Annotated in this window: 110 protein-coding genes and 1 pseudogene (2 of these 111 cut by a window edge); 46 read left to right on the top strand and 65 right to left on the bottom strand. The window is 51.7% G+C overall.

The features are described from left to right. The 7 genes from V3U24_10485 to V3U24_10455 form a co-directional block, all read right to left on the bottom strand. Nucleotides 1-2,864: the 5' portion of a lamin tail domain-containing protein gene (locus V3U24_10485; GenBank protein MEE9167869.1), read on the bottom strand. It extends 1,396 nt beyond the left edge of the window; only the first 2,864 of its 4,260 coding nucleotides appear in the window; it begins with the start codon at nt 2,862-2,864; its stop codon lies beyond the left edge, outside the window. A gap of 139 nt (nt 2,865-3,003) precedes the next feature. After that, nucleotides 3,004-4,437, bottom strand: a complete 1,434-nt coding sequence (locus V3U24_10480) for an MATE family efflux transporter (protein MEE9167868.1) — start codon at nt 4,435-4,437, stop codon at nt 3,004-3,006. Beyond that, complete coding sequence (locus V3U24_10475) at nt 4,434-5,099, bottom strand: hypothetical protein (GenBank protein MEE9167867.1); 666 nt, start codon at nt 5,097-5,099, stop codon at nt 4,434-4,436. Before V3U24_10475 ends, V3U24_10480 begins: the two co-directional genes overlap by 4 nt. A 100-nt stretch (nt 5,100-5,199) precedes the next feature. Further along, complete coding sequence (locus V3U24_10470) at nt 5,200-5,682, bottom strand: isoprenylcysteine carboxylmethyltransferase family protein (protein ID MEE9167866.1); 483 nt, start codon at nt 5,680-5,682, stop codon at nt 5,200-5,202. Then, nucleotides 5,672-6,715: a DUF4249 family protein gene (locus V3U24_10465; GenBank protein MEE9167865.1), complete on the bottom strand. Its 1,044-nt coding sequence runs from the start codon at nt 6,713-6,715 to the stop codon at nt 5,672-5,674. The genes V3U24_10470 and V3U24_10465 overlap by 11 nt, the downstream gene beginning before the upstream one ends. A 32-nt stretch (nt 6,716-6,747) precedes the next feature. Further along, nucleotides 6,748-9,108: a TonB-dependent receptor gene (locus V3U24_10460; protein ID MEE9167864.1), complete on the bottom strand. Its 2,361-nt coding sequence runs from the start codon at nt 9,106-9,108 to the stop codon at nt 6,748-6,750. After that, on the bottom strand, nt 9,059-9,553 hold the full coding sequence (locus tag V3U24_10455) for a peroxiredoxin (GenBank protein MEE9167863.1): 495 nt from the start codon (nt 9,551-9,553) through the stop codon (nt 9,059-9,061). The genes V3U24_10460 and V3U24_10455 overlap by 50 nt, the downstream gene beginning before the upstream one ends. Before the next feature lie 198 nt (nt 9,554-9,751). Between V3U24_10455 and V3U24_10450 the strand changes: the two genes are divergently transcribed. Further along, entirely contained in the window at nt 9,752-10,534 is a 783-nt protein-coding gene (locus V3U24_10450; GenBank protein MEE9167862.1) for a dienelactone hydrolase family protein, read from the top strand. An 11-nt stretch (nt 10,535-10,545) separates the two neighbouring features. Then, complete coding sequence (locus tag V3U24_10445) at nt 10,546-10,926, top strand: DUF2784 domain-containing protein (protein MEE9167861.1); 381 nt, start codon at nt 10,546-10,548, stop codon at nt 10,924-10,926. On the opposite strand, the gene sixA is transcribed toward V3U24_10445, so the two are convergent. The 17 genes from sixA to V3U24_10360 form a co-directional block, all read right to left on the bottom strand. Next, nucleotides 10,871-11,356 (bottom strand): phosphohistidine phosphatase SixA, encoded by a 486-nt coding sequence (gene sixA, locus V3U24_10440; protein ID MEE9167860.1) that lies wholly within the window; start codon nt 11,354-11,356, stop codon nt 10,871-10,873. The two genes, V3U24_10445 and sixA, sit on opposite strands and share 56 nt — an antisense overlap. 1 nt (nt 11,357) lies before the next feature. Further along, nucleotides 11,358-12,053, bottom strand: coding sequence for a DUF5668 domain-containing protein (locus V3U24_10435; GenBank protein ID MEE9167859.1), 696 nt, complete (start codon nt 12,051-12,053; stop codon nt 11,358-11,360). Nucleotides 12,054-12,055: 2 nt separating this feature from the next. Beyond that, a complete protein-coding gene (locus V3U24_10430; protein ID MEE9167858.1) occupies nt 12,056-12,388 on the bottom strand; it encodes a hypothetical protein in 333 nt (110 codons plus the stop codon). A gap of 93 nt (nt 12,389-12,481) precedes the next feature. Next, the gene (locus V3U24_10425; protein ID MEE9167857.1) at nt 12,482-12,643 is read right to left on the bottom strand and encodes a hypothetical protein; all 162 of its coding nucleotides are present in this window, start codon (nt 12,641-12,643) and stop codon (nt 12,482-12,484) included. Nucleotide 12,644: 1 nt separating this feature from the next. After that, nucleotides 12,645-12,806, bottom strand: a complete 162-nt coding sequence (locus tag V3U24_10420) for a hypothetical protein (protein ID MEE9167856.1) — start codon at nt 12,804-12,806, stop codon at nt 12,645-12,647. A 150-nt stretch (nt 12,807-12,956) separates the two neighbouring features. After that, nucleotides 12,957-13,202, bottom strand: a complete 246-nt coding sequence (locus tag V3U24_10415; protein MEE9167855.1) for a carboxymuconolactone decarboxylase family protein — start codon at nt 13,200-13,202, stop codon at nt 12,957-12,959. Nucleotides 13,203-13,362: 160 nt separating this feature from the next. Next, entirely contained in the window at nt 13,363-13,749 is a 387-nt protein-coding gene (locus V3U24_10410; protein MEE9167854.1) for a RidA family protein, read from the bottom strand. A gap of 59 nt (nt 13,750-13,808) precedes the next feature. Beyond that, nucleotides 13,809-15,113 (bottom strand): aminotransferase class V-fold PLP-dependent enzyme, encoded by a 1,305-nt coding sequence (locus V3U24_10405; protein ID MEE9167853.1) that lies wholly within the window; start codon nt 15,111-15,113, stop codon nt 13,809-13,811. 100 nt (nt 15,114-15,213) lie between these two features. Further along, on the bottom strand, nt 15,214-16,179 hold the full coding sequence (locus tag V3U24_10400; protein MEE9167852.1) for an aminopeptidase: 966 nt from the start codon (nt 16,177-16,179) through the stop codon (nt 15,214-15,216). A 132-nt stretch (nt 16,180-16,311) separates the two neighbouring features. Continuing rightward, the gene (locus V3U24_10395) at nt 16,312-17,133 is read right to left on the bottom strand and encodes a DUF1684 domain-containing protein (GenBank protein MEE9167851.1); all 822 of its coding nucleotides are present in this window, start codon (nt 17,131-17,133) and stop codon (nt 16,312-16,314) included. A gap of 130 nt (nt 17,134-17,263) precedes the next feature. Next, nucleotides 17,264-20,143: a M14 metallopeptidase family protein gene (locus V3U24_10390; protein ID MEE9167850.1), complete on the bottom strand. Its 2,880-nt coding sequence runs from the start codon at nt 20,141-20,143 to the stop codon at nt 17,264-17,266. Between the two features lie 152 nt (nt 20,144-20,295). Continuing rightward, on the bottom strand, nt 20,296-20,928 hold the full coding sequence (locus V3U24_10385) for a CoA pyrophosphatase (protein MEE9167849.1): 633 nt from the start codon (nt 20,926-20,928) through the stop codon (nt 20,296-20,298). After that, the gene (locus tag V3U24_10380; protein ID MEE9167848.1) at nt 20,925-22,613 is read right to left on the bottom strand and encodes a DUF885 domain-containing protein; all 1,689 of its coding nucleotides are present in this window, start codon (nt 22,611-22,613) and stop codon (nt 20,925-20,927) included. The genes V3U24_10385 and V3U24_10380 overlap by 4 nt, the downstream gene beginning before the upstream one ends. Nucleotides 22,614-22,766: 153 nt before the next feature. Then, a complete protein-coding gene (locus V3U24_10375) occupies nt 22,767-24,779 on the bottom strand; it encodes a M1 family aminopeptidase (protein MEE9167847.1) in 2,013 nt (670 codons plus the stop codon). Nucleotides 24,780-24,953: 174 nt separating this feature from the next. Further along, a complete protein-coding gene (locus tag V3U24_10370; protein MEE9167846.1) occupies nt 24,954-26,429 on the bottom strand; it encodes a pitrilysin family protein in 1,476 nt (491 codons plus the stop codon). Continuing rightward, entirely contained in the window at nt 26,426-27,937 is a 1,512-nt protein-coding gene (locus tag V3U24_10365; protein ID MEE9167845.1) for a pitrilysin family protein, read from the bottom strand. The genes V3U24_10370 and V3U24_10365 overlap by 4 nt, the downstream gene beginning before the upstream one ends. Nucleotides 27,938-28,003: 66 nt before the next feature. Continuing rightward, nucleotides 28,004-28,930: an NAD-dependent epimerase/dehydratase family protein gene (locus V3U24_10360; protein MEE9167844.1), complete on the bottom strand. Its 927-nt coding sequence runs from the start codon at nt 28,928-28,930 to the stop codon at nt 28,004-28,006. A gap of 75 nt (nt 28,931-29,005) precedes the next feature. On the opposite strand from V3U24_10360, the gene V3U24_10355 reads away from it, so the two are divergent. Continuing rightward, entirely contained in the window at nt 29,006-29,788 is a 783-nt protein-coding gene (locus V3U24_10355) for a lipopolysaccharide kinase InaA family protein (protein MEE9167843.1), read from the top strand. Here V3U24_10355 and V3U24_10350 read toward each other — a convergent pair. The 10 genes from V3U24_10350 to V3U24_10305 form a co-directional block, all read right to left on the bottom strand. Further along, the gene (locus V3U24_10350; GenBank protein ID MEE9167842.1) at nt 29,762-30,385 is read right to left on the bottom strand and encodes a methyltransferase domain-containing protein; all 624 of its coding nucleotides are present in this window, start codon (nt 30,383-30,385) and stop codon (nt 29,762-29,764) included. The two genes, V3U24_10355 and V3U24_10350, sit on opposite strands and share 27 nt — an antisense overlap. 41 nt (nt 30,386-30,426) lie before the next feature. Then, a complete protein-coding gene (locus V3U24_10345; protein ID MEE9167841.1) occupies nt 30,427-31,455 on the bottom strand; it encodes a hypothetical protein in 1,029 nt (342 codons plus the stop codon). Then, on the bottom strand, nt 31,452-33,299 hold the full coding sequence (locus V3U24_10340; protein ID MEE9167840.1) for an archaea-specific SMC-related protein: 1,848 nt from the start codon (nt 33,297-33,299) through the stop codon (nt 31,452-31,454). The genes V3U24_10345 and V3U24_10340 overlap by 4 nt, the downstream gene beginning before the upstream one ends. A gap of 130 nt (nt 33,300-33,429) precedes the next feature. Beyond that, nucleotides 33,430-33,810, bottom strand: coding sequence for a hypothetical protein (locus V3U24_10335; protein ID MEE9167839.1), 381 nt, complete (start codon nt 33,808-33,810; stop codon nt 33,430-33,432). A 106-nt stretch (nt 33,811-33,916) separates the two neighbouring features. After that, nucleotides 33,917-34,354 carry a hypothetical protein gene (locus tag V3U24_10330; GenBank protein MEE9167838.1) on the bottom strand — a complete coding sequence of 146 codons (438 nt, stop codon included), beginning with the start codon at nt 34,352-34,354 and terminating at the stop codon, nt 33,917-33,919. An 88-nt stretch (nt 34,355-34,442) separates the two neighbouring features. Next, nucleotides 34,443-34,682, bottom strand: coding sequence for a hypothetical protein (locus V3U24_10325; GenBank protein MEE9167837.1), 240 nt, complete (start codon nt 34,680-34,682; stop codon nt 34,443-34,445). Nucleotides 34,683-34,701: 19 nt separating this feature from the next. Then, nucleotides 34,702-34,905: a hypothetical protein gene (locus tag V3U24_10320; GenBank protein ID MEE9167836.1), complete on the bottom strand. Its 204-nt coding sequence runs from the start codon at nt 34,903-34,905 to the stop codon at nt 34,702-34,704. Nucleotide 34,906: 1 nt separating this feature from the next. Then, on the bottom strand, nt 34,907-36,400 hold the full coding sequence (locus V3U24_10315) for a sodium/solute symporter (protein MEE9167835.1): 1,494 nt from the start codon (nt 36,398-36,400) through the stop codon (nt 34,907-34,909). 256 nt (nt 36,401-36,656) lie between these two features. After that, nucleotides 36,657-37,931 carry a RagB/SusD family nutrient uptake outer membrane protein gene (locus V3U24_10310; protein ID MEE9167834.1) on the bottom strand — a complete coding sequence of 425 codons (1,275 nt, stop codon included), beginning with the start codon at nt 37,929-37,931 and terminating at the stop codon, nt 36,657-36,659. A 15-nt stretch (nt 37,932-37,946) separates the two neighbouring features. After that, nucleotides 37,947-41,012: a SusC/RagA family TonB-linked outer membrane protein gene (locus tag V3U24_10305; protein MEE9167833.1), complete on the bottom strand. Its 3,066-nt coding sequence runs from the start codon at nt 41,010-41,012 to the stop codon at nt 37,947-37,949. A 305-nt stretch (nt 41,013-41,317) separates the two neighbouring features. Between V3U24_10305 and V3U24_10300 the strand changes: the two genes are divergently transcribed. Beyond that, nucleotides 41,318-41,782 carry an Hsp20/alpha crystallin family protein gene (locus V3U24_10300; protein ID MEE9167832.1) on the top strand — a complete coding sequence of 155 codons (465 nt, stop codon included), beginning with the start codon at nt 41,318-41,320 and terminating at the stop codon, nt 41,780-41,782. A 69-nt stretch (nt 41,783-41,851) separates the two neighbouring features. Here V3U24_10300 and V3U24_10295 read toward each other — a convergent pair whose 3' ends face one another. From V3U24_10295 to V3U24_10250, 10 genes are all read right to left on the bottom strand, one after another. Beyond that, complete coding sequence (locus V3U24_10295) at nt 41,852-43,618, bottom strand: long-chain fatty acid--CoA ligase (GenBank protein MEE9167831.1); 1,767 nt, start codon at nt 43,616-43,618, stop codon at nt 41,852-41,854. Between the two features lie 27 nt (nt 43,619-43,645). Further along, nucleotides 43,646-44,215 (bottom strand): hypothetical protein, encoded by a 570-nt coding sequence (locus V3U24_10290; GenBank protein MEE9167830.1) that lies wholly within the window; start codon nt 44,213-44,215, stop codon nt 43,646-43,648. A gap of 4 nt (nt 44,216-44,219) precedes the next feature. Continuing rightward, nucleotides 44,220-44,915 carry a YggS family pyridoxal phosphate-dependent enzyme gene (locus tag V3U24_10285; protein ID MEE9167829.1) on the bottom strand — a complete coding sequence of 232 codons (696 nt, stop codon included), beginning with the start codon at nt 44,913-44,915 and terminating at the stop codon, nt 44,220-44,222. Then, a complete protein-coding gene (gyrA, locus tag V3U24_10280; protein MEE9167828.1) occupies nt 44,912-47,425 on the bottom strand; it encodes a DNA gyrase subunit A in 2,514 nt (837 codons plus the stop codon). Before gyrA ends, V3U24_10285 begins: the two co-directional genes overlap by 4 nt. A 14-nt stretch (nt 47,426-47,439) precedes the next feature. Then, complete coding sequence (gene gyrB / locus V3U24_10275) at nt 47,440-49,428, bottom strand: DNA topoisomerase (ATP-hydrolyzing) subunit B (GenBank protein ID MEE9167827.1); 1,989 nt, start codon at nt 49,426-49,428, stop codon at nt 47,440-47,442. Further along, nucleotides 49,425-49,700, bottom strand: a complete 276-nt coding sequence (locus V3U24_10270; GenBank protein ID MEE9167826.1) for a DUF721 domain-containing protein — start codon at nt 49,698-49,700, stop codon at nt 49,425-49,427. Before V3U24_10270 ends, gyrB begins: the two co-directional genes overlap by 4 nt. 108 nt (nt 49,701-49,808) lie before the next feature. Next, nucleotides 49,809-50,927: a DNA polymerase III subunit beta gene (gene dnaN, locus V3U24_10265; protein ID MEE9167825.1), complete on the bottom strand. Its 1,119-nt coding sequence runs from the start codon at nt 50,925-50,927 to the stop codon at nt 49,809-49,811. 457 nt (nt 50,928-51,384) lie between these two features. After that, a complete protein-coding gene (locus tag V3U24_10260) occupies nt 51,385-52,689 on the bottom strand; it encodes a peptidylprolyl isomerase (GenBank protein ID MEE9167824.1) in 1,305 nt (434 codons plus the stop codon). Then, nucleotides 52,682-53,509 (bottom strand): peptidyl-prolyl cis-trans isomerase, encoded by an 828-nt coding sequence (locus tag V3U24_10255; GenBank protein MEE9167823.1) that lies wholly within the window; start codon nt 53,507-53,509, stop codon nt 52,682-52,684. Before V3U24_10255 ends, V3U24_10260 begins: the two co-directional genes overlap by 8 nt. Nucleotides 53,510-53,544: 35 nt before the next feature. Further along, on the bottom strand, nt 53,545-55,566 hold the full coding sequence (locus tag V3U24_10250) for a DEAD/DEAH box helicase (protein MEE9167822.1): 2,022 nt from the start codon (nt 55,564-55,566) through the stop codon (nt 53,545-53,547). On the opposite strand from V3U24_10250, the gene V3U24_10245 reads away from it, so the two are divergent. After that, nucleotides 55,558-55,851, top strand: coding sequence for a hypothetical protein (locus tag V3U24_10245; protein MEE9167821.1), 294 nt, complete (start codon nt 55,558-55,560; stop codon nt 55,849-55,851). The genes V3U24_10250 and V3U24_10245 overlap by 9 nt on opposite strands. Before the next feature lie 312 nt (nt 55,852-56,163). On the opposite strand, the pseudogene V3U24_10240 reads toward V3U24_10245, so the two are convergent. The 6 genes and pseudogenes from V3U24_10240 to rpmH all read right to left on the bottom strand — a co-directional run bounded on the left by V3U24_10240 (nt 56,164) and on the right by rpmH (nt 62,228). Next, a pseudogene (locus tag V3U24_10240) lies at nt 56,164-56,388 on the bottom strand (hypothetical protein). Between the two features lie 389 nt (nt 56,389-56,777). Further along, complete coding sequence (mnmG, locus tag V3U24_10235; GenBank protein ID MEE9167820.1) at nt 56,778-58,649, bottom strand: tRNA uridine-5-carboxymethylaminomethyl(34) synthesis enzyme MnmG; 1,872 nt, start codon at nt 58,647-58,649, stop codon at nt 56,778-56,780. Nucleotides 58,650-58,677: 28 nt separating this feature from the next. Continuing rightward, nucleotides 58,678-60,048 (bottom strand): tRNA uridine-5-carboxymethylaminomethyl(34) synthesis GTPase MnmE, encoded by a 1,371-nt coding sequence (gene mnmE / locus V3U24_10230; GenBank protein MEE9167819.1) that lies wholly within the window; start codon nt 60,046-60,048, stop codon nt 58,678-58,680. 9 nt (nt 60,049-60,057) lie between these two features. Then, nucleotides 60,058-61,797 carry a membrane protein insertase YidC gene (yidC, locus tag V3U24_10225; GenBank protein MEE9167818.1) on the bottom strand — a complete coding sequence of 580 codons (1,740 nt, stop codon included), beginning with the start codon at nt 61,795-61,797 and terminating at the stop codon, nt 60,058-60,060. Continuing rightward, nucleotides 61,755-62,015, bottom strand: a complete 261-nt coding sequence (gene yidD / locus V3U24_10220; protein ID MEE9167817.1) for a membrane protein insertion efficiency factor YidD — start codon at nt 62,013-62,015, stop codon at nt 61,755-61,757. Before yidD ends, yidC begins: the two co-directional genes overlap by 43 nt. A gap of 78 nt (nt 62,016-62,093) precedes the next feature. Beyond that, nucleotides 62,094-62,228 carry a 50S ribosomal protein L34 gene (gene rpmH / locus V3U24_10215; protein MEE9167816.1) on the bottom strand — a complete coding sequence of 45 codons (135 nt, stop codon included), beginning with the start codon at nt 62,226-62,228 and terminating at the stop codon, nt 62,094-62,096. Nucleotides 62,229-62,421: 193 nt separating this feature from the next. Here rpmH and dnaA point away from each other — a divergent pair, with 193 nt between their 5' ends. The 9 genes from dnaA to V3U24_10170 all read left to right on the top strand — a co-directional run bounded on the left by dnaA (nt 62,422) and on the right by V3U24_10170 (nt 72,149). Continuing rightward, the gene (gene dnaA / locus V3U24_10210) at nt 62,422-63,777 is read left to right on the top strand and encodes a chromosomal replication initiator protein DnaA (protein MEE9167815.1); all 1,356 of its coding nucleotides are present in this window, start codon (nt 62,422-62,424) and stop codon (nt 63,775-63,777) included. A gap of 102 nt (nt 63,778-63,879) precedes the next feature. Next, nucleotides 63,880-64,476, top strand: a complete 597-nt coding sequence (lexA, locus tag V3U24_10205) for a transcriptional repressor LexA (GenBank protein ID MEE9167814.1) — start codon at nt 63,880-63,882, stop codon at nt 64,474-64,476. A 324-nt stretch (nt 64,477-64,800) separates the two neighbouring features. Further along, on the top strand, nt 64,801-64,965 hold the full coding sequence (locus tag V3U24_10200; GenBank protein MEE9167813.1) for a hypothetical protein: 165 nt from the start codon (nt 64,801-64,803) through the stop codon (nt 64,963-64,965). Nucleotides 64,966-64,967: 2 nt separating this feature from the next. Then, entirely contained in the window at nt 64,968-65,498 is a 531-nt protein-coding gene (locus V3U24_10195) for a hydrolase (GenBank protein MEE9167812.1), read from the top strand. Nucleotides 65,499-65,619: 121 nt separating this feature from the next. Next, nucleotides 65,620-68,337: a pitrilysin family protein gene (locus V3U24_10190; protein MEE9167811.1), complete on the top strand. Its 2,718-nt coding sequence runs from the start codon at nt 65,620-65,622 to the stop codon at nt 68,335-68,337. 6 nt (nt 68,338-68,343) lie between these two features. Then, entirely contained in the window at nt 68,344-69,642 is a 1,299-nt protein-coding gene (locus tag V3U24_10185; GenBank protein ID MEE9167810.1) for a pitrilysin family protein, read from the top strand. A 71-nt stretch (nt 69,643-69,713) separates the two neighbouring features. Next, nucleotides 69,714-70,949: a pitrilysin family protein gene (locus tag V3U24_10180; GenBank protein MEE9167809.1), complete on the top strand. Its 1,236-nt coding sequence runs from the start codon at nt 69,714-69,716 to the stop codon at nt 70,947-70,949. Nucleotides 70,950-70,954: 5 nt separating this feature from the next. Further along, entirely contained in the window at nt 70,955-71,407 is a 453-nt protein-coding gene (locus V3U24_10175; protein ID MEE9167808.1) for a dihydrofolate reductase, read from the top strand. An 82-nt stretch (nt 71,408-71,489) separates the two neighbouring features. Then, nucleotides 71,490-72,149 (top strand): hypothetical protein, encoded by a 660-nt coding sequence (locus V3U24_10170; protein MEE9167807.1) that lies wholly within the window; start codon nt 71,490-71,492, stop codon nt 72,147-72,149. Nucleotides 72,150-72,161: 12 nt separating this feature from the next. On the opposite strand, the gene V3U24_10165 is transcribed toward V3U24_10170, so the two are convergent. Further along, nucleotides 72,162-73,346, bottom strand: a complete 1,185-nt coding sequence (locus V3U24_10165; GenBank protein ID MEE9167806.1) for an SRPBCC family protein — start codon at nt 73,344-73,346, stop codon at nt 72,162-72,164. A gap of 142 nt (nt 73,347-73,488) precedes the next feature. Between V3U24_10165 and V3U24_10160 the strand changes: the two genes are divergently transcribed. The 4 genes from V3U24_10160 (at nt 73,489) to V3U24_10145 (ending at nt 76,021) form a co-directional block, all read left to right on the top strand. Further along, entirely contained in the window at nt 73,489-74,046 is a 558-nt protein-coding gene (locus tag V3U24_10160) for a YbhB/YbcL family Raf kinase inhibitor-like protein (GenBank protein MEE9167805.1), read from the top strand. A gap of 134 nt (nt 74,047-74,180) precedes the next feature. Continuing rightward, nucleotides 74,181-74,519 (top strand): DUF427 domain-containing protein, encoded by a 339-nt coding sequence (locus tag V3U24_10155; protein MEE9167804.1) that lies wholly within the window; start codon nt 74,181-74,183, stop codon nt 74,517-74,519. A gap of 138 nt (nt 74,520-74,657) precedes the next feature. Continuing rightward, nucleotides 74,658-75,263, top strand: coding sequence for a uracil-DNA glycosylase (locus V3U24_10150; protein MEE9167803.1), 606 nt, complete (start codon nt 74,658-74,660; stop codon nt 75,261-75,263). 209 nt (nt 75,264-75,472) lie between these two features. Then, nucleotides 75,473-76,021 carry a superoxide dismutase family protein gene (locus tag V3U24_10145; protein ID MEE9167802.1) on the top strand — a complete coding sequence of 183 codons (549 nt, stop codon included), beginning with the start codon at nt 75,473-75,475 and terminating at the stop codon, nt 76,019-76,021. Here V3U24_10145 and V3U24_10140 read toward each other — a convergent pair. Then, on the bottom strand, nt 76,018-76,971 hold the full coding sequence (locus V3U24_10140; protein ID MEE9167801.1) for a transglutaminase domain-containing protein: 954 nt from the start codon (nt 76,969-76,971) through the stop codon (nt 76,018-76,020). The two genes, V3U24_10145 and V3U24_10140, sit on opposite strands and share 4 nt — an antisense overlap. Before the next feature lie 177 nt (nt 76,972-77,148). On the opposite strand from V3U24_10140, the gene V3U24_10135 reads away from it, so the two are divergent. Beyond that, nucleotides 77,149-77,667 carry a hypothetical protein gene (locus V3U24_10135; protein MEE9167800.1) on the top strand — a complete coding sequence of 173 codons (519 nt, stop codon included), beginning with the start codon at nt 77,149-77,151 and terminating at the stop codon, nt 77,665-77,667. Here the strand turns inward: V3U24_10135 and arsM are convergent. Beyond that, nucleotides 77,664-78,503, bottom strand: coding sequence for an arsenite methyltransferase (gene arsM / locus V3U24_10130; GenBank protein MEE9167799.1), 840 nt, complete (start codon nt 78,501-78,503; stop codon nt 77,664-77,666). The genes V3U24_10135 and arsM overlap by 4 nt on opposite strands. Then, a complete protein-coding gene (locus tag V3U24_10125; GenBank protein ID MEE9167798.1) occupies nt 78,470-78,826 on the bottom strand; it encodes a metalloregulator ArsR/SmtB family transcription factor in 357 nt (118 codons plus the stop codon). Before V3U24_10125 ends, arsM begins: the two co-directional genes overlap by 34 nt. Nucleotides 78,827-79,487: 661 nt before the next feature. Between V3U24_10125 and V3U24_10120 the strand changes: the two genes are divergently transcribed. Next, on the top strand, nt 79,488-79,703 hold the full coding sequence (locus V3U24_10120) for a hypothetical protein (protein ID MEE9167797.1): 216 nt from the start codon (nt 79,488-79,490) through the stop codon (nt 79,701-79,703). 399 nt (nt 79,704-80,102) lie between these two features. On the opposite strand, the gene V3U24_10115 is transcribed toward V3U24_10120, so the two are convergent. Continuing rightward, nucleotides 80,103-80,681: a hypothetical protein gene (locus V3U24_10115; protein MEE9167796.1), complete on the bottom strand. Its 579-nt coding sequence runs from the start codon at nt 80,679-80,681 to the stop codon at nt 80,103-80,105. Nucleotides 80,682-80,849: 168 nt separating this feature from the next. On the opposite strand from V3U24_10115, the gene V3U24_10110 reads away from it, so the two are divergent. From V3U24_10110 to lpxK, 5 genes are read left to right on the top strand one after another with little or no spacing between them, the layout of a single operon-like run. Next, a complete protein-coding gene (locus V3U24_10110) occupies nt 80,850-81,845 on the top strand; it encodes a Gfo/Idh/MocA family oxidoreductase (protein ID MEE9167795.1) in 996 nt (331 codons plus the stop codon). 11 nt (nt 81,846-81,856) lie between these two features. Next, nucleotides 81,857-82,438 (top strand): isoprenylcysteine carboxylmethyltransferase family protein, encoded by a 582-nt coding sequence (locus tag V3U24_10105; GenBank protein ID MEE9167794.1) that lies wholly within the window; start codon nt 81,857-81,859, stop codon nt 82,436-82,438. 14 nt (nt 82,439-82,452) lie between these two features. Beyond that, nucleotides 82,453-83,571, top strand: coding sequence for a lipid-A-disaccharide synthase (gene lpxB / locus V3U24_10100; protein ID MEE9167793.1), 1,119 nt, complete (start codon nt 82,453-82,455; stop codon nt 83,569-83,571). Beyond that, on the top strand, nt 83,568-84,230 hold the full coding sequence (locus tag V3U24_10095) for a lysophospholipid acyltransferase family protein (protein MEE9167792.1): 663 nt from the start codon (nt 83,568-83,570) through the stop codon (nt 84,228-84,230). The genes lpxB and V3U24_10095 overlap by 4 nt, the downstream gene beginning before the upstream one ends. Continuing rightward, nucleotides 84,205-85,293: a tetraacyldisaccharide 4'-kinase gene (lpxK, locus tag V3U24_10090; GenBank protein MEE9167791.1), complete on the top strand. Its 1,089-nt coding sequence runs from the start codon at nt 84,205-84,207 to the stop codon at nt 85,291-85,293. The genes V3U24_10095 and lpxK overlap by 26 nt, the downstream gene beginning before the upstream one ends. Nucleotides 85,294-85,320: 27 nt before the next feature. Here lpxK and V3U24_10085 read toward each other — a convergent pair whose 3' ends face one another. Then, the gene (locus tag V3U24_10085; GenBank protein MEE9167790.1) at nt 85,321-88,995 is read right to left on the bottom strand and encodes an Ig domain-containing protein; all 3,675 of its coding nucleotides are present in this window, start codon (nt 88,993-88,995) and stop codon (nt 85,321-85,323) included. Continuing rightward, on the bottom strand, nt 88,995-90,671 hold the full coding sequence (locus V3U24_10080; GenBank protein MEE9167789.1) for a putative Ig domain-containing protein: 1,677 nt from the start codon (nt 90,669-90,671) through the stop codon (nt 88,995-88,997). Before V3U24_10080 ends, V3U24_10085 begins: the two co-directional genes overlap by 1 nt. Nucleotides 90,672-91,602: 931 nt before the next feature. On the opposite strand from V3U24_10080, the gene V3U24_10075 reads away from it, so the two are divergent. The 20 genes from V3U24_10075 to V3U24_09980 all read left to right on the top strand — a co-directional run bounded on the left by V3U24_10075 (nt 91,603) and on the right by V3U24_09980 (nt 108,799). Further along, nucleotides 91,603-92,379 carry a ParA family protein gene (locus V3U24_10075; GenBank protein MEE9167788.1) on the top strand — a complete coding sequence of 259 codons (777 nt, stop codon included), beginning with the start codon at nt 91,603-91,605 and terminating at the stop codon, nt 92,377-92,379. A 46-nt stretch (nt 92,380-92,425) separates the two neighbouring features. Then, nucleotides 92,426-92,698: a hypothetical protein gene (locus V3U24_10070; protein MEE9167787.1), complete on the top strand. Its 273-nt coding sequence runs from the start codon at nt 92,426-92,428 to the stop codon at nt 92,696-92,698. Then, on the top strand, nt 92,695-92,892 hold the full coding sequence (locus tag V3U24_10065) for a helix-turn-helix domain-containing protein (GenBank protein ID MEE9167786.1): 198 nt from the start codon (nt 92,695-92,697) through the stop codon (nt 92,890-92,892). Before V3U24_10070 ends, V3U24_10065 begins: the two co-directional genes overlap by 4 nt. A gap of 112 nt (nt 92,893-93,004) precedes the next feature. Next, on the top strand, nt 93,005-93,280 hold the full coding sequence (locus tag V3U24_10060; GenBank protein MEE9167785.1) for a hypothetical protein: 276 nt from the start codon (nt 93,005-93,007) through the stop codon (nt 93,278-93,280). Continuing rightward, on the top strand, nt 93,240-93,677 hold the full coding sequence (locus V3U24_10055) for a hypothetical protein (protein MEE9167784.1): 438 nt from the start codon (nt 93,240-93,242) through the stop codon (nt 93,675-93,677). The genes V3U24_10060 and V3U24_10055 overlap by 41 nt, the downstream gene beginning before the upstream one ends. Nucleotides 93,678-93,741: 64 nt before the next feature. Next, the gene (locus V3U24_10050; GenBank protein MEE9167783.1) at nt 93,742-94,659 is read left to right on the top strand and encodes a hypothetical protein; all 918 of its coding nucleotides are present in this window, start codon (nt 93,742-93,744) and stop codon (nt 94,657-94,659) included. Next, entirely contained in the window at nt 94,660-96,246 is a 1,587-nt protein-coding gene (locus tag V3U24_10045; GenBank protein MEE9167782.1) for a S41 family peptidase, read from the top strand. Nucleotides 96,247-96,343: 97 nt separating this feature from the next. Next, on the top strand, nt 96,344-97,012 hold the full coding sequence (locus V3U24_10040) for a MotA/TolQ/ExbB proton channel family protein (GenBank protein ID MEE9167781.1): 669 nt from the start codon (nt 96,344-96,346) through the stop codon (nt 97,010-97,012). Continuing rightward, nucleotides 97,009-97,398, top strand: coding sequence for a biopolymer transporter ExbD (locus tag V3U24_10035; GenBank protein ID MEE9167780.1), 390 nt, complete (start codon nt 97,009-97,011; stop codon nt 97,396-97,398). The genes V3U24_10040 and V3U24_10035 overlap by 4 nt, the downstream gene beginning before the upstream one ends. After that, the gene (locus tag V3U24_10030) at nt 97,398-97,808 is read left to right on the top strand and encodes a biopolymer transporter ExbD (protein MEE9167779.1); all 411 of its coding nucleotides are present in this window, start codon (nt 97,398-97,400) and stop codon (nt 97,806-97,808) included. Before V3U24_10035 ends, V3U24_10030 begins: the two co-directional genes overlap by 1 nt. A 2-nt stretch (nt 97,809-97,810) precedes the next feature. Then, a complete protein-coding gene (locus tag V3U24_10025; protein ID MEE9167778.1) occupies nt 97,811-98,458 on the top strand; it encodes an energy transducer TonB in 648 nt (215 codons plus the stop codon). A gap of 62 nt (nt 98,459-98,520) precedes the next feature. Beyond that, entirely contained in the window at nt 98,521-99,003 is a 483-nt protein-coding gene (locus V3U24_10020) for a nucleoside deaminase (GenBank protein ID MEE9167777.1), read from the top strand. A 218-nt stretch (nt 99,004-99,221) separates the two neighbouring features. Further along, entirely contained in the window at nt 99,222-100,460 is a 1,239-nt protein-coding gene (locus tag V3U24_10015) for a PDZ domain-containing protein (protein ID MEE9167776.1), read from the top strand. Nucleotides 100,461-100,730: 270 nt separating this feature from the next. Continuing rightward, nucleotides 100,731-101,315, top strand: coding sequence for a DUF4390 domain-containing protein (locus V3U24_10010; GenBank protein ID MEE9167775.1), 585 nt, complete (start codon nt 100,731-100,733; stop codon nt 101,313-101,315). After that, nucleotides 101,312-102,541: an ATP-binding protein gene (locus V3U24_10005; protein MEE9167774.1), complete on the top strand. Its 1,230-nt coding sequence runs from the start codon at nt 101,312-101,314 to the stop codon at nt 102,539-102,541. The genes V3U24_10010 and V3U24_10005 overlap by 4 nt, the downstream gene beginning before the upstream one ends. Beyond that, nucleotides 102,538-103,893 (top strand): sigma-54 dependent transcriptional regulator, encoded by a 1,356-nt coding sequence (locus V3U24_10000; protein ID MEE9167773.1) that lies wholly within the window; start codon nt 102,538-102,540, stop codon nt 103,891-103,893. The genes V3U24_10005 and V3U24_10000 overlap by 4 nt, the downstream gene beginning before the upstream one ends. 61 nt (nt 103,894-103,954) lie before the next feature. Continuing rightward, nucleotides 103,955-104,782 carry a hypothetical protein gene (locus tag V3U24_09995; protein ID MEE9167772.1) on the top strand — a complete coding sequence of 276 codons (828 nt, stop codon included), beginning with the start codon at nt 103,955-103,957 and terminating at the stop codon, nt 104,780-104,782. Beyond that, nucleotides 104,783-106,732: a fumarate reductase flavoprotein subunit gene (locus V3U24_09990; GenBank protein ID MEE9167771.1), complete on the top strand. Its 1,950-nt coding sequence runs from the start codon at nt 104,783-104,785 to the stop codon at nt 106,730-106,732. It abuts the gene before it with no gap. Further along, a complete protein-coding gene (locus V3U24_09985; GenBank protein MEE9167770.1) occupies nt 106,732-107,481 on the top strand; it encodes a fumarate reductase iron-sulfur subunit in 750 nt (249 codons plus the stop codon). Before V3U24_09990 ends, V3U24_09985 begins: the two co-directional genes overlap by 1 nt. A 187-nt stretch (nt 107,482-107,668) precedes the next feature. Beyond that, a complete protein-coding gene (locus tag V3U24_09980) occupies nt 107,669-108,799 on the top strand; it encodes an ATP-binding protein (protein ID MEE9167769.1) in 1,131 nt (376 codons plus the stop codon). Nucleotide 108,800: 1 nt separating this feature from the next. On the opposite strand, the gene frdD is transcribed toward V3U24_09980, so the two are convergent. The 8 genes from frdD to V3U24_09940 form a co-directional block, all read right to left on the bottom strand. Then, nucleotides 108,801-109,139, bottom strand: coding sequence for a fumarate reductase subunit FrdD (gene frdD, locus V3U24_09975; GenBank protein MEE9167768.1), 339 nt, complete (start codon nt 109,137-109,139; stop codon nt 108,801-108,803). A gap of 3 nt (nt 109,140-109,142) precedes the next feature. Next, the gene (locus V3U24_09970; protein MEE9167767.1) at nt 109,143-109,475 is read right to left on the bottom strand and encodes a fumarate reductase subunit C; all 333 of its coding nucleotides are present in this window, start codon (nt 109,473-109,475) and stop codon (nt 109,143-109,145) included. Between the two features lie 35 nt (nt 109,476-109,510). Further along, nucleotides 109,511-110,263 (bottom strand): succinate dehydrogenase/fumarate reductase iron-sulfur subunit, encoded by a 753-nt coding sequence (locus tag V3U24_09965; protein MEE9167766.1) that lies wholly within the window; start codon nt 110,261-110,263, stop codon nt 109,511-109,513. 9 nt (nt 110,264-110,272) lie between these two features. Next, entirely contained in the window at nt 110,273-112,027 is a 1,755-nt protein-coding gene (gene frdA, locus V3U24_09960) for a fumarate reductase (quinol) flavoprotein subunit (GenBank protein ID MEE9167765.1), read from the bottom strand. Between the two features lie 143 nt (nt 112,028-112,170). Next, nucleotides 112,171-113,529, bottom strand: coding sequence for a radical SAM protein (locus tag V3U24_09955; GenBank protein MEE9167764.1), 1,359 nt, complete (start codon nt 113,527-113,529; stop codon nt 112,171-112,173). After that, the gene (locus V3U24_09950; protein ID MEE9167763.1) at nt 113,526-113,927 is read right to left on the bottom strand and encodes a hypothetical protein; all 402 of its coding nucleotides are present in this window, start codon (nt 113,925-113,927) and stop codon (nt 113,526-113,528) included. The genes V3U24_09955 and V3U24_09950 overlap by 4 nt, the downstream gene beginning before the upstream one ends. Nucleotides 113,928-113,945: 18 nt before the next feature. Continuing rightward, nucleotides 113,946-114,359 (bottom strand): hypothetical protein, encoded by a 414-nt coding sequence (locus tag V3U24_09945; GenBank protein MEE9167762.1) that lies wholly within the window; start codon nt 114,357-114,359, stop codon nt 113,946-113,948. 125 nt (nt 114,360-114,484) lie between these two features. Further along, the gene (locus V3U24_09940; GenBank protein ID MEE9167761.1) at nt 114,485-114,955 is read right to left on the bottom strand and encodes a hypothetical protein; all 471 of its coding nucleotides are present in this window, start codon (nt 114,953-114,955) and stop codon (nt 114,485-114,487) included. Between the two features lie 188 nt (nt 114,956-115,143). Between V3U24_09940 and V3U24_09935 the strand changes: the two genes are divergently transcribed. After that, on the top strand, nt 115,144-115,343 hold the start of the coding sequence (locus tag V3U24_09935) for a gamma-glutamyltransferase (protein ID MEE9167760.1). 1,336 nt of this gene lie beyond the right edge of the window; 200 of the gene's 1,536 nt are visible here — the first part of the coding sequence; its start codon is at nt 115,144-115,146; its stop codon lies off the right edge, out of view.

Genomic DNA, 115,343 nt, shown 5'->3' with positions numbered 1-115,343 from the left:
TATTCGAAGGAACCGTCAGGGTTAAATGTGAGCGCGCCATGAGATACATCTCCGACCAGGGATGCCCACAGCACATCGGCGTCCCCGTCATAGTCATTATCAAGCACGCCAGGAGCTGAAACCGGAAGAGTACTGTCTTCATCTACAGCGTATGCATCGGCCAAAGCCTCCGGGGTTCGATTCCGGCTGTTAGCCTCTCCCGGACTGCCTCCGTCGAGTCGGCTCTGCCTCCAGCTTGAGGCGAGACCGTTGTCCAGGAAAGGATCAATCAGTTCAAGGGAGGGTCCACCACCATTCGCAGATGGTGGCCACGGTGTGGCATCGTCGTAGGTGACAGAATCCACCAGGTCACCGTGGGAGGTAATTAGAACAACAGCTTCCCCGTCATTTATCAGATTACCGGCTGTCCATTGAATACTCCCTGAATAGGTCGCCCCATTTTTTGCCATCAGAAGGAATCCCCCAGCGGCGATAGAGTCCGATGACATGAAAACATGGCTAATGCCCTCCCGAAAAGTGCACTCCGCCAGATTAACCGTTTGGCTTCCCCGATTGTACAGCTCCAAAAACTCGTAATCACTATCACTTCCCTGTGCGCTCCCGGGATCGTAATGGATTTCATTAATCACAATTTCTGGCACGTCGTTATCGGTAATACTTATCCAAACATCGTTAACGGGAATCCCGTTGTAATCGGTATCATCACTCGTTGCCGTATGAGTGATAACGCCACTGTGCCTTCCCTCATAAGAGCTGTCATCTACTGCCATCACGGTAATAGTTTGGGGTGTCCCATAATTTGACGCCGTAAATGTCACCGACGAGTCGGAAACTGTCACTTCGTCGTCAGTCACACCTGTCGTTATATGAACGTCGGATATTGGAGCCGAGGCCAGGTCCAGTGCGTAACTATCCGTAGAGCCTCCCTCGGTGACTTCGGTCCCCTCGTCGGATTGCGTAATCTTGACACCGGCCTCATCGTTGTCCAGAACGGTCACCGTTACATTGCTTACGATAATACCATCGTAACTGGGATCGATGCTGGTAGCGCTGTGGGTGATCATACTACTGTGAAGGCCCTCGATCTTTCTGTCATCCATGGCAGAAACCGTAACAGTCTGTATTGCGTCGTAGTCTGATGCCGTAAACGTCAGCGACTCGGCATTCACTGTTGTCTGGCTATCCGGGGATATGGTGACAGTAACATTCGCCCTGGGTCGTGATTCCAACTCCAGGGTATATGTGTCAGTCGTTCCCCCTTCCATGACCGTTGTTCCACCAGAAGACTCGTGGATGGTAACACCGACGAAACGCTGGCCATTCACTTTTGTGCCAGGGGAAAATAATCTCCCGTCTGCCCCGGACGCCTGCCCATGTTTCACAAAAGAGCCGCTAATGTCCGGATCGCGTGTAAGCGATTGATCATCGGCGCCCTCGGTTCCGTAGGCAAAGAGCGTCACGTTGGCTCCGTTTGAGGCCTTCAAGACGACACTGTCACCACCATTGTTCAGAGAGAGCTGACCCTCCGATGCCGTTTGAACCGGACTGTTGCCAAAACTGCCGGTTGGTGAGCCCCCTCCAAAGACGATGATGGCTCCACCATCTGGAAGGATCGTGTTGTCCGGAAAGGTATGGCGAACAGCCCCTTTGTCGGACAATGTCCATGAGCCAACGTTTACCGTGGAGCCGTGATGGTTCACCAGCTCAATGAACTCGTCGTCGCTGCCGTCCCTTGTCCCGTCCCCGTTGCTATCACCGGGAGTGCCGCTGGCCGGGTCTGCAAGGATTTCGTTAATCAGAACCACGGGGGCATCGTTATCTTGAATGGTAAGGGTGAACCGGGTGATACTTCCCCTTTGGGCCGAACTGTTTCCACTCACATTCTGAAGCTCGAAAATAGACGTTTCATCACTTTCAAATTCAGAATCATCCGTAACAGTCAGAGTGACAGTCCGGTTATCCGAGATTCCTGCCGGAAAAGTCACCCTTTGTGTGGTGAAGGTAGACATATCGCTGCCATTTGTAGCTGTCCCGCCTATGAGAGCTACGTCCGCCGTGGTGGCAAGGCTGTCATCTTCAGCGGTGATGGAGACCTCAATCCCGTATGTACCGCGACCCTCAGAGACTATTCCCCACGAGGAAGAGAATTGAACTGTCGTATTCCCGACCTGCAGTGCTACACTAAAGGAAATGGGCCAATTACCTTTATCAATCCTCTCATTGCTTGTCGTCCAATTGTCGGAATTCGAAATGGCGGAAAGCAGGGCCGATTTCGTTCCACTCGTGGTTGAACCACTGTAGTAACCATTATCCTTTTCAACGATGGCGAGGGCTGATAAGCCGTCTGCAAGGCCGGGGGGAATAGCACTTTCATTAGAATTGGTGGCATCTGTTTGCCATTCGGTCCCCTCGCTGTTAAAGGCATAAATGAATACCGGGTTGCTGCTTGAATCTTGAAACGCGATGATCTGATCACCTGTGCTGGAGAGGGACATACCATTGGTCCCAACGCTAGAATCATTGGCACTCGAAAAATCCCCCTGAGACGAAGGATACACAATAACGGTACCAGCAGTCACACCCCCGACCGGAACGGTATATTTTACCGCTCCTTCATTCCCGCGGAATGTTCCGCTGGAGGTAATTCCGCTGTCGGTGAAGTATAACTGCGTACCGGGCTCAAGGTCCACCACTGTGACAAATCCAAATTCATCGGGATTGTCACAGTTGAACCCGACAATGGCGATATCCCCCGCAGATAGGACGGTTTCGGCCCACAGAGGAGCTCCTGTCACCATTATTAACCGGGACAGTATCCTCAGGAACCGCCTCAGTCGCACATATCCTAAAAGGCACCTTATCATGGAAGAAGCAGTCACGCAGTTTAACCACGTATAGATCAGTCCATCTTGGAATTCCTCTCCAATCCGCGCAATAAATATATGACATAGCGCATATTATAACAAATGTGAAAAATAATGCCTGAACGAGATCGGGGAGCTCTTAGATGCTGATTTCCTTCCAGTCCCCGCGGAGGACCTTCCAGGTGATCGCCGTGGCATAAATGGCGATATAGAGACCGTAGCTAATCCAGGAGCCGAGGATTCCCGAATTGAGTTTGACGGTGGTGATATAGCAAGTGGGTAAGAAAAAAAACCACGCGATGAGCATTTCCACCACCGCGGGATACTTTGTATTTCCGGCTCCGGAAAGTGCAAACCAGAGGGTCATTCCGATGGCATCCGCAAACTGCACTATCCCAAGGATCCGCAGTGCCACCGATCCAAGCTGGATCACCGTCTGATCGTTCGTAAAAAAGGGGAGGATCACGTGTGGGAAGAGAAGGAAAATGAGTCCCATACTTCCCATAAAAATGATAGACCAGCGTACCGATTCCAACATGCTCACCTCGGCAAGATCTGGGTTTTGTTCACCCAGATATTTTCCCACCAGGGTTGCGCAGGCGATGCCGAATCCTGCCGCGGGAAGGAACGACATCTGCATGATGGTAAAGACAACCTCAGTAGCTGCCACTTCGCGTGTTCCCACCAGAGCGGTGATCTTGAAGAAGAGAACGAACACCATCATCACTCCCACTTGCTGAAGTCCCTGGGGCAGAGCGATGGATACGATCCGTTTCGATACCTGGCGGTCGAACATACCACGAAATATTCCATATTTTGTCCTGAAGTCCCGGGTGAAACCTCGAAACATGTAATGGAACATCATCCAGGTGGAAGCCACAAGGGTGGCCAGTGCAGCGCCTTTCACTCCCAGTGCCGGGAAGTGAAACGGGGTCCAAAGATTGGCGAGAAAGGAAAGGTCCCCAAGCGGTGTCGCGGCAAGAAGGCGGGAAAGGTTGTCACTGCCGAATATCAGGCCCGCATTCAGATAGACATTCACAATATTGGAAGCGATGGTTACCTCCATGTGGACGCCCGTTCGTTCGATTCCATTGAAGAATCCCTGATAGGCATACCCCACGGCAACAAAGAAGACGCTCAGGAAGGACCATTTCGTATATTCTATCGACATGGGAAGCACATGGGGGTCGTCTAGAAGGAAACCGATAAGGTGGCCAGTTAAGAGATAACCCCCCAATGACAAGGCAACTCCTGCAGCACCGGCGAAAAGGAGTCCGTTATTCAGGGCCGCGCCACATCCCTCAAATCTCTGTTCTCCAAGCCTGCGAGAAGCGATTGTCTGGACGCCCGTTCGAAAGGAGTACGCGAAACTGAGAACTGTCCAGATAAGAACACTCCCCATACCCACGGCAGCCAGCGCCTGGGCTCCAAGACGGCCCACCATGGCCACGTCGACCACGTTCATCAAAACACGACTGAGGTTGCCAAGAATGACAGGCAGGGCCAGCGTCAGAACTTTCTTGGAGAGGTTTGTATCTGCAGGAAAGACGAGATGTCGGGGGCGGAGCTTCACTCGCTCCGAGTCTGCGACGGGTCGTGAACCTCTTTTCCTTTCGTGCTTTCCAAGAAGCGCCAGAGAAAGTAGATGAGTCCCACTCCCAGGCCCAGGAGAAAAAACCACCACGGAAATTTGCCTGGCTTGGATGTTCCATTGTTCATGAGGAAGGATAAGATAATGATTGCGGCGGCGAACCCCCCTACGGTCCAATCAACAACGGTAACCTTAACGGGCTGCCCCCGCTCTTCCCGGTCGAACAATATGGTTCCACACACGATGAGCCCGATGCATACCAGCAGAGGTGCCAGAACGGGTGCGGCCCACGGTGTCGGAATCAGGAATAGAATATCCCAGTCCAATAAGGTCTCCGGCCAGTCCAGAAAGATTTTCAACCAGATGTAGTAAAACATGTCCCAGACACCAAAACCTATCAAGAACGCACCGAATCTGGCCAGAGCTGTTTTCCCGGCCAGAACCCCCATGGCAATGAGCATTATTATGGTGACCCCCTCCCGGATAGCTTCCGTGCGAAGGATGTGGGCGGGAAGTATCTTTGGCGGGAACTCGAATCCTTCGGAGTAGTAGATATTCCGAAGGTATACAACGACTGCCGCCTCCACGAGGCCAAAGCAAATGGCGAAGAGGGTAATCCAAACAAGTTTCCTTTTACTGCTCACCCGGTACGCTCAGCACAAGTTTGATGGATTCGATAACCCATCACTAAGATAATTCTGAAGGAAATCAAATCTCCAGCGGTTTTGACATCCTGTATCACCGTTAGTCTCGGTCAGACTCCAAAGGTCTGAATCTCGGAAAAAACTGACCGGTAGACCTCATGTACTCCCGGTACTCCTCCCCGAATCTCATCAGCATATCCCTTTCTTCCTTTCTCACATGCCATGTCCAGAAAAAGTTAATGATGATCACAGAGAAAATCACGGCCCATGATCGGTGCCAGATGGCCACCATTCCTGTTCCGCTGAAGATTATCGCAGAGTAAAGGGGGTGGCGAACCCAGCGATACGGCCCCGCAGTCATCAACTTTGTCTCCCGCCTCGATGGGGCCAGAACCACGAGGCTCCACAGGACCGTAGCTGAAAAATCCGCGGCAAAGAGGGTAAAGAAAATCCATCTGAAAGTAGCGCCCATCTCTATTGGGGAGATTCCCAGCCACCGTTCCACGTAGACGGCTAGAACCCAGATGACCGCTGTGGCAACCATGCCGGTGGTACCGATCGCGAAAAGGGGTCTACGGTTCATCTGGGGCGACATAGACGAAAAAGCTCCGGGCATACGCGGATGAAAAAAGGCCATATCCTCCTTCAATATTTCCGTTGGGAAGGACGTACTGGTTTATTCGGAAGGGGTCTCCCTGGAAGTAATCATGAGCACTCTGATCGGTGGCCACAACTGTCATCAGATGGGGACCGTAGTAGTTGAAATAGATCCAGTTTATGTGCTGTTCCTGTTGTTTGGCGTTCCAGACGAAGGGATTGGGACGGTAGTAGTTGCCATCTGTATCCCGATACATGGGTCCCTTAAAGGCTGTCCCTGAAAGAGACGTGTCCACAATGGCATTGGTAGCCGTATCATCCAGTGCCAGGCTGATAATTCGTATGAGTCCCGGTTCGTAGTCCGACTCCCACCTAAGGATAAACAGAGGAATGGAGGCAAAACTGGTGGACCAGCAGTCCCCTTCTCGATAAATCACCGTATCCATGGCGAGGATAGTGAAATCTTTTGTCATCAGAGCGTGCTCGATCTTTTCGGGACTGTTTTCCCCTTCACGCAAATCGATGGCGGGAACAACTACGGACTCTCCGCCACACTTCCATTCCGACGATGATATACTTGCCAGGGAAAACGCATCGGGTACCGCGGTCGCGGCGCCCACCTCGTGATCTTCCCATGTGACATTCAGTCGATAGGTTGTCCCCGGTTGAACAATGTGTGAAAAGGTCAGATCAAGGTACCGACCCGGTTTCCCCGGTACCGGAGACAGCGGGAAAGAACTCTTGCCATCCGAAAGCACTACGTCTGCATCAGCAATCCATTTTGTTTCCTGTTCGTGGGGTTCCTCAATCTGGTACGAAAGGGAAACAAAAACAGTATCGATGACAGGCAAATCGGCAATCAGGTTACCAAAGACCACCAGCTTTTCTTCATAGATGCTTTCCTCTACAGACGGCTCACAGGAAACCAAGAAGCAAGAGCCAAGGACCAAGATAAAAGTAAAAGGATAAAAGATAAAAGAGGGCCAAGGATTGAGGTGGCGTTTGGGGGTTTTACGCATCACGAATTACGCGTTACGAGTTACGCATTACGTCAAAAATCAATCTCCACGCCGATACTTGGCAAGATGGGGAAGACAGTGATGGGTATCCGTTGAGGGATGCCTTCGTCTGCTTCATCAATTCTGCCATCATGATCATCGTCAATTCCGTTGTGGGTATCGCCGAAGTGATAGAGATAGCGAAATACGTTTTTTCGCCAGTAACTGTTCACCACCTGAACGAGGAGATCCACTTTTACACCCCAGACTTTAAAGTGTCGTACGGCCCCCAGGTCCAACCGATGATAAGGAGGATATCTCATGGCATTCCGCTCTCCGGGGATGGATCGGTAGAACGGTTCCGGTTCCCAGGGAAGTTTTTCAAAATAGTAGGCGAGAATGGCCGTGTAAGGCTGGCCGGTCTGGTATGTCCACCGTAGACTCAAGTCCCACTTCCTGGATAAACCAAAGTTTCCAATAATGTTGAAAGCATGTCTCCTGTCCCAGTTTGTGAAGTATTCCCTCCCATGAAGCCTCTTCCTGGCCACAGAATAGGCGTAGCTGAGCCAGCCGTTCAGACGGCCGAACTCTTTTTGCAGAAAGAGTTCAAAGCCGTAAGCATCTCCGTTAGAGATATCGAAATTGTCATCCAGCGATTCGTCTGAAATCTCCTCATCCGCTGTGGCCCGGTTTTCAATAAAGGTCAACATGTTCGCCAGTATTTTGTAATAGACCTCTGCCTGAAATCGATAGGCGCTACCGAAGTATTCCTCGTATCCCAACAGATAATGGACGGCAGAGGCGGGTTTCACCGAGGGATCCACCGCAAACCATTGATCGAGAATTGTCGGATTGAAGTCGTCCTGCACCGTTTCCATGAACTGGTGGTACAAGCCTGTGGCTACGTTGACGTACCGGTCGGAGGTGAGCAGGTATTTGATACCCAGCCGTGGTTCAGGATACCATTTCGTAGGGTGTTCCTCATAATACGCCAACCGGAGCCCCGGTTCCACCATCAATACGGGAGATAGCCAGCGTTTCACCTTGGTATAGACGGCTCCTTCCAGTGGAGACTGTCCCACGTCAAATATGGTGCTGTCAAGCCATGTGCTTTCATAAAGGATCGAGAGGTCTTTCAACTCAACTCCAAATCGGACCTGACTCTGCCGGCTCATGAAGTAGGTCCAGTCAGAGCGGACAGTCATGTCATTGATAGTATTGATACTGGCCACACCCGATCCGCCCCCCAGATCAAACACGGTGTCAAACCGGCTCCGGGCCACCATCCAATGAGAGACCAGCTTAGGCCCGAAAAGCTTCCTGTAGTTGGCGCTGAACGTCCTGTTTCCCCAGCCCGCTGTAAGGTTAAAATCTTCAAACACAAGATCGTCCCTACCCACGTACCAACTGAAGGAGAGTCGATCCTTATCCGTGAAATCCTGAAAAATGTGTCCCTGGAGATCGTAAAAGTAGTAAGGAAAATAGAGATCGGTTCCCTTGAAGATCTGGTCGAAGTACGTTCTCCGGGCGGCCACTAGCCAGGCACCCTTCCCCATGGCCCCTTCCAGGGTGGTTTGGGCGGAAAGGAGGGAGATGGAAGCCTTGCCGTCAAACTGTTTCTGGTTTCCTTCCCGGCTGCTCACACTCAAAACGGCCGAAAGGCGCCCACCATACTCGGCGTTAAATCCCCCCTTGATAAGATCGGCTTCCTTGATGGCGTCCAGGATGAAGTTTGAAAACAGACCACCCAGATGAGACGGATTATAAACGGTAATGCCATCCAGAAGAATCAGATTCTGGTCGGTATTTCCTCCCCGAATGACCAGGCCTGTACTGAATTCAGCGGGGGTGAGGACACCGGGCAAGGCTTGAAGAGTTCTCAGAAGATCGGCTTCCCCAATCTGGGGTACCCGCTTAAGCTGCCGGGTGTTCAACTTGACACGGCTGGCCTGGATGGTTGCCCTTCTCTCCAGCCGTTCCCCGGTCACCTCCACAGCTTCGAATTCCAAAGGCCTTGGAAACATTTCGAAGTCGAGCCTGAGGTTCTCCTCCTCACCAAGGACGATCTGGACCTCAACGGGTTCAAAACCAAGATAGGTTATTCTCAAAGTGTAACGACTGGGCGGAATGGAAGACAGAACGAAGTAACCGTCAATATTGGTGGCCGTGCCCATCTCCGTTCCCACGAAATAGACATTTGCCCCGGGAAGGGCCTCCCGAGATTCCTCATGGAGTACGTATCCGGAGAATATTGCAGTCTCTTTCCGTGGACCGTCCCGCGAGCGGGACTGGCCCCAACTGACTGATATGGAAGCGATCAGGGTTAAAAGGGCAAAAAGAGCCCGGCAGGCGGAAGAGAAGGGTCTATTCCTTAACCTGGCGGGAAGAAAAGTTTTGTAGAATATCTGGACCATGAGTGGTCACCGACACCTTATCGTAAATGTGTAGAATCCTCCCATCCTTACCAAGCAAAAATGTGATGCGCTTTGGATAAAGGAGCCCACCAGCCCCATACATTTTCGCCACGTCCTTATTTCGATCGCTCAACAGGGTAAAAGGGAGGCTGTATTTTTCCTTAAACTTCTTATGGGACTCAGGCGTGTCATAGCTGATGCCCAAGACCTTTATCGTGTCTTTCTCAAAACCGTCAAAGTGGTCCCTGAAGTTGCATGCCTCCTTTATACATCCTGGAGTGTTGTCCTTGGGATAAAAGTAGACCACCACACGCTGACCTCTGTAATCCGAGAGGGTGTGGGGATCGCCGTTTTCATCCAGCAAGGTGAAGTCCGGAGCCTCATCCCCAACGCTTAAAGGTATATCACTGCCCGATAACATAGCTGCTCCCATAATAATTGCCATAATGATTTTCAATGCTTTAGCCGGTTCCTTATCAATTTACTTGACCATGGTGCTCTGATCTTCCCTATATCATAATTTAAGTTATTCTCGCACGGAAAGTAAGGGTGCTCTGCGTCAATTTGTCCATTTTGAGCCCATCCTCCCCGTGGCTATATTCTCTGGATCGAAGTAGCGTCCACAAACTCTGGGGGGAACAACATGAGAGCAGACAGGAACAACCATTTCACGGGTCTCGTCTTGGCATGCTTAGGCGTTGTTACGCTCACCGCGCAGACTGTGCCACTCCACGATATACCTGTTGTGACGGAGGACGCGGCCTATAGCGAAACCGATAAATCGATCCTGGGTTACCTGGTCAGACCGGAAGACGACAAGAAACATCCCGCCGTTATCCTGATCCATGAATGGTGGGGGTTGAATGAAACCATAAAGGAGAATGCCCGCATGTTCGCGGCGTTAGGGTACGTAGCCCTGGCAGTTGACCTGTATGAGGGGCAGGTGGCAGCCACTCCTGCCAAAGCCAGGGAGCTTGCCGGGGAGGTGAGCAACAACATGGAAAGTGCGTTTGCCAATCTTGAACAAGCTGTCAACTTTCTGGAGAACGACACCGTGCATGTCATCCCCGATCGTCTAGCTTCTATTGGATGGTGCTTTGGCGGAGGCTGGTCGTATCAGATGGCAAAGAATGATCTGGGAGTAAAAGCCTCGGTGATCTATTACGGACGGTTCAACCCTGAGGATGACCTGAGTAAGATGCGGGCCTCCATTCTCGGACATTTTGGGGAAAAAGATCGGGGCATCAGGATTGACACCGTTACGGAGTTCCAGGCCAAATTGAAAACCTTAAATGGGAAACACGAAATATACATTTATCCGAACGTGGGGCACGCCTTTGCCAATCCCGGGGGGCAGAACTACGATGAGGAAATGGCAGAACTTGCCTGGAAGCGAACAAGTTCCTTTCTGAAGAAGTACTTATGAAGAGGAGATAAATGCCCTTGCGGTTGGTTTCAGATCTCATCGTTCTGTTCCACTTCGCTTATATTATATTTGTCATTCTAGGCGGTTTGCTGGCCTTTCGGTGGCGAAAAATCATTTGGGTTCACATTCCTGCCGCGTTGTGGGGTGCCATAGTAGAATTTGCAGGATGGATCTGTCCCCTGACTCCACTGGAACTTTTGTTTCGTATTCGTGGGGGAGAAACTGCCTATGAAGAAGGATTCGTGGAGCATTACATTCTCCCCCTCCTCTATCCGGCCCATCTTACCCGTGAGATTCAGGTGGCACTCGGGACCTTCGTTGTCGGAGTTAACGTCATTATATACTGGTTTCTTTTCGGCCGGACATCAGTTCGGGTCGAACCATCCAATTAATGGCCCAGCGCCCGGGTTCCCTACGCTCAAGACAGATTACCGATCCCGGCTGGAAAGCAACCAATGCCGTACTCTCGTTTTCCACCACCAGTTGAGAAACGAGCTTTGCCATGAATGGGAGATGGCCCACGAGCATCGCGTCTTCCCGCCAGTCTTCAATTTCGGCTGCTACCCTATCCACGGGATCGAGAGGAGCGATTCCATCCGTCTCCCCGAACTCACCCCCGGGAGCAAGGCAGCTTTGCAGCAGCAAGGCGGTCTCTTCCGCTCTTTTCTTCCCGCTGTGCCAAATACGGTTCACCAGAACGCCACCTTTCGCAAGGACTGCAGCCGCATGAGTAACGTCCTGTTTTCCTCGTTCACTCAATCCACGTTCCGGATCCACGCCTTTAGGAAGTGCGTCCCCGTGCTGTACCAGATAGAGCTTCATGCTAATTCCGAATCTCAACTCTTCCGAAAGCCACCGTGCACCGGCACGTAACGGCCGTTTCCTTTTCCTCTTCCCTTGTGAATCTGGTTTTGTCTTCGATTCCTCCCAAAATGGGCGTGCCGGAAATAGATACGCGCCAGTCCCGGGGAACGATCACCTCAACTCCACCAAAGAGTGCCGTGAGATTCAACTCGCACCCCTCAGGGGATACTTTCACTTCCCGGAGGTCCAGCTCAACACCCCCAAAGAGGGCCATGACCTCTCCACCCCTGAAGCTGGACGAACTTACCACTCGACTGACACCACCCAGGATCGCGCTGGTTTTCACAGCGTCTTCAGATCTCTGCTCTGATCCCTTCACAACCCCCCATGGTCCTCCTCTTCTTTTCAGGAGAAGTGATACCCCGATGAAAATTAGGACAAGAGGCCAGAACCTGAAAACGTTGCCCCAATTCACGATATCCAGCGTCGCGGAGAGGAAGACAATTCCCAACACAAAAAGAAGGGCGCCGCCCGTTTTGCTCTCCCTCCTCAACTTACTGAATCCGATGACAATCAAGACGAGAGGCCACCAGGTTGCTACAACTTTCCCAAAGTTGAAAATGTTCAGGGTATGTGTTAAGAAGAGAAACCCGATGACGATGAGTAAAGGAGCTATCCACCATCCCGGAGTGAATCTTTCATTACGCTCTGTCATAGTCACTCTTTCCCTTCATCAATTGACTCCTGCCGCGGCTGCTCAGTTTCAGATGACCTGCCAAGCAGCCATTCAATCCCGGATCCCAGCGTCTCCGACTCTCCCATTACCGTCCTGCCCCAGTCGATAAGGGGCGCTGGGATTTCCTCCCATGAGGCTTCGCTGCCATAGAGAAAATAGGCGTCCCACTGCACCTTGCCCCGATGACCGGGAGTCACATTTTCTTTGAACCAGGCCCCGATAGAGAGATCGCCATTCCACAGATGCGTTACCCTGTTGTCAGATAACAGCTGCCTTGAAACGTCCGCTGTTGCCCGCGAATCCCGCCTCAGCACGGGGAGCCATACGGTATAGACCCGTAGATCCTGTGACGGGTTTTTTTCGAGAATATTTTTCTGTACCCACCGGGCACCCTCTTTGCAGATAGATCACGTGGGTGAAAGAAGCAGGATTAGACGTGGACTCCCTTTGTCGTGATTGAACCGCTTCTTGAGAGCCCCGATCTCCCCGTCAATGAGGCTGCCACCAAAAACAGAGTCCGCGGCAAGGCTCGCCACGAGCAGAACAGAAGCACTGGTCATACGCATCATGTTATGTTACACTCCTCTTTTTCATTTCAACTTCCAGATCCACACCAAGACCGTCCGCAATGCGATTGATGTAAGTGAAATAGCCCACAATCTGAGCTGCGTCTGAGACGGCGCTCTCCGAGAAACCTTTTTCCTCCAGAGTTTCCACATTCCCCCTTGTCATTTTTCCCGGCCTGAGAGTCAGTTTTGCCGCCCACTCGCAGAGGGCCCGATCGGGATCACTCAGTTTCGCTGACCGCCAATCGTGTTTCAGATGGTCCGCCAGTTCATCATTTTCGACTTCTGCCCGGAAGTCCTCACCGTGACTTTCCGTTCAGTAGCGACATCGGTTTACTTGAGACACAACAACCGCCAACATCTCGCGCTGAACACGGGAGAGTTCGGATTTCCCGAACATGACAGCAAGATACAACCGCATGGAAGCCTTGAGTGCCTCAGGACTCTGGCTCATGACTTTAAGGATATTCGATACCCTCCCAGCCCGGAGAATCCCCTTGCCGTATTCCTTCTTTACGATCCCTTTTGCTTCGTCGGGTTTGACAACGTCAATGTATGCCATCTTTGTCCCCTAAATATATTGCCAAACCACAGAGGTCACAGAGAAACAATAATAAATATGCATGAAAGCATTGGCCAAGATTTCGCGAGCGGGAAACCGAAAAATGTCAACGCGAAAGTTCTTAATAACAAGTCAAATTCTCTGTGCTCTCTATGGTTAATCAACGGGAAGAGACCGCCACCATCATGATTTCCACTCGGGCATCCCTCGGAATTCGGCCGGCCTGGATGGCGGCACGGGCGGGGGGATTATCACGGAAATAGGTTTCGTAAGCAGCATTCATCACCCCATAGTCATTCATATCAGCGAGAAAGACCTGCACCTGAACCACATCGTTGAAGGTAAATCCTGCCGCCTCCAAAACAGCCCCAAGGTTCTTTAGTGCCCGGTGTGTCTCGGCTTCTACACCGTCCTCCGCCAGCTGCCCCGTGGCCGGATCAATGCCTATCTGCCCTGAAAGGTACAGAGTGCCGCCAACCTTGATCGCCTGGGAATAGGGACCGATAGCTGCGGGAGCCGCAGCCGTTGAAACAACTTCACGGTCCACGGTAACTTGTTTGCATCCCGCCAGCAGTAGTGCCAGCCCCAGAAGGGAAAAATGGTTCATCAAGCGTCAGGGACTCCATGCTTAATGATATCTTCCATGGCATCACAGAACCGGTCTATTTCCTCGATTGTTGTGTATACGTGAGGCGACACGCGAACCCCCTCAAATTCCGGATGCTTAATGGTGGTCACCAGGATACGATATTGCTTCCATAAATGTTCCGTCACGGCCTCGGAATCGACTCCTTTGATCTGAACCGTCGCAATCCCACACGCTTTCCCTGCTCTCAGACTGGTATGGAGCTGGACACGGTCATACGCTGTCAGCCGCTTTGTCCATCGATCACGCAATTGGAGCATTCGATTCTCCTTTCGCGTGGAACCTATTCCCTGATGAAAGGTAAGTGCGTCTCCAATCGCCAGATAATTCGCCGCAGGATGAGTCCCGATCTCTTCAAACTTCCGAATATCTTCACTGTCGCACTCCTGGCCTGCCATGAGGGGCCACAGATTCTTGATCTTGTCCTTTTTCACATACAACATTCCTGTGCCGTGCGGTGCACACAGCCACTTATGAAGGCTCGTTGCGAAATAGTCACAATCCAGATCTTCAGCCGTGAAGTGAAAGTGGGCAAAGGTATGGGCCCCGTCAACGATGACGGGAATCCCTCTCTTCCGAGCCATTCGGACCACCTTCTCCACAGGGAGAATTTGTCCCGTAAGATTGATCATGTGGCACATGAGTATGAGCTTTGTTTTGCCTGTGATATTTTGTTCAAACAAATCAACGATTTCGTCATCGTCTTCTGCCGGAACCGGGATAGAAAACTGTTTCATCACAATCCCCTCCCGGCATTCGCGCTGCTTGAAAGTGTTAATCATGCGGGGGTAGTCCTGGTTCGTGGTAAGAACTTCATCTCCACGTTCAAGGTCGAACCCGTACTGGCAAATCTCCAGTCCTTCGGAAGCATTGCGGGTGAGGGCGATCTCTTCGGCGTCACATCCGTGGAATCGTGCCAGTCTCCGGCGCACGGTTTCCCGTTGGGGCTCCAGGATTCGCCACATGGAATAAACGGGAGCTGTATTAGAATAATCGAGATGCCGCTTCATCGCCTCCTGTACCGCAGCCGGGGAGGGACTGACTCCCCCGTTATTAAGATTAACAAGGCTCCGGTCCGCCGTGTAGGCCTGTTGCACCTCGAACCAGAACGATTCATCCTGTGCAATTTCTGGCTTCCCATTTTTTCCTCTTATGGCAGCCAAGGCCTGTTTTGCGCCCATGGGATTCAACATGGCAAATGCCCACGCACCGGCTGCCGGTTTGATCATGGACCCCAGAAATTGGCGTCGGTCAAGTTCACTCATTTTACCCTCCCCTCCATCGAAAGTGATTCTGAAATAAACAAGATACCTCCTCGAAAGGCGAAAGTCAAGCGACTGTCATGAAAGTCTGGACCGGTTATCTTCATGGGTCACGAAACGTCACTGGTATCTCTTCAGGACTAAGGTTCTGAAGGGCGACAATCATGCGGCTGAGATCAGCTCCGTCCCCCTCAAGAGCCTTTTCGAAAAAGGATGTATCGCGGTGATACCGCCGGTATGATAAAAGGAGAGCATTGTTCATGGTGTGCCTTTCGAAAAAGCCCTTGTATCGCTCTGTCTTCATCTGAAGCAAGATAGGAGCATAATCAGCCTTTGCCTGTTCAAAAAACTCCTCCCTACGCCTCACTTTTTCCTCGCGACTGATGGACTCACCGTACATGGTTTCCAGTTGCGTGGTTAACACTTCAATCTGCTTTTCAAACAGTCTCGTATCGGCCAGAACGTCCCGGTAATGCCTGGATTCCGGGGAGGACTCACCATAACGCCTCACAAGATAGGCAAGCGTCCCTTTCTCCGCTACAAAGTTCGCCAGGTTTTCGTTGAAATTTACGTTGCCTTTCACCCACACGGTCCTGTGCAACAATTCATGTATGACCGTCTCTACAAGGTCCGAATCATCGTAGCGCAACATGCATGAAACAATAGGATCATCAAAATACCCAAGCGTGCTGAATGCGGAAATGCCCCTCAGATAGGTATCGTATCCTTTGCGGGCCAGCCTCTTTTCCCTCCGCAAAGCATAGTCCTTCCGGAAGAATCCCTTATATGGCAATTCCCCGATGATGGGAAAGTGCCAGAGATAGGACTCCAGGGCGTCCTTGGGTGCGGCAGACAGGGCATAGCTCACATAGGGTCCGTCAATGTTCACATAGCTGGAATAGCTGTCGCCTCCGTCCAGTCCAAGATGATCAACAGCAAACGATTTGACATCAATGATCAGTTGAATCTTCAGCTGTTCCTGGTGACTCAGTTGAGATTCCCGCAAAACCTCTTCCACAGGTTTCCGGCCGGCCAGCAGTTTTACCTCTCCCAAGGCCACGTGTCCCACGTAGCCGGGATCACAACCGGTGGTTAACAGGGCAAGAAAGAGAAGATACGCGGTTTTATTCAGTTCGAGATGTGCCTCGATGGTTTCCCTAGTTCTCCAGAGACGCCGAAGGCGCCACGCTTGATTGTTCTGCTAATGTGGGCCGTTTTCGTAATTCTTTTCACCCGCAATTATCTTTACCGGAAGGCGGTTCCGCTCGTGGGGTAGTGGACAAGTCGAAAATTCTGAGAATACGCAAGGCGGGTTGTATGCTTTATTGAAATCTATGATGGTTGCACTATCTGATTCCGGTTTGTCGACATATAAATAGCGTCCACCTCCATAGGTCGAATCCCGATTCGTCTGATCACCAAAAATCACCCAAAACTGGTCATCCTCCGGTTCAGCAATGACGTCCAGTTGATATGTCTTATCCTGAATCTCAAACACCAGGACTCCAGGCGATGTTAGCTCTTCGACCGTGCCTAAAATTGTTGCCATCCTTGTTCTGTTCGGTTTCTCAAACGACTCAAAATGAGCTGGAATTCGCCATGCGGAGTCAATGGGGTATGAATTGATTCCCTTGAACTGCTTGAATCTTGGGTTTTCACTGTCTTTTAGGCGAACAGCAAGTTTCTCCCCACGCTTGATGATATACCAGCTCAGTGATTCCAGTGACAGAATTGTGGGGGTGCCATTTTCATCGCTTTGCAAAATCATGTCATGAACGGGTTCACCCTCATGCAGGACTTTTACATCCGGTCTGACTTTCACACGTACTTGTTTACCTTCCAGCACAAACGATCCAATGAAGTCCGGTGCCTTACCAGCGGGAAAAATAATATCATTCGTTTGATCAGAACCGAAACCGTTCTTACCCTCTTCTAACCAGAATAAACCTGCTAAACTCAGCCATCCATTTTTGTCTTTAAGGGATGCAATGCGCCTGTTTCGCCAGCTGTCGATTTCTTTCATGTAGGATGATTCGCTTACATTACTGGGTTCACTGGGATTGCATGAAAATGATATCATCAGGCATTGAACAAGGAATATGTTGGCTAACCTGGTGCTCTGCCCCACGAAGTGCCCTCCACGTCTTATAGAGCTATCGCCATTCCACTGTCGGCCTTGAACCAAAGCCGGGTCCCAGAAGAAGGGCATTAAGAAGCATTCGCTCACTTCCGTGGAAGTAGGCCCGGAAGTTTGGCTGCGTGGCAAAGAGGATCATCTGGCCTTTGCCCATGCCTTCACGACTGGCCCAGACGGTCTCGCTCCACCGCTCCCTTGCTTCCGGCCACAAAAGCCCCGATAGTCTGACGAGGTCCCGGTCGGCGAGCCGCCCTGCTACTTCCACACTCCCTTTTGCCAGGTAAGCAAACGACGTGTTCACCGTAACGGGCACTTCATTTCCGCAGCCAAATCCGAGCCAATGTTCCTCGTCAAGCTCCACCTTCATGATAACCCCTTGAGGCGAGAGTTTCCGCGCCAGCTCATCACGCCTCTCAACTTCCGAACGGTCAGGAACAGTCGGAGAAGCCTTTTCCTTTTCTTCTGGCATTTTACCCTCCCATACCGCCAGACTGTCCACCTGGGGCGATTCTGCCTCTTTGGAGGCTCGAAGACCTTCTTCATATTCGGGAAGCTTTTTCAGAACCTGCCGTTTCTGGCGGACGCTACTCAAGCCCGAAGACGTGTCGGCCAAAAAGGCCGTGGCCGATCCCATGGCAACCAGAGTTCCCCCATCTTTTATCCAATCTTTGAGATTCCCAATGCCAACATCGCCCAGAAGTCTTTTGTAGGTACCGGGACCTCCCCACACGGACGGAAGCAGAAGCACATTGTATTTGTCCAGATCTGTACGTGAGAGAGTTGAAATGTCCAGTGTAGAAACAGGAATAGCCATGCGGCTGTCGAGAAGATGCCACACCGCCCCAAACTCATACGTGGAAACGGGACTGCCGCCCACCAGGGCGATACGAGGATGGGTCAGCAATTGAAACTCCCTTCCCCCAAGATCGGGTCCCCCTGTCACCAATCCTTCGTTGATTCCGTACATGACGATTCCCGCATCTTTCGCGATCGTTTCGAGGGCTTCCTCGTCGACCTCGCGATTCGCACTGATCCGAATCAAGAAACTCCCTTTTGGAAACTCGCGTCCCTCCACCTCAAAAGGTTTTCGGGCACACCAGACCTTCACCCCCTTTTCCATCAGCGGGACCAGCGCCATCAGAGCCCGCTCATCGTCGCCGGAGAATAGATAACCGACCTTGGGAGATTTTCCTTCAATGCCCCCCTTTTCCCCGGACGGCAAAAACAGAACTGTTCCCACATCGGGTACCGCTTCGGAAAAATAGGCTTCACTGTCGTAAGCCACCGCCAGGGACCACCCCGTTACATCATAGATTTCGCTGCGCCCGTGCTTGAGGCGGGATTTCCTCTGAGTTTCAAGGAAATCAGTGTTGAAGCGAACATCGAATGTGAGGATAGCCTCCACGAGATTTCGATTGGGTTGATTTAACCAGACGATCAAGGTCCTCTGGGGAAGGGTCAGTTCCCTCGCTTCCGTCCCGTTCGCTGATAGGGCACCTCGCACTTTGAAAGACTCTTTGGACATCTCCACCTCAATACCTTGAAGTGTCAGCACTTCGGCAAATCGTTCCTGCCGGGTCGGATGGGTTCCCGGGGGAAACAGGAAGGCCGCGTTCCTTGTCTTTGTTCTTCCAGCCCCCGATGCTTCCACTTTCTGAGAGTAATAATCTTCAAGAAGTTCCTCTCGGTGATCGGCCGCCGTTTCCAGGTTCGCCAGGGAACTGATAAACTGGTGATGAACTGCCTCGCGGTAGGTCAGGATCGTTCCGTCCGGCCTTTTGACCTGGGAACCGTCCACCCCCGCCTGTTCATACAGAATTCCTACCGCCCCGGTGTAAATAGGCCACGAACTGCCGTATCCTGGATACATTTCTTCATTCCACTCCCTTGTATAATAGCTCCAGCCATAATGATCAAAGGCGGCGGCTTGATCTTTGGCGAAAATGTCCCACCATCTGCGGATATTGTGCGGAAGGAATGGATTAAACGGTTCACGTGGCGGATCGAAAAGGTACGTGTCAAACGCCCCCATTTCATGGCAGTCCACCACAAACTGTGGGTGCCAGCTTAGCATGGCCTTAACCTTTCCCCGCGTTTCCGGATGTACGAGAGCGAACCAATCCCGGTTCAGATCGAACAGATAGTGATTCCCGCGACCCCAGGGCCAGACTCCCCGATGTTGCAGACTCTGAACATCTGTGTTCGGCAAAGCACTGCTGAACTGAGTGAATTGGGTCAGGAATCTTGTGCGTCCGTCGGGATTCTGAAGTGGATCAATGCATACCACCAGATTATTCCGGATTTTCTCGCTCACCTCATCGTTGCCAGCGAGGAGCTGGTAGGCCAATTGAAGGGCGGCGTCGGTGCTGGAGAGCTCGTCTCCATGGATGGCATATCCCATCCAGGCGATGGCCGGGCTAGTCTCGATAATCTTACGGGCAATTTGTTCATTTTTCAGTTTGCGCGGGTCCGCCAGAAGGGTGATGTTCTTTTGAATGATTTCCAGATCCGGGCCATTTCTTTCTGACGTAATCGTCAGGTAAATAAGTTTTCGTCCTTCATAAGTGTGACCGTAGGTATTGAGTGTCGCATTGGGTAGCGCCTCAGCCAAGTACTCGAAATATGATGTTACCTCCCGATGTGTTACAGGTCGGGATCCAAGGGCAAAACCCAGGAATTCATCCGGTGATAGAACATCCGGTTCATAGGTGCCGTCAGAGTAGAATGGAAGATCATAATCCCCCAACCCGGGGGCCGGGTGGGTGCGTACTCTCTGAGCATCCAAATGAATCGAAAGAAATGGTGTGTTGAGCATCACAAGAATTGCGAGAAGCTGCTTCATGATATGGTTTCCTTTCCTGTCCTGGATTATCCGCAGGATCTTGAGATCAGCCACAGAGAACACAGAGAAAATGTTTTCATAACTTTAGGGGTTTTAGATTGACCGCTGGTCTGCCACCTGTCCCTGAAATTCTGTTGGTCAATGTTTCCTTTTTCTAAATCTATATCTATTGCTTTTCTCTGTGACCTCTCTGGTTAATCAAGAGCTCAAGTTAACTGAGTTTCCGACAGGACCTGCCGGAATTCACTGAGAATCATTGCAGTGGCACCCCACACCCTCGCCGGGCCAAAATCAAAAAAGGGAACATCCACTTCTGTTCCTCTTATTGTCTTCCTCTCCCGAAGGATATTTTTCGGCTCCAGAAGCTGATGGGTGGATACAAGGGGAACCGAATCCACTTCAATGGAGTCGCGGGTTATGTTGGGCTCACTGTCCGTCCATGCGACGAACGGATGAACCATAAATCCGCTCACGGCGATAAAAAGCGGTGTGAGCGAACCTAATAAAGCAACACTGTCTGCATCGATGCCGAGTTCCTCGTGGGTCTCCCGAAGGGCGGTTTGCTGAAGCGACTCTTCAGCTTCCTGAGCGCCTCCCGGAAGGGAGATCTGTCCCTGATGGTATTCAACCCTAGAGGAACGCTCGGTGAGGAGGAACAACCAGTTATCGTCGTCCGGAAACAGTAAAATCAATACGGCGGCTGGAGTCGAGTCATCTTTGCTGGTGGAGAACACGGGAATCTCTCTCGGCACTGGTGCCATCTGCTCCTGTGATTTTTTGCCCGGAAGCTCGGCTGCGAGCTGTTTTTGAATGGCTTCTATGAAAGGTGGCTGTTTCAATTCTTCTGTCTCGTCTCCACGTAAGTCATTACTGCATCTTCCAGCAAATCCAGGGGCAAGGCACCATTTCTCAGCACAACATCGTGAAATTCACGAATGTCAAATTCGGTTCCAAGCGACTCTTTTGCCACTCTACGCAGTTCCTTAATCTTCAACTCCCCAATCTTATACGCCAGTGCCTGTCCAGGCCAGGCGATGTAACGGTCTATCTCCACTTCAATATCATGTTCCGTCTTGGCGCTGTTTTTCTTCATGAAATCGATGGCCTTCTGCCGTGACCAGCCAAAGGCGTGCATTCCCGTGTCTACCACGAGCCGACATGCCCGCCACATTTCATACGTAAGCTGCCCGAACTTGGAATAGGGATCCTCATAGAAACCGATTTTTTCTCCCAGACTTTCAGCGTAGAGGCCCCACCCTTCCACGAACGCGGTGAAACCACCCTGTTTCCGAAACTCCGGTGTTTCCTCCAACTCCATGGCAAGAGCAATTTGAAGATGATGCCCCGGAACCGCCTCGTGAAGAGCGAGAGCCTCCATCTCATATTTGGGACGAACCTCAAGGAGATAGGTATTTACCCAAAAGTATCCGGCTCTTGACCCATTGGCAGATGGGGGGTGGTAGTAGGCCGTGGGCGCGGCCGGAGCCTGGTACTCCGGCATGGCCATCACGCCGTAAGGCGTTCGCGGAAGTATCCCAAAGAGTTTGGTCAGCTCGGGATCCGCCCGCTTACAAATATCTCTGTACCCCGCAAGCAGCTCGTCGCGAGATGTGAAGTAGAATTGTGGATCGGTGCGGAGGAATTCGATGAAATCATCGAAGGAGCCCTGGAAGTTTACTTCCCCAATGATTTTCTTCATCTCCCCTCGTATTCGTTTGACTTCCTCAACACCAATCTCATGGATTTCCTTGGCGCTCAAGTCCGTCGTGGTGTGGTGTCTCACAAGGAAATCGTAATACTCTGAACCATTGGGAATCTCGCTGATGGCAATCTCATCGCGGGCAGCAGGGAGGTAATCGTTGACAAAGAAGTCATGAAACTTTCTATACGATGAGAAAATGAGGTCTCGAATGGCCTTGCGTCCCTGATCCTTATACCGTTTTTTTTCCGCCTCTGTCATCTCCTCGGACATTTGCGCAAAGGGGAGATATAGGGGACTCGTTTCTACATCGATATCGAACTGGGCCTTTATCTGCCTTGGGACTGTTCTCAAGACGATAGCTGGTTGCACGATCTGCTCTTTCGCTCCTTCCTTCATAAGTGCTATGGTTTGGTCCACCAAGGTGGGAAAAGCCGCCAGCCGAGAGAGAAAATCGTCGTAGTCCTTCGCATGACGAAACTTCGTCACGTGTACCAGATTAGGTAAATCGATCTGCAGTCCTCCCATTTGATTTACTGGCATGAGGAAGGGGAGGAACTCATATTCTTCCAGGCGCGATTCCAGCTCCTTTCTGAACAGGTCATGATTTAATTGATCGGATTGACTCAATTCGCTCCGGTCAATCGACAGGAGTTTCTCCAGCATTTGTTCACTGTAGACATGGCGGCGTTCAATGGCTTCCATACTTACGTCTTTAAGCCGGTCATTGTACCGCTCATCGCCCAGATAGGTGGCAAACTCGGGGTTTTCGTTCAATCGAGTTTCCCACTCCAGCCGAAAAAGAGTGTGAAGCTCCTCACTCATAGTTAACGCTCTGCGACCACATGCCCCGGTGAGGAAAATCAATCCCAGGACCACTGCAAGTTGTGCTCTAGATGATAGTGGGCCGTACATACTCGATAAAATAATTGTCCATCCGACGCGAGTCAAGGAATCCTGTTTCTATCAAGGCAAGCGCTAACGAATGAGTGCCATTTTTCTCATTTTTTGAGTTTTGCCCCCGCCCCCCGTGTCAACACGGAGCCGGCAGATGTAAATCCCGCTTGCAACCGGTTCGCCATTTCCGTTGCGACCATCCCAGCTCACCACGTGGTGGCCTGGTAGTCCCTCCTGGACCAGTAACCGTGTTACTGCGCTGCCCGCTAAGTCGATAATTTCCAGCGTAACTGCTCCCTCGCGGGTTAATTCATAAGGAATCCTGGTGCTGGAATTAAACGGATTTGGGTAGTTTTGAGAAAGGGAAAATGCTTCGGCCATCCCGGGAGATGCCGGAAGCCCCGCGGCGTATTGCAGTTCTTTCAGGACCCACCCTTCCGGATCAATCTCCAGATGGGTCACTGCCTCATCCAGAACGAACTGAAATTCCTGCGTTTTCAGGCTATCCCATACCACGAAGGTCGTTTCGCCGGACGCCATCGTTAGAACAATGTCCAGCGGCATTTTGAAGAGTGTTGAACCTGTCGATGTCTGGACCAATCTCAAGCTTACAATATGATTCCCCTCACTCGTGGTCTCGTACCAGCTGTATTCGTAGGTAGGCCGAAACCGCTCATAAATCCATTGATGGAAAAACCAGTCGAGATCATCCGCATAGTACGATTCGCAGATCCTGCAAAAATCCTCTGTGGTTGCATTTTCAAATGGGTACTCTTCTACGTATGTTTTCATTGCCTGAAAAAACGCAGAATCCCCCATAACACGGCGCAACATATGAAGCACCCATGCTCCCTTGTCGTATACCGTGCGATTGAACAGGGAATAGATATCTGTTGAATCATAAACGAATACGGACGTAGGAAACAGACCGGAATCCATCCGGTCCATGTAATTGAGATACGCTCCCCGCCCATGGAGAGTCTCCTCCCAGAGAGCCTCCGCGTAAGAGGCAAATCCCTCATTCAGCCAGATATGGGACCACCCTTTCATGGTGATGAGGTTACCGAACCACTGGTGAGCTAATTCGTGTGCGATGATCCAATCGTAGTAATGATTCCCTTGAATCAATCTCGATCCGTAGCTTGTGCACGTTTGATGTTCCATGGCACCGCCCCACGGAAACTCCGCCATCCCGTACTTCTCCTCAATGAATGGATACTGGCCAAAGAGCGACGAATAGTATTCAATCATTGGCACAATAACGGTAAAATCCTCTTTCGCGGCATTCAGATCTTCCGGATAGACGAAATAGACCACTTCCATGGAATCACTTTCGGAATAGTGATAATAATCAGAGAAAGTCTCATAATTAGTAATGGCAAGTGATACCAGGTAGGAGCTGATGGGGTACCGCTCCTTCCAGAAAAACGTTTTCGTGCCGTCTCCGTGGGTTATCTCGCTAATGAGGACTCCGTTTGATGCCACGACGAGCGAGGAGGGCACCGTAATAATCAGGTCTACCGAATCGGCCTTGTCTGCGGGATCATCGTTACACGGCCACCAGGTGGGCGATCCGAACGGTTCGCTCAAGGTTGAGATGATAGGTACACCTTCATGCTCTTCAAACGTAAAGGAATGAAAACCGCCCTCATTCACCGGCTGACCACTGTAATAGATCCTCACGGCAAACGCCTCCCCCGTGTCATGTTTCCTGGAAAGATCAATATTTAGCTTGTTGTCCGCGTGAGAATACGCAAGAAGTGAGCCTTCACTCGTGATCGAATCAACAACCATATTGTTATAGAGGTCGAGTGTTACCTCTTGAAGGTCCGAAACCGTGGAGTGGGCCCGCATTGTCACATCGCCAGCAATGCTTTTTGTCCCCGGATCGATATTGAGGCTTACGCGGTAAAAGGTGACATCAAACCCGGCTTCTTCTCCTTGCAGACCCCTTGACCGGAAGAGCTCCTCCATGCGAAGAGCGCGTGCCCGTTCCATCTTCAGAATCTCCTGGCGCACATCCTGGCCCGACATAAGAAAGGGGCAGATGAGAATCCCCAGGTAGAGTAGCAAACGATACCCTTTGGTGTTCATGGATAGTTCAAGATCGCGCCGGGCAAGACTGTCGTAGTAATCTCTATGACCGGAGAATCAAAAGAGTGGGAAGTGGCCTCAAGAGATCTCTTCCACTTCTGCCGGTCCCATCATACTCATGATCTGATAGCCCAATTCGCGACATGCGGTAAGCGACTTATTCAACAGGTGACCTCATCTGATCAATGAGGACTCGATCGCTTCTGAGGCTTCTTCCTCCGCAGAGGGAATGGTAATATCAATTTCCCGCACATCACTCAATGTCGACAGGGACTGATCAAAGTTCTCCGGGTTCCCCACGGCAAGTATCCGAAGCTTGTCTGGCTGAAGGTATTTTCGGGCGACCCTAAGAACATCTTCTTTAGAGACCTTCTCAATAGTTTCTTTGGTTTTCTCCAGAAAATCTCGCGGATAGCCATAATACTCGTACGTCATGATGCGGTTAACAATTTCGCTCTTTGTGTCGAAGTTGAACACGAAGGAGTTGAGAAAGCTCTCTTTCGCCTGGGCAAGCTCTTCATCGGTGACCGGTTCACGCGCCATCTTCTCCACCTCCGCCCGCATGGCATTGAGGGCCTCCACGGTGGTTTCCGCCTTCGTCTGGCATCCAACATAGAATGTCCCGGGATAGTCATAGTTAGCTCCATAAGCGCCAAATACGGAGTAGGCAAGCCCCATGCGTGACCTCACATTCTTGAACAGGCGGCCTGTAAAGCCTCCACCCAGAATGTCGTTCATGACAAGCAGAGCAAAATAGTCAGGATTGCTTCTCAATCCCCCTATATGCCCCATCATTATATGTGTCTGATTAATATCTTCCTTTCTTACAAGACTGATGGACGTGTCGTAGGTATAGTCTACCTCCGGAACCCGGGGTCTTTTGAATCCCACAGCCTTCCAGTCATCAAATATGCCTTCGATCTTCTTGATCATCGTCCTGGTCTTGAAATCACCCCATATACTGATCATCACATTATCCGGGTGAAAAAACTGCTCATGGAAGAAAACCAGATCATCTCGCGTAATCGCATCAATGGTTGCATATTCCGTATGCCTGGCATAGACACTGCCCGTACCGTAGATCAACTTATTATACTCTCTGAAGGTGATACTGTGAGGATTGTCGTTGCGCCGGGAAATGGAGCTTCGGGATTGAATTTTTGCCAGATGGATTTTTTCCTCGGCAAAAGCAGGATGCATCAGAACATCGGCGAGAATGGAAAGTCCCTTATCCAGGTGCTCTTTCAAAACAGACATGCTGGCATGGCCCGAGGTGAGTCCAATGCCCGTTTCCACGGTGGCCGCAATACTTTCCAGCGCTTCATCAATTTCATCACCTGTCATTGTCGAAGTGCCCCCTGTTCGCATGACCTGCCCCGTGATGGAGCCCAGACCGATTTTTTCCGGTGTGTCGTAGATTGAACCGACTCCGATGCGGGCCGAAAGGTTGATGAGGGGCACCTCATGGTCCTCCACCAGAAACAGGATTATTCCATTGTCTAATTCCACACGCTTAACGTCGGGAATCTTCAGCTTATGGAGTTTAGGATATTTGAGGTCCTTATAGTGCTTCTGGCCCCTCCCAGGAGCCACAAAGGCCAGCACAATAAGGGCTGCGGAGAGCCAGAGTCTAAAACATTTTGTCTTCATGTTCCCACCTCCTCTGTCACCAAGGTTCCCACGGTCTTATTCTTACGGTCAAAATACTCCTTGGCCACCCGCCTGATGTCTTCCTCTGTCAGCTTTTCTATTCGTTCCAATTGACGGAACAGGTTGCGCCAGCCACCGGTGACCACCTCATAAAAGGTGAGCTGGTAAGCCAGGCCGAAATTGGAATTCAGCTGGCGAATCAAGTCCGCTCGGGCCCTCGTCTTGGCTTTTTCGAGCTCCTCAGCGGTCACCAGTTCAGTTTTCATCTTCTCAATCTCGTCGTAGAGGGTTTCCTCGCTTTCCTCATTTGTCTGATCTTTGGCCGGGAACGCATAGAAAATGAACAGTCCGGGGTATTTATCGCCCGTGAGCCCCGTGAAAGCTCCAACGCTGATGGCGATCTTCTTTTCCTTCACCAGGCGTTTATAGAGTCTTGACGTCCGGCCCCTTCCCATCATATCGGTGATGGCGTCAAAAGCTGCGTTATCAGGATGATTAATGTCTGGACGGTGGTAGCCAATGATGATAAGAGGCTGGGCTTGAGCGACCACGGTGCAGCGGCGCTCCCCTTGCTGCTCCGGCTCCACCGTTTCCACCGGTTCAGGCTTTTCACCCTTGCGAAGTCTTCCAAAGTAGGTGTCGGCCATTTCCTCCACCTCTCTCGGCTTCACATCGCCCACGATAGCAATAGTCAAGTTATTGGCGCCATAGTATTTTGCAAACCAAGCTTCTCCCTCTTCCCGCGTAATCGTCTTCAGATCAGACATGTGACCGACCACAGGTTCCCCGTAGGGATGGGCTTTGTAGGCCGTGGCAAGAAAATCCTCCACGAGCCTTCCGATTGGATTGTTTTCACCGAGGCGCCGTTCCTCCATCACCACATCCTTTTCTTTGTAGAACTCCCGAAGAACAGGATTCAGAAACCGATCCGACTCCAGTGACATCCACAATTCAAGCTTGTTGGATGGAAGGCTGTAGAAATATCGGGTGGCATCCGGACCGGTAGTGGCGTTGAGACCCACACCGCCCTGACGGTCGATGGCCTCCTCGAATTCATCGTGCACCAGGTATTCTTGCGCTTCCTGCTGGGCTTTTTCGAACTGTTCTTCGAGCCCTTCTAACCGCCCCTCATTGACCTGATTTCCTTTTCTCCGTTCCTTTTTCATCTCGAGAAAAAGTCTGTCCATCCGGTCCATGACCGCTTTTTCCGATTCGTAATCGTCTGTCCCAATGTTCCGCGTTCCTTTGAAGGCCATGTGTTCAAATATGTGAGCAATCCCGGTGATTCCTTTTATCTCATCAACAGATCCCACGTCCGCGTAGGTAAACAGGGAAACCACGGGGGCCTCGTGTCGTTCCACAACGATAAAGTTCAGGCCGTTGTCGAGAGTAAACTCTGTTACATTTTTCTCGAACGCCTTCAGACTCTGTGCCGAAGCCGTCTGCAGAAACAGTAAACCCACATAGCCCAGGAAAAGAACATTCTGGAATGGTATTCTACGGACCATTATCTTTGCCTCCTTTCTCAATATGAATGGATTATGTTTTCAAGATACACACCGACCGACCGAAACTCAAGAAAGATATGACAGATTCTCGCCATTGAAGGGGACAGGGTCTATTTTGAAATGGGAGAGGAACTCCGAGCCGTCGCACGTATTCCCTTCCATCAACATGGTTATTTGATCCACAGTAATGGGAAATGCGGGAATCCACGCGAAAAGGGAGGCCATAAGTTTCACAGCCCACCCAGGCGCTGGCACTTTCCACTTCTTCTTCCCGGAAGCGTCGGCGATGAGACTAATGATCTCGTGCCAGGTCAGCTGGTCTTTCCCCCCAACGGGGTATATTTTCCCCGTCGATTTCTGATGGTCGAGTGATGCCACTATCCCCTTTGCCAGGTCTTTCACATGGATGGGTTGAAGCTTGAATTTCCCTGCTTTCATAAGATTCAGGCCCGGATGAAACAGTGGCGCCGGCAAAGGAAGTTTGATCATTTTGTCCCGGAGTGTTGTACAGAATTCCGGTTTGCCTACAGGACCGCTGGGATGTGTTGGGTCCCCAAAGAGTGTGGACGGCCGGAAAATTGTCCAATCAAACTTCTTACTCTTCACATATTCTTCAGCAAGGTATTTCGTGTATTGATATTTTGTGCCGTCAGGTCTCACCCTGTTGGCACTCTGGAGAATGAACCGGTTGACGCCCGCACCTAAGGCGCGGTCGGCCACGGCCTTTGCGGCCTGGAACTGGCTCTTCTCAAAAGAGATCCCGCGCCGCCTGAACTCCCGCAGAATCCCGATCAAGTGAATGACAGCATCACAATCAGAGGGCATGGAAAAGTTGAGAGCATCACCACTTACAATCTCTCCCTTAAAGCCTTTCGGTAGTTTCCTTTCGCTGCCTGACCGAACGAGAACCACAGCGTCATGCTCCCGGAGGACCAATTCCTCCAGAACATACCCCCCAACAAATCCTGTGCCACCTGCTACAAACACACGCATCAATGAAACTTAATCTGATTCCTTTTATCGTTCAAGGTTGTCGCTCTCACGCCATATCTCTAAGTTCTGCCTGCCATGACCCATTTTGGCTCATCCGTCTCAATCTATGGAGATCTGCCGGAACCTTTGACCATGAGCGATTTCTCAAACAGAGATTCCATCCTGTCGAAAGCCGAACAGGTGTACAAGACTTCCCCGAATCTCGTCGCCCGCCTCGATTCCACTGAAGGTCCCATCGTGATCAAGTGGTTCGGCTGGCGGCATTCCGTTCACTACTATCTCAGCCCTACGTTTCCCAGCCGGGCCTACGCAAGCTGGTCCGTGGCTCATGCTCTCAAACGTGCCGGTGCACGCACGCCGGAACCTCTTTATGTGTATACGCGCCGCCACATGGGATTTATCAAGGAGAATTTCTCTGTCACTGAGGCCATTTATCCCCACACCCGGCTCCGTCCTCTGTTACTCTCCAACGCTTCGGAAACCTTGTTCAGCACGGCAATCGAGGATCTGGCCCGCAGCCTTGCCAAGATGCATCGAAGGGGAATCCTTCACCGCGATCTCACAACAGCCAACTTTCTCGTTAATGACGCCGGAAAGGTCTTCATTATTGATCTTAACCGCGCCAGACAGTTAAGTGAACTTTCCACTCACCACCGCTTGACCGATCTGGCAAAACTGACATTCAAAACCGCTGAGACGAACCTCACTGAAGAGCTCACACGGCTCTTCTTTGACACCTACACGGCGGAATCCAAAACCTTACCAAACTTGATCCGTCCGTATCGAAATTATCGCGAAAGACTCCTCCGAAGACGCAGACTGAAGAAAAAGCTACGGCAACTTTCCCACAGCAAGTAGATAGACTCGCTGGGCGTGAAGACCCGGTGCTACGGACACCTTTTTCAATATTGTCAGGTCAGCTTTCTGAAGATCAGACTCAAATCCCGATCGGCTCAACATGGTAATTCGTGCCGATGGCGATGAGACCGCCCGGAGGAGTCGATGAAGCGGGTTGGAAAGATATACCGAAATCACAATCCATCGACAGCTCACCCGCCCGAACTCTTTCAAAACCGCCTTCCGCTCCTCCCCTGTATGAATGTGCTGCATGAGCCTAAAGCAAAAAATGACATCCACACTTTTGTCGGAAAAGGGGAGTTTCTCTGCCGCACAGTTTACAGATTCGCCACTCATCCCAAGGGTTTCAGTCATATAGTGGAGAGGCTTGGACCCAAGATCGGCTGAAAGAGGTGTCCCGAACGCCTCCAGCAGACGATGGAACCGGCCGTAACCCGACGGGATGTCAAGAATGGTCCCTGAAAGGTCGTGCTCACGGAAGATCCTCTTCACCAACTTCTGCTCTCTCTGGTCCAGCCACTGTTGGTCCCATGACCGATACCGGTTTCTCGCGTATCGATCAACATCCTGCAAACTCTTCCATTCAGAATAAGCCACTTAACCTAAACGGTAATACCTTGGCCTGTTGTTCTACAATGTTAGAGAGAAATCGACTGTTTCCTTCTTTCCCGATGACTTCCGGCGTATGTAGCAATGACGAAGAGGACCATGACTGCGGCAAGAACGATGAGGGAGCGGATGCGCTGGGGCATCTCGAGACGGGATTCGGCTTCCATGACGTAATCGTTATCAACAAAATCCTCCAGAGAGAATTCCCACCCCAACGTATCCCCATTGAGGGAATCATAATTTCCTGACACCACACTCCCGGGCAGAGTGGCAAAAACCTTGAAGCTATCATCGTCCAGATCCATGGTAATCGTCACTTCCTTCTCCAGAGTATTCATCTGATGCTCCCACGCCACCAGGAACTCCTGCGATGGACCTGACTCCACTCCGTCCATCAAGCTCGAGATCCAGTCCCCTTTGCTCTCCATCCACTCGATTAGTACACTGTCCTCCTCAATCTCTCGAAAAGAGCTCAAAGCTGAATCCAACGCGGCTTCGATTTCCGTTACCAAGAGCGCAGACACCGCTCCGGGGAGCTCCTCCTTTGCACGGTTGAGACCCTCAGACGCAATATAGCGAATAACCTCGTTCTGCCACCCCGCGGTCTCCTCATCGTCAAGCACGTCTTTCAGCGCCGCGTACTTATCCTCCATCTGGCGACCCCGGAATGTATAGTTCAGTCGAAATCTCCTCGAGAAGAACCGGTCTTCCATATCAACAACAAGCGGATGGTGAAGTTTTATTTCACTGGGATAATTGTCCCTGGAAAAATTGGAGGGGAGTTGACCTCCGCGCCGGACATGCCTTGTGGATTCAATGACATACTTCTCGTCATCATCCTCTTCTTCAATGGAACGCACCGTCTTCCATCCCGCCCCCGTGGGGATGACAAAATCGTCGTTGAATAGATCCGTCGAATCACCCCGGGCGGTAAATTTCACTGAGTAGTCGCCCCTCGGGTGAATCTGAATATGGATAATGTTTTCCACACAGGAAGAAAGGGTTAGACAGAGGAGGACAATAAGGAGGGGGTAAGAGGAAGAACTTCGGTGTTTCATCCGAAGCTGTGCGTCAGCTTCAGGCCCGCCTGCTCCTCTTTCGGCACGAGCTTTGTCACCACCGTGTACCCAACCATGTTGGTTATGAAATCCACAATACGGCGAAACCGGGTGGCATCATAGAAGCTGGTTTCATCCGCTATAAAGAAGGGGAAATCGGGAAGATGTTCCTGTTTCCCGGCCAGCATGAGAACGAGTCCTACGGTTTCTTTTTCCCCTCGACTGAGGGAGGCGACCGAGTCCTGGGTCGTTAATCCTTTCTGGCGCCGGATGATCTGCAAATCGAAATTCTCATCAAGAAATATCTTATCAAATACATCGTCGAATTCCATGACGGAATAGACCTGGGTTATCTGCTCGTTGAACCGCTTTCGAACCACCGTTTTGACTTCTTCTTCTCTTCGTGAAACGTACTCCACTGCGCGTTCCAGGAAGGACTTTTCATTCACCAGGTAGTCCACGATAGAGCGCACGTCACCCAGGTCTTCAATCTCAGCCTTGATGGTTTTAATGTTCTCATCCAACCTTGCGATCTCCTCATCCAGCCTCCGGCGTTGGTTCAGCATATTCCGTAGATGACTGTCTACCATGGCCTCCAATTCCTTGACCTTTTCCACCAGTTTCTTCCTTTTGTTAACCTTCACATCCAGCTGTTTTTCAAGGGCGGTAACGTTCTTTTTGTCGGTCACGATACGCTCTACGCCCTTGAGCAATTTCTCTCGCAATTCCGTTTTCACCTGGATGGCATAATGACCCAAGGCATTGTAGTTCCTTTCAAGTTTCGTTTGCTTGTCTTTCAGCTGCTCAAGTGTCTCCCGGAGGTTCTTCTGCTCTTTCTCCAGTGTCTTCTGCCTCTGCCTGAGAAGTTCCGGAGTAATCTCCTGGCCGCAGGTGGGACAGATGTCCTGCCCGTATTCCATATAGTGGATGAGACCACTGTTCGTTTTTTCAAGGCTGTCATTGTTAACGGCTGCTCGGGCTTCTGACTCTGAATCTTTCTGTCGAATCTCGGTGAGCGTCTCCTGAAGTTTTTCCAGTTCGTCCTCGATGTCAGGGTGTTCCCGCTCGAACTGGGAGACTTCCGATCTCAAACGCCTTTCCTTATCTTCGCTGCTTGCGATACGGTTCTTGACTCTTTGGTACTTTCCGTGAATGTGCGCAATTTCGGCTATCAGTTCACTGAGCTCAAAATCCAGTGACGACAGAGTCATGGTCAGCTTCTTGTTCTCAGCGATAGCGTCCATAGATATCTCTGCGACTTTACCGCGTTCCTCCTCGCAACGGGCGAGGTCCTGCTCCTTTTTCTTCAGGTCACCATATAGCGATTTCAACTTTGTCAACGTGTCGTGGTGCTTGCTGAGCTCGTTTTCATTTCCTTCGAGCTCACCTTGAAGATATTCCCCAAAGAGCTGGAAATAGCGGTAATCTGAAAATTCAAGAATGAGGTTTCTAATGGGCCTACCGGATTTGATCCTCGCCAGAAGCTCATTGTCCTCGCTGGCAACCGCAAACAGGCTACATTTCTGCTCCTCCGGATGGATGGCGTCGCCTCCCACCGAGACTGATCCATTCCCTCCAATGATCCGGCGAACCGAATGGCTGTGATCCCACGAAAGCTCAGCCCGTCCTGACTGTTCGAATGCATTCAAAAAATGGCTCTTTTTTTCCAGTTCCTTGCTGTCCATGATGAGCGCCTGTAAACCATGGATGATGGAACTCTTCCCGGCAGCGTTGGGGGCGGAAATGAGGTTCAAACCCTCTTTTAGCACATATTCGTGCCGGCCGACGAGACCTCCAATGTTCTCAAGTACCAATTTCAAATTGCCCGTCCTTACCGTTTTCAATGTGCCTAATCCTCCTTCTTCTTACGCCACTCGGAGAGATATTTCTCCAGAACTCCCCGCAAGCTCTTTTTCAATCCCGGCGAGAGACCCTCGCGCCTGGATCCCTGCTCTTCCTCTTCCTTCAGAAGGGTTATCTCTTCCTGAGCGAACTGAGAGAAAAGTTCAGTTCGATCTTCTCCAGCTCCCCCATGCTCGGAAGATTCTCCTTCGCCAGAGTTTCTTCCTTCCTGGGATAACTTGCCCTCCCCTTTTCCAGTTTCCATTCTGCCGCCCTTCTAATGTCTTCCGGTATTTGCCACTTCCTGAGCTCTTCTGCCGCATAGAGATCCACAAACATGGGGTTGCGCCTTTTTTCCTTCCAGGCCCACATGAGAGCTTTCCCGTCATTCTTCATGACATAAACATTGGCTGCGAGCTTTCCCAAAAACAGGTCCTTACCTCTCCTTCTGTACGCTTTGCGTACTTGCTCACGAGCTTGTTGATTGCTTGTGATCATGATTAGAACAGCCATTTTCGTGACGCAGCGATCCGCCACATGTCACGTGATCTCTATCTTCGGTAAAGGATCAACCTCTCGGAATAATTTACTCAAGAATCCTAAGAATTACACGCGGCTCTTACCCGTCGACCCGGGTAATCTGACGAAGCGCCTTTAGCAACATTCTACGCATCCGGACGCCCTGCCTTTCCCCCGTTACCGCATCAACCGCACCGAAATCATGACCGTCACCTTTCTCGAAATAGCCCACCCAGAAAGGATAGAATGTTTTCTCCCCCATGGTTACGCTCTTTACTGTTGTGACTTCTTTGCTCCTGACGCTCTCGTCAAGAACTCTTCCTCTGTACTCTTCTGACACAATCCTCAAGGCTTCCTCACGATGCAGCTCATGTAGGCAAACCGGATTGTCCACCCTTGAGAGGTAAGTCAGGCCGTCCCCCGAAAAGAGATGTGAATGGCCCGTCAACCCATCAATGGCGATCTTCACGATCTGGTCACGTCCCTTCCGCCTTAATGAGACCTGGAACAGGTAATAGGGTAAAAAGATCAGTTCCATCCGCCTCAAAACTTGTCTGGAAACCCAAGGCCTGTTCCGCCTCAGAGCTTCTTCCGCTTCGCCAGGAGCGATTTGGGGTTCAATGTATCTATGATTTTGGGGTGCGATTTCGCTCTCCCTTCTCCCTTCCTCTCCTGCCCCTGATGATGGAGAAACCACCTGCCGCCAAGAGCAGAAACCCCGCGACAAGATTCGTGGCAACACCCCGGGCCAATGGCACCTGGGGAGTGGCCCTGACAAAAAAAGTGGCCACGACGATAATGGAGCCAAACACCAGCCAGAAAATGCCCATGATTTCCAGTGGCCGGAATTCCCTTTTTTCAGTCAAGTTAATCCTCCTTACAGTTCTAAAAACTCATATAGATAACGATTTGAATGACCAGACACAGGGTCGCCCAGATTCTCAGGTCCCGCCAGACGGCATCGTCGGGCGCACCCTGAAAGATGAAACGCCTGGGGCGGAGCCATGTCCAAACGATCATTCCCGTGAAGGCACTAACGGCAAGGATTTTCCCCCAAAACAGGGGAATGGTGGCCAGCCAGTCGGTCACGTTACTCTTCTCCTCTGGCCCTTTTAGCTAGAATGTTTTGAATTCCTTTATCCTTCATGACCAGGCCGTATACTAATCCTTCCAGTTTGTCCGCGGACTCGGGCTCCGTGAGCAGACTAACGATGGCATTCAGCAGCAGGGCCCCGACGAACGACCACCAGGCGATATAGAGAAAGCTCCAGTCCATGGCGAGAAAAAGGAAACTTGAAATGGCAACGCCCCCAAGCAATCCCGCCAGGCCCCCCCATCCAGTCGCTCGTTTCCAGTAGATACCCAAAAGAGTGATGGCAAACGTCGGTCCCTGAAAGATAGACAGCAGCGTCTGCATGGCCACATAGATTCCCGGAAATTTCTGGGTCACGGGCGCAAAGAGAATCGCCCAGACAACAAATACGAAGGTGAGGGCCCTTCCCACGGTAAGATAATGTCTGTCTGACCCGTTCTTGACAATGAACCGCTGGTAAATGTCCCGGGTCCAGAGGGTGGCAGCTGAGTTGAGCGTTGAATCCACGCTGGAGATGAGGGCCGCCATAAACGCAGCAAATACAAGTCCTGCCAGTCCCGCAGGCAGCAGCGTCTTAATGAGCCACGGAAACGCTTTGTCCATTTCAGGGCCCACCAGATTGGGGTTGAGTGCCAGTGCGAGCAAACCGGGCAGCACCACCAAAACGGGAACAAACATTTTCGGAATCGCAGCAAAGAGCATTCCTGCCTTGGCGTCCCATTCGCTCCTCGCTCCCAGTGTTCTCTGGATGATCGCCTGATGGCAACACCACCAGGCCGGGGAGAGGACAAACGCCAACCCGAATATCATGCCCAACCAGGGATATGTGGGATTGTCCAGCGGCAGAAACAGCTTGAAGTGGTCAGGGTGCGTTGGAATAATCTTGTCTACAAGTCCTGACCAGCCGCCCACGGTCCAAAGGCCCAGAATCGTAAGGGCGATGCCGCCGATAAACATCACCAGAAGCTGCACCACATCCGTCATGGCCACCGCGGCAAGACCACCCGTGATCGTATACACTCCCACCACCACTGCCGTAATCAGGAGACTGATCCGTATAGGAATGCCCAGATATTCATTCAACATAAGGCCGCTCGCCCAGAAGAACACCCCTAACACACACGCGAGAAAGGATCCCCAGAGCAGCGCCTCGATAACACGGACAGCCGTGTTATACCGCTTCCCGAGGAATTCCGGCACCGTGTAGACCCCGGCTTTCCAGTAATAGGGGACAAACAGAAGTGACGCCAGAACCATCGCGGGAATGGCTCCAAGCCACTCATAATGGGCTTGGGCAATGCCAAATCGATAGGCGCCCCCCGCCGCGCCCATGTAATCATAAGCACCAATATTGGTGCCGATTATGGACATGCTTATCACCCACCATGGCAACATTTTGCCCGCAAGAAAATAGTCCCGCTCCGTTCGAACAAACTTTCTGAAATAGACACCAAAGATGGGGAGGGCGACCAGGTAGGCAACTACGATCACGAGGTCAATTCCGCGAATATCCACAGAAACATAATAAGAACCTCCCGGGGCTAATTTCAATCTAAATTGCTGTAAACCAAGGCATCTAGAAATTTGTGGCCTTGTTATCGCCGGCTTGTTGATTAGTGGTGGAGATGATTCCGCCACGATAATGTGTGGGGTGTTTAAGAAACGGGCGTGTCAGGAGCTGTAAACATAAAAGGCCTCCAAGGATGATTCCTCGAAGGCCTGCATTTGTGCTGGGTTAGATTCTTCTCTAACCCGGAGTCTCCGTTTCCGGCAAAGGAAACGTGACTATGGCATCGCCGTCCCTATCCAAAGGGAGATCGTCTAACTTATTATAGTGTCGCATGTCAATCAAGCGATGCCCTTCCAGGAACAGGGAGTACCGTTTCTCATAAAGAAGCCGATCCAGTGCGTTGCCGGCGTCCGTATCGGTGTAGGCGTCCAGTCCGGCTGCCTCCCGAACGATATTCATGTCGGTTTGAGCGTCATCATAATCCCCGAGTCCAATATTCGCCTCTGCCTGAAGAAGTATCAGCTCCTCATTGCGGATAATAGAAACCGGATCGAAGCCACTGCTCCACATAATGGGAGCAAGGTTGCTTGTCAGGTCGTCGTAGGTGATCACAGGAAGAGAGGCTTCCCGGACGGTCACTTTGCTGGAGAACCGGGCATCCCCGTCCTCTGCATCCGTTTCAAACGTCGGATGACCCAGGAGCTTCACAAATGTTGCTGTCGGGTCCTCATACATTTCGCTCTCCTGATCATTCAGTCCAGAGCTGAACACATGGAAGACACCCTCATCCAGGTCGCCGCTTTCATCCAGGAATGACTCCGCTAGAGCATCGAGGGCATCCTGCCACCGGTCATCGTACACGGCTACTCTGGCGGCCAGGGCCCGGTTGAACTCGGCAAACGTACTTGCTGGACTGTCAAAGCCGTCAAAACCTGAGCTTAAAACAAAGGAGAATTCGCCCCCGGCATCCTGGAGGTCATCATAACCTCCCTCCAGAAGTGACTCGATCTCGGCGAAAACCTCGGTTTTTGTGGCAACAGACACATTGATGTTTCCATCATAGTTAGTTCTGGCACCATTTTCGTCCTGCATGTTGATCACCAATAAAAGGTTATACGCCAGAATGGTCTTCGCGAAACCCCTCACCCCAGCATCCGTGTCAGTCCTTTCCAACAGCAGGTTGCAGTTTTTTATCACGCGGTAGTGAGCGTTCCACGGTCTCGTCGTCAAGAACCCGCCCGGATCCAGGGGCCCTCTCAGCAGTTCGCCCGTATACCTGGGATCGGCAGGTTCGAGATAGTAGACTTCCCTGCCCACGACACCTATATTCCGTAGATAGATGTCCAGATCGACCCTCATGCCCGCTTCGGCTCCAGTCACCAGGGATTGAATCGTTGCCGATTCCACGACTGGTGAGTTGGGATCAGCAAAGTCTAGCGTGTCGCATCCTACCCACAGAACAACCGCTGCCAGGGGAACGATCTTCTTAAAGGAATTCATTCTTAGGATCATCACGTTCACCTCCTGCTATAATCCCAGAGAAATGCTGAAGTAAACCGCTCTCGACGATGGGAACGGGTTTGTATCCACCGAACCTCCGATGGCGATATTTCCGAACTGACTGACCTCTGGATCCAGTCCTGTATAGTCAGTCCACACCGCCAGGTTGCGACCACTAATACCCAATCTAAGACCGGATATGGATCCTCCGAACCAGCTTTGTATCTTCTCGCGATCAAAATCATAGACCAGACTCAGTTCTCTGAGCTTCATGTAGGAACCGTCCTCAACATACGGCCGGGTCAACCCGCCCAACGCTGCCAAACGACCCGGGCCACTTTGCATGGTTTCCGTCGAATCCTTTCCGTCTGATGTTTCAAACCCCTCAGAGGGACGGAAGGTGAACTCTACATCATCTTCGTAATCTTCCGTCGTCCCACCCAAGTCATAGATTAGCTTGGCCAGGTTGATGATATACCCCCCCTTCTTCCAGTCAAGGAGAAACTGCAGGGTGAAGTCGCCAACCCTGACACTGTTGTTGAAGGACATCTGGAAGTCAGGCGTCTCGTCACCCAGTTTTACGTGCTGATGTACCCCGTCTTTCTTGACAGGCACTAGATCGCCACTTGAATCATACTCGTACTGCATTTCTGATCCAACAATGGCTGTGGGCGACCATCCTTCTTCAATCCTGTAGGTACCGAGGAACGTTGCAAACCCACCCATATTAAAAGGATCCACATCCCCGCTCAGCTTGGTTATTTCAGACGCTGTCTTGTAGTAGTTGACTCGGGACGTCCAGTTCAGTTGGCTTCTGCGGACCGGGTTGAGAAGCAGGGAAAATTCCGTTCCCTTGGTCTCCATTTCTGCCGCGTTCATCCATTTGTTCGTTGCTCCTGAAGAGGACGCTTGATCAACCTCCAGGATTAACTCTTCTATGTTCTGCTGGTACAGCGTGAATTCAACAGAGCCAAAGCCGCTGAGGAACGAAAAGTCCACGCCGTATTCCAGCTCAGTCGTTTTCTCCGGGTTGATTTCGAAGTTCCCCAGGACTCTAGAAGGAATTAACCCCGAATTGCCGCCTATATTCATCGGAATCAGGGACGTAAACTTCGCCGTTGCGCTGGGCAGGTTTCCTGTTTGCCCCCAGGCCAGTCTTGGTTTGAAGTCATCAATAATTCCACCCAGGGCCCCAACCTGGTAAGAAGCGGAGAACTTTGGATAGGTGAACCATTCCTCCGTATCCCCCAGGGTGCTGCTTTTGTCCCCTCGCATTCCGAACGCCACGTTGATCTGATCTCCTATGCTCACTTCCTCCTGAGCAAAGAAACCGCGATCCTGCTGCATCCTCCTGGTATGATAGACATCGGCAGAGCTGGCCTGGTCCACATTGGTCTGACCTACCACCATCCCTTTTGCATGGACGAAAACCTGATCCCAATCCTGGGTTTCATACTGCAGCCCTGCGGTTGTCGTGAAGTTAAGGTTGCCTGGTAGAATCATACGATGAACCAGGTTTGTATAAAGATTCGTGTTCAGGTTGTTGGCTGTGGTGTTGACCGACTGACCGGGAGTTGACGATGTCTTTTCGTATTGCAACTCGGCGGGTGAGAACACCTTGTTCTCCTGCGCATAAAAATCTACGCCTGTCGAGGTGATCCAGTCTAAGCTCATTTTCTCCCTTTTGAAGAGGCCATAGGTAAACTCGATTGAACCTAGTGCCCGGTTCGTCAGTTCGCTATTCACAAATGCACGGGCCGTATGCAGGTAGTTTGATGGATTTGTAGGATGATCAGGATAGACACCATCCTTGGCCCGTATGTCCAGGAAGCTTGGTGTAAAACCGATGGAGAATCCGTACGTGATATTCGTATTGTCGTTCCCGGTTACTCCCCTGTCTGAATCCGTCCTTATGAGGTTGGTGCTCAACCTGACCCTTGCTTTGTCGCTAAACCTGTGACTGATATTCACACGACCCGACCATCTTTCAAAGCCGGTGTTGACAATAGTAGCCCTTTCGTTCATGTGCTGTCCAGAAAGGTAGAATTGGGTACGCCCCGTTCCACCGGCTGCGCTAACTAACGTTTCTGACAGTTCTCCGCTGCCGCTGGCATACAACTCCTCCTCATAATCAATATCTCTGCCTATCCATGAGTTTATATCTGAGGAGTTGCTGAGTCCCAAGGCAGCAATATCCGCCCCGAATTGATCCTCCGCCTCCGCGTAAGTTTCAAAGACTCTGTGACCCATCTTATTCAACAAAGAACGTTGCCCCACCTTATGCGAGATGCTGAATTTGGTTTTTCCACCCCTTCCTCTCTTGGTGTTAATGATGATCACGCCGTTGGAGGCCTTGGAACCGTAGAGAGCTGCCGCACTAGCTCCTTTGAGGACCTCAATACTTTCGATATCGTTTGGATTGATATCCCCAATTCGATTCGTGGGTTGTCCCTGGGGCGTGGCACTTCCGGCTCCTGTAGCCTTAGTTATCACATCTACGCCCGATTGATTGGCAAAATTGTTTAGGATCACTCCATCCACCACGTATATGGGCTGCGTACTCCCCTGAATCGTAGAGATACCCCGAAGGTTCACGTTCATTCCTCCCCCTGGCGCACCCGTGTTCTGACGAACATTGATGCCCGCGAATTTACCACTCAGAGCACCGTCAAGAGTCTGAACCGGAGAGGGAATCAACTCATCTCCGGACACGGTGGCCACCGCGTTCGCAAGGTTCCTTCTTTTGACCGTCGACGCAAGTCCCGTCACAACCACCTCAGACATTTTAAGCACATCTTCTTCCATCTGAACGTCGGTTATTCCCACACCGGTACCTACTACAACATCCTCCGATTTGTAACCGATGAAGGTCACGGTGAGCGTTACTTCTTCATCGGGAACATCCAGCCGGTACTCACCGTCCAGATCCGTTGTTGTTCCCATCAGGGATCCTTTCACGACAATTTGGGCTCCGGGAAGCGCTTCTCCTGTGGTCCTCACGGTCACCTTTCCCGTAACCTCTCGTTCCCCTTTAACGGCCTGGAATCCAAACAACAAAATAACAGCCAGGATAAATGTGTGCTTCGTCGTCATGAGCATATACCCCTACGTAATATTAATTATGTGTTGTGTTGGCGGTGGCCTTTTTGGGCCCAGCATGCCAGTTGCTACAGTAACAGTAAAGTTCGCCACCAATAATAACAGAAGTCAAGAAAAAAGTGCTCCGTGGCCAAGAATGTGGTCGAAAGGTCAGAATGGGTGACTTTGTTTCAGGTCATTTCTGACAGTACGGCTGTGGGAGATGACGTTTCGCCACAATCGGCTACCTGGCATACCCGTTGCATAATGATAAAGCGTGAAGATCGAAAACAGACCAATTAAGTCAAGGAGAAAGAAAAATGAACCTGATTAAATGGACACCTAGAAGCAGCTTGTTAAGGCCCTTCGGTATTGACTCCTGGGCCGATGAGACGGATCGATTTTTCGATTCCTTCGCTCGCTGGCCCGTTCATCCTTCACGCTTTCATGATGCGGACTGGTTGCCCTCCTTCGATGTTGTGGAGAAGGAGAAGGAACACGAGGTGCGTGTTGAGGCTCCGGGGATGAAGAAGTCAGATTTTCATGTCGCAGCTAAAGACGGTGTGCTGACCATTTCCGGGGAGAAGAAGGATGAGGAGTCAAAAAACGGCGATCGTTACAGCTACAGGGAATCGCGTTACGGCCGGTTCTCCCGCTCATTTCGCCTGCCTGACGAGGCAACGGAAAAAAATATCAAGGCCAACTATAAAGATGGCGTCCTGACTGTTTCCCTGCCCCGTTCCAAGCCTCTGAAGGCGAAAGAGATCGAGGTTGAGATCAGCTGAGATTGCCGACAACTAAAATAAATCGTAATTCATACAAAAGCCTCCGGTTGCCTCCGGAGGCTTCTTGGTTCAGTTGTCTTCCTCATACATTTCCTCGATCAGGGCCACCCAGTTTTCCGCAATCACGTGTCGAACCATTTTCAACGTAGGAGTGAGCTCACCTTTCTCCTGCATGAGTGGACGGCCGAGAATCCGGAACTTGCGAATATTCTCGACTCTCGAAACCCGGGAGTTCACCCGGGCAATCTCTTCCTGGACCTGATCCAGTATTTCTTTGTTTCCGCTTGCCTTTTTTCCCTCATCTCCCCCAGTGGCCTGCTCATCAACAACAATCAAGGCGGTAAGATATTTTCTTCCGTCGCCGATCACAATTGCCTGTTCAACAAGGTCGCTATCTTGGAGCAATCCTTCAATATACGCCGGGGCAATGTTTTTGCCGCCAGACGTGACGATGATATCCTTCTTCCGACCCGTGATCCATAGAAAGCCGTCTTCGTCAAACTTGCCCAAGTCTCCTGAATGGAGCCATCTGTTAACCAGTGTGTCAGCCGTCGCAGCCTCGTCCTTGAAATATCCTGGAAAAACATTTGGCCCCTTCAGAAGGATTTCTCCATCTTCCGCCGTTTTCACCTCAGTGCCAGGGAGAGGTGGACCCACAGAACCGTAGCGTGTCTGTCCCCACCGATTGAAGGATGTCGGTCCGCTCCCCTCTGATTGTCCGTAGACCTCGAGAATGGGAATATCGACGCTCGCAAAGAACTCCAGGACGGTCGCCGATATGGGAGCTGCGCCGGTCACACAAAAACGGGCTCTCCCCAAGCCCATTGCATATTTCAACTTCGAGAGGACGAGCTTGCGGGCAATTCCGAACTGAAGCCGGGTTCCCCATCCCACTTCTCCTCCTTCGTTTCTCACGCCATGAACCTTGCTCGCCACCCACCGGGCCCAACTGAGAAGGCCCTTCTTCGCTCCTCCCACATCCTGGAGCTTGGGATAGACGGCAGCAAACACTTTCTCCCATACCCGCGGTACACCGAAGAAGATGGTGGGCTGAACATCACGCAGGTTTTCCGCCGCTTTCTCCTGACTCTCCGCAAAATCGACCTTCCAACCTGCGATCATGGGTGCGTGAATCGTGAACATTTGTTCGGCAATATGTGATAGGGGTAGATAGGAAAGGGAGGAGTCTTCGGTGGTGATTTCGAACATGTCGATGGCCGTCTGTGCCGTCCAGATTAGATTTCGATGGGACAGCATAACCGCCTTGGGCGGGCCTGTCGTCCCCGAGGTATAGATGAGCGTCGCAAGGTCGCCCGGCTCAATTTTCTCCCCTCGCTCCTCAAGCTCCTTCAGCTGAACGCTATCTCCTCTCCCGAGAAACTCTTCCCATCCAAGAACCATGGGGTCGTCGCTTGTCGCCCCCTTCATGAGGATCACCTGCCTCAGTTTCGGGAGACTTTTTCTCTCTCCCAGGATCTTTTCCAACTGAATAGTGTTCTCAACCAGCACGATCGTCGCCTCCGAATGGGAAAGTATGTACGCAACCCCCTCGGGTGAGCTCGTTTCATAGATGCCTGCGGGAACTCCCCCGGCCATCATGGCGGCCAGATCGAAGATCACCCATTCCGGCCTGTTATATCCAAGAATACAGACCTTCCCCATTGGCTCAAGTCCAAGACTTATCAACGCTCGACCAGCCTGCTCCACCTCTGTAGCGTAGTCTGACCAGGTGACCGTACGCCATTCCCCCTCTTTTCTGTAACGGACAGCAGCCACTTCGGGCTGCTGTTCCGCCTGCTTCAATAAGTATGCCGGTATGGACTCTACTTCTCTCATCTCGGTTGTACAAATAAGAAGAGAAGGTCAGACTGCATCGATTCTCTCTATGACGTTTGATATGAACTGGGCGAGAACTTTGCCGTGGGGATCCCGACTCCTGTTCCACCCCATGGCCATGACCTCCATCCCGGCATAAGCCGCACATAGGGCCACGTGGGCGGTTATTTCCGACATGTTCTCCCTCACCTCCCCATGGAATCTCTCTGGCCCCACTGTGCTCACAACGCGCTGGGGAAGTCCCACGCTTTCCCTGACATAAATCCGCCCCATATCTGGAAACCGGGGACGATATCCAATGGGCGTTTTTCCAGCCAGAGGATTAATCCCCGACAAGTTGCGATGGTCAATAATCTGCACCAGCGCGTCCGCCCCTGTTACAAGGTCTATCAACCAAAATCGTTTAAGATCCCGGGCCTCCTGCAGGTCTATGAAGTTTTGGGGCTGTATGATCTCGGGAGACAGTTCGTCCGGTGAAATAACTGTTCCCCTTTCACTCTCCATAACAGAATGCGACCCAAGCCGCTTTCCTGCCCTGTGTGTCACTGGAAATGCCCCCTGGTAGGCTTCGGCACCGTGAGGAAGATAGAAAACCATTGTACTATGCCGGCCTTGGTCCAAAGAGCACTGTCCCCAGCCTCAGCATGGTCGCCCCTTCTTCCACCGCCAGTTCGTAGTCCGCGCTCATGCCCATCGAGAGATGAATGAGCTGTCTTTCTCTCGGCGCCTGACCGTTTAAGTCTTCCTTCAACTTCCAGAGCCCGCGGAAGGTTCTTCTAATCTCCGACTCATCTTCGGTTAACGTCCCAATGGTCATTAAACCATCGACGCGAAGTCCCTCCATAGCCATCACTTCAAGCATCTCCTCCGTCTCGTGGGCATGGAACCCAAATTTGGCCGGATCCTCTCCAGTATTAACCTGAATAAGGGCGGCCATTTCCTTGTCTTCTTCTTCAGAACATCTGGCCACTTTTCGTGCGAGTTTCACGGAATCCAGTGAGTCAATAGCATCGAATATCCTCACGGCCATCCGTGTTTTATTAGACTGGAGGTGTCCGATGAGTCTTCGTTTCATTCCAGGAAGGGGGGGGATCTGTTTGAACTTGGCCTCGGCCTCCTGCACGCGATTTTCCCCAATGGATTTGATACCTGCTTCGTACGCGCTTAGAATGACCTGGGGGGGGAATGCTTTGGTAACGGCCACAATTTCTATGGGGGGTTCGTTTCCCCGGCCGGCGTGGGATCGGGCCTTGGCGATCCTCTGCGCAACCGATTGAAGGGCGGCGGGACTGATCACGCGTTATTTTCTACTGCACCGGTAGAGGACGGCTCTTCCTTGTTTTCCCCATTATTAACCGTCTCTCCTTCTTCTTCCTCCTGTTCCTCACGAACCACGCGCGTCACCGTGGAAATCTTATCATTTTTATCCAGGCGTATCAATTTCACCCCTTGAGTTACACGTCCGATAGTCCTGATGGTCGATATCGGCTGTCGTATGAGGACGCCCCGATCTGTAATGACCATGAGATCGTCCGTCTCAACCACCTCCATAATCGATACCATTTTCCCCACTTTTTCTGTTGTCCGCATGGTCATGATTCCCATACCGCCTCGCTTCTGAACCCGGTACTGCAAAACATCGGTGCGCTTCCCATACCCGTTCTTTGTGGCAACCAGAATCGTCCCTTCCCTCCGAACGACGACCATTCCCAGCACACGGTTTTTCTTCGATGCGAGGCGGATGCCGATGACACCCCTCGTTTTTCTGCCCATGGGCCGCACATCCCTCTCGGAAAAACGGATCGCTTTTCCCTCTCTTGTTCCGAGGAGCACGTCATTGTCCCCCTCCGTGATCTTGGCGTCAATCAGCTTGTCACCTTCCTGAATGTCGATGGCATAGATGCCACCCTTCCGGGGGTGTCCGTATGCAGACAGCTTGGTTTTCTTGACAAGGCCCCTTTCCGTTGCCATGATGATGAATCGTTGTTCATCAAACTCTTTGACGGATACGAAGGCTTCCACCCTTTCCCCTGGTTCACATTCAATAAGGTTTACGATGGCCCGGCCCTGAGTCGCCCGGCCTCCCAGTGGAACCTGATGCACCTTAAGCCAGTAACACTTCCCCCGGTCTGTAAAAAAGAGCAGATAGTCGTGCGTGTTTGCGATGAAAAGATGCTCAACGAAATCATCTTCTCTCATGCCGGCTCCCTGGAGTCCACGCCCGCCCCGGCGCTGACGACGGTACGTCGACGTCGACGTCCGCTTGATATAGCCGTTGTGCGTGATCGTAAGGACCACGTCCTCCTCGGCAATCATGTCCTCAACGGAAAAAGAGGTTCCCACGGGTGCGATTTCCGTTCGGCGCTCATCGCCGTAAAGTTCCCGAATCCCCTCCAATTCCTCCTTAATAATCGCCATCCGTTGCGCCTTACTGTCCAGAATGCCCCGCAGCTTCGCAAGTAGCTTAATTGTCTCCTTGTATTCCTCAACCACTTTCTCCACTTCCAGGCTTGTCAACCTCTGAAGTCTCATCTCAAGGATCGCCTGTGCCTGCTTGTCAGACAGGTCAAAATTCTCCATCAGGCCTTCCTTAGCATCTTTGGGGTCTTTTCTCCCACGAATAAGAGCGATCACGTCATCGATGTTGTCGAGGGCAACTTTGAGGCCCTCCAGAATATGGGCTCTTTCCTCCGCCTGTCTCAAATCATATTCTGTCCGCCTCGTTACCACATCATGTCGATGATCGATAAACAGCTGCATCATTTCCTTCAACGAAAGGACTTTCGGCACGCCGTCCACGAGAGCCAGAAGAATTATCCCAAAGGTCTCCCTCAGCTGGGTGTTTACATAGAGTTGATTGAGAACGACCTCGGGAATTGCATCCCTCTTTGTTTCAATGACAATCCGGATTCCTTCCTTGTCGGATTCATCCCGGAAATCGGAAATGCCGGAAATTTTCTTCGCCCGAACCAACTGCGCTATTTTCTCGAGCAGATTTGATTTGTTGATCTGATAGGGTATCTCACTTACAATAATACTCGACCTCCCCTGTTTGTTTGTTTCTATGAAGGCCCGGGCCGTCATGGTGATCTTTCCCCGGCCAGTTTCATAGGCCTCCCTGATTCCCTCCACGCCTTCAATTATGGCGCCTGTGGGCAGATCGGGGCCTTTTATATATCCCATTACTTCGTCCACCGTCATCTCGGGATTCTCAATAATGGCAATCAATCCGTCCGTTACTTCTGTAAGATTGTGTGGAGGGATTTTGGTTGCCATGCCCACGGCGATTCCCTCAGCCCCGTTGACGAGTAAGTTGGGTATGACTGTGGGAAGAACAGCTGGCTCTTCAAGGGTCTCGTCAAAATTGGCAGTCCAGCGGACCGTCTCTTTCTCAAGATCACGGAGGCTTTCTCCTCCCAGGCGAGTCATTCTTGCCTCGGTGTACCGCATGGCAGCTGCATTGTCGCCATCAACCGAGCCGAAGTTTCCCTGACCGTCCACCAGGGGATACCGCATGGCAAAAAGCTGCGCCATTCGCACCAGGGAAAAGTAGACGGACGTATCGCCGTGTGGGTGGTACTTCCCCAGGACATCGCCCACGATACGGGCACACTTTTTATATCCACGGTTCCAATGGAGTCCCAACTCATTCATCCCGTACAGAATTCTCCTGTGGACGGGTTTGAGGCCATCCCGAACATCAGGAAGGGCCCTGGCGACGATGACGGACATGGAGTAGTTGAGATAACTCTCCCGCATCTCATCAACAATGTCGCGGCCTATGATGTTTTCCCGGGCAATATCCATACTATGCTCGTCTGTTAGATGTCCAGGTAGGAGACAAACTGGGCGTTACTTTCAATGAAATGCCTGCGGGCCTGAACATCGCTTCCCATGAGGTCAGTGAATGTCTTTGCCGCCTCAGACCCATCATCGATGGTTACCTGAAGCAGCGTCCGTCTGTCGGGATCCATTGTGGTGGTCCAGAGCTGATCGGGATTCATTTCTCCCAGTCCTTTGTACCGTTGAACTTCGATCTTTTTGGTCTTGTTCTCCCTTCTGAACCGTTCTATGATGATATCTCTCTCCGCGTCTTCATATGCATACTGTTCCTTCGATCCCTGCCATATTCTATAAAGCGGTGGTTGAGCAATATAGACATGGCTGTTGGTGATCAGCTCGGACATGCGACGATAAAGAAACGTGAGAAGTAACGTTCGGATGTGACTCCCATCCACATCGGCGTCTGTCATGAGTATGATCTTGTAGTAACGGAGCTTTGTCAGATCAAAATCTGCGCCGGAGCGCTCGGCCTCATCGTCTGAGTCCCCTCCAAAACCCGTTCCCAGCGCGGTCACAATGGCCTGAATTTCATTATTTGACAGTAACCGGTCTATACGCGCCTTTTCTGCATTAATCACCTTTCCCCGAAGTGGCAGTATCGCTTGAAATCTCCGGTCTCTTGCCTGCTTTGCCGATCCACCCGCAGAATCCCCCTCCACCAGATATAATTCACAGATGGCTGGGTCCTTGCTGGAACAGTCTGCGAGTTTGCCGGGAAGCGAACCTCCCTCAAGGCCACTCTTCCGGCGTATCAGTTCCCGGGCCTTCCTTGCCGCTATTCTGCTCGCGGCTGCAATGACGGCCTTCCCTATGATCCTCTTCCCAACGGCAGGGTGCTGTTCCAGGAACTCCTGCAGTCCCTCGAACACGCTGGAGTCAACGAGCCCTTTTACCTCTCCGTTGCCAAGCTTTGTTTTTGTCTGACCTTCAAACTGTGGTTCAGCTACTTTCACCGAAATAATAGCCGTCAATCCCTCACGAAAGTCCTCCCCCGTTAGCATTACTTTTTCTCCCTTGCTCCCTTTCAATAAATTATTCCTCGCGACATAGGTGTTCATAGCCCGGGTAAGGCCAGACCGGAATCCCGCCAGATGAGTTCCCCCTTCCACTGTATTAATATTGTTCACAAAAGAGAGGATGTTCTGACTGTATCCGTCATTGTACCGAAGTGCCACATCAATAGGGACCTGCCCCTCTTCGCGCTTCACCGTAATGATCTCTTTGTGAAGGGCCTGGGCGCCCCCATCGAGAAACACCACGAAATCTTCAAGACCTCCCTCATACCGGAACGACTCCTCCTCGATTTCGTCTCCCCGCACATCTGCAATTACTATCTCAAGATTGTTGTTGAGGTACGCGAGCTCCCTCAACCGGTCCGCTATAACTTCCCTGTGCCATTCTATGGACTCAAAGATTTCTTTGTCCGGGTGAAATGTGATTTTTGTTCCCGTCTTTTTTGATGTCCCCACCACCTCCACCTTTGATACGGCCTTCCCTCGCTCATATCTCTGCCGGTAGATTTTCCCCCCTCTGTGAATCTCTGCTTCGAAGTGATCCGACAGGGCATTCACAACCGAGACACCAACGCCGTGCAGACCTCCCGACACCTTGTATGTACCTTTATCAAACTTGCCGCCCGCATGGAGTACTGTCATAACAAGCTCCAAGGCTGGGATCTTCTCTTGTTTGTGCATTTCTACGGGGATGCCCCGGCCGTTGTCCTCCACGGTCACGGACTCATCCTTGTTCAGCGTCACCACAATTTTGCTGCAGAAGCCGACCAGCGCTTCGTCAATGCTGTTATCCACAACTTCATTAATCAAGTGATGGAGACCTCTTTTTCCCGTATCACCAATATACATGGCGGGGCGCCTCCGGACACCCTTAAGCCCCTTCAAAACTGTGATTTTTTCGGCGCCGTAGTCCTGCACGTCCCTGTTTGCTACAACTTTCCCTTTCGCGTTCATATGAGCTTAATATCCTTGATGATTTTCCGTCCGAGAGCTCTGTTCAGTTTCTCTATGATCTCCTGTTTCTTGAAAATGAGTTCATTCCTCCAGACCGGCGTGGAGACCCTTACGATAAGGGTCCCCTGCTTAACCTCCTCCGGTATGGTGTTCTTCGAAATGGGTTCACCCACAACGTCGTTCCACAGAATCACCGCTTTGTTCTGCAACACGGCACTTTCTATCCCCGTCTTTCTCAACAGGGAGGTCAGTACTTTGCTAAGTTCTTCCAAATTTGATTGCTTCCGGCTTTTTCGTTCAGCACGGCAAACCGTTACAAGGTTGCTGGGCCAGTAAAGAAGATTAGGAGGACGCGTAAAATAGGTGGTGCAAATACTCGATTATTGAGCTGTCGTACGCATTGGCATAAGGAGCATCGTCAGTTCTTCGTTTTCAACCTGGGTTTCTGGAACAATGAGACCGGCACTCACTGATGTCTTAAGCCTCATGATGACTTTGTCGGTGTCCAGATGGGACAGCAGATCACCGAGATATGCTGCGTTGTATCCTATGAGCAGTTCGTCACCTTCGTACTCGAGGTCAATCTTTTCCTTTGCACTCGAGGCCCGTTCGGGGTCTTCAGTGGAGATCGAATTTTCCTCCGTCGAAAACTTGAGGGTGATCTGCCTGGTAGAGCGATTTGAAAAAATTGCTACTCGCCTCACAGCAGCCAGAAGATCCTCTCTGTTTGCCTTAACAATCTTGTCCTGCTCTTGAGGCAGCACGGTCCTGTAATCCGGGTACCTCTCATCAATGATTCGTGTAAAGACTGTCATGTCGCCAAATGATACTGTCACGTGATTCTCACCTATCCACAGGACAATCTCTTTTTCCTCGTGCATGTGCTGCAGTACAAGTTGCAGGAACTTCCTTGGTACAATAATTTCACCCCGGTATCCTCCGGATGACTGGTCTGATCTTGAACATATGGAAAGCCGGTGTCCATCTGTTGCCACTGCGGTGATGGAGTCCTCGCGAAACTCAAAAAGTGTCCCCATTAATGCTGGCTTCAATTCATCTGAACTCAACGCAAATACCGTTTTCCCAATGAGCCTCTCCAGCGTTTCAGATGGAACAACCACCTCCTTCTTGTCGTCCACTTCGGGGATCGCTGGAAATTCATCCCCGTCCGAACCCGAAATATCGTAGCTGCCGAAATCCGTGTCAATAGTTACTCTCCATTTCTCATCGGCTTCAATGCTCAAGTCCGTCTCCGGCATCGCGTTTGTTGTCTCCATAAGCACCCTGTGGGGAATCGCAACGCTTCCCGTCTCCCGTATATTGACGTTCAGGCGTATGACCATTGTGATCTCCAGATCCGTTGCCCGAAGCACAAGGGCGTTCTCCTCAGCCTCGAACAATACACTGTTCAAGATCGGAACTGTTGATCTTCCCGGCATTGCTTTCGCCAGATTTTGTAGTGCTTGTTGGAGCGCATCCTTGGAAAGGGAAATTTTCATCGATCGTTGTCCTTACACTCTGAAATTTTTACTAAATCAAGGTTCGCAGGCTAGACATTGATGTTAATTATAAATAGAGTTACTCACAACAATTTTTTCCTCTTCATACAATAAATAAAGGATATTTAGAAACAATATTGTAGTAATAATAAGGGGTGTGGATAAACCAACTTCGAAGGTCCTGCAAAAGACCAATAATAAGATATTTGGGGAGGAAGAGACGGTATAATGATTTGTTACTTTATGTGGATAATATGTCAAACAACAAGTTATATATAATATAAGGTAACGCGTAAAGAGTAACGATTGTAGGGGTAATATGGACAGGGATATGTCAAACGTGGTGCGTGAAGCGTCTAACGTCTAAGATTTTCACTGGCGGTGGCAGCGCCCCGGGGTGTCCAGAGGATGCTGCGGACTGGAGGCTGGCACATGAAGGGTGAAGAGTGAGGAAGGTTTATTGGATGAACGTCTTGATGTAAAGAGAACTTGAAGCTTTTTCTATCCAATCTGAAAAGAAGTCGGATTTTTTTTTCGCCAGGGCGAGGGTCTCTATTTCAGACCAATGGGATGACAAAGCGGGAAAACCGCCCACCTTAATACCCTGGAGAAGCAAAAGGTGATAGCCATCGTTAGAACGGATAGGGACTGAAATATCGCCAACGGTTAGGATGGGAAGAGCCTCGGCCATTTCGGGAACGGGAAGGGTGGAAGGGCTTACCCAACCAAGGTTTCCGCCCTGCAGTCTGGAGAGTTCGTGAGCGGAGTAGCGCTGGGCAAAGGTGGAAAAATCATTCCCCGAAACTATGCTGTCCCGGATCGACAGAGCGGCACTGTAGACACTATCCTCGTCCGCATCAGACATCTGAGGGGAAATCAGGATGTGGCGGACGTTGATTTTCTCGCCAACCTTGTTCACGAGCTGCACGATGTGGTATCCAAAGCCTGTCTTAATAATGGCGCTTGTTTCATCGGGTTCCAGAGAGAAGGCCAGCTCTTCAAATTCGGGAACAAGAGTTCCCCGGCTGACGAGCCCTAGTTCTCCGCCGTGCGGTGAGGAGCCGGGATCCTGGGAATACTCGCGGGCGAGCGCGGCGAAATCTTCCCCCGTGAGGACCCGTCTCCGTATGGAGCGAATGTAATCGTATGCAGCCTGTCGGCTTTCTTCCCCCGGGGCGAAGCCGAATAGAATGTGGCTTATGTCGTAGAGAGTGGGGAGAGCTTGAAGGCTGTCTCTGTATTCGTCATAGAAAGTCACAACCTCATTCCGGGTGACGGCAACATCACTGAGCAATTCTTCCTGAAACCGCTGGGAGATGAGTTGATCATGCATGTCCGGCCAGAGTTCTCTGCGCATTTCAGTGACGGACTTTCCCATAAGTTCAGCCACGCGCGCTTCCGATCCGTATTGGGCGACGAGAGATTCAAGGTACTGGTCCAGCGCCGCATCAACCTCACGATCGTTAACCTCAACGGTCTCGATTTCCGCCATTTCGAGCATAAGCTTCTGGTCAATCATGGACTCAAGAACCTGTTTTTGGAGTTTACTCAAACGATCAGTATCGCGCTGAGGGTCCAGTTTAAGTTCCAGCGCGGACCTGAAGACGAGCTCCGCCAATTCGCTTTTTAGAACGATATTGTCTCCGACGATTGCCGCAATCCCATCGATTGTTTCCTGGCCGCAGAGGAAAGAACTGGAGACAAAAAGGAAAAGAACGGCTAGACGCGTTCGTTTGGAACGGGTGGTCTCGGTGTCAGTCATGGGCGATGTAGTCTCGATTTATGTCGAGTGAATAGGCCGCCTTCAAACTGTCCATAAGGTGCAAATGGAGGAGCCGGGATTTAAGGCGGAAGAGTCGCTGGGAGATTTCGTCATAAACCTCATCAAGACCGCGGTAAGTTCCTTCCGGATATAGATCCAGGACCTCCAGAACGTGGAACCCATAGGCAGTTCGGACAGGCCCCAAAACGCCGCGCGGCTGCCGGGAGCCAAAAAGCTGTCGATCCAGCTCGGGAACAAGCTGCCCTTTTCTGACAGTCTTGATATCGACACGGTGTGACGCGAGGAGATTCTGTCGCACCTCGCCATCGTAGGAAAGAAGACGTTTCTTTACGTCCGCAGCTTCATCCTCTGTGGGGAGCAGGAAATGAGAAACCTGGGCTTCAGGAACAGCTCTGCGGAACGCGTCACGGTTCTTTGTATAGTGCTCTCTCACTTCATCCGTTGAAACAAGGACCCTGTCTGAAAGGTAGATATCGAGAAAAGTGCTTCCGTACAGAGATTTCCGATAATTATCAATACGCCTCTCAAGATCCATGTCCTGGTCCAGGCCTTTGTGAACGGCTTCGCGGAACAGGAGTTCCCGTTCGGCCCACTGATGAATTGCGTCTTCCACAAGGGATGCCCGGCCGAGGCTTGAGGATTTGGGGGGGAGGGCTTTTTGAAGATCAGCCTCCGTAAAGAGCGTCTCGCCAATCCTGGCAACGTAGTCCAGTTCTTCAGGGTTTTTCTCACAGGCGGTGATGGCAAGGAAGGAGCCAAGGACGAGGCAGGGGAGAACTCTTCCGGTGGTACGAGGCACGATTATGTAAATTGAGAACAGGTGAAATATGTCATTCAACGAAAGTTAGAGTAGTCGGGACTCGATTCAAAAAGGTATTGGGCGAGTTTAAGTCCATGGGCAGGATCCTTGGAATCTTTTGAAATGATAATCTCCAGGCCACCTTTTGAATCGTGCGTGAATTCTAAAGGACACCCGAGAGCATCAAAGCGAGTCCGCACATTTTCCACGTAGGCAAGGAGGGCTTTGCGCTCTTCCCACGGGGCCAAATGGGCCCGTATCCCTTGCCGCGAAATGGTGAGCCTCGTCACAGATCTTTCTTTCGCTTTAAGCTGGAGCGCAGCAACAGTGAGAAGGTTGTCTGTGGGGGGAGGATAGGGACCATAGCGGTCTTTCATTTCCTCGGCTACGTCTGCTAACTCTTCTCGGTTCTTGGCACTGGAGAGGCGACGATAGAAGTGGAGCCGGTCTCCCACTTCGCTGACATAAGAAGTAGGAATCATGGCACTGCCGCTGAATGAGACGTCAGCAGTCGGGGGCACCAGTTCAGGAGAATCTTTTTGCAACCGTTGGTTTGCGGCCTCCTCAACGATTTTGCAGAAAAGGTAAAACCCGACAGATGAAATGTGGCCAGACTGTTCAACGCCGAAGAGGTTTCCCGCACCGCGCATTTCCAGGTCTTTGAGGGCGAGGGCATAACCGGACCCGAGGGAAGAGTGATATTCTATGGTTCTGAGGCGATCTAGGGCCGCGGCCGTTAATTTCCGGTCATGAGGGATAAGAAGATAGCAGAACGCCTGCTTGTCACTTCTGCCCACACGACCGCGAATCTGGTGAATTTGAGAAAGGCCAAACCGATGAGCATTGTTGACAAAGATTGTATTCACATTGGGCAGGTCGATGCCCGATTCTATGATCGTGGTGCAGATTAGGACATCCAGTTTTCGGCCCAGGAAGCCCACCATAGTTTTTTCCAGTTGACGGCCGGGTAGTTGACCATGGGCGACACCCAGAGACAAAGAGGGAAGCAGCCTTTCCAGTCGGGTGCGTAGATCATCAATCGTTTTAACATTATCGTTGACAAAAAAGACCTGTCCGCCCCGCTGGATTTCAGCCATCACGCCCCTCTGGACAGTGTCCTCGCTGAATGTCACGAGTTTTGTCACGATTGGTAGCCGCTCTCTGGGGGGTGTCATGATGCTGGAGACGTCGCGTATTCCGAGAAGTGAAAACTGAAGTGTCCTAGGTATCGGTGTGGCGGTCATGGTAAGAACATCAACTTCCGTGCGGAGCGTCTTAAGCTTCTCTTTTTGTCGAGCACCGAATCGATGTTCTTCATCAACAATGACCAGACCGAGGTCGGCAAACTCTATATCGGGGGAGAGTAGCCGGTGTGTGCCAACCAGCACATCCACTTGGCCGAGCCCAAGGTGACGAACGGTTTCCCTGGCTTGCGCGGGGGGAGTGAATCTGGATAGAAACGCAACCCGCACGCCAAGAGGGTCGAGCCTGGCCGTGAAGGTGATGTAATGCTGATTCGCGAGTATCGTGGTTGGCGTGAGCACAGCCACCTGCTTGTTATCATAGGCTGCCTTGAGCGCTGCCCGCAGGGCAACTTCTGTTTTTCCAAAGCCCACATCGCCACAAATGAGACGGTCCATAGGCTTTGAAGCTTCCATGTCCTCGCAGACATTCGCGTACGCCCTTATCTGATCCCCAGTTTCAGTGTAAGGGAAAGACTGTTTCAGTTCGGCGTGGAGCTCTGCGTCTTGAGAGAAGGAGTACCCTTTTGACTTGTGTCGCAGGGCGTACAGGTTGATGAATTCATCCACGACTTTTTCGGCAGAGCGGCGGGTCTGCTGCTTAAAGCGCTGCCATTTGGTGGAAGCAAGACTTGACAGCGGAGGAGGCTTGGTGGAGGAGCCTACGTAGGGGTGAACCCGGCCTAAACGGTGGAAAGGGACATGCACCAGGTCGCCGCCTTTATACAAAATGGAGACACACTCCTGTTTGGCTCCCGGGGCTCCCACGGTGGTAAGACCACGGTAGAGGCCTATTCCGAAATCTTCATGAACCAAAGGACCTCCCCAGACGAAATCCCCAGAAAGCACTGGTGTGGGAGTCTGCTGGGCTTGAACATACGGCGGTTGAACGGGAGGAGGCACGGGCTTGGGAAGCCTGTAGATGTGGGAAAGAGAGAGGCAGAACAGCCCCAGCGGCTCGCTCGAGAAGGACGCCTGGACAGGAGACGGCAACTTATGAAAGTCGTGAAGACTTGGATCGGACGCGGCCTTCCCGCCATGGTGATGATCATGAAAGAGAAAGAATGTAACCTCCTGTTTTTTAGTGAGTTGGTCGATTAGGGCAAGGAGGACTGGGCGGTTTTCATAGAAGGGACCTCGCGCCATGCAGCGAAGATCAATCGGGGAGGCGGGGCCGTGCTCTCCAGGCGGATGGGGCGTCAGGTTGACTAGATGGGGAGGGCCCGTGTCGGTGATGTGCAGAGGGAGGACATGGGGGGGAGGGAAAGGTGGGGAGCCAGGCCGGGGCGCACGGCCGGGCCTGATGCGCCAGGGTGTGGAGAGTCTTAGCTGATCGATGGATGCGCCGGGTTGCATTCGCTGGGACACGGGGTCGAAAGGTCTCAAGGATTCGATTTCATTTCCAAGGAGTTCCACCCGGACAGGGGAGCGGAGGCCGAGCGGAAAAACGTCAACAATCCCGCCGCGCCTCGCGAAGGTTGCAGGAAGGGTAACAGTGGTCACACGTTCGTAACGCCAGGAGGCAAGAGTTTGTTGAAGGTTCTGGAGTTTAAGAGGCTTACCCACGTGAAGGTCGATGGAGGAAGGAGAGGAAGTGTCGTACACGGGAGCGACCCATTCAAGAAGGTGCGCGGGCATAATGAGGACGAGAAATGTCTTGGAGAGGAAGAGATTCAGGGCCTGGTCATCATGGAGGGAGATCGTTTGGGGCGGCTGGGTCGGGGCGGTGGGTGCGTCGTGGGTGATGCGGCCAATCTGTCCAGGGAGCAAGTAGGACAGGTGTTGGAAAAGAATGTCTGCCATGTTAGGGGCAGGGGTGAGACAAAGGAGCGGCTTTGGGACGTGTCTTGAAAGGAGGATGAGGAGAAAAGAGAGAAGGGAATCGTGAACACTGCGGAGAGGAGCAGGTGGTCCAGAGGCAACGCGGTATGTGGAGAGCCACCGCCTCACCGCACTCGACCAGGCGAGGTGGCGGATGAACGGGGAGACCTCTTTTAGCGGGGTTGTTTCACGTGAAACAGGGGTCATTAGGCCGCCAGCATAACGGCAAGAACTGCAACATCTGAGGGGGAGACGCCGGAGATACGAGACGCCTGACCCACTGTTTCAGGACGCACTGCTGAGAGTTTTTCGCGGGCTTCAGAACTGAGGGAGGTGCAGGAGGAATAGTCAAATGACGAAGGAATGGTCTTGGTCTCGTTTTCTGCTAATCGATGGATCATCCGGTTCTGACGCTTGATATAACCGTCATACTTGATAATGGTTTCGGCTTCATCCAGAACATCTCGGGCGACAGAAGGGGGGAGGGGACGCACGGAGCGTGGAGAAAAGAGGCCGACAGACATGAGAAGCGTGACTGAGACATCGGGTCGTTTGAGGAGGGATCCGAGGTAAGAGGCGGAGGACAATGCCTGGTGGAGGTGACCCTTCAGGAGTGAATTTAACTCCTTGTGGGTATGGTGAGAACGCCACAATTGGGCAACAATCGAATCGACCACCGACAGTTTCTTGGACGTGAGTGAGTAAGCTTCGTGGTGTAGAAGACCGGCGGAGAAGCCGATGGGAGACAAGCGGCGGTCCGCATTAGTGTGCCTCAAGAGGAGGCGGTGTTCGGCACGGGCCGTGAACATCCGGTAAGGCTCGGCCGTGTCCTTCGTGATAAGGTCATCTATGAGTACGCCCACATATGCTTGGCTTCTTGTGAGCGTGATGGGGGGCCTGTCCGTTACGCTGAGGGCGGCGTTCATACCCGCGAGAAGCCCCTGGGCGGCGGCTTCTTCATAGCCGGAAGTCCCATTGATTTGGCCCGCGAGGAAGAGGCCGGAAACGTCTTTGGTCTCGAGGCTTGCGGTCAACTGGGAGGGGGGGAAAAAGTCATATTCAATCGCGTAGCCGGGACGGAGGAAAGTGACATTCTCCAGTCCTTGCACCGTGCGGAGAGCGGTCAACTGAACCTCTTCGGGGAGACTGGTGGAAAAGCCGTTGGCGTAAATCTGGGAGGCCCCTGTCCATTCGGGCTCGAGGAACAGCTGGTGAGATGACTTTCCAGAGAACCTGACCACCTTGTCTTCGATGGACGGGCAATACCGGGGTCCCACCCCTACGATCTCACCGGAGTAGATAGGTGATTGCGAAAGATTAGCTCGAATGATGTCATGGGTCTTTTCATTGGTTTGGGTTATGTGACACGGAATGTCGGGAGGTGAGAACAATCGTGTTCTGAATGAGAAAGGGCGCGGTGGCCTGTCTCCGCGAAGTTCGCGGAGGGAAGCGAAATCAATGGACGATTTCTTGAGCCTGGGGGGAGTTCCCGTTTTCAGACGTTCCGATCTGAAGCCGAGCGATACAAGGGATTCCGTAATTCCATTGGAGGCTTCCTCGCCCATGCGACCGGCCCTGATTTTGCGGTGGCCGATGTGGATTAGCCCGTTGAGGAAGGTCCCGCACGTAAGCACAACGGCGCCCGCCTCTACCTTGGCGGAGCCATTGAAGATGAGACCTCGTATGTGGCTTCCTTCAACGGAAACACGTGTCGCCTCTGCTTCGATGATGGAGAGGTTAGGTTGCCCTGAGACCACCCGTTGCATATAGGCTTCATAGCACTTCTTATCGATCTGGGCCCTTGGAGACTGTACGGCCCGTCCTTTTGAGGTGTTGAGCATCTTGAACTGAATGCCGGTGGTGTCGGCTGCAAGACCCATTTCTCCTCCAAGAGCGTCAATCTCACGAACAAGGTGGCCCTTGGCGAGCCCTCCGATGGCAGGATTACATGACATGCGTGCGATGGCCTTCGTGTCGATGCTGGCGAGGGCGACGGTGCACCCCATTCGGGCGGCCGCCAGGGCGGCTTCAACGCCCGCGTGGCCTCCCCCGACAACGACGACGTCGTAAGCCTTCATGAGCTACGGAGGTGTTTCACGTGAAACATTACTTCCCCACACAGAAAGTGGAAAAGATATTATCGAGAATATCCTGGGCAGTGGTAACCCCTAGAATCCTGTCCAGATGAGATAAGGCTTCACGCAGCTCGAAGGCGACGATTTCTGCTTCGCGACCCTCTGCAAGACGTGCGTTCGCCGAAGCCACACAATCCATACAAGCTTCGAGTGCTTCCTTGTGACGAGCGTTTGTGAGAAGGACTTCCTCATCACTCGGGTCTGATGAGACGAGAGTTCGGAAAATGCGTTGGGTGAGCTGGTCCAGGCCCTGACCCTTGAGGGCCGAGACAAAGAGGGGAGTAGCGTCACCCCCGTCAGGGCCACTGGCGGGAAAGATACCTTCCAGGAGATCGGCCTTGTTGAGTACCGTGAGGAAAGGGGCCTCGAAAAAGGGGTGCTTTACAGCACGGGACCAGCTCTCGTTGTGGTCTGAACTATCGAATACCCAGAGGACGAGATCCGATTTTCTGATATATTCTCGTGAGAACTCAATGCCCCGCTTTTCGGCAGGATTGTGGGACCGCCCGAGCCCCGCCGTATCGATGAAACTGATGGGAAAACCTTGGATCTGGTAGAGTACCTCGACGGCGTCACGGGTGGTTCCAGGCGCATCCGAGACAATGACGCGCTCTTCTGCGATGAGGGCATTCAAAAGGGTTGATTTTCCCACGTTGGGCTTTCCGATGATGGAGACAATGGCGCCGTGGGTGAGAAGACGGCCTGTCTGGTAGGTCTCCAGAAGGGCCTTTCCCGTTTCAATGACAGACGAAAGAACACGTTCCTTATCCTTCTGAGTTGATGGGGGGACCTCGTCGGCTGCAAAATCCAACTCCCCCTCCACAAGGACAACGCCATGAAGCAGTTCTTCCTTGAGAGCGTGGATGAGGGATGAAAACTTCCCACTCAAAATGCGATAACTCACCTTCTGGCCCAGGGCAGTTTTGGCCGCGATGACGTCTGACACAGCCTCCGCCTGGGAAAGATCCATTTTCCCGTTAAGAAAGGCCCGTCGGGTGAATTCCCCCGGCCCAGCTGGATGGCATCCAAACTGAAGACATGTTTCAACAATGCGCTGGGGAATCACGGTTCCGCCATGGCAGGAAATTTCCACAACGTCTTCTCCAGTATAGGATTGAGGGCCCTTGAAGAAAGTGATCAGACCGTGGTCAATCTCCTGTCCGTCTCTGTTGCGGAGAGAGCAGAAAAGGGAATAGCGTGGTTGGAAGCGTTCCTTGGGTAATCCGGCCATTTGATGAGCGACATTCAGAGACTTCTGGCCACTTATCCGGATAACGGCGAGGCCGCTTATGCCGAGGGGTGTGGCAAGGGCCACGATGGTGTTTTGGGAAGAGCAAACCACGGGGGCGTTTTATCGTTTGGCTTTCTTCGGGACGGGAGCGGGGGAGGGAGTGACGAAATACTTCTGTTGAAGGATGGTCAAAACATTGAAAAGGGTGTAGTAGAGGTTAAGGCCCGAAGGGAACTGATTGAAGATTAGGAGAAAGAAGCCAGTCATGAAATAACTCATGAATTTTTGCTGACCCGACGTCTGAGTGCCCATCATTCTCTGTTGAATGAACATAGAGACACCCATGAGAACGGGCAGCACACTGATCTGGTCACCGTAAAGGGGCAGGGTGAAGGGGAGAGGGATGAGAGCATCGGGTGAGGAGAGATCATCGATCCACCAGAGAAATGGGGCCTGTCTTAATTCAATGGTGGAACGGAAAACCACGAACAGGGCGAACAGCAGAGGCATCTGCAGAAGCATGGGAAGACAGCCTCCAAGGGGATTGACACCGTGCTCCTTGTACAGCCTCATGGTTGCTTTGTTGAGGCGCTGGGGGTCCCCCTTGTATTTTTCCCTCATCTCCGCGATGAGGGGCTGAACGGCCTGCATCTCCTTGGTTGACTGATAGCTTTTCTTGGTAAGCGGATAAACGACAATTTTTACAAGCACGGAAAAAACAATGAGTAGCACACCATAGTTAGGCACCACTTTGTGCATGGCCGTAAGGAGTAGTAAAACGCCCCGGCTGATGGGACGGATGACAGGGAGACCCAGACTCATGCTTTTCTCCAGCTCGACACCGAGCGACTTGATTTGAGCGTATTTGAGAGGGCCCAGGTAGAGCAAGCACTGGGCGGGCGCGTCAGAACGAAAGCCGACATTCATGGCGTATTGCGGAGCGGAGGCGGTCGCGTATTTGGAGGGGTTGTAGGGGTGTGTGGCGATCCGGCCGGAATTGCTGTCGGTCACGGGAATAAAGGCAGCGATGAAGTATTTGGAGCGGAGGGCGGTCCAGGCGGTTTCCCCCGGACCGGCAACGGGGGATTTCTTTGGCTTGTTGTGACTGACTTTGTCATGAGTTTTGCCCTGGTAGAGGTGACCGGCGAATTCGCGGGCGGACGCGCTAGCGTCTTGTTCTGTGATGGGAAGTCCGTGGTCCCAGTTAAGTGTGAATTTTTCCTGGGACACGGCCTGGTTGCTGATGGCGGACAAGTCCATGGAGACGAGAACAAGATAATCGTGTTGCTGAAATGAGAGGCTTTTGGAAACCGTCCCTCCAGACACGTGGCTCTGAAACGTGAGTGTTAGGCCGTTGGGGCCCACGGTAAGCGTGTCTCCTGGAACGTAGTATTCTACAAGGGAAAAGGGGTGGGAAAGGGACACGGTTCTGCCGGTGACATCATCAAAGCGCATGAGGAGGTTGTTGGCCGGGAAATCAGAACGAATGAGGTCTACGGGTTGACCGTCGTGGGTGCGATAGTCGTTCAGGGCATACGAGGCGAGAGTGCCGCCCCCTTGCGAGGAGACCGTGGCGGTGAAGAGATCATTCTTGACATGAAATAATTCTCCCTTTCGGGGCGTTTCGGGAGGGGGCAGCAACTCACTGGTGGGCGCTTGTTGCCGTTTGCTAGCAGAGAGCGCGACTGTGGTATCGGGAGAAGTTGAAGGTTCCGGCTCAGGCTCAGCGAGGCCCACCATCCGGTAATAGGGCCGCATGAGCAGAAGGATGAGAGCGATAAGAAAAAATGCGAGAACGGTTCGTTTGTCCATGGGATCTATGGAACGGGATCCAGGCCCCCGCGAGACCACGGATGGCATCTGAGTATCCGCTTAATCGTGAGCCGGCCGGCGTCAGACAGAGAATGCTTCTTGAATGCTTCGGCTGCGTACTCTGAACAGGTGGGCCGGAACCGGCATGCGGGAGGGAAAAAGGGGGAAACGAGAAGCGTGTAAAGCCTGATCAAACCGAGGGCTGTGAGTGAAACCAGTTTTCGTGTGGACAAGTTCCGGGACGGGCCGTGGGAAATTCGCCTCATAGGAAGGGAAAACAACCTCTTTTCAGGAAACATCACAGTGTGAGGGCGCACTACAGGGGTGTAAAGAAAGGAGGTCTGTTATGCGGAAAGCCGTTTGCGGCCCTTTCGGCGACGTCGCCTCAGGATTCTTCTGCCTGCGGCGGAAGCCTTCCGCGCTCTGTATCCGTGTTTATTCTTGCGTTTCCGGTTGCTGGGCTGATACGTTCTTTTCATGGTTCGTCCAGAAATTAGACTCTTAAGTTAAGACAGAACAGAAATCAATTCAACGACAATGCTGGAGATGGACGGTGGAGATGGAAAAGGGAGAAATTTTCGCTCTGGTGAACTATTTCTGTTTGCCTTTCGAAGGGTGTAGGACATAAATTGAAGGAACTTCCATGTGTTAATAATTTGTGGATAACTATAGATGGTATCAGCAACTGACCTCTGGCAACAGGTAAGCGAGAAAATAAAGCCTGTAGTTAGCGGTCAGACATACGCGACATGGTTTGACCCGATTCGAGGAATGGTCATCGATGATGGGACATTAACGCTGGAGGTGCCGAGTCGGTTCTACTACGAGTGGATCGACACCCACTACCGGTCCCTAATTTTGGATAAAATCAGGGAAGTGTCAGGTTCAGAATGTGATCTGAAGTACAGCGTGGTTGTGGGAGATGTCCGGGGAGTAGGGGAAGAAACGGGGGTCAGCGAGGGCGTGGACATGGACGGCGTCCGGCCCCGGTATTACGATCGGGGCAGTAAACTCAACAAGCGGTACACTTTCGACAGTTTTGTGGAGGGGCCTAATAATCAACTGGCGAAGGCTGGGGCCGTCTCAGTGGCAGACGGTCCGGGGCAGACGTCCTTCAATCCATTGCTTATCTACGGTGGTGTGGGCCTGGGAAAGACACACCTTTTGCAAGCAATCGGAAACGCGGTCTTGGGGACGAATGTGAGAGCGGGCGTTCATTATACGACGAGCGAAAAATTTACGCTCGATTTTATCTCTGCTATTCAGAACAACAAAACGTCGGACTTTTCAAGCCGGTACCGCGGGGCGGGTCTCCTCCTCGTGGACGATATACAGTTCCTTCAAAAAAAGGAACAGACCCAGGAACAGTTTTTCCACACGTTCAATGAGTTGTATCAACAGGGAAAGCAGATTGTCCTTACCACGGACCGGCATCCCCGGGAGCTCTACGGTTTGAAAGACAGACTGGTGTCGCGATTCCAGTCTGGATTGATCGTTGACATTCAGGCGCCAAACCTGGAGACACGCATAGCGATCTTGCAGAGGAAATCTGAGGAGGACGGGCTGGATATCCCCTATGAAATCACGGAATTTATTGCCACGAACATCCGAAGCAACATCAGGGAACTCGAGGGGGCCCTCATCAAGCTTCTCGCTTACTCATCGTTGTCGCACGCCGACATTACGCTCGACCTGGCGAAGCGGGCACTACGGGAGACCCTGGGCAAGTCGGCTGAATCGGGCATAACCATTGATGACGTAATTCGAAGGGTTAGCTCTTTGACGGCTATCCCGGAAAACAAATTGATCGGGAAAGGGAGAAAGATGGAAGTGGCGCACGCGAGACAAATGGCCATGTATCTGTGTCGCGAAATGGTGGGAGCTTCGCTGGAAAACATCGGACTGCACTTCGGCGGAAGGGACCACACCACGGTCATTCATGCGTGCAGAACGGTTCGGATGAAGATGAAGGCGGATCGGGAGTTCAAGGGGCGAATGGAAACCATCCAAATGAAACTTGCCGCCTAAAGATCGGCGACCACCGCTCACCCACCGAGAGGCAACGGTTGTGGTGGTTTTCTGTTTTAATTTCAATATCTGCAGACTAACTTATATACGCCATTTGTTTCCATGTTCGTTACCAAAAGACAGAAGGAAGTACTAGATTATCTGAAGGGGTACCTCGCCGAACACGGCTATTCACCCACGTTCGACGAAATTGGCCATGCTTTCGGATTCAGTTCGAAGGGTACAGTTTACAAACATATTAAGGCGTTACAAGAGAAACGGCTGATCAGGCACGAGTGGAACCGAACCCGGGCGATAGAAATTGAGCGTCCGGAGAAGGAGGAGAGCAGTTTACCGATCCTGGGCCTGGTTGCAGCCGGAAGACCCATTGAGGCGATAGAGTCTCATGAGAACGTGAAGGTGCCATCTGAGTTTCTCAGGACGGGTCGACACTACGTATTGCGTGTGGTGGGCAATTCGATGATCGAAGAACAGATCGCGGATGGAGATTTCGTGGTTGTGCAGGAAAGAGTTGAAGCCCATAACGGGGAAACGGTAGTGGCGCTCATAGACGGCGGCGAGGTCACCATAAAGAAGTTTTTCAAGAGAAATGGTGAAATCGAACTGCGCCCGGCAAATGAGAACCTAGACAGTATGGTTGTGGCTGGAGACCGCGTTCGGGTTCAAGGGATTGTCGTGGGTGTTCTGAGGAAGTATTAGGGAGCACGATAATCAAGGTTGGCCGAAAGAGCCGATCCGGCGAAACTGGTTGACCAGGACGGGGATGAGCAGCTGTTACCCGGAATGGAATCCGCTGTCATCTTACCTTTTGCCGAGGCGAATGCGCCCCCGGGCGAATAGAATAAGGTTACTGGCCTCCAGGCCAACATAGAACGGTTCTGCCAAGCGGGTGTACAGCTATTCGGCGTGTCGGAAGAGAAGTTCCCAAACAGTAAGAATTCGCCACGGCCCGGCGCGTGAGTTACCCCCTGGTGAGCGATGTAGGAGAAGCGACCAATCAGGAAGCAGTCGGGAGCCTGGGGCATGAAAAAGCTTTACGACAGGGAATACGAGGGGATCATTCGCACTACTGTTATCGTAGACAATAGCACGGTTGTAACGGACGTGTTCGAAAGTGTGAGGCCGGTACATTATGCGGGGAGGAGATTCTGCGGAAACTTGAGATCTGAAGGGTTGATATGGGATTGATCGTGGAAAATTCCGTGCTCATGGTCATCGATGTACAACAGAAGATTTTTGCGACAATGCATGAACAGGTTGAAACAGAAAGAAACATCGTTCGCCTTATTGCGGGGGCCAAAGTGTTTCATATGCCTGTTATCTGGACGGAGCAGTATCCTAAGGGATTGGGACGAACCATCAGGAGCGTTAGGGAGGCGCTCGAAGGGCGAAAGCCGCTGGAGAAAACAGCTTTCAGCTGTTGTGGGGATAAAGAAATCGAGAGTACAATTGAGTCACAGGCCAGAAAGCAAATACTTCTTTGTGGAATCGAGGCACATGTCTGTGTCTACCAGACAGCGGTGGATCTGTTGGAGAAGGGCTTCGAGGTCCATCTGGTGAGCGATGCCGTTATGTCGCGACACGAGTTAAATTACCGTCTTGCCCTTCAGAAGGTGCATGATCTGGGAGCAAACCTGACTTCGGTGGAAATGGCGCTCTTTGAACTTCAGCGCATCGCTCGGGGGGAGACGTTCAAATCCATTGCACAAATCATCAAGTAGAGCCCTCCGGCACAGGTGCTTTCGATCCGGGCACCCGCCCAACCGTAATCATTTTGGCAGAGACCAGGGGGATTGCCATTTGAGAATCAGGGTGTCCAGGTTAGGACAAAAGGAGGAAATTATGAGAAAACAGATGGTGATATTGTTGATTTTCCTGTTTGTCGCGGGTTTCAGCAAAGCCCAAGAGAACCCGATTGAGATACCGTTTGAAAAATACGTTCTGGACAACGGTCTTACACTTATCGTTCATGAGGATCATAAAGCCCCCATCGTTGCAGTGAACGTCTGGTATCATGTGGGGTCGAAGAATGAAAAACCAGGAAGAACCGGCTTCGCTCATCTCTTCGAGCACCTCATGTTCAACGGCTCTGAAAGTTTTGATGACGATTATTTTATTCCGCTGGAACAAGTGGGGTCAACCGACTTGAACGGGACGACAAATGAAGACCGAACTAACTACTTTCAGAATGTGCCCAGCAATGCGGTCGATCTGGTCCTATGGATGGAGTCAGACCGGATGGGACACCTTCTGGGCGCCATTGATCAGGCAAAGCTTGATGAGCAGCGCGGCGTTGTTCAAAACGAGAAGAGACAGTATGAAAACCAACCCTACAGTATGAATCATGAGTTAATTACGAAGAACACCTTTCCTGAGGGCCACCCGTACTCGTGGACGGTGATCGGATCCATGGAAGATCTTGATGCCGCTTCGCTCGAGGATGTTCATGAATGGTTCAAGGCCTACTACGGGGCTGCCAACGCGGTCATTGCTGTCGCAGGGGACATTGATCCCGCGTCGGCAAAAGCGAAAGTGGAAGCATATTTTGGGGATATTCCAGCAGGCCCGCCTATCTCAAAACAGGAGGTGTGGATTCCCCAAATGACCGGGACGCACCGACAGCAGGCCCAGGACAGAGTTCCGTTGCCCAGATTGTACAAGGTGTGGAACATACCCCAGTGGGGCACCCCCGATGCTGACTATCTCAATCTTGTCAGTGATGTGCTGACCGCGGGCAAGACCTCGCGACTCTACAGAAGGCTCGTGTACGAAGATCAGATTGCGACAGATGTGTCATCCTATGTTGACTTAAGGGAAATCGCGGGCCAATTCCATCTGGTTGCGACGGCCCAGGAAGGAGTCGATCTGGAAACGGTAGAAGCGGCGATAGACGAGGAAATTTCCGCGTTTCGCAAAAGGGGCCCCTCACGCAGAGAGCTGCAACGCGTCAAGAGTCAATACCGGGCGGGTTTCATTCGTGGTATTGAACGGATCGGGGGTTTTGGTGGCAAGTCTGACATTCTTGCCAGGAATGAGGTGTACGGCGGCAAGTCCAATTATTATAAGGTAACGCTCGAGCGCATTGCGGCAGCCACAGGAAAGGATTTGAAGGAGGCGGCAAGGAGGTGGCTTTCCGACGGCGTCTTCATACTGGAGATTCACCCATTTCCCGACTACGCCACGCTCGATTCTGAGATTGACCGATCCGCCTTCCCAGAGTCGGGAGAGTTTCCCACGCTGGAATTCCCGGAATTGCGGAAGGGGACACTGCCCAACGGTCTGAAAATAATCGTGGCGGAGCGCCACGACATACCTATCGTCAATTTCGCTCTGGTTGTGGACGCAGGATATGCGGCTGATCAGTTCGGTCTCGCGGGAACAGCCAGCATGGCCACGGATATGCTGGATGAAGGGACGGAACACCGCACGGCCCTTGAGATCAGTGAGGAACTTGCCATGCTTGGTTCCCGGCTGAGAACAAGCTCCACCCTGGACATCTGTACTGTTTCCCTGTCGACCCTTGTGGACAGGCTGGACGAGTCATTGTCCATATACGCAGATGTTATCTTGAATCCCGTCTTTCCGGAAAGCGACTTTGAGCGGCTGAAAAAACAGCGGTTTGCCCGCATTAAGCAGGAGAAGTCGCACCCTGTTTCCATGGCGTTGCGCGTGCTACCGGGTCTTCTTTACGGTAAGGGGCATGCCTATGGCAACTCGCTAACGGGGTCTGGAACAGAACAATCGACGGAAGCGATGACGCGGGAGGATCTCGTGGATTTTCACAGAACGTGGTTTCAGCCGAACAACGCCAGAATGATTGTCGTGGGAGACATCACTCTGGAAGAAGTGATTCCGGCCCTGGAGGTGCTGTTCGGCCAATGGCTGATAGGGAGAAAGGTCCCGGAAAAGAACATCGAACATGTTTCCCTTCCACCTGCGCAGAGAGTCTTTCTTCTGGACAAGCCGGGGGCCATCCAGTCCGTTATTATTGCAGGGCATCTGGCGCCACCCACCAATAATCCTGACAGAATCGCCATCGAAATTATGAATACAATTCTGGGAGGAACGTTCACCTCTCGCCTGAACATGAATCTCAGGGAGGACAAGCACTGGTCTTATGGTGCGAGGAGCGTTTTTGTCGAGGCGAAAGGACAACAGATGTTTTTCGCTTATGCTCCCGTTCAAACTGATAAAACCGTGGAATCGACTCAGGAGATCAACAGAGAGTTCCGGGACATTCTAGGCTCGCGGCCGGCAACTGAAGATGAGCTCGCCAAAGCACAGAAGGGACGGACCTTGAGGCTTCCCGGGAGGTTTGAAACGATGAGTGCTGTCTCCGCCGCCATCGTGGAGATGGTGCAATTCGGGATCGCTGAGGATTACTATGAAACCTATGTGGACGTTGTCTGGGCGCTCGGAACAGAAGACATTGCTGAAACTGGAGGCAAGGTGTTGCATCCTGATAATCTGGTTTGGCTCATTGTGGGCGATAGAATGAAGGTAGAAGACGGAATACGCGACCTCGGATTCGGGGAAGTTGAGGTAATAGAATTGGACTGAGCTGTGGTGAAGACGGCGTTCGACTTTGTCAAAAGTTCCGGCGGCATCCGGGAGTATCGTCTTAAGAAAAATGATTTAATGGTTCTCTTGATGGAGGACCATTTTGCCCCCGTGGTAACGCTCATGGCAACCTACCGGGTGGGATCCAGGAACGAAGCATCAGGATACACCGGCGCCACGCACCTGTTGGAACATCTCATGTTCAAAGGGTCGGAAAACTACAACAGGGAAAATGGGAAGACAATCTGGGCGGAGCTTCAGAATCTGGGAAGCATCATCAATGCCACGACATGGATGGATCGTACGAACTATTTTGAACTTCTGCCAAGTGAATACTTGGAGGAGGCCATGAAGATTGAGGCCGACAGGATGCGTGGCGCTCTCATACGGGACGAGGATCGCCAGCCAGAGATGACGGTTGTGCGAAACGAGTTTGATCGGGGGGAGAATGAGCCCTTTGAAGTTCTGGACAAGAATATCTGGGCGACCGCCTACCAAGCCCATCCGTATCACCACGCGACCATTGGCTGGCTTTCGGACATCGAAAATGTTCCCACCGCCCGCCTGCGGGAATTCTATGACACCTTCTACTGGCCAAACAATGCGACTATGACTATCATAGGTGATTTTGATGAAGAGTCGGCTCTGGAAAAGATTGAAGAGCATTTTGGGCGCATACCGAGCTCTCCCGGGGAGATCCCGCAGGTTTACACAACTGAGCCGAAGCAGGAGGGGCCCCGACGACTAATTGTGAGACGGTCGGGAGAGACAGCCGTGGTCGGGGTGGCACATAAATCGCCCGAAGGTCTGCATGGGGATATGCCGGCGCTTCTCGTGTTGTCGCGAATTCTCGCATCGGGAAAGACAAGTCGATTTTACAGGATGATTGTCGATAAAGGGCTGGCGACAGACACCCGGACCTGGGCCCAGCCACTCCATGACAACGGCCTTTTTATTACCTATGTCTTCTTAACACCGGACACGTCCCCAGACAAGGTGGAAAAGATCGTTTTGAATGAGTACCGGCAGATCAAAGAACGAGGCGTCCAGGAGGATGAGGTGGCGCGCGTAAAGGGAAAAATCAGGGCCGAAACTGCGTTCAGTCGCGATGGCGCCCACTCTATTGCCAGCAACCTTAATGAAGCGATAGCTATTGGAGACTGGACGTTCTATCCAACTTTTCTTGACAGAATCGCGCAGGTAAGAGCCGAGGATGTTCAGCGGGCAGCAAAATCCTACCTAATTGAAGACCGGAGTACCATTGGCCATTTTATCCCTGTAACGGAGCAGTCCGGAACCGGGTAGTGTCTATCAACAGCTCCATCGCAAAGCGCGTTGCCAGTAGCCAGGTTCTCCCCGGGGTGCGAGTTCTTTCCATGAAGACTGAGATTAATGATGTGGTTACCGTGTACGGGAGCTTTCCGGGTGGGGATCTGTTCAGTCCCCGATCCAACACCGCTGTGGCTGAAATGACTGCGTCCATGCTGGATCAGGGAACGGTACGCCGTGACAAGTTCGACATCAGCAACACCCTCGAAGTGGTAGGGGCCTCTCTTTCGTTCCGCACAGGAACTTACCGCGTTCGATTCACGGCGCAGTGCCTTTCAAAGGATGTCCCTATGGTCGTTGAATTGCTGGCGGAACAGTTAAGGGAGCCGGCGATGCACGCGAAGGATCTCGAGACAGCAAAGAGACGAAGAATCGGAGGACTAACGAGGTCGAAAGAGGACACATTTACACGGGCCATGAGTACCTTCCTGCAGGAACTGTATCCGGACGATCACCCAAATTTTTTTGTCCCTGTCGACCGGCAGATTCGAGACACGGAAGGAGCGGAAGTCAAGGACGTGAAAAAATTTCACCGGGAAAACTACGGAAGAGGAGACTTTACACTTGTAGCAGTAGGGGATGTGGACCGACAGATTCTTGAGGATGCTGTTGAGAGGGAATTCTCCGGCTGGAAAAAGTCACCCCTGTCCGTTCAGGTTGCCGGTTCAGTTAGAGCGAAAAAGGGGAAGGGACGGCACAACCAGGTTGTGACCATGAGGGATAAGACAAGTATTGATGTCATCATGGGACAACCCATCGGAATTGACCGGGAACACGAGGATTTCTATCCCTTGATGGTGGGACATTTTGTCCTTGGGGGAAATTTCTCATCCAGGCTGATGGCTGTCGTGCGGGACGAACTGGGTTTGACTTATGCAACGGGCTCTACCATCGGGGGCGTCGATAATGGCAACGACGGGTTCTGGTACATTCTCGGGACGTACTCCCCGGGGCTGCTGGAACAGGGACACCAGTGCACCATGGAACAGCTGGAGGAGTGGATATCAGAGGGGGTTACATCCGAAGAGCTGGCCCGGAAGAAAACAACCATCACAGGTAGTTACAAGGTAAGTCTCGCGACAACCGGTGGCCTGGCGGGCCGGATCCTTGTTGCAGTTGAAAGAGGAAAGCAACTGAGCCACATCGATGAATATCCCCAACAGATCAACGCTGTTTCCCTGGAAGAGGTAAACCAGGCCATCAAGACGTATTCCCACTCCGGAAAACTGGTGACCATAGCTGCTGGTGCCATCGATGGGGATTGGAAGGCACTGGAAGGATAGTATCCATGGATGTGATTATGACGGCGGCCGTCACGGCAAATGGGATGATTGCCCACGACACGCGGGAGACTGTATCCTGGTCCCAGGATCTGAGGCTCTTCCGGGATCAGACCATGGGTCAAACAGTAATCATGGGCTCCACGACGGCCAGCACACTTGCCACAGAGCTGGATAGACGGGAGGTTGTGGTGATGCACCGGGATTCGGACTTAACAGAGCTTCTGGCGAATGTCAAAACGCCGAAATGTTTTGTCATAGGAGGATCCAGGACATATACCCGGTTTGCCCCCTTCCTGACGCACGTCTATTTGACGTATCATCCCCTTATTTTTCCTAGCAGGTCAGTTCCCCTCTTCTCCGGTCTTCAAAGAGATATTCTTCTCCAGTTCGATCGGATGGTGCAAGCGGACGCCCAAAATGGAATCTATCAATTCCAGTACAGAGTCCTGGGCAACTAATTCTATGAAATTCGTCACATCTTCCAACTGTGCGCCTTATCATGATTCTTGCTCTTCACACTGACACTTCGGCCACCGCACCATGCTCGATATTCCGGCCAAAGTGACCCCAGGTGTCGGCACGGTTATCGTTCTCCACGGCTGGGGAGCAAGTAGCCGTGACGTTGAATTGCTGGCAGAGGCACTTCGCCTTCCGAAAGTTCGGTATCTCATTCCTCAGGGGGAATTCGATGTGCCGGGGACAGGGGACCGGGGAAAGGCGTGGTATTCATTACCGCCAGACGAGAATTCGCAGAGGGAAAGGGCTCACAGCAGAAAGAAATTGATGGAAATTCTCACTGATCTTGAGACCGAAGGGACACCGCCGGGGAAAGTGGTTTTCATGGGATTCTCGCAAGGGGCCAGCATGAGCTTTGATGTGGCACTGAACTACAGTTCGGGAGAAGCGTCCTCTGTGAAGAAGTCTTCGGGGGGCGTGGCTGCCGTCATATCGTTGAGCGGCTTCCTGCTGGATGCGGAAACCATGAAACATCGGAAAAATCTGCCCACTCGGATGCGTGTGTTTGCGGGTCATGGAAGAGTGGATTCCCTCATACCGCTGGAAGTTGGTAAATCATCGATTCTGGTATTGAGGGAGCTAGGCTTTGACGTGGAATGGAAGGAATATGACGCAGATCACAGGGTGGTGATCGACGAGCTGGAGGACGTCCGCAGGTTCCTGGCCAAGGTGTTTCCTCTCTAGAAAGATCCCCCTCTAGTCTCTCTGCCGCTTTGCCCTCATATACGCCGACTTTGCCTTTGCACGTACGATCCTGTCCGAAATAGCGTTGATGGCGTCCATATCCCCCGCAAGAGCTTTTTTCACTGCGGCCTTGATGATGATCCCGGTATCATCTAACGGGGTCTCCGGGGCCGGAGAGGATTTGGCAACTTTTTCAGTCCCTGGGATCTGTGGGGTGACGCCGCTGCGTTTTGCCTTTATGAGGGCAGCTTTCGCCCTGGAGCGGAGGACGCGATCTTCAACCGAACTGATAACTTCTTCATCCCCGGCCAGAGCCGTGGCCACCAGCTCATTGATCTGAGCATCCTGGCTGGGAGGCGGGGGAGCAACTTTCGTTGTGGAAGCTTTGTCGCCTGCCAGATAGCGCCCGAGAGCTTCGGCGGCTTCGGGCGTAACTTCTGGAACGCGTCCCGATCGCTTTGCTTTCATGTAAGCCGACTTCGCCTTAGCCCGGGTGGTTCTGTCAGTGAGATTGTTGAGAATGTCGTCGCCCTCGTGGAGAGCCTTTGCAACCAGGGCATGAACAAAACCCTGGTCCATAAGAAAGGTCTCTTCCAGGGCCGGGGCTTCCCCCTCTTCGCGATGATAAGAAACCTCAGGGAGGCGCTCTGCCAGGTGTTCCAGGACATTCTTTCCCCGCCAGGAGAACAGGGTCGGTGTCATGAAGTTGAAAAGAGAACGGCTTGTGGCCTTGTAGGTGATCTCAACAAGGGAACTCGCTGGAGACATTGAGAAGGTTACGATTTCTCGATTCATAGGAAAAAAGCGGGCCTCGAGGCTCAGGAAAGATTCGGGTCTTAGCGCAATAAACCGGCAGTGAGTCAAGGGTGAGAGTAAGAATGGGCGGATTTTGAAACGGTTCCCCACCTCGACCCTGAAATGCTGAAGAGAGTGACGGTGAACCCAGCGGTCGGCTGGCTCATTCGTTACCCGAACCTTTCTTATCCAGGGGAACCAGGTGGGATAGTTTGACAGATCGGTCAACACATTCCAGATGTCCTTGGGAGAAGCTTCAGTTTCTATTCTCGTTTCCACCTCGGCCTGGCGGGGGGAATAGTGGACGGAATAGTCGAGGTCAAGATTCTGGTCTTGCGCCGTCTCCCAGATGAAATAGAGTATCACAAGAATAAGGAATGCGGTTGCGATTGCTATAATCATAGGCTTCGTGATGTCTTATGTGAGCAAAACGTGTCTCTCAGAAAGCTAAAAATCTAAAAAGATCTCGTTTGGCGTTAAATGTTTTTATTTCCATCAAATCCTTGCCTTTTAGTTACCAGGAATGTATCATCACGCAGGGCCAATGAACCGCATAGTTGCCGTTTTTCTTTTTGTCAGTTCCCCTTTTTCATTATTGCAGAACCAGGAGGACAAGATGGAAGAGTTCAACATCATAACGACCGCCTTCAAAGAGGGAGAGGGTATTCCATCCAAATACACGGGCGAAGGCGAGGACGTGTCTCCGCCGTTTGAATGGACAGGTGTTCCAGGGGGGACGAAAAGCTTTGGCCTAATCTGTCTGGACCCTGACGCTCCGCCCGGCACCTGGGTTCACTGGATACTCTACGACCTGCCGGGGGATTCAGTGAGCCTGGAGGAAGGCGTGCTGAAGACAGAGACTCTTGACAACGGAGCCAGACAGGGGGCGTGCTGGGGCGTGGATTCCTTCAGCCGTGTGGGCTATTACGGTCCATTTCCACCCTCAGGCCACGGATGGCACCGCTACTATTTTACCCTGTATGCGCTTGAGGTGGACTCCCTGGGTCTTGCCCCCAAAGCTGAATGGAAGCAGGTGGAAAGAGCGATGGAAGGCCACGTTCTGGGCAAAGCGGGGGTGATGGGAAAGTACAAGCGGGACTGAACCGAGCCCACCTCAAGAACTGTCGCCCCTCTGTCAGGTTTCGCCCACTCCTCTTAAGTAACTTCTAACGGAGGGAGTGTTTATCCCAGTGAATATTGAAGTATGAATCCTATTCATGTGAGATGGAGCATAAAATGAGAGGGAGACCATTGACCATCAAGAACAGAGTCAGCGACGAAGTCATCGCTTCAGGCGATGCTCCCTTGAGGTTTGAGGGTAACTACTATTTTGATGAGGAAGACGTGGACATGGAGCAGCTGGAAGTGACACAGCGCATCTACACCTGCTGGTACAAGGGACGATGTTTTTGGGTTGATCTGAAGAAGAAAGACGGCTCCGTTCAGCAGAACGTAGCGTGGATCTACAGGGAGCCGAGCCCGGGGTACGAACAGATAAAAGATAAGATTGGTTTCTCCTCTTTCAGCCAGGGCGATCTGGTCGTAGAGTCATCAGAGTTTGTGCCCGGCGATTAAAAGCGATCCTAGAAGACCATAGAGGAGGGTCTCGCCAATTCCCGGGCTCTTTCCATATTCATGTATGATGGGCCCTGGTGTCGATTTTCAGGCATGGCAGCCTTAACTTTGTTTCTGTGACCAACGCTCATAAGTGACGTGGAGAAGGAGAAAGAGAAAAGGCTGGAGGAAGTGCGGCAGCGTATTTTGGGGTGTACCAAATGTCCTCTGCATGAGTCCAGGACTCGGGCGGTGCCGGGTGAAGGGAATCACGACGCCGCCCTTGTTCTGGTAGGCCAGGGCCCTGGAGAGAATGAGGATGCGCTGGGGCGTCCTTTCGTCGGGCGAGCGGGAGATCTTCTTGACCGATTTCTAAAGGGAGTTGCTATCGACAGGAGTGATATCAGGATTACGAATGTAACACGGTGTTTTCCACCGGAGAAACGACTGCCCCTGGCGAGCGAGATCAAAGCGTGTGCGCCCTACGTCCTGCAGGAGATCGACATCATAAAACCAGCAGTCGTTTCTCCGCTAGGAAACGTTGCACTGCAGCTGTTGCTGGAGCCATCAGCCAAAATCCGGGAAATGAGGGGGAAACCGATACCCCAGAGAACCCATTTCCTGTTTCCCATGTTGCATCCTGCCGCCGTTCTCCGGAGGCCGGACCTTCTTTCCATAGCCCGGCAAGACTTTGTTGTGCTCAAAGAATTTATCGAATCGAGGCCAGAATTAAGACCCCCTCCAGGGCAGGAGAGCTTTTTCTAAGCTGAGTTTCTTATTAACCACATCCCGACTTGATCGGGACGGGGTGAGCGCAGAGGATATGAAAATGGCTTCTTAATCATGATTCGGCTTCAAACCCGTTACTTGAAGTACTTTACGTCAATGCCACATTCTTCTATGAAACATATTTATTGTTGTTTCTCTGTGACCTCTGTGGTTCTGTTGGATCAGATATGTTAGAGGAGAGAGTCATGAATGGAATAAAAAAGCTCGCTGTCGTTTGCCTCCTGGGTTCAGTGAAAGCTCTGGGGCTGGGGGATAGTTCCCTCTACGTGGCTCATGCCGCCATCCACGGAGCAGAAAGGTCAGGCGTATCTGGAAAGGCCACATTCATTCAAACGGGGACGGGCATCTTGGGCACGGTGCTGGTCGTTGTGGAGGTAAAGGGGCTCCAGCCCGGCAGTATCCACGGGTGCCATATTCACGAGACTGGAACCTGTGATCCTGACTTCAAGGCTGCTGGCGGGCATTTTGATCCGGGCCCCTACGGTATGTCCAATCCTGATGCCAACCATCCGTTCCATATGGGTGACCTCCCCAATCTCGTCGCTGACGGTAACGGTGTGGCGGTTCTGGAGCATCGAACCAGTCGCATCACACTATCGCCCGGTCCTCTTAGTCTGTTCGACAAAGATGGAAGTGCTATTATCGTACACGTCAACCCGGACAAAGGTACCACCGGGGCCACAGGTGGCGCCGGAGGGGGGAGACTCGCCTGCGGTGTTATCGCACCGGATTAACTGCGTAGGGAGTGGTAGGTAAATTTTCTCGTATATGCATCTGATCGAGCACCGTCGATCTCCAGAACAGGGTAGATAAAGAAATTGACCGGACCTCCTTGTGCCTTCGGAACGAGGACAATATCCCTGCCCATGGTGAAGAGAACCCGGTTCGGGTCGAGATTTCCGAAAAGATAATCTTCCCGTTCGGGATGCTTATCGGCTTGGGAGATATCCACGGGCACCCACCCTCTTTGCGCGTCGTGGAACTCCGCCCAGCAGTGATAGCCACCGATGGTGCCCTCTTCTTCTTCAGAGAGAGGGAATCCGATAAGGAACCGGGCAGGAATATCTGCCGTACGGACCAGCGCATTGAAGAGGGAGTGAAAATCTGTACAGTTTCCCCTTCCCATGTCACAGGCATAGATTGCATCACCGAGACCCCATCCTTCGCCGGACTTGTCATAGGTCATCCTGTCAAGGGTATGATCGTAAAGCAGTCGCCCATTTTCCATGGTCGTCAAGTGAGGAGACAGTACCGTTTGAACGATCTCGTCAAAGCGGTTGTCCCTGGGGACCTTTGACTTGGGAGCAAGGTAGAGATGTTTCTTATGCGATGGTAATGAGCTGGGGATGATCCTCTGTTCCTTTCGGTTGACGTCGAAAGAGAGGGACACTGTAAAACCGGCCGGAGGAGGGGAATTCGTTGAAAGGTAGACCAGCGCATTTCCATAAGTGGTATCGATGTGTACAGAGGCATCAAGGAGACTTTCAATGGTCACATTGGAGATCGTCTGATGCGGGCCGTTATGGGGCAAGGGGATCCAGAGCTCCACAGCCCCCTCGTTTTCAATGGGCAATACGGACACTTCATAGTTGAAATGAAACGTCCGTTGTTTTACCTGAGGATGATAGCCACAAGAGACAACCAGTAGAGCAGAAAAGATAGTCGCGAGAAGTGTGGACCTCATTTTCCCCGTTATGAAATTAACCTGTTTGGATCCGCCTCACAACAGTGGCGTTCGGAATGTGTCTTTTGGCTGACACTTTGCGCGAATTGCGGGGAAGCTCCTTGACAAAGCTGCATTTCTATTATACCTTGTAAGCATTATGGACGTGAACGGGCCGAAAACAGGAAAGGAGTGACTATGAACAGAAGGATCCCCCTGAGTTTAGCAGTCCTGAGTGTGATGCTCTTCTCTGGATCAATTGTGTTCACCCAGGAACACCCAAAAGAGCATCCGGTGGGACTGAGTACAGCGGCAGTGACGGAAGAGAGTTTGGCGGAAGTCATTCGACATCATATTGACGAACGGATGAAAGAAAATGACGGCATGTTTCTCCACTATGATGAGGAAACGGGTGACACGCTAAAACTCGCTCTCAAGAAAGTTCATGAAGACAGACTTTCCGCAGTGGGAGATGACACCTACTTTGCCTGTGCGGATTTCGCCTCTCCTCAAGGGAAAGTATACGATCTGGATATTTTCATGAAGGGAGAGTCAGCCGATGAACTGGTCCCCACAGAGGTGGTTGTGCATAAAGAAGGCGGAGTAGAGCGGTACAGGTGGGAGGAGGAAGAAGGGATCTGGGGAAAAGTCCCCGTGGAGAAATCGAAGGTGGAGGCAAAAGAAAAAGAACAGTTTCCTGTTTACCCCGGGAATTAAACGGCGGCAGGCTTAACAGCGCGCACTTTTATGCTTTCAGCGTAACTTCCTGACATACGTCTCATCATATTTCTGGGAAAGGGGACCCATCGCATCGGTTTTTGAATGGTGGGGTCATTCTCGAGGAATATATCTCCCACGCCCCTTTCCTCCAGAATTTCCATTTCTATAAACCCGGCATCGCGAATGTAGGAGAGGTAATCTTCCTTTTTCGCCGCTCCGGCGACGCATCCCACATAGGAGTTCACGCTTTTGCGGATGGGCCGGGGAAGTTTCTTCAGAAGGACGATATCTGAAATCTGAAGAAGTCCACCCGACTTCAGCACCCGAAAGGCTTCCCGAAAAACTTTTGTCTTATCAGGGGAGAGGTTAATGACGCAGTTACTGATGACGAGATCCACGGACCCGGTCTCCACGGGAAGATTTTCGATTTGGCCAGCACGAAACTCTACGTTGGCGGCTCCGATTTTGCCCCTGTTTTGGTTTGCCTTGTCGATCATTTTGGTCGTCATATCCACACCTATTACAAGCCCCCGGGGCCCTACTTTTTGAGCGGCCAGAAAACAGTCTATTCCTGCTCCACTTCCCAGATCGAGCACCGTATCTCCGGGTTTGACCTCCAAAAAGGCGAGGGGATTGCCGCACCCGAGACCGAGGTTAGCACCGTCAGGCAGGGCCTGAAGCTCCTCACGGGTATATCCCAGGCGTGTCGCCTGCTGACCGGCCGATTCATTATCGCCGCAGCAGCAAGAAGAGGCCATTTGGCCGTAGCGTTCTTTGACTTTTTCTTGAATATCTGTTCTTATTGTGTTTTTTCCTTTCCCGGGGGGCAGCATTCCCGGATGATGGAAAGTATGGACCGCAGCCGACCCGCAAGATTTTCGTAGTTGACTCTGTAATAGGTTTCCCGGCCGTTCTTTCTGCTGAGTGTCACACCGGCCTTTTTGAGGAAAGACAGGTGCCGGGAGACGTTTGATTGGCTAATGTCCATTCGGCCTGCAACTTCATTCACCGTCAGTTCTCCCCGTTCCATCAGTATAAGGAACGCCTTTAGTCGACTCTCATCGATAAAGGCTTTGAAAAAGTCGTCCGCCATCAACCTTTGACAATCGTCCACAAGATCGGGTGGGCAGCAGATATAGGCTTTTTCCATACTCATCTAATAAATATATCTATGCGCATATATGCATATATTAAACAAGAAATATTGTTAGGTCAACGGTTTTTATCGAAACCCAGAGACATTTCCGCTTGAGAGTTTCTATGCGTATTGCGGGAAATGACGATGTCTAGTTCTTGAAACTCCATTGTCAATATCTAACCTGACAGGTCGGTCAAGCCCTGTCAGGTTAACTCACTTTGATCTACTCCAATAGGTACGTCTGAAAGTCATCAGAAAAGTCCAAGTTGTCTTGATGAAAGTTAATAAATTCATTTCTTCCCCGAAACCATGTCAGGACCTCTTCTCCTTTCAAGTGCGTCCTTTTATCCGAGAGGAAGGTTCTGTAAGAACTGTATTCCCAATTTGTAAAGTTATGAACATAGCCATGATGAATTGGATTTCGGTGAATGTAGTAAACCAAAAGAGTGAAGTAGCTTTCACTGTCAATGTGAATTCGCTTGAACGGTCGGTTAAAAAGGTTTCCCACCCGGTCGTGAACCTTGTTAAATGATTTAGCATAACTGTTGAAGAAGTTGCTAAAAGACTGGTTTGGGTCCGCAGAGTTCAACCTGACAGGCCTAGTTCGACCTGTGGTTCGACCTGTCAGGTTGGGTTTCCTGAGATCGATTTCATTTTCGTCTTTGATACGGAGAAGGAAATGAAAGTGATTCGGCAACAGGCAATAGGCGTATGTCTCCGCAATAGGCGAGATATACAGCTCGTATTTTTTGAGGAAGTGGCGGTAGTCACTGTCAGAAAGGAAAAGCTTTTCATTGCCGACTGCTCTATTGTAAAGGTGGTAAGTGCCATTGTAGGAAAGCGGGGAGAGCTTATCTATCATGGTTGTCGCCAGTCTGTTGAATTGATCAAATAACCTGACAGGTTGTAATCACAACCTGTCAGGTTGTGATTTCCGTAAGCCCCCATAGATCGGCGGCCCGCATGTCGATCTGTACCTCAAGACTAGCCAACCTGACAGGTCGCCCTGGACTTCATCTTGTCACTATGCAACTTACAGAAAAGTCTTCGAATTGACTTGGCTCGGACGTATATGTGGGGCTTTTCCTCCTTAATCACCTGGCTATGAATTTCCACCTCCATGGGAGAATGCCAAGGGCTCATCAGAGTAACGTTGCGGTCCGAAATCTTCAGTATGCTATCAATGAGGCGTTGGGTAAGATGATGTGACGTGAAAGTACTCTTGCCAAAAATTAGAAAAGGGCGAAGCCCGCTCACCCTTCACTCATGAGGCAACTTTGTCAAATGTGAGCCCTTAATCGTCTTCTTCTTCTTCCTCCTCTTCATATTCTTCCCCCTCATAGTAGGCAGCCCACGCTTCCGGATCGTAGTATTCATAATCTTCTTCTGTCCATTCCGGATAGCCATAGTCATACATCTCGCCTGTCGGGGGTGGAGGCTCAGGGGGTCTGGTTGTCTCGAGGAGGGGGGATTTTTCGGTGGGCATCCGGTCCGGGACAGCAGTCTGGGGGGTGACGGGCTTATGAAAGTAGTAGAATACGAGTCCGGGCATCACGGCAAAAAAGAGAATAATAAGTGACAGAAGGGCTCCCTCCGCCTTCAGGCGGAAGCCCCCCCACATATCCTGCTCAATGCCAAAGGCCATGAAAATGGCGGACGCCAGAAGTACCCCGAAAATGATAAGAATGGCGCCCGTGGGGCGGTCCATTCTTACCCGGGCGATGTTCAGATAGACCATCCAGGTGAGGAGTCCGCCGATAATGAACAGGACAGCAAGGAAGTAGCTGGACGAGGCAAATGCAACAGCAAATCCGATCACAGCACCCAGAAGAATCATGTAGCCGAATAGAGCTTTGATCTCTTGACTTACCACAGAATCCCCAATTTTGCGTAAGGTACTGACGTAAGGCCAGAACCTGTTGAGGAAAAATTCCCTATTCTCTGCATGAAAAGCAAGTCTAAATTATCACCGGGGCCTAAAAGGGAGATTCCATAATTTGCGTGGAATTTCTATATTGCTCCAGAACCGTTAAAATCACCCATGACAGATCACTCCAAGAGGACGAGGGTCGGAGTCGTAGGAGTGGGCCATCTAGGCAAGCAGCATCTCCACCATCTCCTTCAGATTCCCCACGCGGAATGTGTCGGATTTCACGACATCGATTCCGAACGATCAAGGCTGATGGCGGCGACTTCCGGTGCGCACCCCTTTTCTTCTCTCAAGGAGCTCATTGACGCGTCGGAAGCCGTACTGGTGGTGGTCCCAACCGGTGATCACTTTCCGGTGGCGGAGGCTTGTATTGAGGGGGGGAGACATGTCTTTTTGGAGAAACCCATGTGTGAAACGGTATCGGAGGCGGACAGGCTGCTCGCGCTTGCGAAGAGGAAATCTGTACTGATCCAGGTGGGGCATATTGAACGGTTGAATCCCGCCCTTCTTGCGCTTGATGAGATTCCTGTTCAGCCCAAATACATTGAGTCCCATCGGTTAGCCTCCTATTCAGTAAGGGGAACGGATGTCCCTGTTGTACTTGACCTGATGATCCATGACCTCGATGTTATTATGTCCTTGGTGAAATCACCGGTGAAATCGGTTCATGCATCGGGTGTGTCCATCATGACGAAATCGGTCGATGTGGCGAATGCCAGGCTTCGGTTTGAGAATGGCTGCGTGGCCAACATCACATCCAGCCGGATTGCGAAAACCTCGGTACGCAAGCTGAGAATATTCCAGCAGGAAATGTATGTCACCATTGATTTCTTGTTAGGCCTGACCGAGGTTTACCGAATTCTCGACGGCCAGGACAAAGATCCAAGTGCGGTAGTAACGGCCCCCCTCGATCAGGACGGATCCCACAGACAAATCGTGTACGAGAAACCGGAGGTGAGAAACATCAACGCGTTGAGATTCGAACTGGAAAACTTCGTAGAGTCAGTTCAAGGAGATAGCAGACCTATCGTCTCCGGTGAAGAGGGCCGGGAAGCCTTGCGAATCGCGATTTTAGTGCAAGAGCAAATAGAGCAAGACATTCACTAGCCTGCCCGAATATGGACCTTCGGGATTTCCTTTTCCGAAAACGTAGCTATACCCCAATTCCCCTCGCTCTTGTGATTCTCTATTTCGCGGGCATGGAAAAGAATTTCTGGCTTCCCGGAATTCCCCTCATACTTCTGGGAGAATGGGTGAGACTCGCATCGGTTCGCTACGCTGGGGGCAGAATTAGGACACGAAAAGTGGGGGCGAAGCTACTGTGCACCACAGGACCGTTTGCACGCGTGAGAAATCCCATCTATCTGGGCAACATAATGATTTATTCAGGATCAGTTTTGTTAGCCGGCGGAAAGCAGGTCTGGGTTATGCTCGTGGTCACACTCCTTTTTTTTGTCGTTCAATACGGACTCATAATATCGCTGGAGGAGGAAACGTTGGGGCGTCTCTTCGGCGATGAGTATGACGAATACATCAAATCTGTTCCCCGAATCATTCCCGGCTTGAAGCGGTGGCGCGGCGCCGGGAAAAAGGTGAGCCCGGCATCGTGGTCTCAAGCCGTAAAGAGGGAGAAACGGACCCTGCAGACGATAGCTATCTTTCTGGTTGTTCTGGCAATCAGGGTTCAACTGGTTCCTTGAAGGACCAAGACACCTTGAAAATTCTTGTGGTTGCGGGCGAAACGTCCGGAGATCTTCACGGGGCGTCGCTCCTCCGAGAACTGGGACGACTGAATCCCCGGGTGGAATTCTTCGGCATAGGCGGAGATGAGATGGAGGAAGCCGGAGTCAATCTCCTGGAACATGTGAACAGTGTTGCGGTGGTGGGATTCACGGAAGCCCTCCGTAAATATCCCCGCCTGAGACAGACCTTCAAAAGGGTGACCAATGCAGTGCGAGAGAAAAGGCCGCCGAGGGCAATCCTTATCGACTATCCAGGATTCAATCTTCGGCTTGCGAGCAGGTTGAAACGGTGGGGCGTTCCGGTGACGTATTACATCTGTCCTCAACTTTGGGCATGGAGGGAAAAACGTGTTGAGGCGATGAAGAATTGTGTGGACCAGGCCCTCTGCATTCTCCCGTTCGAAGAGGAGTGGTATCATCGGCGTGGCATAGAGGCCAATTATGTGGGTCACCCCCTAATGGATCACCGTGAAGCAGAGATGGGCCGTGAGGAGTTCATTGGAGCCTACGGCCTGGACTCTCGACGAACACTGGTAGCGCTTTTCCCCGGGAGTCGACAGCAGGAGGTTGACAGGCTCCTGCCTGTAATGACCGGGGCCATGGGACTACTGAAGAAACGGGGCCTTGACGTTCAAGCCGTCATTGGGAAGGCGCCCGGAGTTGAGCTCAGTTCCCATGAACTTTCCGGCGCGGTTGTGGTAGAGGAAACACCTCATCTGGCCCTGCGACATGCCCATATTGGGGTGATTGCCTCTGGCACAGCGACATTGGAGGCGGCTCTGTACGGGACCCCATCGGTAGTCGTATACAAGTTATCCGGTCCAACCTGGCTGGTGGCCCGAGCTGTTACAAAGGTTCCGTTTGTCTCCCTCACGAACCTGGTTGCTGGCAGGGAAATCCTTCCAGAATTATTGCAGGACCAAGCCAGCCCTCGTCTCATCGCTGACAGAATGGCAACAATGGTAGAATCCCCACCAGAGAGGGAGAAAATCCTGGCGGGCCTTCGAGAAGTCAAAGAAAGACTCGGGGGTCCCGGGGCGGCCAAGACGGCCGCCCGGCTGATCAGTGAAAGACTGATGGGTCTGGAATGAAACCGGAGAGGCTGAAACGACTGCTGTTTCACGTTGGTGTAACTCTGGGAACGCCCACGATACATCTTCTGTTTTCCCTGAACAAACATCTCGTTTTGAACGGAGCGATCTTGACGGACGCCCTGGCGGCCGGCCGGTCAGTGCTGCTTTGTTGCTGGCACGGGAGATTACTGTTTCCTTTCTATTTCTTACGGGGCCGTGGTGGGCGGGCGATGGCGGGGCTGCACGCAGACGCTGAAGTCATTTCCAGGATCGGAGACAGGATGGGATGGAAAATGATTCGCGGATCGACTACCGAGGGGGGACGGGGAGCTTATCAGGAATTGATTGACACATTGTCGAAAGGTGGAAGTCTGGCTGCAATAACACCGGACGGGCCGAAAGGCCCGCAACACCGGGTAAAACCGGGCGCGGTGAGGGCGGCAATGTTGACTGGAGCCGTTGTTATTCCCGTATCAGGGCAGGCGAGTCGAAGGTGGGAAATCAGGAACTGGGACACGTTTATCGTACCCAAGCCGTGGGGCAAGACATGCATGGTGTTTGGTAAGCCCATCGAGATGAATCGGAAGAGCAGCTTTCGCGCCAACAGCCATCGGCTGGAGAAGGAACTCAATCGTATTCAAGAGGCAGTGGATGCCGCGGTTATCGACAAAACTTAGATACCTTCTGCTTCCCTTGGCGCTATTCTACTGGGGGACGATTTTCTGGCGAAATCTTTTCTACAGCATCGGCTTCTTTGTTACCCGGCGCCTCCCCGTTCCTGTGATCAGTGTGGGAAATCTTTCAGTAGGTGGAACGGGGAAGACCTCGATGGTCATTTATCTCGCAGAAAAACTGCAGCTGCAAGGAGTGGCACCGGTGATTGTCAGCCGGGGCTATCGACGGAAAACGTCGGGAACAGGACTCGTATCTGATGGGAAAAAGGTCATGTTATCCTGGCAGGAAGCAGGGGATGAGCCCTACTTCATGGCAAATGTCCTTTCCGGGGTTCCCATAGTGGTGGATGAAGTCCGTTACCGGGGCGCCGTGTTTGCTATAGAACGGTTCAACCCGGACGTCATTGTCCTTGACGACGCGTTTCAGCATCGTTCCCTGGACCGGGACATCGACATTGTTCTTCTGAACAGCAACGATCCTCTCGAGACCTACAAACTCCTTCCCTATGGGAAACTCCGCGAGCCCTGGAATCACCTCCGCCGTGCCGATCTCATTTTCTGGACCAAAGCAAACCTGAAGCCGCCTCACCCCACCCTCCACAGCAAGGTCCTTCAGACTAAAGTTCCCACGTTTGCCTGCCGGGTTGAGCCGGACCCTTTTCTTCGGAGTGCAAACGGTCAGACAGTTCCCCTGGACGCGTTGAAGGGGAAAAAGACGGTCGCATTTTGTGGAATAGGAGATCCCGATTCGTTCCGGCACCTGTTACAACGAGCGGGAGCTCAGATTGTCCATTTCAAAGCGTTCGCGGATCATCACGTTTATACGAGACGGGACCTGGAAAACTTGACGGACACGGGAGAAAAGGAGGGCGTTGACCTGCTCGTCACAACAGAAAAGGACATCTTCAAGGTGGTCAAATGGGTGGCACGAGACGTCCGGCTTTATGCGTTACAGATAAGTTTCGTCCCGTCGCCAGAGGGGGAGAAAGCACTTCTGACTCATATAGAGCAGGAACTCCGGCTTCAAGGAAGAGGGAGAGGAGGGGCGACCGGACCCAAACCCTAAAGTACGTATCTCATGCAGGGGAGTTATCTACCGGAGGGCTGACATACCCACGGTGAACATGGTACCCACGAAGGCCAGGAGAAGGGGCCAGCTTGTAGAAACGAATTGCTGGGCGCTCGGATCTTCGAAGACATGAATCTGGAATTCATGCGAGGTGGCGAGGCCACGTTCGTCGACGGCGGATAGGACAATATTGTTGACGCCTCTCTGATTCATCCGTGGCTTCCAGCGGAACATACCCGTTTGTTCGTCAAACTTTGCGTATTTTGGTGTCTTGATGGCCCTCAGTCTAACCTGATCGCCGTTCAAGTCTTCCGTAGCCATACGGTAGCGGTATTCAAAATTTGTAAGAGCGACCGGTTTTGGTTCTGAGATGACCTGAGGTGCGATATTGACGAAGAGGTTCGTCTCCTGCAGGTCCTCCTCGTACCCATCCGAGACACCCACGCCAAAGAGGCGACTGTTTATCTGGGAAGGCTTGGGCATCCAGGTGATCCGCCCATCCCGGCCAATCTGCATTCCCTTGGGTGCTTTCAATAATCTATAGGTGAGTTGCTTATCGGAATTCTTGTCTTCCACCACGACTTTGTACTTGTATAACTGATCGACGCGAGCTGTCCTGGGTGCCGTCGAAATGATGGTTGGGGGGTGGTTCACGTAAAGGTCGAATGACTGTTCATCGCGGGTGTAGCCGTCAGAGACCATAAATGTGACGGTATGGGTGTCGTACTGCTTCAGCGAGGGTGTCCACGATATGGCACCTGTGAGTTCATCCACAAACATTCCATCGGGAAAATCGAGCAGGGCATAGTGGACAAACGGGGCCCGCTCAACAAGAACCTTGGGCGGTTTTCCCTTATTTCCCTCGAAAAATTCCCAGAGGACATCCTTTATCTTCACCTTGCGCCCGCCTATGTCCCTGATTATCACGAGAAGACGCTCGTCCTCATAAAAGACACTCTGGACGTGTTTCCTGAGATTAACTCGAGAGACAGTTTCTTCACCATCAGGCCCTTTCTCTTGAATTTCCACCAGGATCGATTTTTTGTTCATGAACTCACCTACATACCGTTGAATATTTTCCCTGTACACATCGTCCTCAATCTGGACTGAGTATACCCGTGAGTTTTCCAGGTCGTAGACAGGGGTCACATGAGAGAATGTCATGAGCGATCCTCTGTTGAGGTCGGCTGCAATGATCTTGTAATTATACGGCTTTCCCACGGTGGCTAGAGTGGTGGGCTCAGAGGTAATGTGAATGGGAGAATTCACAAACAGTTCAAAAGAGAGTTCAATGTTTTCATGCCCATCCGTAATGTTGACGACGGCGGTGGAGAAGTCGAGATTTTCCTCCGCGGGCACCCACAGAATCCTGCCAGTGGAGGGATCCACCCTCATACCTGGAGGCAGGGAGACAGGTTCGTAGCGGAGAATGTCGAACTCATTCGGATCTTCCACAACGAGCTGGAAATTGAAAGTATCTTCTATGGCGATTTTTGTCATGGCCTCCGGGACAGACACGAGAACCGGAGAGTGATTTACATAGACGGAAACACGTTGAGTGTCAGCGGCAATTCCATGGTTGGCCGAGACGACGAAGCGCTGAGTGTCTATCTGAGTACTTTGAGGAGTCCATGTGATAAGACCGGTGTTGTCCACGCTCATGCCATAGGGAGCTTTGAGCAGGGCAAAGATGAGTTCTTCTCGCTTGTCCTCCGGAATCGTAACCTTCAGTTCATACGTGTACTTTTCGCCAGCGGCCGCTTCCTCTTCAGGGTAAGAAGTGATAACGACCTGACCCCTTGAGTAGAGCCTGAACGTCTGAACATCTCGATCGAAGCCGTCTGAAACGACGATCCGAACAGGATAGATGTCGATATGAGAAGCATCAGTTTGCCACGAGACAAACCCGTCTTCATCAACGCTCATGCCCTCCGGTGCTTTCTCGAGGGTATACCGCAGGTGGACATCCTCATTTTTATCGATGGCCACCACATTATAGGCAAAACGGCTGCCTGCCACAAACTCTGTCCCCTCAGGAAAGGAGGTTATTTTTGGGGGGTCATTGACATAAATCCAGAACCTTGATTCCAGGGAGGCAAGCTCTGGGACCACCTGATAGGTAACGACCGTATCCTCATCTGTCATTATGTCTATGGTTTCGCCCACCTTCATTCTAAGGTGATAAGAAAGCTCATAGGCACCGAGCTGCTGGTCATCAGGGACCCATTCGATGGAACGCGTATCATAGTGGAAATACATGCCCCTGGCTGGCGGCTCCAGCCACCGAAAGCTGAAGAACTCACGCTCCTCATCTTCCGGGATCGTGTAGGCAAACGTCTGATTGACGGGCAATACGTACGTGGGGAGAATGCCTGGAGGCAGAGGCTTTCCTTCCATGGGCCTGGCTCGAGGGAGCTCCTCTACAGCTTCTTCGACTCTGGCTTCCGGGATGTAGGTATCCACGAGTATTTCCTCTTCGGGATACTCAGGAACGGACCCCAGTTCAAAGTAGAAGATCTCACTCTCATCTCCCGTCCAGCCGCCGGCTATGACTGTGCCCAAGTAGATTCCGTCGACGATTTCAGGAACCGCACAGAAAATCTGGATCCCCGGCTCCTCCTCTCCGGCAGCGATGGAGAAAAACTCCTGTAGCGGGGCACCACCGTCGGGAGTGCCGTAGGCGAGGGTGACGACTCCCTGCTGGGGACTGACCAGAAGGAGATCAGGGAGACCGTCCTGATTAAAATCAGCCCGAGTCAGGTTAGAAAGAGGGCCGGCATCGATTCCCAGCTCACTCACTTCCACTCTTCCTTCAACGAAAGAAAGGGAGACCACGTGACCTGACCGGAAGGGGATCAGGAGGTCATCGCGTGAGTCACGATTCCAATCGAGCTTCACAAAAGAACGGAAATGAAGGTCCGACATGCCAGGCACGCGGCGGAGAAGTCCGGGGCCGGGTTTCAAAATTCCCCCCTGATTCAGGAACGACTGGATCCGTAGGACATTCCGCTCAGGACTGAGAGCAAAAAGGTCGTACTGTCCGTTCCGGTCGAAATCGAGAGACCCTACGTAAAGCCTGCCTCCACTTGAGGAGAAGCCTTCTGGAACGTAGGACCACCGTTCATGGAGCTGCCTCACGTTATCGATCGTAGACAGAGCGATTATGGAAAGAGTCGGCTCGGTCCCGAGAAGAGAGAGCACCAACTCATCTCTCCCATCGCCCTCAAGATCCAGAAGATCCAGGTTGTTAATAGCCTGGGGAGCGATGGTGTCGGCCAGGGAAAGGGTCAGAGTCGGCTCTTCTGGAAACTCTCCCTGGTCCCATTCAAAAAGATAGAGTGTTGCCAGATCAAGCTCTCCGTCTATTCCTCCTCGTGCATTGGCGGCCACAACGATTTCGGGCGTACCGCTACCATCCATATCGGCCATACGCACATGTACAATGGAGCCGTCAATGTCCCGGGGAGCATCGATATTCCAGAGGAGTTGTGGAAAGCCGAGTTCGTCGATTTCGTAGTATCCTATTCGTGTGACAACGCCCCCTGTCCCCTGGCCATCCTCAATAGTGAGGAATTCTACCAGGTCATCGTAGTCAAGATCGAAGATGCCATCTATATGGACAACTTTGAGGTTGGCGCCGCCCAGGGTAAGAACCAGGACAGACAGAAGAACAGCCAGTCTCGATACAGCGCGTTCCATTACGGCTCTATTTCACTGCGCACAAGAATGTAAAGCTCAACTGTATCCGTTTCAGTTATGGACAGGACCTGGACGCCCGTTCCTTCCACTTCTTCCACATTGACCCGCTCACCTGTCACTTCAAATTCGACTTCATAGGCAAGACGATGCACCCCCACCTGATTTTCAGAAGGGGTCCAGACAATCGTCCTCGTTGGCGGATCGAAGAAAGCACCGGAGGGAAGCGTTGAAGGTCTGAATGCGTGCAGCTGCCTCTTTTCATCGGGCTCCAGCGAGTGCGTATACGTTTCTCCTGCCATGACGGTGTCTGTTGCGGTAACATCTGCTGGAAGACCGGGAGTGGGGGCAAGAGCGGGGGCTTCCGCTCTCTTTTCTACTGTGGTGAGGTCCAATTTGCGAACCTTTCCTGGTGTGGCTGGAGCAACTTCCTCGGAGACTTCCCGTTCGATGACTGGGAGCTCAACGACAACGGCCTGACCGGTTGTGTCGAGAAGCTCGTCAGACAGTACTTCCGTGGAGACAGTATCCTCTACAGCGGTAAGCTCCAACCGCTTCACCTTTCTGGCAGGGGGGGCCGTGGGCGGAACCTCCACGGCTTCTTCGGGCGCAGTGGGGACCTCCAGTTGCTTTGCCTCCAATTCAAGTTTTCTCACGCGCATCCCGGTAATTCCTGATTCCGCGCGCTCAAGAAGGATTTCGTTTATGACGGTTTCTTCAACCCCGGTTTTGGGTAGGGCAAACAGGGAGGCGACCTCGACTTCCACGGGAACCAGTGCAAGCCGGTCCGAATAGGCCTTGATGGCAACAGCACTCCCGGTTTCAAACGGAAGAATGACTGTATGCGTACCATCTTGATCTATGTCAATCGTGTTGATGGCACTCTGCACCAGTCTCGAGAACCGAGGACTTACCTGGGCTATGTCCTCCTCGTACGAAGGGCCTCCCACAAGATCACCCCCCTCATTGGAAAATATCTGAACCTTAAGCGTGGACAGCTCCCTCATGATGGCCATAAGATCCCAGAATCCATCCCGGTCCTGATCGACAGTGGAAAGAGCTATCTGGCCGTAACCCGAAGAGACGGCAGGTGAACTGAGGGAACGGGCAATTTCAAAAAGCGGGGCATCGGCCATGACGTTCAGGGTCAGAAGAAGAATTTCACGGTTGGGACTACCCACGGCGAGGGCGATTTCGTCCCGGCTATCGTTGTCAGAATCGATGATGGTGAAACCAAAGGGTTTTTGACTGCCGGCTGAACGCTCGCCGCTCCATTCAATCCTTGGACCTTCGGAGAAAGAGTCTTCGTCCCACGGGAACCAGTGAAGCCACGAAGGACTGTCGCCACTCCCGAGAAGGGAACCCCCTGTTAGGACAATAATTTCGGGGGCCCCGTTTCCGTCCATGTCGCCGATCCGTGCATCGATCAGCGGGCGAGAACTGGTGAATCCCCATAAGAGCAGGTGAGATCCCTGCTCGTCTATTTCATAGTAGGCTGCAACCTCCGAATAAGGCACCCCAGGACCAGCTTTCTCAATACTTAAGAACTCGCTCAGGCCGTCCCCGTCAAAATCGTACGTTCCGTTAAGAGCTACTACCTGTTGTCCCGAAAGGGACCCGCAAAGAAACAACACGGACAGGAATGCCAGAATCCCTCGGAATCGTGCACAATACACCATTTCTTCACCCTACCTGTCTATTTGAGGTTTCAGAGACGCAATGGGAAGCCCAAGGCGTAACCCCTCCCCTTGTAGAGTTGGCCTAGCAATAGTAAGAACCCTTACCTCTCAACCTCTGTAAGCGAATATATTCGGCGGTTCGCTGAAAATCAAGACAATAATTAGGTCAGGATTGGCCGAAACAACCGAATTGGGCCTACTTATGCACAATTTATCCACATTCATCCTACAAGTGATCACCGGTGGTGGCTGACGGCTCCCCTCCCCCTTTCAAAAACTGGTTCACATATCCTGCCACACCTCCAAAACGGCAGCCTCGCAGAGCCACATTTCCCCAAACCTTCGATCGTCCAGCAGAGATTCGCGCAATGGGGTCATCACCAACAGGTCGGAAGATCATGCAACGAGAAGCAGGGCCGACCACCTGGATGAGGGTGTGATTTTTTTGTTGCGCAGGACTAGAATGACCGCTAGTTTATCGTCGGGTACGGTGGGCAGACCGCCGAGCTTGCATTCAGGCGAAGGACGACTTAAACGTGTTAAACGTCCTGTGGGGCCTGAGTGTGGAACGGAACGGGTCTGTGGGGACGGGTCACTTCTGGTAGAGTCAGGAGCGTGACGGAGGCCGGATAAATAGAGCCTGGCGGAAGGGTGAAAAAGAGCGAGGGTTTGACGGACGAAAATGACTGATAATTGATGCTCCTGCTCAGGTGTCAGGGTTAACGAATAATTTTGCTTATGTCTAATGGGGAATAAAGAGTCTTCGTAACGGACAACGGGGCTCGAAATAGGACAAAGGGACTTAGTGTGTCTTCCGATGGCATCGGGGTTCGACTGAAGATTGGGGAAGGCCTGGGCCGGAGACGGATCGTCGGCAAAGGAGCTGAGGGGACACTGTGGGACGTGAAGACAAATGGAAGGGTAGATTAGAGTGAGGAAAGTAAGTATCGTATCGACGAAGGGTGGGACAGGGAAGACAACTACGGTTCATAACTTGGCGGCGGCGATAAGTCGATTGAGACGGGTGGATGCGTCGATTCCGGTGCATGAGGCTCGACGGAACTCGGTGTTGATGATTGATCTGGATCCGCAGTCGAATCTTTCCTTTATCACCGAGACGTTCGGGGACGGGGCGTCGATATACGACGTGATGACAGGGTACGCATCATGGGAAGAGGCACGAGAGGGGATAGGAGAGAGAGTGGATATCATACCCGGTGACAGGAGACTGATGCGTTTCAACCGGAGCCGGAAATATCTTTTCCAGTTGCGTTCGAGCTTGCGTGATCTATCGGACTACGATTTTGTGTTGGTCGACTGTCCCCCGTCACTGGGTTACCTGACGCAGGCGGCTTTGGTGATGACAGGGGAATTTTTCCTCCCTTTGCAGACGGAGTATTTGGCCATGCGCAACGTTGTTGAACTCATGAAAGAGGTGAGGAAACTCCGGCAGCAGACGAGGAGGGTCAAGTTAAGCGGTATAATTCTTTCCCTGTACAATACAAGAAGAAGAATTTCTGTCGAGGGTCGAGGGATGATTGAGGAGCATTTCGGGAAGTTGGTCTTCAATACTGCCATCAGAAATACGGTGGCGATCACGGAGGCAGCAGCTCAGCACAAGGATGTTCTGGCCTATCGGTCGAAGAGTCCGGGTGCCCTCGACTTTCTGTCCCTCGCGCGAGAAGTATTGAAACAGACATGGAACTAGGGGCGCAGTGGAGCAGACAAATGGGTGAGAAAGGGTAGATTAAGAGATGAGCAAATTCAAAGACTTTTCCTTTGAACGGGAGGATAAGCCCCGGCGGAAGCCTGCAAAAGGGGGTAAGAAAAGGGAGCGAATGACCTACTGGCTCGATCCGCAGCTAATTGATAAAGTTCAGGCTTACGCTCACTGGACACCGGGTGCCACCATTTCCAGTACGGTGGAACAAGCCTTGAAGATATTCTTCCGAGGGAAGAGGGTAAAGGCTCTTCCACCAGAACTCCAGAAAAAGCGGGAGGAGGCAAGGGCGAGGAAAAGCGGATGAAAGAGATTCTTGGTACCATGTACTATTTTGTGGAGGAGATTGCCTCTGAGCTGGGTCTGAATGAAAAGACGATCCGGCGTTACCTGCAGAGGGGCAAATTGGAAGGAGTGAAATTGGGCAGGCGATGGCTTGTGTCAGAAAGAGCGCTCCTCGAATTTTTCGAGGGTCTCAGGACGGGGAGCGAAGGGAGGTAGGTTTTGGGGCCTCATGTTTGGGTTTCTGTGAACGAGATAGCGTCATGTGGGGTAAGTAAGTCGTTGTCTCCCGCAGAACGGTTGGAAAAGTCATAGGTGTGCCGGGATGCCAATGATCAGCGCAATAGTTGTGGGGAGCGTCGCTCTGAGCATGGTGCATGTTCTTATGCCAAACCAGTGGATGCCCATCGCGGTGATAGGAAAGTCCGAAGGGTGGGGGCGTTTCAGACTGGGACGGGTGGCGGCACTCGCCGGCCTGTCACACAGTTTGAGCACGATGATCATCGGAGTTGGCGTGGGTCTGCTGGGCATGAAGCTGGCATCCATCAGCGTGGAGGCCATGAGCCTTGCGGCGGCCAGTCTATTTTATGGGGGGAATCCGGGATAATCTCCGGAACCATTCGCATGGAGATATTCACCTGGGCAAAGCTGCCCGCCGTTCCAGCTTTGCGGCAACCACGGCAATATTGGTCAGCATGTTTTTCACACCGTGCATCGAAATCGAGACTTATTTTTTCAGGGCAAGTATGGCGGGGTGGAGTGGAATCGCCGTAGTTGGGCTCACCTATGTTACCGTAACGGTAGCAGGTATTTTATTCCTTGTTGATATTGTTCGCCGGGGACTGGAGTTCAGGGGCTTTGAGTTGTTTGAACGTTTTGAGAAGCAGATCATGGGAACGATTCTTATGATCATGGCATTAGCCAACCTATTTTCTTTTCGACAGGGCATGAAGGGAGGCCTGGGAGCCCGGAGAAGCTGTCTGGCGACGAAGATGACGGAATAATCTCTTGGTACTTAGGAAAGGCGAAGTTTAAATTGAAAATTAACGAATCCTACCGGAGGTAAGAATGGGCTCAATGAATAGAATGCTGATCCTCATAGTTACTATACACGTTTTTGCACCAGCGCAAGATGATCTCTATATGCCGGAATCGTTTTACGGTGGCGGTGTGGGGTTCAGCCGCATGTTTCTCTTTACCAAGGTTGGACAGCTGGAGGGGTTTGAGTTGCTGGGAAGCGTAGGAGACACGGCTGGTCTGGGCCTGGATACCGAAGAGTTCACTTCGCCCTTCGTGATCAATGGCGGGGAAGGCTTTTCAAATGTGACGGGCCGGTGGCGTCTTGGAGGCTATGCGGGTGTGGGCTCCTCGTTCATCAGCGAAAAACAGAGCATCATTCTTTTTCTCGACGCGGACAGTAGTGGGGATTACGAGGCGGGAGAAGAACGGCGGGAATATGATCCTGATCCTCAGACGGGAAATCTCGCTCCCGACATACAGGCGAAGATCATGATTCTCATGAGTGGGGCCACGGTGGAGTATGTGTTCCCCCTTTTGAGAGGACTTGAACTTTCCACTGGCGTGCTGATGGGAGTGGGGCGTTTGAGCTTGAATATTACTCAGAGTTCCGGGAGTCCTTCGTGGGAGGAACAGTTTTCGGGCGGTTACTACCTCGTCAATGACGTCAATGGTGACACTCTTGTGAATCAGGATGATTTTGACTATGTTGAAGCGAATGTTTTTCCCACGATTTCCACTACCAGGAGCATGACATCCCGGACGGCAACCTTCTTCAATGTGCAGCCGTATCTTGCGGTGAAGCTTCAGTTTCTGGACAGGATGGGAATAAGGTTAAGTGTGGGCTTCAATCTCGCGCAGGTAGGGCAGGGGACATGGAAGACAGACGACCGCAAACCCATCAGTGATTCCCCTGCGACGAACCTGAACAGCCTGGCTGTCCGCACCATGATCTACTTTGGATTATAGATGAAGCGAGTGAAAAAGAGCAACTATGTTGCCGTCATTCTGACGGCACTTCTGGTCACAGGATTGGTCGTAGGTCCCACCCTATACAGTCGGGCCGTCAATATTTACGAAAAGATTCGGGTGCTCAATGAAATCATCGCCATCGTTAATGAGAGCTACGTTGATCCAGTGGAGTGGGATGAAGTTCTGGATGGTGCATTTCAGGGCCTTCTGGGAAAGCTCGACCCTCATTCGGCCTATATACCACGGGAACGGGCAGTGGCTATAAACGAGCAATTTCACGGGAAGTTTGAGGGAATAGGGATTGAATTTGACATTCTCGGGGGCTACATAACCGTCATCTCCCCGATCGTGGGGTCGCCGTCCGATCAGGCGGGTCTTCAACCCGGGGATCAGATTGTTAGGATCAACGGTGAAGATGCATTTGGGATTATTCAGGAGGAGGTGTTCCACAAGCTTCGGGGTCCAAAGGGTACCAGCGTGAACATTACGATCCGAAGGCCAGGTATGGATAAAACGCTCGATGTGCTAATCATTCGGGACCAGATTCCTATCCGGAGTATCACATCGACATTCATGCTGGACGATGACACGGGATATATCCGCCTGAGCCGATTCTCCTCCACGACCGCACAGGAAGTGCGGGAGGCCATCGATGACCTCCTCTCATCGGGCATGTCCCAGCTGGTTTTTGATTTAAGGACGAACAGTGGTGGCTTTCTTCAGCAGGCGGTGGAGGTGGCAGACTATTTTATCACCACGAATGATACGTTAGTGTACACGGACGGGAGAACGGCTGATGCAAGGGAGGTCTATCTTGCCAATCCGGACGTGGGTTCCACACGTTTTGCTCTTATCGTATTAATCAATCGCTGGTCCGCCAGTGCCAGCGAAATCGTTGCCGGTGCCGTCCAGGACCTGGATCGCGGTCTTATTGTGGGCGAAACCAGTTTCGGCAAAGGTCTGGTCCAGCGTCAATGGATGTTGAGGGATGACTCGGCTCTTCGCGTCACCATTGCCCGTTATTACACCCCCAGCGGTCGCCTCATACAGCGGCCTTACGAGAATGGAACGCACGCGTATTACCAGGAATTGGCAGACATGGAGAGAGAAAACATTCTCGATTCTCTGAAAGAAACGAGGCCCCGGTACACCACGAAATCAGGGCGGGAGGTGTACGGGGGGGGAGGAATAACTCCTGACGCATACATTCCATCAGAACAGTTCTCCGAAGCGACCGATCGTATCGTAAGACATCCTGGCCGTTTTACATTTAATTGGGGGATGGATTATGCCGCCTCACACAGGGGCACATGGGATTCACCAGAAGAGTTCAGAGGAGAATTCAAGGTTCCAGACGAACTATTATCGGATTTCGAAAGGTACGTTCGGGAAAACGGTGTCGACTTTGATGAGCAGACGCTTCACGGAGACACCGACTATTTAAGGACGGTGCTTAAGGCAGAGATCAGCGGTGCCTTTTGGGGAAGGCAGGCATACTATGAGATACTTGTAGCCGGCGATTCGCAAGTAAGCGAGGCGGTTGGATACTTTGACCGGGCGAAAGAGTTTCTCGCTCAACAATAATTTTGTAAACTCTGCTACAGGATGTTCCTTAGAGGCTCGTTGACATTTAGGAGACGATTAGTTATTTTCGGCCGCTAATTAGGAAGGAGAATCATCGATGGTCCAATATTTCTTAGATGGCGGAAGCTTCATGTACCCCATTCTGGGTCTTCTCATTTTCGGCCTGGGATTCGGACTCGAAAGACTCTACACCCTGTTCCGGGCTTCGGTAAACACGCGAAAGTTCATGCAGAAGGTCCGAACGGCCCTTCACGAAGAGGGATACGAGGCGGCGGTGGACGTGTGCAGTAAGACCCGGGGTCCCGTGGCGGAAATTCTTCACGCAGGGTTGTCCCGGATCCACAGGGGAATCGAGGCCGTGGAAAAGGGGATAGAAAATGCCGGCGCCATTGAGATGGCCTTTCTTGAGAAAAATATGGTCTGGTTGAGTACGGTTGTGACGTTGGCGCCCATGCTTGGGTTTACGGGAACCGTGGCCGGTATGATCCGAGCGTTCGATGATATTAAGCAGGCCAATGACATTTCGCCTTCGGTTGTGGCTGGCGGTATCTCCATAGCACTTCTTACCACCCTGTTCGGATTAATTGTGGCGGTCATTATTCAAATCTTTCAAAACTTTCTGATTTCCCGTGTGGATAAGCTGATCATTGACATGGAAGAGAATTCGGTTCTCCTCATCGATGAATTGGTTGAGATGGAACAGGAGGGAAGGGTCGGGCAGAAAACAGGGGCAAGAAAAAGTAAACCGGCCCAACCGACGCAATGAAAAAACGGGTGACACCAGGGGAAATCCCAACAGCCTCCATGGCTGACATTGCCTTTCTGCTTCTTATTTTCTTTCTGGTTACCACGACGATTGATATGGACAAGGGATTGGGACTCGTGCTCCCGCCGAAAGGCGAACAGAAGGAGGTGCCCAAAAAGAACATCTCCAATCTGCTCATCAATGCCCGAGGCGATGTTCTACTGGACGGGGAACCCATCCAAACACAGAACATTAAAAGAATTGTGAAGGAAAAGATCGCGGCCAACGATAAGCTGATTATTTCCTTGAAGACACATGCGAGGACGAAATATCAATCATACGTTGACGTTCTTGACCAGCTGAAACAGGCCAACGCGACTCGTATCTCTATTGCAGAGCCTGAGTGATGAAATTTGAGGCAACAACCAAGGTGTCGGCCACTATTCCAACGGCCTCCATGCCCGATATTATCTTTATGCTTCTTATTTTCTTCATGGTTACCACGGTTTTGAGAACGTATGAAGGACTCAATGTGTTTCTGCCTCAGGCGAGAAAGATCGAGCGGCTGGAGACAAAACGTCATGTTGCCCATGTTTTTGTATCCAAGGACGGCCTGGTTTCCATTGATGATAAGATAATTCCCATGAACAATGTGAGGCATGTCATGTATGAGAAGCGGGTAGCCGACCCCCAATTGATCGTCTCTCTTAAGGCCGATCGAAATGCTCATATGGACCTCATCAGTGAGATCCACACGGAACTGCGGGAGGCAGATGCGTTGAAAGTAAATTACTCCTCTAAACCGACTCCCATATAGTCATGATTCTTCGAAAAGACCCAAGGGTTTCTCTCAAGCTCCGTTATCCCGTTACGGTGCGGGCCATGATTTTCGTGAGCATTATCCTTCTCATCGCTCTTTTGGTGGCCTTTCCCAAGTTTGAAGCCAGCCAGTTCATCGAGAAGGAAATCCGGATTGATATTGAGCAGTTCGATATTCCCCAAACCCAGCAGTTCGAATTGCCGCCTCCTCCATCACGGCCGGCCATTCCGGTGGAATCGGAAAGTGAAGACCTGGCCGACGATGTGACCATTGATGAGACGGAACTGGATGATTTTGTGGAATGGGACTCTCCTCCGCCTCCGCCCGATGAAGGTCCGCGAGTCCGATTTATCGCATATGATGACCCTCCCATACCCATCGGAGGCTACGGGGCTATTCAGAAGAACATCATCTACCCGGAGATAGCCCAGGAAGCGGGAATCGAAGGGACCGTGGTCATCCAAGCGTTTGTGGATAAGAAAGGAAAAGTGACAGACACCGTAACCCTGAAGGGGATTCCCAACACCGGACTGAATGAGGCCGCCATGAACGCCATCAAGAAAACCAGATTCAGGCCCGCCAAACAGAGAGACAGGCCGGTGGGTGTCTGGATCTCTATACCGGTAAACTTCAGACTCAAGGGCTGATCCCTCCACCGTAACTCCAGACGCCACCCGCGACTGGGGATTCTTCAAAAAAAGGAGCAAGCATGGCTGTGTCTAAACGGGAGGACGAGCTGTTCATGCGCCTGGCCGTAGAGAAGGCCCGGGAAGGCATCAAGAAGAAACAATCCCCTTTTGGTGTATGCATAATCAGGAATGCCCAGGTGATAACCTGTCTCCACAATGTGGTATGGCAGAGGACGGACATTACGGCTCATGCTGAGATTGGGGGAATCCGCGAGGCCTGCCACGTTCTCAACACGGTGGATCTTTCGGGATGCGTCCTCTACTCCACCACGGAACCGTGTCCCATGTGTTTCGGAGCCATCCACTGGGCGAGAATCAGCCGACTCGTATACGGAGCCAGCATTTCAGATGGCCTCCAGGCCGGGTTCAACGAATTGACCATTTCCAACGTGGAAATGAAACGCTTGGGGGGAAGTCCCGTGGAAGTGGCAGGGGGCTGCCTCAAGGAGGAGTGTGTAACCCTTTTCAATGAGTGGCTCCGCCTGGGGGGAAATCCCTACTGATAACCCTCCTGACCCTCCTGTTGATCCAATCCATATCAATCTGAGCTTCTTCTATATCGTTTTGATATAACAGCAGGCCCAGAACCTCGCCGCCTCATTTCTGATAACGCGTTGTAATTCTTTATGTTATAAACAGAACAGTGTCTTTTGGCACGGATGTTGCACTAGGGTATTGACAAAACGCGAGAACGAGAATTGAAAAGGAAGGAGCATGTGACATGACAAAAGCAAAGACTGGAGTAAGAGTGACAGACATCATATTTGTGACCGGTCTCATGACCGGACTACTCCTCCTACCTTCCGAGGCTTTCTCGCAGGAAGAGGAGGAGGCGGAAGAGAGCCTGGAAACTGAGGAAGTGGTGGGGGAATATGACCAAGAGATAGACTTGGGAGTTATGAAGGTGCCTCCTATGCCTCTCGTCGTCCCCATGTTGGCTCAGCAGCGGGAGTCAAGGCGTGAGGTCCGGCCCAGGTTTGGTCTCCACATCGACGACATGGATTTCCAGGACGCCTATGAGGCACACTATCCTGAGAACTACGGCGTGTTGATTGAGGGCGTCGTTCGAGGTGGAAGTGCGGATCTTGCCAGCCTGAGGGAAGGGGATATCATCATGGAATTTGACGGCGAGAAGGTGCGTTACGAGGACCATCTGTTGAGGATGAGAAACGCCAGGAGTATCGGTGACACGGTGGAAATAAAGTTTTTTCGGGATGAGAAGGTGATGACAACCGACGTCATATTTTATTCCCAGAAGGCGAAAGTCGATGAGTTCGGGGAGGTCCCGGCTGAAGTGGGGAAGAGGTTGTCTCCGGGATACGGTGGAGGAGGATTTGAGCCTTATTTCATCGATTTCGATTTCAAGGGGATTAATAAATTCCTGAAAGCTAACAAATTTGATGCCATTCCCGGAGGACTTGTCGTCGCGTGGGGTGGTGGCGGCATGGGGAATGTGGGGAAAGGATGGTTCATCGGGGGCGCTGGAGGGGGGTTTGAAAAGAGGCAGCAGATTTCCGTTGAAGACGATCAGGGTCAGGTTGGTTGGAAAGCGTACAAGCTGGAAACGGCGTTTGGAGGGGTGACTCTTCAGAAAAAAGTGCCCCTTTTCACTGATAGATTCGTGTTGGATGTGGGCGTGCTGTTAGGTGGTGGAGGAACGACATTGTCGATGAGTCAGACAAACGGCGACGTCACGTGGGGTGAGAACATTGCTGCCAAGAACAGTTATTCCGTTCGGTTTGAGAAGGGTTACTTTGTCTATCGGCCTTCTGTCGGACTTCTTGTGCGGATCAAGAACTGGGTTGGTGTTCATGGATCGGTGGGGTATTTAGGTACTTACGCCGGTGACGACAAGTGGACGGAGAAACCGTTCGATTTCACGGTTGAGGGGGTTGACAGTGTCTCTCCTGCCGTACCCTCGGGACCGACCTTTTCACTGGGATTTTGGTTTGGATACTAGAACGTGCAAGGTAGCGTCATGAACCGATTGGTGAGGTCAAAAATGAAGAAACATCGAAAAATTGAAAGCAGTCTCATTATTCCCTGCCTTCTCATTGCTTTGACGGTCATTCCTCTTCTGCTTCCTATTCCGTAAGCACGATTAACAGGGTTAACCAGGAAAAGAGTGGCCAGTGCGACCCGTACACGGGTTGGGCTGGCCACTTCTTCTTTCGAACCTTTTGTGGGTAAAAGTTGACCCAAAGATAGTCAATCTGGGCTAATTTTGGATATGGAAGAGAATGTCTTTGCCCTCCTGTCTAAGAAAATCGTTGCAGCCGTGATAGCCATCGGTTCCATGTTCTATTCCACGATATCAGGTGTCATCCCCCAGTTCGAGGAGGTGAATCTGGAGGCCAAGGGGGACCGGCTTGTTCTATCCACCCGCCTGGTCAATTGTTTTTCGGAGGATCTCGATAGGATCTTCAGCTCCGGGCAGGAAATCCAGATCCATTTTCTGGTAGAGGTGATCGGAGTTAACACTGATGAGGCCATCCATGAAATGACCTTTTACCATTCTGTCGAGTACTCTCTGGTAGAGCAGATTTATGAGGTGTTTTGCTCTCATCATGGGGAGCGGAGGGACGGTCTGTCGCTGGAAGAGGCAAAGGTGATGCTGGCGGAAGTCGACGAAATTGCGGTTGCGGGATCCCGTGACCTCTCGTCTGGGGAGGAATACTCCGTACTGGTAACTGCGCTCATGGAAGAAATTGACCTTCCCGGCATGGATGAGAGACTCAATCTAATGTTCTACTGGAGCAGTCAAAAGCCCGTGGCCACTTCCGACCCTTTTGAGGGAGACATATTCAGGCAATGAGATTGTTGATCCCCTCCTTTCGAACCCAGATCGTTTTCCTGGTGCTGTTCCTGGTTATCGTCTCGGCTCTTTTCTTTCGACACTTTTTTCTGGTAAGTTTTGAGGAATACTCGGCAAATGTCCACAGGCCGGATATGAGGGAAAAGCTGGACGCGATGTATCAGGATCACGGTGGCGGGATGGGGCCTGAAGAGAGGGAGAGGTTCCGGGAAGAAGTGGAGTCTGTCCTGTCAATGGAATGGCAGCGGGACCTGGAGGCGGATCTTTTCAAAAAAGAGATTGCGCTTTATTCCCGCTTCATATTCATTTTCCTGGTGATTGCCGTGGCGATTCTCTTTTTCATCACATTTAACCTGGTCTCCCGCCCCCTCCGCCGGCTCCAGTCTGGCACTGAGGAACTGTCGAAAGGGAATTGGAGAATACGCGTAAGGGAAAGCAAGTTCTCACCGCTGAACGATTTGATTGCATCCTTCAATAAGATGGCCGGGGAACTGGACGCAAACCGGGAGAGATTGATTCGGGCCGAAAAAGAGAGCATGTGGCGGGAAATGGCCCGGGTGATGGCCCACGAGATTAAGAATCCTCTCACCCCCATCCGGCTGGCCCTGGAGCGAATGGAAAGCAAAAAGAGCCTGTCAGCGAAAGAATTTCACGACTTATTTCTGGAGTCGGCCTCGATTATTCAGGAGGAAATCGATAATCTGCAATCGCTGGCGACGGAATTTTCCCAGTTTGCCCGGCTACCGGAAGCGAATATTGCCCCTCACGACCTGAACGAGCAGCTGAAGGAAATCATTATTCCATATGAGGACCAGGCGGACTTCCAGATGGAGCTGGCAGACAATCTACCCCCATTCCATATGGACCGCCTTCAAATGAAGCAGGTATTCGTGAACATCATTCAAAACGCAATTCAATCTTCAGGGGATGACTGTACCATTCGCATGTCCACTTCTGTCATTCACGGGCAAATATCCGTTGAGATCTCAGACCGGGGTTCTGGAATCCCTCCAGAGGATTTGGAGAAGATTTTTGATCCCTATTTCTCCACGCGAAAAAAGGGAACCGGTCTTGGACTTGCCATCGTAAAGCGGATTGTGGAGCAGCACCAGGGGAGGGTAAAGGCAGACAGTCAACCGGGAGTGGGGACAACCTTCGCAATGACGTTTCCGAATCGGGCACCGTCCCGAAGGTACGACCGTGATGAGGGGAAAGTTATGCCATGAGAATCCTTGTTGTCGATGACGAAAAGAATATTCGGAGGACGCTGACAGATATTCTGGTGGACGAAGGGTACGATGTGGTGTCGGCAGATTCCGGGGAGAAGGCGCTAGACATTCTGTCCCGGGAGTGGGTGGACCTGGTTATTCTGGACGTCAAATTACCTGGAATGGATGGCATTCAGGTATTCAGGGAGACAAAGGAAATCCAGGCGGAACTTGACGTTCTGATGATTTCAGGTCACAGCGGCATTGAGACGGCGGTGGAGGCAGTGAAGCTGGGCGCTTACGACTTTTTGGAGAAGCCCCTCTCCATGGCTAAAATCTTAACCGCCGCAAGAAACATCAGCGAAAAAAGGAACCTCTTGACAAGGCTCCAGGAGGGGGAAACTTCTGACCGGTCACGCTACCGGCTCGTGGGGGAGTCACCCCAGATGGTTAAGATTCGACAGACGATTGGAAAAGTGGCCCGGACGGATTCGAAGGTTCTCATCCGGGGAGAAAGTGGAGCCGGGAAAGAACTGATCGCTTTTGCGATTCACGAAGGGAGCAGGAGAACGGGCGGCCCGTTCGTGAAATTCAATTCAGCCGCCATCCCCAATGAGCTGGTTGAAAGCGAACTTTTCGGCCACGAAAAGGGGGCGTTTACGGGAGCCGATCGGCAGAAACTGGGAAAACTGGAAATTGCAGACGCAGGGACACTTTTTCTGGATGAAATTGGAGACATGAGCGATTCGGCTCAGGCGAAGGTCCTGAGGGTCGTTGAGGAAGGGAAATTCCAGCGAGTGGGAGGAAATAAAACCATTGCCATTGACGTGAGGATAGTCGCCGCTACGAACAAGGATCTTGAAACCATGATTCAAAAGGGCACTTTTCGAGAGGATCTTTATTATCGCCTGAACGTTGTGCCTGTTGTGATTCCTCCGTTGAGAGAACGGGAGGGAGATATTGAAATTCTTACCGACTATTTTCTCCGTCAGTTTTCCGTTGAGCTGAAGATTCCACCGAAACGGATGGATGTGAGGGCTCAGGATCGCCTGAAAAGCTACCCGTTTCCCGGCAATGTGAGGGAATTAAAGAATCTGATTGAGAGACTATACATTTTGACGGTTTCAGATTCCATAACAGAAGAGGATATTCTTCCCTTTGTTTCCGAGATGAATCGCCGGGGAGAAGCAGAGGGATCTTTGTTTGAGACCCGCGATTTCAAGGTTGCCAAAAGAGAATTCGAGATTCGCTATCTCACCACTCAGCTAAAAAAACACGATTGGAACATCAGTTCAGCGGCGAGAGAGCTGGGGATGCACCAGTCCAACTTATCAAGAAAGATGAAGGAGCTGGGCATAAAGAGGGACTAGGACCACAGGTTTTCCATAAAACACGGACAAAACGGTCCTAAATTACCATAAGTACAGCCAGATGAAAAATATAAGTTCCAAACTGTATATGGACGTCCTGTTCCAGAAGCAAAAGCTTCCCGGGGACAGGAAGGGCCCCCGGAGAGCCCTGACGGATGAGTGGATCAGTGCGGCAACGGGCGTTTTTCTCGCCCTGTTCATGTGGACCCACATGCTCTTCGTGGGAAGCATCCTGACGGGCCAGAGAGGATTCGATTTCGTGTCAAATGTCCTTGAAACCACCTGGCTGGCCCAGCTGATTGTTATCTTGGTGACGGTGGCTTTCTTCGTGCATTTCGTGACAGCGAGCCGGAAGATTCCTGGAAAACTCAGTGAGCGGAGACGAATGATGGAGCTGGGACGTACAGTGAAGGGGGCGAGGAAACGGTGGAACCAGGACCCGAGATCTGAAATCCGGCACCGGGACCATTCTGAAACCTCACTGTGGATCTGGCAGGTACGCACCGGGATGATCATTCTTGCCATCGGATCGATCCATCTTTTTGTGGTGGTTGCTGACATCTGGCAGCGCACCTTCGGCGGTGCTGGAATCACCGCCAGTGAGAGTATGGCACGGGTGCAGGATGGCATGTGGATACTTTACGCCGTGCTGCTGTTTTGCGTGGAACTGCATGCGGGCATCGGACTTTACCGGGTTGCTGTCAAATGGGGCGTGGGCTCGCGCATCCCTTTCACCGGAAAGCGTATGACACGCCAGATGGCGCACAGGAGCGAGCGAATCGTTCTCTGGTTCTTCACCATTATTGGCATTGTCACACTGCTGGTGCTGGCTGGTGTGCTGGCTCCTCCTCTGGCGTTGCTCTTGCCTGAATCGGGAGGAAGCTTCTGAATGGCCGAGATCGTCACCACCGATGTCCTGGTGATTGGTGCAGGTCTCGCAGGTGAGCGGACGGCCATTGCTTGCTCCAGCGAAGGGTTGGACGTGATCATGCTGTCGCTGGTCCCCCCCCGGCGCAGTCATTCCTGTGCGGCTCAGGGGGGGATGCAGGCTTCTCTTGGCAACAGCGTCATGGGCAAGGGTGATAATACCACTGTCCACTGGCTCGATACCATAAGGGGATCCGACTGGGGGAACGATCAGGAAGTGGCACGTATTTTTACGGACAGCGCCCCCATTGCCATGCGGGAGATGGCGCACTTTGGCGTACCCTGGAATCGTGTGAAAGGAGGGCCTCAGGAGGTTTTTATTAAGGGAAAGAAAGCGACCATTGTTGAGGATTATGAAAAAGAAGGTCTCATCACCGCCCGTGCTTTTGGAGGCACCGCCAAATGGCGTACTTGCTATACGGCGGATGGGACAGGCCACTCCGTTCTTTATACCATGGACAATATGGCAGTTCAGCTGGGGATCACGGTTCACGACCGAATGGAAGCTTTACGGCTCATACATGCGGATGGCAGGTGTATGGGGGCTGTGGTTCGTTCCCTTCGCAATGGTGAGATCGTGGTCTACTTCGCCAAAGCCACGGTGATCGCCACGGGGGGTTACGGACGTCTTTACGGAATTTCCACCAACGCGATTATCAATGAAGGTACGGGTTCATGGCTGGCCCTCCAGACAGGCATCGTTCCTTTAGGAAACATGGAGGCTGTACAGTTTCACCCTACCGGGCTTGTTCCCACAGATATTCTCGTGACCGAGGGCTGCCGCGGAGATGGGGGGATTCTCCTGGATGTGGATGAATATCGCTTCATGCCCGACTACGAACCGGAAAAACAGGAGCTGGCATCCCGGGATGTGGTATCCCGGCGGATGATAGAACACATTTTGAAGGGGAACGGGGTGAAGTCGCCGTACGGGGATCATCTCTGGATGGATTTACGCCATCTGGGGGAACATCACCTGAAGACAAAGCTTCGGGAAGTATATGATATCTGCATGCATTTTATCGGGGTAAACCCCATAAAGGAACTGGTCCCAGTACGGCCCACTCAGCACTATTCCATGGGTGGTATCCGTGTGAATAAGGACGGACACGCTTACAATATGAAAGGGCTGTATGCCGCGGGAGAGGCATCGTGCTGGGATTTACATGGCTTCAATCGGCTTGGGGGCAATTCCTTGGCTGAGACGGTCGTAGCGGGAATGATTGTAGGTGAACACATTGCCGATTACGCAAGGAACTCCACTCTGGTGAGCGATGTTTCCCTGGCCGAGTCTTTTGTCAAAAAGGAAAATGGCAAGATTGCTCAGTTGCTGAGTAGTAACGACGGTGAAGACGTATACCGACTTCGCGACGAGATAGCGGAGGCATTGATCAATGATGTGGGTATTTTCCGGAATGGTGAAAGGCTTGAGACGGCCGTTACCAAACTGAAGGATGTTGTTGAGCGAATTCAAAAAGTAAGAGTTCGGTTCCGGGCGCCAGGGATGAACCCTGAATTGTCTGGCGCTTTGCGCATTGAGGGAATGGCCAAGCAAGCTCTCGTGATCGCCATGGGAGCCTTGGCCCGGAAAGAATCCCGGGGAGCCCATTATCGGGAGGATTATCCGGCCCGTGACGACGCCAACTGGCTGAAGCGCACTCTTGTCAGATGGCCCGAAGGGGCAGACGAACCCTTATTCGATTATGAACCCGTGGGTATACTGGACCTGCCCCCGGGTGAAAGGGGATATGGAGAGGGAGAACAAATCCCTATGAGAATATCATTGCAAACGTACAACAAGAAGGTGTACGAAGAGCAGAAGGCAAGGGGACGGTTCGACACTGTTAAACCTGCGGGGACACAATTACCCAAGGAAGCGTGGCGGTCAGAACTTGACAAGGAAGGCGGCTGATGGGACGTCTGTTAACCTTTAAAATCTTTCGTTACAATCCAGGTCTGGAAAACGGTCATCCCAGAGTGGAGTCTTTTAAGTTGGAAGAGACACCGCGCTTGAACCTTTTTACCGCACTCCACAAAATTAGGGAAGAGCAGGCCCCCGGGTTGATGTTCGACTTTGTTTGCAGGGCCGGGGTCTGCGGTTCCTGTGGGATGATGATCAATGGGCGGCCCACCCTGGCCTGCCGTACCCTCACTTCCAATCTTCTCGATACCATTGAATTATATCCTCTTCCCTTCTTCAAATTGCTGGGAGATCTTTCGGTGGACACGGAGGTGTGGTTCCGCCAGATGTCTGAGCAGGTGGAATCGTGGATTCATACCCAGAAGGAATTTGATCCCGATGCACAGGAAGAACGCATGGACAATGAGCTGGCCAACAAAATCTATGAGTCGGAGCGGTGCATTGAGTGTGGCTGCTGTATCGCGGGCTGTGCCACCGCTCTGGTGGCCCCGGACTTTTTGGGAGCGGCTGGACTATTCCGCATCGGTCGATTCATGATTGACCCGAGGGACCAGCGTGAGGATAGCGACTGGTTTGAACTCGTTTCAACGGATGAGGGCGTCTTCGGTTGTTTTGGCATGATGAGCTGTGACGACGTCTGTCCGAAAGATCTCCCCCTTCTGGAAGTATTTGCCTATATCCGCCGGAAGATGACCACGACTGGCCTGAAGAGAAGCAAAAAAGAGTCCGTCTCAGTCTAAGCAATCGGACTTCAGACACCCCCTCCTTGTTTAATACTGCTCGCTACTTTCCTACCAAACAAGTTCAATCATCGAACACCAGAGTCTCTGGCAATGCAATAGACCAAGTTTTCTAAAATATTGTTGACTTACTGACCATATTATTATAAAGTTGGTCAGTAATATGACGGAATTATAGGAAGTCATAATGTATATACCGCAACAGCAGCTTCGGAATCTTCAAGCGCTAATAACTCCGGGCAAGGTAGTTGTTATCTATGGAGCCCGGAGGGTGGGCAAAACCACATTAGTTCGGAAGTTTCTAAAGACCGTCGATGAAGATGGTCTATATGTCGATGGCGATGACATTATCGTCCGACAGAATCTGGAAAGTCAGTCAGTCCCAAAGCTGCGAGATTTTGTAGGTGACAGTTCTTTACTCATTGTTGATGAGGCTCAAAGAATCAAAAATATTGGCGTTAACCTAAAGCTAATCGTCGACCATATTCCTAACATAAAAGTAATCGCCACGGCATCCTCGTCCTTTGACATTGCAAAGGATATTGGCGAGCCTCTTACTGGTAGAAAGTATGTGCTACAGCTGTTCCCGTTGGCCCAGATGGAGATATCGATGATGGAAACCTCGCATGAGACGCAAGCGAATCTGGAATCCCGACTTCTCTATGGAAGTTATCCTGAAGCGGTAACCACGCAAGACAACATAAAGCGAGAAGGTTACCTTAGAGAGTTGGTTGCTTCATACTTATTCAAAGATATATTGGAATTAGAAGGCGTTCGACATTCTGATAAGTTGGTCCGTCTGTTGCAGCTATTGGCATTTCAAATCGGTAGAGACGTTTCGCACAACGAGTTGGGCACCCAATTAAGGATGAGCAAGAATACAGTCGACCGATATCTCGACTTGCTGGAGAAGGTTTTCGTGATTTATGGGCGTTCGGGGTTCAGTAGGAACTTGCGAAAAGAAATTACAAAAAACAGGCGGTACTACTTCTACGATAACGGCATTCGTAATGCACTTATAGGGAATTTCAATCCAATAGAAATCAGGGACGATCTTGGGCGCTTATGGGAAAACTACGTCATTATTGAGCGAAAGAAAAAAATGGAATATTCGCGTCAATCTACTCATTCTTACTTCTGGCGAACCTATGACAGAAAGGAAATCGACCTGATTGAGGAGCGTGCGGGAAAATTATTTGGCTATGAAATCAAGTGGCAGAAGCGGAGAGTGAAGCCCCCCAAAGATTGGCTTATGACCTATAATAATTCAAGTTTCGAAGTCATTGACAGGGGTAACTACCTGACATTTATTCAGTAAGTCAAAGCTGCCACAGAACACCGGCGGCCATTGCAGTACCCACAACGGCGCTTCCGTAGCAAATAATGGAGATTAGATTATCCGCCTTTTTGAGTCCCATATCCACTAGGGTATAGCGAAACCGGTGGGCCCAGTGAAACAGGGGTAGGGCAATCACGCCCAGGAGAATGAACTTTACAACAGGACCGGAAACTGCGGTATGTAGTCTCTCCACAGACACGGTTTCTTTTGAAGGCAAAATGAAGCCTGTTAGAATGATAAGTACGGGAAAAAACATGGCCGAAACCATCCCCCCGGCTGAGAACAATGACCACCAGAGTGGTTCTGTCGACTTCGTCATAGCTTACGTGGCCAGCACAATCCAGCCAACTATAAGTGAAATGATGATCCACCCCGCATAGAACGTTCCGGCTATAAGGGCGGGAGGAACCCGTTCCTCCCCGATTCGAAGGACCAGGATCTTGGGTGTGAGGTTAAACCACGTGATCGTGTGGTAGAGTACAAAAGGGAGGGCGAGGGCGTGAAATACGACACTGACTGGTGACGCGAGAAGACCCATAATCCCGTCCCCTCTACCGAGGGTATATATCATCACGAGGAGAAAGATACAATAGCCCGCTACGAAGACGCTTGTGAGTTCACGCATCATGAACAGGAAATACGATCGTCGCTTCACCCACCACATTTTGGGAAAGGGCCTGTGATAAGGTTTCACCGTCTCTTACCCCGTGGGAGAAGGACTTCCTTGAACCATTCCAGACTGCTTGGAAGTTTGGCCCGTTGGATGGCGGCGGCGGGGTCCACATCTTTGGGGCAGACGGCGCTGCACTCACCCACGTACGAGCATTCCCAGATTCCATCGTGGCCCGTCATGACCTCCTGGCGGCGGTCTCTTCCCTGGTCACGGGAGTCCATGTTGTACCGTTGAGCCAGGGCGATGGCCGCTGGCCCGATGAACGTTGAGTCGAGGGAGTACACTGGACAGGCGGCATAACAGAGCATGCAGTTAATGCACATGGAATACTGTTTGTACCTTTCCAGTTCGGCCGGCGTCTGGAGATATTCTCCTTCTTCGACGGGTTTCTCCTGTTCCTCCTCCCGGATGATCCACGGGCTCACACGTTTCAATTTATCCATAAAATCGTCCATCACCACCACCAGATCCCGCTCAACCGGGAATCCGGTAAGAGGTTCTACACGGATCTTGTAGGGATGATAGTCCCTGAGAAAATCGCCGCAGGTTAACACGGGGACTCCGTTGACTATCATGCCGCAACTCCCACAGACTCCCATGCGGCAGGACCAACGATATGAAAGTGACCCATCCATTTCGTCTTTGATGTAGTTTATGGCGTCAAGAATCACCCAATCCTCCCGGAAAGGAACCTCGTAAGTGTCGAACGCGGGTTCATCCTCTTGGTCCGGCCGGTAACGGAAGATTTCTAGCGTTACTGTTTCTGCCATTATGGGGTTTTATTTGCCATAGACCCTTTCCGCGGGTGGCCACCTGGTGATGACCACGTCCTTATGGTCAAAGCGGGGGGCCCCATCCGTTCGAAAGGCGAGAGTATGCTTGAGAAAATTCCGGTCATCTCTCTTGGGGAAATCAGTGCGCTGATGGGATCCCCGGCTTTCTTGTCTTGCCAGGGCGCTGTGGGCGATGGCCTGGGCAACATCGAGCATAAAATCGAGTTCCAGGGCCGAGGTGAGTTCCGTGTTGAATGTGAGTGTCCGGTCGTCAAGGACGATACCTTTAAATCGTTCACGGAGTTCACTGATGGCATCGCAACACTCTTTCAATCCCGTTTCCGAGCGGTATATGCCCGCACCGGTTTCCATGGTTTGTCTCATTTCATCACGAAGGGTGCTGATTCGTTCCGACCCCGTTTCCTTGCGAATGAAATTTTTCGCAATTCTTTCCTGTTCATCCTTTCCCTGGATTTCAAGGGCGGTGATGTCCAGTTTAGGGTTTTCTGCTGCAAAGACGCCGGCTGATTTTCCAACTCGAGCGCCGAAAACCAACAGTTTGGTCAGAGAATTCGAGCCGAGGCGATTTGCCCCATTGATGGAAATGCACGCTGTCTCTCCCACAGCATAAAGACCCGGAAGTACGGTTGCTCCACTGGTATCAGTATCGATGCCTCCCATAAAGTAGTGGAGAACAGGCCGGACGGAGATGGGTTGGCGCACAGGATCAATGCCGGCGTATTTCGTCGTCAGCTCCCTGACAAAGGGCAATTTCTTATTGATTTTCTTCTCCCCTAAGTGGCGGATGTCAAGGTGAACGACATCCCCGTGCGGACCGGAGATTGTACGCTCCTTTTCCAACTCTTTGATGAAGGCCTGGCTCAATCTGTCACGGGGGCCCAGTTCCATGCTTTTCTTGACAGGGTGACGTGGGTCCGTAATCTCCAAGGGGATGCCCAGATCGTAATCTTGGAGGTAGCGATAACCGTCCTTGTTAATGAGTATACCCCCTTCTCCCCGGGCTGCCTCGGTGATCAGGATCCCTGTCCCAGGAAGGCCCGTGGGATGATATTGAACAAACTCCATGTCCTTCAACGGAACGCCGCTCCGGTAGGCCATAGCCATCCCGTCGCCCGTCTTGATGGAGCCATTCGTTGTAAAGGGGAAGACTCTTCCGGCACCTCCAGTGCAAAGGATGGTGGCTTTCCCAGCAATCACCTCCAATTTTCCCGAGCGGAGTTCCAGGGCGGTAATACCTTGACACCGGCCGCTCTCGGCCAGGATTTTTGTGGCAAACCATTCATCGTAGCGTGTGATATTGTTGTATTTCAGGGAGGTCTGAAAAAGGGTGTGAAGCATATGGAAACCGGTCTTGTCGGAGGCAAACCAGGTCCGTTCAATCTTCATCCCACCAAAGGGACGCACGGCGATGGTGCCGTCTGGCTCGCGGTTCCAGGGGCATCCCCAGTGTTCAAGTTGGATTAACTCTCCGGGGGCCTCCTTGACGAAAAGCTCCACCGCATCTTGATCCGCTAACCAGTCTCCTCCTGCGATGGTATCCAGACAGTGATCATCGAAGGTGTCGTTGTCCTGGATGACCGCTGCCGCACCCCCTTCAGCGGCTACCGTGTGACTCCGCATTGGGTAGACCTTACTTACGACCGCAACGTTCAGGTCTGGGTTGACCTGAGCAATTGCGATAGCGGCCCTTAGTCCTGCGCCGCCACCGCCAACGATGACAATGTCATGCTGAAGTGGCATGGAGAAACGGGTAACTCACGACTGCAAGCGTCAAATGTTAACCCCCACCTCGTGAGAATTACAACGGAAAACTTAAGGACTGGTTAACGAGTGGCCATCTTCACTAAAACGAAAGACGGGCAGAAAATGGGTGGGTAAGGGTCTCAGGCCGCATAGATTTTCTCATCGCCTGATGGATTTTTTCTGTGGAAATAAGGTGATGTTCTCAACATTCGTTTGAACTTTCGATGACGTTCATCGGTTTCTTTCTCTGAATACAAGATCTTGGCGAGTCGTAAAAACCCGTTGTTCAGTTGTTGAACGGTCATTCCCTTAGGCAGAAAATTTATGTCGAAAAGAGTGCACAGCTCCCAGGCCATGTCACGTATGATTCGGTTTTTCCGCTTCAATCTTTCGTAAAGCGGTGTGCCTGGGAAAGCCGTCATGAATGTGATCTGGACTTCGTACAGGTTGGATTCTCTGATGAAGTGAGATACGTCATCGAAAATATCCGGTAAGTCTCCATCCAGCCCGAGAACAAAGCAGCCGTTCACCGCAATTCCGTACGACTGAATCCGCTCTATTGCCTCTATGTATTTTTCACGTTGCTTCATCTTCCAATTGGAATGCAATTCAATACCGTCCAAACTGACCTTCCGTGGACTTTCTAATCCGATCAGAACTTGTTTGCAGCCTGAGTCCCGTAATAAGCCCAGAAGCTCATGGTCGTTTGCGACGGAGATATCTGTTTCCGTAAACCATCGGATCTTTTCCTTCACGAGGGCCCGGAGAAGGTGTTTGTAGTGGACATGATTCACAAAGGTGTTGTCATCAGCGAATTCAATGAACGGTCTTTCCCAGATCTTCTTGATGGCACGGATCTCATCTATTACCTTAGCAACTGGTTTGACTTTATACTTGGGCACTAGAAGAATAGAGCTCGCGCAAAAGTCGCACCTCCAAGGACAACCGCGGCTTGTCTGAACCGTAAGGCGGTTGTACTTATGGGGATCCAGAAGGTCGAAACGAGGGACAGGTGCTTTTCGCAGATCGAATGTTCCTGGGGGGGACTGAACATAACGCTGCTTCAGGGAGTTTTTTTCAAAATCCCGCAGAACTTGCGGCCAAAGAGCCTCTCCCTCCCCAACGACAATGCTTGTACAATGTCTTTTTGCTTCTTCCGGTTGGGAGGAGACATGCAGTCCGCCCATGACCACAGGGATCTTGTTTCTTCGAAATCGACGTGCGAGCTGGTAAGCCTCAAAGATTTGTGCCGAATAAGACGATATAGCCACAAGGTCGAAGTCGTCAGGCAAATCGCCCTCTTTCTCTATGTCTGCAATTTCTCTGTATTTCACTTCGAACTTCTTAGGTGTCAATGCAGCAAGGGTCAATAAGGACAAGCTTGGCAGTGAAGCAATGATTTTGTTGCGTTCCACGAACCCGGGAAGCGTTAAGCCAAGCTGTGTCAGTTCCTTGTTGTGTGCCCTGACACCGCTCATGGCAATCAAGCCGATTTTCATCGTGTGACCACTTCCCAGAGAGTGAAAAAACCGCTCGTGAGCAGACTCATTACCGGAATGTAGAAAAGGTTCTTTAGTCTCGGGAAATGCGCCATGACAAAACAGCAGATGGGCATGGTAATGGCCCCAACAATGAAACCCCATGAGGCGACTTTCAGCATGACTCCCGGTTCGGCAAAAAGCCGGGCAGTGAAATAGAATATGAAGTTAACCAGCGCTAACCCGAAAAAGGAAATGTGTCCCAGACGGTAGAGTCTCCGTTTTAGACCGGAATAACCTCCTAGCCAGTCGTCCCGGAAGAAGTTGAAGTTCAGGCCGATGATAGAGCCAGACAGGAACCCCAGAACAATCCATAGCCAACCCAGGATCAGGTTTGCCTGAGGGGTGTAAGGATTCATGATGTTGAACCCGTTTCGTTACGCTGGTGGTTCAGGTTCAAGTGCTGCTATTAACAGACGATAGTTCTTGAGGTAAAGCACAAACAGGACGACGAAAACGAGATCAAGAAATCCAAAAAGCGCGAACATCGGGTGTGGCAGACCTCCGATGGCCCAGTAGTAAAATGCCACGCCGGTGTAAACCAATTTGTAGACTATTCCCACTTTGGCAATGTCGACATTTCGCTCCAGATCTAAATACACAAAATAGTAAAGAAGGCCTTGGGCAAAAACAAAGGCCGCGGCAGTATGCAGGTAAGCGGGTTGATCCGGCAATCGAATATCGAATAAGGAATAGACACCTTTATAAAAGAAAAAGAATACTATTCCCAGGATGAAATCATACCAGGCGGCCACCATGAACATTCCCTTATAGAACCTCTTGCTTTTCATTGTTCACTCTCCTTTTCTGCTCAAGTGGTTTTTCGTGTCACACGGTCCGTCCAACATAACCAAAGCCCGTGTAAAACTCAGGATGAGCCTGGTCGGACCGGAAGATCCTTCTGCTCCGGGCTCCTTCATCTGGCCCCCTCTTCTTCCTTGTTCAACCGAAGTGTAGCCCACACGCTTATCAGATAAAGAGCCAGTAGTCCGTATGTCAAATTCACAAAAAAAGATCTGGCAATGAGGGTGTATTCCATGTAAAAAAGGACCACGAATAGCGCTCCAAGTACAATCAACAGGTTGTTCCTCGACCTTGGTGTTCCCAAGAAGGTAATGAGAACATAAGTGCAGACCATGGCTCCAAATCCCAGAAGCCAGAGACCGGAAAATCGGTAAACCATAGCTATATAATCGGGCAAGGTTTGATTGATTTCCGTTTCAAAAAGTTCAGAAAACGTGATTCCAAGTGTTGATTCGTTCGCGGCTCTATCAAGAAGCCAGGGTTCGTCAGCCATGAGCCAGAAGACTCCCAGAACGGCACCGAAGAGGCCGATGACGAAGAGAGGGATCCAGGTCAGGTTATGGAGAAGCTTGGAGTCCATCATTAGGCCTGCAGCAAAATTGCAGAAATCAATTGAAACTGTCCAGATGTTTAGAGTGAGACAGCCCTCTGTAAGGATTGGGGGCCGAGAAAGGGCGGGGCTCAATTCTCTTGACAGGGCTGTGCGGTGGCATTACCTTTTATTCTCGGACTCGTATTTCTCTCATGGTAGGGGGGAGGTCTATTCGAGTGATGAAAAATGTCATAGCGGCAGGGGATAAGACTACCGTTGAGGCCGCCCAGGAGATTCTGTGGATCGGCGGCAACGCTTATGACGCGGCAGTGGCGGCCATGTTTGTTGCCATGGTGTCGGAACCCACTCTCACAAGTGCTGGCGGAGGGGGCCACCTTATGGCCCTCCCGGAGTCTGGAAGCCCGGTGCTCTTTGATTT

The sequence above is a fragment of the Candidatus Neomarinimicrobiota bacterium genome, assembly GCA_036476315.1.
Classification (GTDB): Bacteria; Fidelibacterota; Marinisomatia; order Marinisomatales; family S15-B10; genus JAZGBI01.
Note: the sequence above shows the minus strand (reverse complement) of the source record. Positions and strands in the feature narration are given on the sequence as shown.

Coding starts and splice junctions, on each gene's coding strand:
- V3U24_10470 (MEE9167866.1), bottom strand. CDS start 5,682: ATGAACCGTAGACCCCTTTTCGCGATCGGTACCACCGGCATGGTTGCC.
- V3U24_10465 (MEE9167865.1), bottom strand. CDS start 6,715: ATGCGTAAAACCCCCAAACGCCACCTCAATCCTTGGCCCTCTTTTATC.
- V3U24_10460 (MEE9167864.1), bottom strand. CDS start 9,108: ATGGTCCAGATATTCTACAAAACTTTTCTTCCCGCCAGGTTAAGGAAT.
- V3U24_10455 (MEE9167863.1), bottom strand. CDS start 9,553: ATGGCAATTATTATGGGAGCAGCTATGTTATCGGGCAGTGATATACCT.
- V3U24_10450 (MEE9167862.1), top strand. CDS start 9,752: ATGAGAGCAGACAGGAACAACCATTTCACGGGTCTCGTCTTGGCATGC.
- V3U24_10445 (MEE9167861.1), top strand. CDS start 10,546: ATGCCCTTGCGGTTGGTTTCAGATCTCATCGTTCTGTTCCACTTCGCT.
- sixA (MEE9167860.1), bottom strand. CDS start 11,356: ATGAAGCTCTATCTGGTACAGCACGGGGACGCACTTCCTAAAGGCGTG.
- V3U24_10435 (MEE9167859.1), bottom strand. CDS start 12,053: ATGACAGAGCGTAATGAAAGATTCACTCCGGGATGGTGGATAGCTCCT.
- V3U24_10425 (MEE9167857.1), bottom strand. CDS start 12,643: ATGATGCGTATGACCAGTGCTTCTGTTCTGCTCGTGGCGAGCCTTGCC.
- V3U24_10420 (MEE9167856.1), bottom strand. CDS start 12,806: ATGACAAGGGGGAATGTGGAAACTCTGGAGGAAAAAGGTTTCTCGGAG.
- V3U24_10415 (MEE9167855.1), bottom strand. CDS start 13,202: ATGGCATACATTGACGTTGTCAAACCCGACGAAGCAAAAGGGATCGTA.
- V3U24_10405 (MEE9167853.1), bottom strand. CDS start 15,113: ATGAGTGAACTTGACCGACGCCAATTTCTGGGGTCCATGATCAAACCG.
- V3U24_10395 (MEE9167851.1), bottom strand. CDS start 17,133: ATGAAAGAAATCGACAGCTGGCGAAACAGGCGCATTGCATCCCTTAAA.
- V3U24_10380 (MEE9167848.1), bottom strand. CDS start 22,613: ATGAGTGAGGAGCTTCACACTCTTTTTCGGCTGGAGTGGGAAACTCGA.
- V3U24_10375 (MEE9167847.1), bottom strand. CDS start 24,779: ATGAACACCAAAGGGTATCGTTTGCTACTCTACCTGGGGATTCTCATC.
- V3U24_10370 (MEE9167846.1), bottom strand. CDS start 26,429: ATGAAGACAAAATGTTTTAGACTCTGGCTCTCCGCAGCCCTTATTGTG.
- V3U24_10365 (MEE9167845.1), bottom strand. CDS start 27,937: ATGGTCCGTAGAATACCATTCCAGAATGTTCTTTTCCTGGGCTATGTG.
- V3U24_10360 (MEE9167844.1), bottom strand. CDS start 28,930: ATGCGTGTGTTTGTAGCAGGTGGCACAGGATTTGTTGGGGGGTATGTT.
- V3U24_10355 (MEE9167843.1), top strand. CDS start 29,006: ATGACCCATTTTGGCTCATCCGTCTCAATCTATGGAGATCTGCCGGAA.
- V3U24_10345 (MEE9167841.1), bottom strand. CDS start 31,455: ATGAAACACCGAAGTTCTTCCTCTTACCCCCTCCTTATTGTCCTCCTC.
- V3U24_10335 (MEE9167839.1), bottom strand. CDS start 33,810: ATGGCTGTTCTAATCATGATCACAAGCAATCAACAAGCTCGTGAGCAA.
- V3U24_10330 (MEE9167838.1), bottom strand. CDS start 34,354: ATGGAACTGATCTTTTTACCCTATTACCTGTTCCAGGTCTCATTAAGG.
- V3U24_10310 (MEE9167834.1), bottom strand. CDS start 37,931: ATGATCCTAAGAATGAATTCCTTTAAGAAGATCGTTCCCCTGGCAGCG.
- V3U24_10305 (MEE9167833.1), bottom strand. CDS start 41,012: ATGACGACGAAGCACACATTTATCCTGGCTGTTATTTTGTTGTTTGGA.
- V3U24_10300 (MEE9167832.1), top strand. CDS start 41,318: ATGAACCTGATTAAATGGACACCTAGAAGCAGCTTGTTAAGGCCCTTC.
- V3U24_10295 (MEE9167831.1), bottom strand. CDS start 43,618: ATGAGAGAAGTAGAGTCCATACCGGCATACTTATTGAAGCAGGCGGAA.
- V3U24_10290 (MEE9167830.1), bottom strand. CDS start 44,215: ATGGTTTTCTATCTTCCTCACGGTGCCGAAGCCTACCAGGGGGCATTT.
- gyrA (MEE9167828.1), bottom strand. CDS start 47,425: ATGGATATTGCCCGGGAAAACATCATAGGCCGCGACATTGTTGATGAG.
- gyrB (MEE9167827.1), bottom strand. CDS start 49,428: ATGAACGCGAAAGGGAAAGTTGTAGCAAACAGGGACGTGCAGGACTAC.
- dnaN (MEE9167825.1), bottom strand. CDS start 50,927: ATGAAAATTTCCCTTTCCAAGGATGCGCTCCAACAAGCACTACAAAAT.
- V3U24_10260 (MEE9167824.1), bottom strand. CDS start 52,689: ATGACTGACACCGAGACCACCCGTTCCAAACGAACGCGTCTAGCCGTT.
- V3U24_10245 (MEE9167821.1), top strand. CDS start 55,558: ATGAACCAAAGGACCTCCCCAGACGAAATCCCCAGAAAGCACTGGTGT.
- mnmG (MEE9167820.1), bottom strand. CDS start 58,649: ATGAAGGCTTACGACGTCGTCGTTGTCGGGGGAGGCCACGCGGGCGTT.
- yidC (MEE9167818.1), bottom strand. CDS start 61,797: ATGCCATCCGTGGTCTCGCGGGGGCCTGGATCCCGTTCCATAGATCCC.
- yidD (MEE9167817.1), bottom strand. CDS start 62,015: ATGAGGCGAATTTCCCACGGCCCGTCCCGGAACTTGTCCACACGAAAA.
- rpmH (MEE9167816.1), bottom strand. CDS start 62,228: ATGAAAAGAACGTATCAGCCCAGCAACCGGAAACGCAAGAATAAACAC.
- dnaA (MEE9167815.1), top strand. CDS start 62,422: ATGGTATCAGCAACTGACCTCTGGCAACAGGTAAGCGAGAAAATAAAG.
- lexA (MEE9167814.1), top strand. CDS start 63,880: ATGTTCGTTACCAAAAGACAGAAGGAAGTACTAGATTATCTGAAGGGG.
- V3U24_10200 (MEE9167813.1), top strand. CDS start 64,801: ATGAAAAAGCTTTACGACAGGGAATACGAGGGGATCATTCGCACTACT.
- V3U24_10190 (MEE9167811.1), top strand. CDS start 65,620: ATGAGAAAACAGATGGTGATATTGTTGATTTTCCTGTTTGTCGCGGGT.
- V3U24_10180 (MEE9167809.1), top strand. CDS start 69,714: ATGAAGACTGAGATTAATGATGTGGTTACCGTGTACGGGAGCTTTCCG.
- V3U24_10175 (MEE9167808.1), top strand. CDS start 70,955: ATGGATGTGATTATGACGGCGGCCGTCACGGCAAATGGGATGATTGCC.
- V3U24_10170 (MEE9167807.1), top strand. CDS start 71,490: ATGCTCGATATTCCGGCCAAAGTGACCCCAGGTGTCGGCACGGTTATC.
- V3U24_10165 (MEE9167806.1), bottom strand. CDS start 73,346: ATGATTATAGCAATCGCAACCGCATTCCTTATTCTTGTGATACTCTAT.
- V3U24_10160 (MEE9167805.1), top strand. CDS start 73,489: ATGAACCGCATAGTTGCCGTTTTTCTTTTTGTCAGTTCCCCTTTTTCA.
- V3U24_10155 (MEE9167804.1), top strand. CDS start 74,181: ATGAGAGGGAGACCATTGACCATCAAGAACAGAGTCAGCGACGAAGTC.
- V3U24_10145 (MEE9167802.1), top strand. CDS start 75,473: ATGAATGGAATAAAAAAGCTCGCTGTCGTTTGCCTCCTGGGTTCAGTG.
- V3U24_10140 (MEE9167801.1), bottom strand. CDS start 76,971: ATGAGGTCCACACTTCTCGCGACTATCTTTTCTGCTCTACTGGTTGTC.
- V3U24_10135 (MEE9167800.1), top strand. CDS start 77,149: ATGAACAGAAGGATCCCCCTGAGTTTAGCAGTCCTGAGTGTGATGCTC.
- arsM (MEE9167799.1), bottom strand. CDS start 78,503: ATGCTGCCCCCCGGGAAAGGAAAAAACACAATAAGAACAGATATTCAA.
- V3U24_10125 (MEE9167798.1), bottom strand. CDS start 78,826: ATGAGTATGGAAAAAGCCTATATCTGCTGCCCACCCGATCTTGTGGAC.
- V3U24_10120 (MEE9167797.1), top strand. CDS start 79,488: ATGAAAGTGATTCGGCAACAGGCAATAGGCGTATGTCTCCGCAATAGG.
- V3U24_10110 (MEE9167795.1), top strand. CDS start 80,850: ATGACAGATCACTCCAAGAGGACGAGGGTCGGAGTCGTAGGAGTGGGC.
- V3U24_10105 (MEE9167794.1), top strand. CDS start 81,857: ATGGACCTTCGGGATTTCCTTTTCCGAAAACGTAGCTATACCCCAATT.
- V3U24_10095 (MEE9167792.1), top strand. CDS start 83,568: ATGAAACCGGAGAGGCTGAAACGACTGCTGTTTCACGTTGGTGTAACT.
- lpxK (MEE9167791.1), top strand. CDS start 84,205: ATGCCGCGGTTATCGACAAAACTTAGATACCTTCTGCTTCCCTTGGCG.
- V3U24_10085 (MEE9167790.1), bottom strand. CDS start 88,995: ATGGAACGCGCTGTATCGAGACTGGCTGTTCTTCTGTCTGTCCTGGTT.
- V3U24_10080 (MEE9167789.1), bottom strand. CDS start 90,671: ATGGTGTATTGTGCACGATTCCGAGGGATTCTGGCATTCCTGTCCGTG.
- V3U24_10070 (MEE9167787.1), top strand. CDS start 92,426: ATGAGCAAATTCAAAGACTTTTCCTTTGAACGGGAGGATAAGCCCCGG.
- V3U24_10065 (MEE9167786.1), top strand. CDS start 92,695: ATGAAAGAGATTCTTGGTACCATGTACTATTTTGTGGAGGAGATTGCC.
- V3U24_10060 (MEE9167785.1), top strand. CDS start 93,005: ATGATCAGCGCAATAGTTGTGGGGAGCGTCGCTCTGAGCATGGTGCAT.
- V3U24_10050 (MEE9167783.1), top strand. CDS start 93,742: ATGGGCTCAATGAATAGAATGCTGATCCTCATAGTTACTATACACGTT.
- V3U24_10045 (MEE9167782.1), top strand. CDS start 94,660: ATGAAGCGAGTGAAAAAGAGCAACTATGTTGCCGTCATTCTGACGGCA.
- V3U24_10040 (MEE9167781.1), top strand. CDS start 96,344: ATGGTCCAATATTTCTTAGATGGCGGAAGCTTCATGTACCCCATTCTG.
- V3U24_10035 (MEE9167780.1), top strand. CDS start 97,009: ATGAAAAAACGGGTGACACCAGGGGAAATCCCAACAGCCTCCATGGCT.
- V3U24_10030 (MEE9167779.1), top strand. CDS start 97,398: ATGAAATTTGAGGCAACAACCAAGGTGTCGGCCACTATTCCAACGGCC.
- V3U24_10025 (MEE9167778.1), top strand. CDS start 97,811: ATGATTCTTCGAAAAGACCCAAGGGTTTCTCTCAAGCTCCGTTATCCC.
- V3U24_10020 (MEE9167777.1), top strand. CDS start 98,521: ATGGCTGTGTCTAAACGGGAGGACGAGCTGTTCATGCGCCTGGCCGTA.
- V3U24_10015 (MEE9167776.1), top strand. CDS start 99,222: ATGACAAAAGCAAAGACTGGAGTAAGAGTGACAGACATCATATTTGTG.
- V3U24_10010 (MEE9167775.1), top strand. CDS start 100,731: ATGGAAGAGAATGTCTTTGCCCTCCTGTCTAAGAAAATCGTTGCAGCC.
- V3U24_10005 (MEE9167774.1), top strand. CDS start 101,312: ATGAGATTGTTGATCCCCTCCTTTCGAACCCAGATCGTTTTCCTGGTG.
- V3U24_10000 (MEE9167773.1), top strand. CDS start 102,538: ATGAGAATCCTTGTTGTCGATGACGAAAAGAATATTCGGAGGACGCTG.
- V3U24_09995 (MEE9167772.1), top strand. CDS start 103,955: ATGAAAAATATAAGTTCCAAACTGTATATGGACGTCCTGTTCCAGAAG.
- V3U24_09990 (MEE9167771.1), top strand. CDS start 104,783: ATGGCCGAGATCGTCACCACCGATGTCCTGGTGATTGGTGCAGGTCTC.
- V3U24_09985 (MEE9167770.1), top strand. CDS start 106,732: ATGGGACGTCTGTTAACCTTTAAAATCTTTCGTTACAATCCAGGTCTG.
- V3U24_09980 (MEE9167769.1), top strand. CDS start 107,669: ATGTATATACCGCAACAGCAGCTTCGGAATCTTCAAGCGCTAATAACT.
- frdD (MEE9167768.1), bottom strand. CDS start 109,139: ATGACGAAGTCGACAGAACCACTCTGGTGGTCATTGTTCTCAGCCGGG.
- V3U24_09965 (MEE9167766.1), bottom strand. CDS start 110,263: ATGGCAGAAACAGTAACGCTAGAAATCTTCCGTTACCGGCCGGACCAA.
- frdA (MEE9167765.1), bottom strand. CDS start 112,027: ATGCCACTTCAGCATGACATTGTCATCGTTGGCGGTGGCGGCGCAGGA.
- V3U24_09955 (MEE9167764.1), bottom strand. CDS start 113,529: ATGAAAATCGGCTTGATTGCCATGAGCGGTGTCAGGGCACACAACAAG.
- V3U24_09950 (MEE9167763.1), bottom strand. CDS start 113,927: ATGAATCCTTACACCCCTCAGGCAAACCTGATCCTGGGTTGGCTATGG.
- V3U24_09945 (MEE9167762.1), bottom strand. CDS start 114,359: ATGAAAAGCAAGAGGTTCTATAAGGGAATGTTCATGGTGGCCGCCTGG.
- V3U24_09940 (MEE9167761.1), bottom strand. CDS start 114,955: ATGATGGACTCCAAGCTTCTCCATAACCTGACCTGGATCCCTCTCTTC.